The sequence below is a fragment of the Actinoplanes sp. CA-015351 genome (assembly GCF_050955685.1).
In the GTDB taxonomy this organism is placed as follows: domain Bacteria; phylum Actinomycetota; class Actinomycetes; order Mycobacteriales; family Micromonosporaceae; genus Actinoplanes.
Genome location: NZ_CP192102.1, coordinates 5,978,059 through 6,088,623 on the forward strand (window position 1 = coordinate 5,978,059; position 110,565 = coordinate 6,088,623).

Below are 110,565 nucleotides of genomic sequence, written 5' to 3' on the forward strand. Positions count from 1 at the left end.
TTCGTCGATCGACGGGCGGGGCAGGGTGATCCGGCCGGGGACCTTGTAGGCGCCCGGTGACCACATGAAATAGCCGCCGTAGCTGTGCACGTTCAGCGAGAACTTGATGTTCTTGTGCTGGGACGCGAGTGCCACGACGTTGCGGCTTTCCGCCTCGGACAGTTCGCCGGTTCCGGCGTAGGTGCCGGAGAGGCAGTTCGCGCTGGCGCCGACATAGCCGTCGAAATAGGAGCCGACGGCGTAGTTGCGGTTCACGTCGACGCCCCACGAGTTGCGGTACCGGGGGTCACGCTGGGCGCCGGCACAGTGGTTGACCAGGTTCTTCCGCTGGAAGTTGAAGTCGTTGAACGAGTAGTTGGCGCCGTCCGGATTGACCGTCGGGATGATGAAGACATCTGTCGAATCGACGAGTTCCTTCGTCGCCGGGTCGGTCGCGTAATTGGCCAGGAGCCGTTCCGCGAATTCGAGTGTGACCAGCGGGGTCGCCCATTCCCGGGCGTGTTCCTGCGAATAGGCGAGCACGCCGGGCTTCGTGCCGTTGCGCACCTTGCCGATCCGCAGCGCCTGCACGGTCTGCGGTTTCGTCGGCACCTCGGTGCCGGCCAACCCGTCGTCGAGCTGCACCGGACCGGCCACCGGCATGATCAGACCGGCCGAGCCGTCCTCGACGAACGCGGTGAACCGCTTCGGGAACCTCGCCGCGATCAGCGCGGCCACATCGCCGGTCGAGCTGATCACTTCGCCACCGGCTCCGGTGCCGAGCTTCACGGTCAAGACCCGATCACGGTACGAGGCAGCGAGCGGGCTGTTCGCCTTTCCCGGATCGATCGTGCGCACCTGGACGCCGTTGAAGCCCTGGTCGCCGAACTTGACCGACTCCACGACGATCGCCGCGGTCGCCGGGTCACCGAGATAGGCGGCGGCGGTGCGCCGGTACCCCTGGGTCTTGTTCGGCAGGTCGAGCACGTCGACCAGCTTCGGATACTGCCTGGCCAGTCGCTTGATCCGGGCGGTGATGTCGGCCGGCGTCAGATAGGCGTCGACGAAGTCCTTCTGGTATCCGGCCGGGTTCGCCGGCGGGGTGGAGCCGGGCCAGGCCGCCGGGGTGATCGCCCGGGAAACCCCGCCGAGGCTGGAGGTGGCGGTGACACTGACCGGTGTGGCGGGCAGGGGTTGCGGCAGGGCGTAGTGGTACTGGTATTCGTCCGCGTCCTCGAACCTGACCAGCGGGTACGTGCCGGTGGTGCCGTCCGCGGTCGTCCACCTCACGGTGATCTCGACGTCCGGGTCGTCGGAGGCGGTGGTGGCTACCTGGGTCTGCAGGAAGGTCCGGCCGTTGCCGGTCCACCAGTAGGCCTGCAGGAACTGCAGGGTGTCCGCCTGCTGGGTGGTGATCAGGTTGCGGGCGGCGTTCGTGGTCTCGCCGTGGATCAGTTGGACGGGGGTGGCGTTGAGCTCGATCAGCTCGGCGAGTTGGCGGTTGTCCACGACGATGTCGGCGACGATTTTGTCCGGCGTGGTTCGCGGCCGGGCGGCGATGTCGGCGCCGCTGGTCAGGAGGCGCTCGAAGGCGGCCTCGTCGGGTAGCTCGAATCGGATGAGGGCGTGTTCGCCTGCTCCGAGCGTGATTGTCTGGGCTTTCCTGGCTCCTTGGGCTCCTTGCGCTGCTTGGGCGGTCACGGGTTGGACCGTCAGCAACGTCGTGGTCAGCAGTGCGGCGGACAGGATTGCCGGCCAGCGCATCGAACCTCCTGCGGCGTCGAAGGATGTCACCCTCCACCGCAATCCAAAGATTCGAATATGTCAATCGGTTGGATTCACTGCTGACAGGGCCGGGTCCGGCGTTGTAGGCTCCCCGGCGATGAATACCTCCTGGTACGGAACGGGGGTCTCGTTCGCCGAAGGTGAGTGCTGATGCGCTCCCGCTCCGCGATCGAGAACCGTCTTCTATCCTGGCGTCGCGTGCGCGAGTTCGCCGTGCCGCCCTCGATGATCGAGTCCGCCACCGCTCGCCGCTCGGCCGGCGACTGGGCCGGTGCCTGCGTGGCCGCACGGTTCGACGTCGATTTCTCCGTTGGGTCCGTGTCTCGTGTCCACGGCCGTGAGATCGCTGAACTGCTTCGGGCGGACCTGCGGGTTCTCGCGCCGGACCTGCTGCGCTGGCACCTGCCGCGGGTCGGGCCGGAGGGTTTGCTCCGGCCCGGGCTGACCCTGTCACTCGCCCGGTACGGCGGGTTGCATCTGGTCGCCCGCACCGATCCGGCCTGGGCGGACGCGGGCCAGCGGGTCAGTCTGGCGCTGTGGGAGCGGGGCGGTCCGGGGGTCCCCGGGCATCCGCATGCGCGGCCTGACCGGCGGTTCCGGCTGGATCTGCATCGCTGCTTGTGGGACGCGGAGTCGGCGGGGTCGCTGCGAGAGCGGGCGGGGTCTGCTCCCGCAGAGCCTGATGGTGCAGGGCCTGATGGTGCAGGGCCTGATGGTGCAGGGCCTGATGGTGCAGGGCCTGATGGTGCAGGGCCTGACGTCGCAGAGCCTGATGTCGCAGGGGCCGATCTGGCCGCGCGGGGGTTCGCTGTGCTTCGGTGGCGTGACGAGGCCGCGATCCTGCTGGCGGCTGACGGCTTGCCGGATGGGCCGGTAGCCGTGCGGCTCGGCGCCGGTCGGTGGCTGCATCTCGGCCCGGGCGGTGCGGTGACCTGCGCGGGTGACCACGGCGGGTTGCCGGTGCTGCCGGACGCGGCTACGTGGGTGCCGCCCGATCTGTTGCTGCTTCGCGCCGGCCTGATCGAGGCGTCGCTGTTGCACCCGCTCGTGGCGGCGGCGCTGGTTCCGCAGGAGCCCGCGGGCTCGGTTGTCTCGACGGGCGCAGCGGGCGCGGGTGGGGAGCGGTTTGTGGAGTGTGGCGGTGCTCGGCATCGGATCGGGCTGGTTGGCGGGGTGCTCGCCCCGCTCGATCACGATCCCGCGGAACTGCGCCGCGAGCAGCTCCTGATCGCCCTCGGCGGCACGCCGATGCCCTGCCTGCGGGCCGTCGACGCGACGATCCGGCATCCGGAGGATCTCGTCGACGTCCGCGCACGGCTGGATCACGGTGATTATTCCGGGGCGCTCGACACCCTGGAGGCGTTGCTCGGTCCCGGCGTGCTGCTCCGCGAAGGCGCCCTGCGGGACGAACTGGAAGCGGCCGTGGATCAGCGGGTCGTCCACGGGCTGTTCCGGGCCGGCATGGCCGGGCACTGTCCACCCCGCTCCCCCGAGGAAACCGAACGCCGTCGCAAGGTCCGGACCCGCCCCCGCCTGTCCCGATCCCGCTGAATCCCGGCACCCGCTCTCCCCCGTCGCCGCGCCCGCTCTCTCCCGTCGCCGCACCCCGCGTCCTTGCTGGCGGTCGCTGAGTCGTGACCCGCCGCGAGGGTGCCGGAGACGTGTTCTCGTTCGCCTCCACACCCGTTGCGGGTGTAGCCACGCCCACAGCCGCTCGCACCACTCATCACGTTCTTCCACCATCTCGACCAACCAAAGGTGATCTGAATTGACTCGTGCTCCCGCTTCGCCCGGCACCCTCGACATCTCCGCTGACCTGCTCGCTCTGCTCGGTGACACCGTTACCGAGGCACGGCCCGACGTGCAGCTCGAAGCGCTCACTCTCGCGGTCAGCGCCGACCTTCCGGTGTTGCTCTGGGGTGAACCCGGCATCGGCAAGACCGCGGCGCTCACCCACCTCGCGGAATCCCTCGGGCTGCCCCTGACCACGGTGATCGCGAGTTTGCACGAACCGTCGGACTTCGCCGGGCTGCCGGTCGTCGGCGATGATCCGGCGGTACAGGGTGTGCCGATGGCGCCGCCGGACTGGGCGGTGCGCCTCGCGCGTACCGGGAAGGGGTTGCTCTTTCTTGATGAACTTTCGACCGCTCCCCCGGCGGTGCAGGCCGCGCTGCTGCGGGTGGTGCTGGAACGGCAGGTGGGCGCACTGCGGTTGCCGCCGGGCATCCGGATCGTGGCGGCTGCCAATCCGCGCGGGTCGGCGGCGGACGGGTGGGAGCTGAGCGCTCCGCTGGCGAACCGGTTCGTCCACCTGCAGTGGGCGTACGACCATGAGGTCGTGGTGCGCGGTCTCGGCGGGACGTGGCCCCGGGCGAGTCTGCCGAGCCTCGACGCGGATCGACTGCCGGAGGCGGTGGCGCTCGCCCGGCGGGCGGTGTGCGGGCTTCTCGGCGCCCGGCCCAAGCTGGTGCACCAGCTGCCGAACACCGAGACCCGGCGCGGCGGTCCCTGGCCGTCGCCACGCAGCTGGGAGATGGCGCTGCGGCTGCTGGCTTTCGCCACCGCCGCCGGCGCCTCTCGCGAGGCGTTGTCCATGTTGGTACGCGGGGCGGTCGGCGACGGGCCGGGCCTGGAACTGCTGGCCGCGCTGGACCGGCTGGACCTGCCGGATCCGGAGGACCTGCTGGCCGACCCGGCGAACGCGGTGCTGCCCAACCGCGGCGACCTGCGGCAGGCGACGCTCGACGCGGTGGTCGAGGCCGTCCGGAACAGGCTGGAGCGCTCCCGCTGGGATGCCGCCTGGGACGTGCTGGTCCGAGCGGTCGGCACCGGCGCCCCCGATCTCGTGGTGGTGCCGGCGACCACCCTGGCCAGGCTGCGCCACGAGGACTGGCCGATCCCGCCGTCGATCGACCGCCTCGCCGGCGCGGTGACACTCTCCGACCGGGCCGAGACAGCCCGCGCCGAGCGAGCCGCCATCCGCCCCCGAGCCGTGTCCGCCCGATGACGGCGAGCCCGGCTCCGAACGACCCGGCGAGCCCGGCTCCGAACGACCCGGCGAGCCCGGCTCGGAACGACCCGGCGAGTCTGGCTCCGAGCGACCCGGCGGTCGTGGATGGCGAGGTGGACTGGGAGAAGCTGTTTGCCGCCCGGCTCCTCGCGACCCGGGCCCGCCCCTATCTCGCCACCGCGCTCTTTGCGCTTCACCCGGTCGAGTCGCGGGACGTGCCGACGATGGCGGTGGATCGGCACTGGCGGTGTTACGTCTCGGCGGCGTTCGTGGAGCGCACGCCGCTCGCGGAGCTGGCCTCGGTCTGGGTGCACGAGGTGTCGCATCTGCTGCGGGATCACCACGGGCGCGGGGATCGGTACGCCGCGAAGCACGACGTGGACGGGCCCGGTGAGCGGCTGCGGATGAACATCGCCGCGGACTGCGAGATCAATGACGATGCGTTCGGTGACGGGCTGCCCGTCCCGGCCGGCGCCGTCAATCCGAGCCGCCTCGGGCTGGAATCCGGCCGGCTCATGGAGGAGTACCTGCGGGATTTCCGGCTCGGCACCCGCACGAGCCAGTGGGCGTGGCTGGACTGTGGCAGTGGCGCCGACGGCAGTGTGCGGCACTGGGATCTCGGCCCCGGCGGGGCGAACGCGCTGAGCAAAGAGGAGCGGGACCGGGTCCGGTTCCGGGTGGCGCAAGGGATCCAGGGGCGGCCCGGTGACGCGCCGGACGGCTGGAAACGGTGGGCCGAGGAGGCGTTCCACCCGCCTCAGCCGTGGCGGCAGCTGCTCGGCGCGGCGGTGCGGTCGGCGGTGTCCGGGGCCGGCACGGGCGACGATTACGCGTACGCCAGGCCTGCTCGAAGGTCGGCGAGCCTGCCCGGGGTGATCCTGCCGAGTCTGCTGCGCCGTCCGCCCCGGGTCTGCGTGGTGATCGACACCTCGGGGTCGGTGAGCGACGCCGAGCTGGGCAGCGCTCTGCTCGAGGTGGCCGCGATCGGGCGTGCCGCCGGGGGCAGGCGGGACGCAGTGTCGGTGATCTCCTGCGATGCGGCGGCGGGTGTCGCGGTGCCGCTGTGCCGGGCCGAGTCGATCCCGCTGATCGGCGGTGGCGGCACTGATCTGCGGGCCGGTTTCGGACAGGCGCTGCGCGGCAACCCGCGGCCGGACGTCGTCGTGGCGCTCACCGACGGCCAGACGCCCTGGCCGGAGCGGCAGCCGCCGTGCCGGACGGTGATCGGGCTCTTCCCGCGCCCGCCGCGGTATTCGGAGCACACCGGATATGTGCCGCAGCCACCGCCGAAGTGGGCTCGGGTGGTGCGGATCGGATGAGAACTCACCCTGCGGCGAGCACCGGAACCCGGCGCCCTTCTCGGCGAAGCGCATGCCCGGGATGCTGCCACCGACCTATGACAAAACTCGGATGAGCGCCGCGACCGACGGCAGCCGGGCGATGTCGTCCGAGGTCAGCGCGGGGTCGGCCGCCCGGATCAGGACGGCTTCGTCGAGTCCGGCCGGCACGTCGGCGCCGGCGGCCCGGGCGAAGGCGGTCAGGAACGAGCGGGCGGCCGAGGCCATCGGGTGTGCCGGATCGGCCGCGACCTGGCCAAGGATCACCGCGGTCAACGCCACGTCGACCTCCGGTGGGCCCTCGGCCGCGTTGTTCCAGTCGATGACGACCGGGCCTCGGGAGGTGAGCAGGACGTTCTCCGGGTGCAGGTCGCGGTGCAGGATCCGGTCGCCGGGGTGGCGGGCGGTGCGGGCCGGGAGCGCGTGCAGGCGGTGGTGCAGGCCGGCCAGGCAGGCGGCACCCGCAGCCACGTCGATGCGTCCTGTCGTGAAGGCTTCGGTCATCGTGGTGCCGTCGAGTCGTTCCAGGATCAGGTCGGTGCCGCGTACCTCGTACACCTGGGGTATGGGGAAGTCGAAGCGCGCGAGATGCGTCATGATCTCGGCTTCCGGGGTGGCGTCCGTTCCGTCGCGATAGCGACGCAGGACGCGGCGTTCGTCGAGGGCGAAGACGTCCGCCTGCCGTCCGGTTCCGATCAGCGGCAATCCGGTCACCTGCGCCACGCTAGCGGCAACCGTCGACACGGAGAACGGCGAAGGGCCGGGCGACGTCCTCGTCCGCCCGGCCCCGCCGCAGAACTCGGTAACTCAGTGCAGGATGACCGGTGTCGCGGCGCCCTCGGACTCCAGGGACGCGACCTCCCGCTTGCGGGGCAGGAAGAACGCCGGGATCAACGTCAGCAGGGTGAGCACGAAGCCGACCATGAAGGTCGTCCCGAACGCGTCGGCGGCGAACTGCAGGCCACGCTCCAGGACCGACGGGTCCGGGAACTGCTGGCCCACCGCCGGGTCCTGCACGGCGGCGATCGCGAGGCCGGCCTCGGAGACCGGCTCGCCGCTCACCGGGTTGGTGACGCCGGGGATGGCCGGCGACTGGTTGAGCTGGTTGGTCAGGATCACCGACATGATCGCGGTGCCGATCGAGCCGGCGATCTGCTGAAGGATGTTCAGCAGGGTGGAGCCGCGGGCCACCTCGTGGTTGGTGAGCGTGCGCAGCGCCGCCGTCATGATCGGCATCATGGTGCCGCCCATGCCGAGGCCCATCACGAACAGCGAGCCGCACAGCAGCAGGTACGACGTATCGGTGCCGACCTGGGTGAACGCGAAGAAGCCGGCGGCGATCAGCAGCAGGGCGAACGGCACGGTACGCCCGACCGGCACCTTGTCAGCGAGCATCCCCGCGATCGGCATGGTGACCATGGCGCCGATGCCCTGCGGCGCCATCAGCAGGCCGGCGTCGAGTGTCGACTCGCCGCGGATCTGCAGGAAGTAACTGGGGAACAGCAGGCCGGCACCCATGAACGCGACGGTGAACACGGCCAGGGTGACCGAGGCGACGGTCAGGTTCCGGTTGCGCAGCAGACGCAGGTCGAGCAGCGGGTGCCGCGGCTTGAACGAGTAGAAGACGAACCCGATGACGAGCAGTGCGCCGGCGAGCATCGGCACCCACACTTTGGTGGCGCTCATGGTGCCGGTCTCCGGCAGCGAGGACACGCCGTACAGGAAGAGCGCGAGGCCGGGCGAGAGCATCAGCATGCCGACGAAGTCGAACGACTCGGACGGCTCGGGGCTGTCCTTCGGGAGCACGATCTGGGCGTAGATCAGGGCGACGATGCCGATCGGCAGGTTGATCAGGAAGATCCAGTGCCAGCTCGCGGCGTCGATCAGCCAGCCGCCGAGGATCGGGCCGCCGATCGGGCCGAGCAGCATCGGTACGCCGAGCACGGCCATCAGCCGGCCGATCCGCTCCGGGCCGGCGGCCTTCGTCATGATCGTCATGCCGAGCGGCATGAGCATGCCGCCGCCGAGGCCCTGCAGCACCCGGTATCCGATGAGCTGGCCGATGCTGTCGGCGGTGGCGCAGAGCACCGAGCCGAGGGTGAAGAGCAGCAGCGCGGTCATGTACAGCCGCTTGGTGCCGAACCGGTCGGCGGCCCAGCCGGTCAGCGGGATCACCGTCGCCAGGGCCAGGGTGTAACCGGTCATGGTCCAGGCGACTTCGGCGTACGTCGCGCCGAACTCGGTCTGGAACGTGGGCAGGGCGACGCTGACCACGGTGATGTCGAGGATCGACATGATGGCGCCGAGGACCACGACACCGGCGATTTTGAGGACGGCGCCGTCGAGTTTGGCCGGCGCAGCCACGGGTTGTGTACTCACGAAATCTCCTGGGGACCGGGAATCCTGCGGCGTACGATGCGGGCCAGCGCGCACCCGGGATGCACGCCGTGCAGCTTAGCGACGTAACTCCAGGTCCACGTCCCCTTTTACCTGCCGGCAGAGGGCCCGTAACGATCATCACCGGAACGTGCGCGGACCGCCGTCGATGCGAGAACTCCCAGGCCATTGGCTGCCCAGTGCACGGCTACCGGTGCCAGCAAGCCGCCGGAAAGGTCGCGGAGCAGGCCGAATGCCACACCGGCAATGGTGGTGAACGCCACTGTGCCCAGCTGCGTTCGCAGGCCCGGATCGGGTGATATGTGCCAGAGACCGAAGAGCACCGCGGTGACGCCGGTAGCCCAGACGGGTCCGTGGTGGCGGTCGATCAGGGTCCAGAGCACCCCGCGGAAGGCGACCTCCTCGAAGACCACTGTCGCGAGCGGGATCTCGACGATCGCGGTGCGCCACGGTGTCGGGAAGTGCTGGGCGGCCAGGGCGCGGCGGGTGGGTGGGATGAGCAGGGCCAGCCCGTAACACGCCGCGATCACGAGGACGCCGGTCAGGGCGTACCCAGGGCCGGTCCCGAGAGCCGGCGGCACGCCGGTGAGAAGGACCAGCAGCGCCGCGGCCAGCGGACCGGTGATCGGCTGAGCCCATCCGGGACCGGTCCGGTTCCAGATCCGGACCGCCACCATCACCGACAAAGCGATCGACACCGCGGTCACTGCCCTCTTGGCCTCTCCCGCCGGGCCTCGATCAGGGTTCGGGTGGAGTGGGCGACGAACGAGCCCCTCTCCCGGATGTGGGCGTCCATCGCCACCAGCCGCTGCCGGTACCGCTCGACGTCGAAGTCCGGCACCCACCACACGCATCGGCGCAGTATCCACACGACTGCTCCGACGTCGAAGAACTCCATCTTCAGGCGTACCAACCGGGCTTGATCCACGCGCAGACCCGCAGCTCGCGCCGCTGAGGTCTCCGCACGCGGATCTCGCGCCAGGCGCTGCCTCGGCAGCGGCCCGGTGAAGAACTCGATCAGCTCGAACGCGGACGCCGGGCCCACGTGCTGGGCCAGGTAGGTGCCGCCCGGCGCGAGCACCCGGGCGATCTCATCCCACGCCGGATCGACCGGATGCCGGCTGGTGACCAGGTCGAACTCGCCGCCGGCGAACGGCAGCGGCGCGCCCTGCGGCACCTGGACAACCTCGACGCCGGCGAGCACCTCACCGCCACCGGTGTCCAGGTCGAGAGCGGACTCGGCGCCGGGCAGGCGCCGGGCCAGCATCCTTTGGTACGCCCACGGGGGCCGCTCCTCCGACGCCCGGCCCCGCAGCCAGCCGAAATCCCAGCCGGTCACGTCCGCCGTGGCCGCCTCGCCGATCAGGTCCTCGAATCCCCGCACGCTGTCATGCTCGCGGATGCGTCAACCGGGTTTCGCTGTGCCAACGTGACCATCCTGGCAACGATCGCGTGGCATCATGCCCGGATGCGGCAGTCAGTGATGCTCGTACACAACCTGGTGACGGCACTCGATCCGTTCGACAATCTGGAAGCGGAACATCGGGCGCACACCCTGGGATGGCTGCGCAGCACCGGTGACGTCTTCCGGCGGGTCAAACCGGCCGAGCCGGCCCAGCACCTCGTGTCGTACGTGGTGCCGGTGGACCCGGCCAGCGGCAGCGTGCTGCTCGTCGACCACGTCAACGCCGGGCTGTGGCTACCGCCCGGCGGGCATGTCGAGGTGGACGAGGACCCGCGGGAGACGGCGGCTCGTGAGGTGCGCGAGGAGCTCGGTGTCGAGGGCGGGATCGACGAGAATCCGCTGTTCCTGACCGTCACCCGGACCGTCGGAATGGATCATGGACATACCGACGTGAGTCTTTGGTTCGTACTCTCGCTCGGTCTTGATCAGAGCCTGACCCCTGATCAGGGTGAGTTTCGCGAGGTGCGCTGGTGGTCGCCGGAGGAGTTGTCGGCGGCGGATCGGGCGCGGTTCGATCCGCACCTGTTCCGGTTCCTGGCGAAGGCGTCTCACTTGATCACGCGGTAGGTCAGGTGGGTGACGCCGCCGCCTTCGATCACGTCGGGGCCGTCAAGGCGGATCGGGGCGATCGTGAGGCCGGTGAAGAAGCTGATGCCCTCGCCGAGCAGGACCGGGATCAGTGAGACGGTGATCTCGTCGAGCAGGCCGGCGTCGAGGTATTGCCTGGTGAGCGTGGGTGTGGAAACCGCTATGACGCGGTCACCGGCCTCGGTCTGGGCGGCGTCGAGCGCGGTGATCGCGTCCGGGTAGAAGCTGACCGGCAGGCCGTCGCGCGGCCAGCCGGCCGGTGTCGCGTGGCTGACCACGAAGATCGGGCAACCGGCGGGGTGGCGTCCGTTCCAGCCGTCGGTGTGGTCGAAGAGGCGGCGGCCACAGATCAGCGCGCCGACCGCGCCACCCACGGCGGGTCGCAGGAAGCGGGCACTGGCCTCGGTGACGTGGAACGTCCATCGCGGGTCGGCGCTGGAAATCTCGACATCGCCGTTCTGGTACCAGCCGAAGAGTTCGCCGACGCCGCCGTGCTCGTCAGCGACAAAGCCGTCGAGCGACATGGACAGCGCGGACACGACTTTGCCCACGGCAGTCCTCCTTCGACGGTTGTCTCCGCAGGTTGACCGGTTACCGGGCAGATGGCAAGCCAGGTGGGATGCCATGACACCCGGGAGGGTGGCGCCGGCGCGGTTCACTCACGCGCGGTGCCGGGACTGGTTGCCGAACGCATAGGCCTTGGTGGCCGAACCGGCGTAGCCGGGCGATTCGGTTACCAGTCGACGAGGGTGTTGGTGTCGATCACGCAGTGGAAGGGGCCGTCAAAGGTCAGGGCTTCACCGAACGCCACCGCGACGTGCTCGACATAGTGCTTGTCATCGAGGCGGAAGAGCCGCAAGGCGACCGACTCGAAATCCACCAGGTCCGGCTCCACCAGCAAGTACCACCCGATCCGGGCTGTCGCGTAGAACTGCATTTTGAGCAGGCGGTCGTTCGCGGCATCGCTCGGCGACACGATCTCGCAGATCAGGGCAACCTCGGACGCCTCGATGACACCGCCCTTGGGATCGGTGTCGGCCACCACCAGGTCGGGGATGACGATCCGGTCGGTCCCCAGCCGCACGTTGGCCGCCTCGTACGCGCGCAGGCCCGCCGCCCGGGCCGCGGGCCGGATCCCCGCCATCAACAGGAACGAGATGTCCTGATGAGGCTTGTTCGGCGCCGGGCTCACCCACAATCCCCCATCGATCAGCTCGATCCGGTTCGGTGTCTCGCCGATCGCGAAATATTGCTCTTCACTCCACGGACCCGGATGCCCCAGCAGTGCGACGCTCATCGGCAGGCTCACCTCCAGACAGGTACTTGCGCCAAGTCTGCCACGTGTCCAGCCGGGACCACAGCTGGACACGAACTGCCCTCCTGGCCCGCATAACCGCAGTTCAGGAGGCGCGGGTAGCCCAGGTGATCGCTTTCTCGACGAGGGGCCAGGCGAAGAAGGCCGCGACGCTGAGCGGGACCATGATGTACCAGTCGCCGAGGATGCCGAAGTCGTCGGTGCGGCCCATGGTGTGCACCATGCTGATCACGGCCAGGGGTGCGCAGGAGATCACGATGACGAGGTAACGGAACCAGGATCGCTTGTTGCCGGTTTCGGTGGTGTTCTCCATGGCGATCACTGTGTCAGCGGCCCGGTGCCCGGCGGATCTGCCGGCAGCCGGATTCTCGTCTCTACCCGAAGGTATAGGCACAGCGGGACGGCGGGTTCAGGTACGCCTCCGGCTCCGGGGGTCCCGGACCGGGCCTCGGCCGTCCATTCGCCGGGCGAGGTCGTTGAGGCCTGCCTTCTCCAGCAGGTCCTTGACCTCGTCGATCTCGTCGGCGTTGCGCGTCTGCGGAACCCGGTCGACGACCCCGCGGACCTCCTCGTCCTGTTCACCGGCGCGCAGGGCGAAGACGAACTCGAGCAGTTCCTGAGCGGATCTCCCGTACCGGTGCCCAAAGTTCCACTTCTTGTCCACGACCTCGGCGATCAGATAGTCGGCGTCCCGGTCCTGCCCGCGCCGGCGGAGATCCTGAACGACGATGGCGATCACCTCGGGGGGAATCGTCGTGTACGAGGCCTCGATCAGGACGTAATCGGCGTGGCCGTTGTGACCGAACCTGCGCAGATTCGTCAGGAGCTCGCCGAGGGGCCACGTCGGGGTCGGCTCGAACAGTTTGGCCTCGTTTAACGGCGGCAGGGCTTTGATCACCGCCGACAGGGTTGGGCCGCCGACCCGGCCCGCCTGGTAGAACACCTTCCGGATGTCCCGGTGCGAGAGGCTCTGAACCAAAGAGCGAAGCTCATTGAACCCAAGTTCGCCGATGATGCACTGCAGCACCGCTGCCAGCGCGCCGTAGTCCCACGGCGGCTCCAAACCGGCGACGATCGACCGGAGGGCCGCCTCGTCGGCGTCGCCGATCAGGTCGCCGATCTGATCGAGGGTCAGGACCGCGCCGGACTCGCCGAGTGCGGCCAGCACCGCCGCGGCGTCACCCTGGCGGCGCTGCCCGGCACCGGACATCACCGTCGACCACTCGGTGAGCCTGCCTTGCGCCTCGAGAGCCGCGAGGAGACGGCCGAGTTCCGTGGGCCGCATCCGCTGTGCGGCGACCCGGAGCAGCTCGACGGCGTCGACCGGCCGGCCCATGTCGCGCAACGAGTCGACAAGACGCAGTGTGCTGGACGCGGGTCGGGACCCGACCGCCACCGCGAGCAGGTGGAGGGCGGCGTCCTCGTGGTTCGCGTCGCGCAGTGCCCGGGTCAGCTCGGCGATCTCGTCGTCGGTCAGCCCTTCGGCCTGGTGACCCGAGGGCTGGTGGCCGGAGGGCTGGTGGGTGTCGTCCGGCTCCTCCGCCATCGCGTACAGCCTGTTCGACGCGTCCTCGCGCCCGGCCGTCCGCAGTTCGTCGGCCAGGGCGAGCACCTCCCCCGACGGCAGTTCGGTGGCGACCTGCTGGACGAACTGGTCCACCTCGCCGCGTAACCCGGCCACCCAGAGGTCGCCGACGAGCGCCGTCCGTGCGGCGACGTCCGGGGAGAGTCGCAGTGCCGCGCCGACCAGGGTCTCCAGGTGCCTGCCGAGCCCTTCGTCCCGCAGCACGCCGGCGAGCCGGGCCGTCTCACCCGTCGGTCCGGCGGCGACGGCCTCCAGGAACCCGCGGGCCACGTCGGCGGCGCCGATCACGTCGAGCGTGCGCAGCAGGTCGAGCAGTTCTGGAACCGGCCGATGAGTCGCGTGCCGGGCCAGGGCCCGGAAGTCTCGGGTGCGGCCCTCGCGCAGGAGCAGCATGCCGAGCGCGGCGATCTCCTGGTTCGTGCGATGGACGCCCACCGCGGCGAGAAGTGCGTCAGCTGCCTTGTCGTCGCCGTCGTCGTGCAGTGTCCGGAGCCGGTCGACGGTGGCGGACGGGCTCAGCTCCATCAGCTTTCGCAGCTCAGGGGTGAGCCGGGGTGGCGGTGGTGCGGGTGCGGGCGCCGGCCCGGTGGTGACGGTCCCGGCCGGGACGCCCGCCTGCGCCGGGCGATAGGCCACGTTCCGGACGAGCGCGATGGCACTGCCGTCGTTGCGTGACCGTTGCTGCGGGATGGGCAGTCGCCGCGCGGACAGGTCAGCGCGCAGGTGGTAGAAAAGCGTCTCGAGGTCGAGCAGCTCGGCACCGTCGGCGATCCCGGTGCTGATCTTGTCGATCAGGGCGCCGGTGAACGCGGTGTAGTCGTCACCGGGCGGGGCGAGCGCCTTGCTCGTCTCGGCCGTGGCCGTCATGAGGTAGGTCCCGGCGATTCTCGCCTGCTCGGCGACGTCGGGGGCACCCATCGCGCCCTGCATCGCACGTCCGCTGTAGCAGCAGTCCAGCAGCATGACCTTGCTCCGGCAGTTCCGCGCCGTCTCGACCACCTCGCGGCGCAGGTCGTCGTAGCGGACCGCCCGGTAGAGGCGCTTGCGGCTGGCCAGCGGCAGGGCCAGGTGGAGGTCGTCGCGATTGTCGAGCAGGCCGTGTCCGGCGAAGTAGACGACGAGCGCGTCGGTCGCTTGGCCGGCCGCGGTGTTGACGGCGTCGAGGACCTCCTCGGCGCTCTGCGGGTTGTGCAGCAGTGTGCAGTCGTCCGCCCGCAGCCCCCACAGGCTCGGAGTGGTCAGCAACTCGGCGAGCCTGTCCAGGTTGCGTTCCACGGCGGGCAGGGCTTCCAGGTGGCCGTAGTCGGAGACTCCGACCAGCACTGCCCGTGACCGCCGGGGGTCCGGAAGCCAGGTGTCCGGTTGATGCTGGCCGGTCATCCGGATCAGTCCTCCTCGGCCTCGGGCTCGGGGCGTGCCGGCTCGGACAGGGCTGCGACGATCCGCTCGATCGTCTCCGGTGAGGCGTCCTTGACCGTGATCGATCCGCCGTCGCCGGTGAAGGTCACCTCGGTCGTGTCGTCGTCGCGGGAGTCGCGCCAGGTGGCGTAGGCGATTGCCAGGTTCGCGAGGGCGACGCCGTGTGTCAGCACCACCTCGATGACTTCAGCGGCGCCCATCGTGCCGGTGGGCTCCTCGTCCTCACGGATCTCGACGGCCTGCCCGGTAAGGGTCTCGTCGTCCCGGAACCATCGGTACAGCCCTAGCGTCGCCTGCTCGTCCTCGACCGCCACCACCGAGATCTTCACCTGACCGCCTCCTCAGCCGTGCCGCGCCGTTGCGGCTGCCGTTCAGTCTGGACCATCCAGAGAGGAGCGCCAATCCTGCGGAAGCGTGGGGAGGCCGGGGAGTGTGAGGGCCGGACTTTCTCGGTGTCGCCGAGTGGGGTCGAACCACCGGCCTCCGCCTTATGAGGGCGGCGCTCTTGCCTGCTGAGCTACGGCGACGTGACGTGCGTGGACCCGGCCGGGGTCGAACCGGCCACCTCCTGTTTGCAAAACAGGCGCTCTCCCCGATGAGCTACGAGCCCTTCCTCCAACAACTGCGTGCCCTCGGCGCGATTCGAACGCGCACCGTCCAGGTCCTCGGCCTGGTGCCTCTGCCTGTTGGGCCACGAGGGCTTCCACTGACGTACGTGTCCCCGGAGAGATTCGAACTCCCGGCCGCCGGATCCGTAATCCGGTGCTCTATCCGCTGAGCTACGGAGACGTGGGCCCACCCGGCCAGACAGCCGGGTGGGCGGGCGCAGCGCGAGAGAGAAGCGCGCGGCGCCGGCACAGAAAAGAAAAAGCCGCCCGGTTCCGGAATCGGAAGGGCGGCGCGTGAATCGCTAGCGAAGTGCTAGGCGCGCCACCTCATGAGGAGCAGAGCTCGTCGCATCATCGTGCCCCTCACTTGATCGGTCCCGTTTGGTAAGGACAACGATAGGCACCCCAGGGAGCACCGGCAATCTATTTAAACGGTGGCCGGGTGGCGTCGGCGATGGCCTTGTGGGAGACGTGGGCGGTCAGGCCGCCGTCGACGACGATCTCGGCGCCGTTGACGTACGCGGACTCGTCCGACACCAGGTAGACGATCAGTGGCGCCACATCGGCCGGGACGCCGACGCGGCCGAGCGGGATCTCCGGCAGCGCCGCGTCGAAGAACTCCTGCGGAGCGGAGTCCATCAGTGGTGTGTCGATGAGGCCGGGCATCACGGCGTTGACCCGGATGCCGCGGATGCCGAGTTCGAGCGACGCGCTGCGGGTCAGGCCGCGCAGCGCCCACTTGCTGGCCGTGTACGGCGCGGCGGCGTGCCCGGAGACCGCCGCGACCGAGCAGATGTTGATGATGGACGAGCCGGCCGGCATCAGCGGGACCAGGGTTTTCATGCTGTACATCGGGCCGGTCACGTTGATCGCCATGACGCGTTCCCAGGCGGCCGGGTCGATGTCGGGCAGCCGGTCGCGGCCGGTGACGCCGGCGTTGTTGACGATCGCGTCGATGCGTCCGTACGTGGATCGCAGGTCCGCGGCGAGGAGCTGCCATTCGTCGAGGCGGGACACGTCGAGCAGGCGGATGCCCTCACCCGGTAGCACGTCGGTGGCGATCACCGTGGCGCCCTCGGCGCGTAACGCGTCGGCCTCGGCGGCGCCCTGACCGCGTGCCGCTCCGGTGACCACCACGATCTTGCCCGCGCACCGTCCGCCCATAGCCGGAATTGTGCCTGGTGGCGGAGACTGGTCGCATGGGATGGCGGATCCTGGCCGACGCGACGATGGTGCTGCACTTCGCCTTCGTCGCGTTCGTGGTGGCCGGCGGATTCCTCGCGTGGCGGTGGCCGAGAGCGATCGTGGCGCATCTGCTGGCCGCGAGCTGGGGTCTGTCGATCGCGGTGTTCCGGTTCGACTGCCCGCTGACCTGGGTCGAGGACCGGGCGCGGGAGCGGGCCGGCAGTGCCGGTCTGAGCGGCGGTTTCATCGACACGTACCTGACCGGGGTGATCTATCCGGAGCGGTTCCTGGTGCCGATCCAGGTGCTCGCCGCGGTCGTGGTCGCGGTCTCCTGGGTGGGCGCGGCGTACCGGTGGCGCCTTTCGGCGCCGGCTCGCCGCTGAGAAGACCTCAGCCCAGGACTCGGGAGACCATGTGCCTGACGGCTGCGGGTTCAGGCGATGCCCCGGTACGGTCCGCGAAGAGCAGATGTCCGGTCCCGATCAGGATGGCGGCGAGCGTGTCCACATCGGCGCCGGCCGGGACGCGTCCACGGGCGCGTTCGTCCTCGAGATATCCGGCGATCATGAGGGCGCCTCCGGGTGCTCGGCGTCGACCCGGACGAGCGGATGGCCGCGCTCGCCCGCAAGCACGGCATCGAGGTGGAGGTGTCGGCCTTCGAGAGCTGGGATCCGGCAGGCCGGAGCTTCGACGGGGTGATCGCCGGGCAGACCTGGCACTGGGTGGATCCCCTGGCCGGCGCAGAGCAGGCGGCCCGGGTGCGGGGACCGGCTTCCACGACCGCGCCGCCGACGGACTGCGGCAGAGCAAGCTCTTCACCGAACCCGAACTCTGGACCTTCGACTGGGAGCACACCTACACCCGCGACGCCTGGCGGGACCTGGTGCCGACCTCCGGCGGGCACCATCTGCTCCCGCCCGGCCAGCTCCAGGTCCTGCTCGACGGCCTCGCCGAAACCCTCGGCGACACGGTCACGGTTGGTTACACGACAGTGGTGACTACGGCGTCAGCAACGAGTCGGTGATCCCGGGGCTGCCCGCCGGATATTCCAGCAGCGGCACCTTGCCCGCGGCCCATGCCGCCGTCACCGGCTCGACGATCCGCCAGCACTGCTCGGCGACGTCGGCCCGGATCGACAGCGTCGGGTCGTTGTCGAAGACACCGCGCAGCACCTCGCCGTAGGGCGGCAGATCGCCCGGGCCGAAGCCCGCCTCCAGCGTCACCTGGTCCAGCTCGAACGGATCATCCGGGCCGTTGATGTTGAAGTCCAGGGCCAGTTTGTCCGGGCCGAAGCCGATCCGCAGGCGGTCCGGCTGGTCGTGCCCGGTCAGGCCGTCCGGGACGCGGGGCGGGCAGCGGAAGGTGACCACGGCTTCCTTGCGGCTGTCGCCGATCGCCTTGCCGGAGCGCAGCCGGAACGGCACGCCCGCCCACCGCCACGTGTCGACGGCCAGCACGACTTCGGCCAGGGTCTCCGTGTTGCGGGACGGATCAACGCCGGGCTCTTCGGCGTACCCGGGAAGGTGTCTGCTCCGCAGTGAGCCGGCGGTGTATCGCGCTCTGCGGCTGAAGGCCGCGGGGTTGTCCTCCCAGATGTGGGTGGCGCGCAGGACGTCGGCGAGGCGGTCGCGGAGTTCACCGGCGTCGAGGCTGGTGGGTGGTTCCATGGCGAGCAGGCCGAGGATCTGCAGCAGGTGGCTCTGGATCATGTCGGCGAGGGCGCCGGCGCGGTCGTAGTAGCCGGCGCGGTTCTCCAGGGCGAGGTCCTCGTCGAAGACGATGTCGACCGAGGCGACGTGGGTGCTGTTCAGCAGGGGTTCGAAGATGCGGTTGGCGAAGCGCAGGCCGAGGATGTTGAGGACTGTGGATTTGCCGAGGAAGTGGTCGACGCGGTGGATCCGGTCCTCGGGGACCAGGCGGGTGAGCAGGTTGTTGAGCTGGGCCGCCGTCTCGCTGGAGACGCCGAACGGTTTCTCCAGCACGAGCCGGGTGCCGTCAGGGAGGTCGGCGTCGAGCAGGGCCTCGCAGGCGCGGGCGGTGACGGCGGGAGGCAGAGCGAAGAAGATCGCGGGTGGCCCGTCGGCGGCGGCGAGCACGGCCCGGAGATCGTCGGTGTGGGTGACGTCCGCCCGGAGGTAACGGGTTTTTTCGTAGGGAAAGCCGAAGGATTCCGACACGCGGGTCTGCCATCGAGCATCGTCCCAGTCCTCGGTGGCCGCGCCGATCAGTTGCAGGCCCGGGACGTGACCGGCGGCGAGCAGCGCGCCGAGGCCGGGCAGCAGCAGCCGGGCGGTCAGGTCGCCGCTGGCGCCGAGAATGATGAGGCTCTGGTCCGTCATGGACTCCGGGTACCCGCAGGACCCGGCCGGTACTCGACTTCGGGGCGCCCGGGTCCGCCGTATCGCGGGCTGCGCACCACCCGGCCTGAGTCGGCGAGGTGTTCGAGGTACCGGCGGGCGGTGACCCGGGAGGTTCCGGTGCGACCGGCGACCTCGGTGGCGGACAGCCCGGCCGGTGCCGCTGATCGCAGCGCGCCCAGGATCAGGTCGAAGGTGCGCTGGTCGAGGCCTTTCGGCAGGGTGTCACCGGTGGCGCCGCGCAGGGTCGCGAAGACCCGGTCGACCTCGTGCTGCGCGGCGACCTGGCCGGATTCGAGCAGCTGGCGGCGGTAGGAGGCGTACCCGTCGAGCTTGTCGCGGAACGCGGCGAAGGTGAACGGTTTGAGCAGATAGTGGGTGACGCCGAGAGCTACCGCCTGGCGGATCATGTCGATGTCGCGGTCCGAGGTGACGGCCAGGACGTCGGTGCCGCTGCCGGCTGCCCGCAGTGCGCGGGCGATCTCCAGGCCGTGTTTGTCCGGCAGGTTGAGATCCAGCAGCACCAGGTCGATCGGTTCGGAGCGCAGCCGGGCCATGGCGTCGCGGGCGGTGTACGCGACGGCGGCGACGGTGAATCCGGCAACGCGTGCGGTGTACGCCTGATGCGCCTCGGCGATCAGCGGTTCGTCGTCGACGACGAGGACACGGATCATGACGGCACCGTTCGTGACGGCACCGGTAGCCGGACGGTCAGCGTGGCGCCTTCTTCAGACGAGATCTCGTAGGTTCCGCCGTAGCGTTCGGCGACCTGCCGGACCAGGGACAGCCCGACGCCGCGTCCCTCACCCTGCTTGGTGGACCAGCCCCGGCGGAACGCGGCGGCGGCCTGCTCGGGGCTCAGTCCCGGCCCGTTGTCACGCACTCTGACCAGAACCTCGTTGTCGGCGTGCCGGATCAGGACCTCGACCTTGCGGGGCAGATCCCGGCCGGCGACGGCTTCCAGGGCGTTGTCGACCAGGTTGCCGACCACGGTGAGCAGGTCCCGGGCCGGCAGTGGCGCCCCTTCCACACCGCCTTCCAGCCGCGACGACGGGTCCACTGTCAGTTCGACGCCGCGTTCACCGGCCTGGGCGCTCTTGCCGAGCAGCAGCGCGGCCAGGGCGGGTTCCTCGACGGCGCCGACCACCTGGTCGGTGAGCTGCTGGGCCAGGGCGAGTTCGGCGGTGGCCAGGGCGATCGCCTCGTCGGTACGACCGAGTTCGACCATGGTCAGCACGGTGTGCAGGCGGTTCGCCGCCTCGTGGGCTTGGGCGCGCAGGGCTTCGGTCAGACCCCGTACCGAATCGAGCTCGCCGGTGAGCGCTCGCAGCTCGGTGTGATCGCGCAGGGTGAGCACCGTGCCGAGCAGGCGGCCGTCGAAGCGGGTCTCGCGGCGGCTGGCGACGAGCGTGCGGTCGCCGACCAGGACCGGTTCGTCGACGGTCGGGCGTTGCTCGCTGATCAGCGCGGCGACCTCGGCGGGCAGGCCGGTCGGTCCCTTTTCTGAAACACCCAGCAGCCGCCGGCCCTCATCGTTGATCAACTCGACTTCTCCGTCCCGGCCGACCACCACGAGACCCTCGCGGACCGAGTGCAGCACCGCGTCGTAGTACTCGTACATTCTGGTCATCTCGGCCGGGCCGAGGCCGTGGGTCTGTCGCCGCAGACGCCGGCTGAGCAGCCACGCTCCGGCCGCGGCGAGCAGCAGCGCGATGCCGGTCGCGGTCGCGACCACCGGCAGCTGGGCGACCAGGTTGCGGTTGATCGCGGCGGTGGTGATGCCGACCGAGACCAGCCCGATGACGGTCACGGTCCCCGGTTCCACAACCGCCACCACGGTACGCACGGAGTACCCGAGACTCCCCCGATACTCCTCGACCACGGTTCCGCCGTCGAGCGCGTCGTCGATGTTCCCGGCGAACGGCAGGCCGATCAGGTCACGGGTGGGGTGGGTGTACCGGGTCCGGTCGGGTGCCATCACCACGACGAAGTCGGTGTCGGTCGCCTCGCGCGTCGCCTCCGCCCAGGGTTGCAGGGCGGCGGTCGGGTCGGTGCTGTGCAGCCCGTCGACGACGGCTGGGGACAGGGCGATCGTCTGGGCGACGGCTTTGACCTCCTCGACCGCGGCGTTGCGGGCGTCCTTGCGGGCGAGTAGGACGGCGCCGGTGGTGCCGACCGCGACCAGCAGGGTCACGACCAGTACTTGGAGGGCGAAGAGCTGCCGCGCGATGCTCCAACGTCCGGTCACGCTTGCACGCCTTTCTAGTTCGCCTTCGGGGTTTTCGCCCTCGGGGTTTTCGCCTTCGGGGTTTTCGCCCTCGGGGTTTTCGCCTCCGGGTGAACAGAATGAACTCAATGGTGATCTGGGGTGAGACCCAGGCCACATTCACGTCATGGAAACCGCACCCGCCCCGAAGGTCAAGAAGGACCGCACCAGATACCTCTATCCGGCTGTCGTCGTGGCCGTCCTGCTCGGCATCGGCGTCGGCTTCCTCGCGCCGGATTTCGCCGTCGAACTGCGCCCGATCGGCACCGGCTTCGTCGATCTGATCAAGATGATGATCGCCCCGGTCATCTTCTGCACCATCGTCCTCGGCGTCGGCTCCGTCCGGCAGGCCGCGAAGGTCGGCAAGGTCGGCGGCCTCGCCCTCGGATACTTCCTGACGATGTCGACGGTTGCGCTCGCCATCGGCCTGGTCGTCGGCAACCTGATCCACCCCGGTTCCGGCATGCAGCTCAACGAGACGATCGCCGCCGCCGGGCAGAAGGCCGTCGGCGAGACCGGCAGCGAGAGCACCGCCGACTTCCTGCTCGGCATCATCCCCACCACGCTGCTCTCGCCGCTGACCGAGGGCAACGTGCTGCAGACACTGCTCGCGGCGCTGCTGGTCGGCTTCGCCCTGCAGGGTCTCGGCGAGTCGTCAGCACCGGTGCTACGCGCGATCGGCCTGTTCCAGAAGGTCGTCTTCCGGGTCCTGGCGATGCTGATGTGGCTGGCCCCGATCGGCGCGTTCGGTGCGATCGCCGCTGTCGTCGGCGCCACCGGCGTCGACGCGCTGATCAGCCTGGCGCAGATCATGCTGGGCTTCTACCTGACCTGCGCGATCTTCGTCTTCGGCCTGCTCGGCGCGATCCTCTGGGCGGTCGCGAGGATCAACATCTTCACCCTGTTCAAATACCTGGGCCGGGAGTTCCTGCTGATCGTCTCCACGTCGTCGTCGGAGTCGGCGCTGCCCCGGCTGATCGCGAAGATGGAACACGTCGGCGTTTCCAGGCCGGTCGTCGGCATCACGGTGCCGACCGGGTACTCCTTCAACCTCGACGGCACCGCCATCTATCTGACCATGGCGTCGCTGTTCGTGGCCTCGGCGATGGGCGACCCGCTGTCGGTCGGCGAGCAGGTCTCCCTGCTCCTGTTCATGATCATCGCGTCGAAGGGTGCGGCCGGGGTGACCGGCGCCGGCCTGGCGACGCTGGCGGGTGGTTTGCAGAGCCACCGGCCGGACCTCGTGGACGGCGTCGGGCTGATCGTGGGCATCGACCGGTTCATGTCGGAGGCGCGGGCGCTGACGAACTTCGCCGGCAACGCGGTGGCGACCGTGCTGATCGGGACCTGGACGAAGGAATTCGACCGGGAGCGGGCGGCGCTGGTACTCAGCGGCGGCGACCCGTTCGACGAGTCCACGATGGTCGACGACCACGGCCCGGAGGAGGCCGCGCCTGCGGTTCCGTCTTCGGTTCCGCCTTCTTCTTCGGGTTCTTCGTCGGCTTCGGGTTCTTCTTCGGCTTCTTCTTCGGCCAGCGCCTGACACAGACCGCCACCCCGTCGCGCTCCCCCAGTCGCGGCGGGGTGGTTCTCATCCCCGCACGGCATCCCGGAAGATGCCAGCGGCCCGCTCGGCGACCTCAGCGTCCGTCCCGTCCCACAGCTCCCCCAGCCACGGACCAGCGAAAAGCCCCACCACCGTAGGCACCCCATCCGCCGCGCTGGCATCCAGCCACTCACAGATCTCGTTCTCACCCGGCCCGTGAACCCGGTAATACCCCGCCGCATGTTCAGGCCAGAACCGCTGCTCGAACCGCAGCACCACCTTCTCCACCCGCCCCATGCCGAGCCGTTCCACCGCGACCCGATGCCGATCAGGAAGAGCCGGCGCGAAGCCGATTGTCGTGAGGACCGCCAGCGGCACCGTCACGATCACCGCATCAAAATCGGCCGCGTGTCCGTCACCGATCAGCGTGACCCCACGCTCCCCCACCCGGATCTCCGTCACCGGACGATTCAGCCGCACATCCACCCCTGCGGCCAGATGCTCCACCAGCAGCCGATATCCCCCGACGATCCACCGATCCCCTTCGCCGACACCGGGCTCGAACCCGTACCGCGCACTCAACCACGACAACGGCGCCCCGGAGTCCATCACGATCTCCGCGTCCACGAAATCCCGAATCGCCCCAGCCTCGAACCGCCCAGGCTCCCGAAGCCACTCACCCACCACATCCCCCACCGCCGCCTGCGGCGCCGCAGCCTCGAGCCGAGCCCGCAACTCACTCTCCAATCCCTTGGGTACGCCCGAACGAGCCGGCCCCAACACAAAAGGATCAGTGAAGTCGGTGGGAGTGACGGTGAGCCCGAGTTCCTCAGCAAGCCGAGCCAGAACGTTGTCGTCATACTGCTGAAGCCAATTGGCGCCCAGGTCGAAGCCGAACCCGCCGACATCCACCCCGGCAGTGCGCCCACCGACCCGGTCCCGGGCTTCCCAGATCTCGACCGCGACACCGAGCCGGCCGAGCTCCCGCGCAGCGCCGAGCCCCGCCATTCCGGCCCCGACGACAGCAACCCGCCGATGCCCGGCCTCAGCAGCCCAGATCCCGGCAGCGATGCCCTGCTCAAAGGCCCCGTGCGTCATCCCGGCCCGAGTCGGATGCGTCGCCTCCCCGGCGATCCGCAGCCGCCCACCGACCGGCTCACCCAGAGCGACCCGGTCCCCGGGCGTCCCACCCCGCCCGATCAGACTCCACGACCCGAGAGCCCACGGATCATCACCCCACCGCGACACAGCCGCCGCCACCAATCGCCCACCCGTACCCATGCCCGCAGCATAGGTACCCAAGATCCACCCTGCCGTGGCATTTCCTGCTGGCCGCCGCCGCTCTCAGAGGCCACCGGGATGGTGGGACAGCCATTCGCGATGCCGGTCACGACGGCCCGCCCTACGCGCCCCGCGCACGGGGTCGCGTCGCGGAGCGCCGGCATCGATCATCTCAGCTACCCTGGCGGCCTATGAGAAAGCTTCTCGTCCTTGCGGCCGCCGCCGGACTCGCTGTCGCCGGTTGCGCTGCCGGGGAGCCTGAGCGGCCCCTACCGCCGCGGGTTCTCGACGAGTCAGTCGCGGATTACCGGCTGCTCAACGACGTCTCGCAGATCGACTTCAACCGCCGGCACGGGGAGCAGGAGGAATACGCGCTGGTGCCGGCGACCCGTCCGCCCGGGCTGCTGCGCATGACGCCCGGCGGCAGCCACGGTGAGAACGGCTCCTTCGTGATGACCTACCAGTTCGGCGAACAGTGGCTCCACGCGCTGGTCGAACTGTCCCCGCAGGCCACCGGCACCTGCGAGAGCATCGAGGCCGACCAGATCGGCCTGTGCGTCCGCTCCGGCGCCGTTGCGGCCGGTTCCGGTGATCAATCACATGTCGCGGTCTACCTGACGGGCAACGTCAACACCGCACCGCGGGTGGGCGATCCAGAGACCGAGGAGGCCACCGACTTCTGGTCGACCGCGGAGATGGTGCCGTTCGACGAGGCCCTCTGGCTCGTCGACTTGCTGGCCCGAGGCAGAGTAGCGGCAGGCCAATAGCGACCCATGAGTCGTGGCGAGTGACTTCTGGACCGTTCCGGGGTCGTGTTCCCGCCGACGCTCCGCAGTCAGCATGATCGATGGATTCAAGCATGTTCCGGTCGACCGCGTGCGATCATGCCAGTGTGGTGAATGAGCCGGTCGAGGTCGTTCGAAACTCCGGATGAGCACGTCTTACACGACAGGCAACTCCGCTGCTCCTTGACCTCCCAGCCGGCCGACCAACTTCCGTTCAGCGGCCGTTACCGAGCGACGTCCGATGTCACCGAGGTACTTCGCCTCGCAGCCTCCGACACCCAGCCGGGAATCATCGGTTGGGACGAGCTCACCGAGGTCCAGGATTCGCCCGAGTCAAGCCAGCGGTCTCGGGAACCCTTCCCCGTATGGACCGCTGTTCTGTCCAAGCCGACTGTCCGACGTCGTCTACCGGCAGATGACCACTGACGCGAAACGGCTCAGGACGGGTCAGGGAGGACAATCGGGGGCGACTCTGCAACCCAGCGCGGCCGATCTGAACCCAAGATCGACACTTCGGAGAAGTCACCTCCCGGACCCGCCGAAGACCATCCTAGAACACCGTCTCTTGACACAGAGGGTCCCCTTGTCGCCGTCCGCCATGAGAAAGGCGACGTCGATGCTGATCGACTACACCACCGATGGTCTGACCGGATTCAGCCCTGACGACTTCCCCGAGGCCCACGATTTCACCGTCGAGCTCACGATGTGCGGCGAAGACCAGGCGGCGAAGTCGCTCGACCTGGCCTATGTCGTATCGTCGCCCGCCACCAGGATCAGTTGGGCCTGGTGGAATGAGCCGCTACCGGCCCGCTGACTCACGTAGCCACATCGAGCCGAGTCACTGCGGTCAGCGATCCGCCCCGCGGCCGGCGGCTGCCCTGCGCGCACGATCGACGGTCTTGGAGCCGGACTTCCATCACCACAGCAGCCCCAGCGACCTGATCGCCTGGGTGCAGACCGCTGACTTCGATGCCGAGTGGGCTCGCTTGCCCAGCTTCAGCATTTGGGGGCACCATCCCGAGACTCTCGGCACCGGCGACGAGGGCTATGACCTTACCGGTTTTGGTGAGCCGGAATTGCTCGTCATCCTGCCCCGCCCCGAGTCGTGGGCGGCGTTCGCCTATCTGGATCCCTACGGCGGTTGGGGCACTCCGGGCGAGCTGATGCTCGCCGCCGCCCGCCGGTGGCACGAGCGGTACGGTGCCGCGCCGACCACGATCGGGCTCGCCAATGGCTTCACCGTGCCCCGCCCACCCACCGAGTTGGCCGATGCCGAGCGGCTGGCGGTGGAACACATGGCGATCGCCGGGTTGACCGCAGGAACCACGACGCGGGCCTATGCCCGAGCGCTCCTACAACTCGACCAACGGTGCCTCTACAGCCGTCCGTGAGGAACTCCTGTCGCAGGCCGTCACATTGAGGCAACTGCTCCCCGCCGATCCTATTCGCCCGGCTCCGGCATCAGGGTCATGAATCCTTGATGAGTTGCATTCACGTCGGCACGAGCGTGCATCCGGGCCGACCCGGGCCGCGGGGCGTGACGGACCTGCCAGAGCCGCGCACGATCGGCGGCAGAAGAGGACGCCGCACGGCCGGCGTTTCCGGGGTGTCGGCCCGCCGTCTGCCGGCAGTTCGCTTTCACGGAGCCCAGTCCGATCGACTACCTTGGATGCGTGGACGCCATAACAGCGATCTCACTCATCTCGATCGCCATCTCCGTCGTCTCGCTGATCGTCTCCGGGACGCTCGCGCTCCGGCAGACGCGAACCACGATGGACGGCTACGCCCTGCCAGTCGTGCTCCAAGTCTTCAGCCGGTTCCGAACCCAGGAGTTCTTCGACGCTCAACAATTCATCTTCGATGAACTTCCCCGGCAACCGGTCCAACCGTATACGGACCTGTCGTTGGAGGTCCGGTCCCACTTGCGCATGGTGGGCGGTCTCTACGACGACCTCGGCAAGCTCGTCGCGCACGGCATCGTCAAGGAGGAGCTGATCATCGGCTCCAACGGCTCCCAGGCCCGACGCATCTGGGAAGCGATCGAACCCTTCGTGCGCGCCGAACGCAACAAGCGCAACAGCAACCTGTGGATCTATCTGGAAGATCTGGCGTACCGGAGTACCCGGAATCCGCCGACCGCTATCCACGAGAAGCTCAAACTGCACCCGTACGCTGGACCAACGCACACGTCCCGTCCAGCACCGACCGAGTCCTCTGCGACGCCACGACCTCGCACGGAGCAGGAGCCGAACTAACGAGCGGGAGGAGGGGACGAGGGCGGCCCGGCGGAGGCCGAAACACTTTGCGTGCGCGTCGTATGCGGCAGTTCAGTACGTGACGAACTCTTGGTGTTTGATCGCCCTGTGCCCGAGGATTGGCGGCCGGAACCGCAGATGCCCGACGACGACAGCGCTGCCGTCGGCCGATTGCTGGACCGGCTCGGATGCCAGCCATCCAGCGATCTCTGGGAAGAACTCGAAGGCCTACTCAGCCTGGACTTCACCGACGAGCACTACCACGTGGGCTGCCCCCACAGCTCCACCCGCCTCGCGATCGTCATTGGCGAGCACGGCCACTACTCAGCGTTCCGCCACTACAACGACGGCGACATTCACCGGATCCCACTGAAGCCGGCCATGCCGGACGAGTTAACCGGGATAGGCCGATGGATGCACGACACCGCCGCTGCGGGCGGCGACATGCTCCTTGCCGAAGGTCTGGCGTACCTATTCGGGCAGGCAACCTGCGGCCTGTGTGGCAGTACCTTCAACCTCGCCGACTGGTTCGAAGCCGAGAACAGCCCTCACCAGCCCATCGACCCGATCGTGATTTCCAGCATGGCCGCGGCCTCGGGATGAGCGTACGAGTCAATGCGAAAGTCCCGGACTCCAATGACGGCCTATTCCTGTACACGATCGACAATCCCGAGCGGGGTGAAATCCTCGGCGGCATCGAGTGGGTCGGCGAGTGGGACAGTCATCAACCACGAAAAGTTCTCTGGCTGACCACCGGCGGTGAAGGTCCGCCAGGCGCACCTAAAAAGTTACCCAACTGAGGGATCTAGCAGTACTGCCATCCCCAGTAAATATGGTACGCCCGGGCGTACTTGACCGTCCACCACATACCAGAAGGAATTGTGACGCACGGATATCCGCCAGGAATTGGGGCGCTCATGAGCGCACGGACGCGGACCGCGGAGGAGCAGTTGTTCTCCATTTTCAGCGTGTTGGTCACCCATCCCGTGCTCACCGTGACACGGACACAGCTTGCGGCTGCATTGGCGGCGGTAGGAGGGAACAGGCCGAGAGCTAGGACGCCTCCAGCCGTTACGGCAGCCATTCGGCTGAGGATGCTCTTGTTTAGCCGGGAAACACGAGATGGATTCAAGGTTTTCTCCTCAGAAAGTGCCTTGGCCTCAGACAAACATTTTATCCTCAAATCGGTGAGCCCCCGTACGGGTGAGGCGCGACCTTGCCCATGCCGCCGCCGCATCCGATCCGGGCTGTTTACCGACGTACTCCGCAAAAGCCCAGCAGTCTGAGTGCAAATAAGGCATGACGGTGCGTACACTCAGTTCGGCACGAACGGGCACCGTCGACGTCGTCCGGCCCGTGACGCTAGGTGGCGATTTTCCTCAGTGTGCGATCTTCTCGGCATTGACGAGAACGACGAGACCTCAGCCCTCGGTTTGCGCTCGCCAGAACACCAACCCTGCTCGATGCGGTGGTGCGCCGAGTATGGCCTGTCGCCACAGACGCAGACCTTGGCGCGGCATCGCTCGCTTTAGCCGGCGGGTCGCGGCGTGCCGATCCATCCGGTCGGCGCGGGCGTTGCGCAGTATCGGGCCGACGTCACGCTGCTCGACAGCGCGGTCAATCGCCCGAGCCACCGCTGGTGGCAGCGGGACGAGAACGACCTTGCTGCCTTTGCCGCGAACCTTGAGCACCCGGTGTCCGTGTTCCTCGCCGAGGTCGGCGATGTTGGCGCCACAGGCTTCGAAAATCCGCAGCCCGAGTAGGCCGAGCATGGCGACCAGTGCGAAGTCGTTGATGTTGGCAGACAAGCGGGCTGCGGTGATCATCGCCTCGAACTGGAGGTGGCTGAGGCCGAGCGTGGGCAACTCGGGTGGGACGAGGGGCCGGCGGACGTAGCGCTCGATGTCCACCCGTGCCGCTTGCAGCGGGTCCAGTGGCTGGTCTCGCTTCGACCAGTCGGCGCCGCCCCTGACAGTCTGGGACCCTCTGCGATACACGGCACCTACCCTGGTTAGATGCCGGGTAGCGGTGCACCTTCGTGCGGCTCTCTCCCCGCGATGACCGCTGCTCGGCACTCATCGTCTTTACGGCCATCACGCTCGCCGCGGCAGTGGAGGACGTCGCGCGCCGGTAGTCTTCCGCGGTGCCGAGTCGCGTCTATCGCCGCCGGTGGACCGAGACCCGAGGCGATGAGTTCAACGGCAGGGGCCATTCGGTCTGGTTCTTCGAGGCCGGCGATGACGGCTGGCTCGTCCGCCAGGTCGAGGTCTACGACGCCAGCCGCATTCTGAGATACGGTCCCGATCACCCGTAGGCCAGCTACGGCGTTCTCAGCGAAGTGAGCCTCAACGACTCCGGCGACCACTGGAGCGCCTTCGAAATCACGGAAGCCGAGTTCGAGCGCGTCTGGGTTGCCCTCGGTGTCGACCGGCTCGGCGACGCTGGCTAGGGTCGCTGCGAGTTGATCGAAAGGGGTGCCGTGTTCCTGTACCGCCTCGCGCTGCTGGGCGCCGCCGGAGCGGCGGCCGTGCTTCTTGCCTCTTGCGATCCCGGTACGGCCGGCGAGGCTGGAGATGGCGCATCTTCAGCTGTTGTGACCTATAGCTGCTGCGCAGATACGGACGTCGACTCGCCGTATCATCCTGGCCAGGTGATGTCCGTTCGCTGGACGGTCGAATCGACGAACGTCCCGGCTGCCGGCGGCGCGGCGCCGGTCGAGCTGTCGGCAAGCCTGACCGGACCGTACGCGACGGTGAGCGAGCTGAAGTCGGCACCAGAAGACTCAACAAATGCGGCCGAGTATGTGACGTTAACGGCCCCGCCGGTGCGGCCGTCCGGTACACCCGGTGAAAAGCCGGTGAGCACCATTCTGATCAGCTCCGATGCCGGGCCGGGGTATTACAACCTGACCACAGCTATGAAGCAGGGCGAAAAAATTGTCGACGGCGCTTCCATCATCCGCGTGGTGACGCCGGCCCCACGCCACCCCGCGTGACCTGGTTGCTACAGCAACGCCGCAACCGAACGCGTTCGTCCATCCAGCCATCCATCCGCAGCGCGGCATGCGCCCTACACGCGGCAGATCCGGATGTCTGATCCAGCCTGCGTTCGCCTTCAGCCGCGCACGTTTAAGGGACGGGCTGAAGCTGAACGAGAATCATCCAATTGTCGCCATCGACGCGGTATGTCGCCCGGACTCGGTAGGTACCCGGGTGCAGTTCCACGACGAGGTGGTTGTCGGCCTCCAACTCCGTTCCAGGCCAGGCCGAATCGAACAACACGACTGGCCCGTCCACTACCCAGCGGACATCTTCATCGGCATCCCACTCCACACCGTCCCGTACCGCTTGGCGCGCAGCGCTGACCAAGTCGCCTTCCTCGTATGCCGCGGCCCAGCGCAGGAAAAGCCGTTCCGAGGGCAGGTACGTCGTCGTCGCCGGCTCGTCGCCCAGGACTAGCGCCTGCTGCTGACCGATGGCGACCATGCCGATGTAACCGTTGACCGCACAGGCCCGGCCGTAGTCTCCCCAGTCCTCCACGGGTCCATCCGTGCTATCAGTCCCGGCCCACAGCGACAGTGCCGATTTCGGAGCGGCAAGTAGCGGTCCGCCACCCGACGAAACCCACGTGTACGGCAACGAAATCCACCTCCCCGTGTCGATCTTGCCAGAACACGGCGACTCGGGAGAGCCCTCCAAGTCACGGCAGAACGTTGTGGGCGCCGAAGCGCTGGCCGCAAGATGCGACAGCTACGGCGCTCTCATCGATGTGATCCTCTACGACTCCGGCGACGAGTGGAGCGCCTTCGAGATCACACAAGCCGAGTTCGAGCGCGTGTGGAACTCGAACGGAGAGCGACGGCCATACCGTTTGCCAGCGCCCGGACAGCGGCTACTTGTTTCATTGAAGTACGACCGCAGCCCGGCCAGGCTTGGTCGAGGTGACCGGTGGGATCGCTCGCACGCGGCTGTCCACCGCAGGTTTGGTGTGACTCACTCATGGCATGCGCCTGCCGGTCACCGCGGCGCGGAGTGGCTCAAGAGGGGTATGCCCAGCTCAAAGTAGCGCTGCCCTCCCGCCGACACGTTGGTCGGTTCGAGGAGAGGCAAGCACATGGGCCAGGTCATCATCGGCGTAGACCCGCACAAACGCTCCGCGACTATCGAGATCATCGACCAGCGCGAACGCGTCGTGGCCAAAGGCCGGTTCGGCACCGACACCGACGGCTACCAGGCCATGCTGTCCGCCGGCCGCAAGCACACCCACCGGATCTGGGCGGTCGAGGGCTGCAGCGGCATCGGCCGTCACGTCGCCCAGCGCCTGGTCGCCGACGGCGAGACCGTCCTGGACGTGCCCGCAAAGCTGTCCGCCCGAGCCCGGGTCTTCTCCACCGGCCAAGGCCGCAAGACCGACCCCGTCGACGCCCACAGCGTTGCCGTCGTCGCGTTACGCACCCCTGACCTGCGGAAAGTCATCGTCGACGACACTACGGTGGCATTGCGGTTGCTCGTCGACCGGCGTGACCAGCTCGGCCGGGCCCGCACCGAGGTCGTGTCCCGGCTGCATCACCTGCTACTCGAGCTCGTGCCGGGCGGGGCGAAGAAGTTCCTGTCCGCCCAGCAGGCACGCGTCCTGCTCAACACCGTCCGGCCGCGTGACGTCGTCGGCAAGACCCGCCGCTGGCTGGCCTCCGAACTGATCCACGAGCTCGTCACGATCGACAAGAAGATCAAGATTGCGAACGCCGAGCTCACCGAACTGGTCGCATCCACCGGCAGCGAACTGCAGAAACTTCACGGGATCGGCCCGTCCGGCGCCGCCCGGCTGATCGGTGACATCGGCGACGTCAGCCGCTTCACCAGCCGCGGGCACTTCGCGTCCTGGAACGGCACCGCCCCGATTGACGCGTCCTCCGGCGACCAGAACCGCCACCGCCTGTCACGCGCCGGGAACCGGCGCATCAACCGGGTCCTGCACATCATGGCCGTGGTCCAGCTCCGCAACGACACCGAAGGACGCCGCTACTACCGACGCAAGCTCGCCGAAGGCAAGACCACGATGGAAGCCATGCGGGCACTGAAACGCCGGCTGTCCGACGTTGTCTTCCGGCAGATGGTCGCCGACGCCACACGGCTCAGGACGGGCCCGGGAGGACAAGCGGGGGCGACTCTGCAATCCAGCGCGGTCGACCCAAACCCCAAGATCGACACTTCGGAGAAGTCACTTCCCGGACCCGCCGAAGACCACCTTAGAACACCGCTCCTCGCCACACCTTGACACAGAGGGGTGCCATGAGAGTGCGCCTGATCCTGGACCGGTTAGGGGCGCGAATAGCGTTGGCAGGCTCATGACCTGTTGCGCTGCCGGTGGATGACTTCGTCATCGGCAGCGACGCTGTGGATTGCGTTCAGCTCGTCGCGGATGACTGCCGTGAGACTGGTGCTCGGACGACCTATCAAACGACGTAGGTCGCCGGTGACGAGGGCGAGCGCACCTCGTGCGATCACGTTCTCCGTTTCGATGAAGACATCGAGCATTGCGTCCGGGAGGCCGCCAGCGGAGAGCAACTGCCGGTACTCGGCGGCCGGGACCTGCCGGTAGGTGATGTCTCTACCAGACTGCCGGGAAACGTGGGCGGTGTATTCGTCCAGGCTCCAAGCCTCATCGCCACTCAGCTCATAGGTGGTGTTCTCGTGACCGGCTCCGGCGAGGACCGCTGCTGCGGCCGCGGCGTAGTCGTTACGGGTCGCGGTGGCGAGTCGAGAGTCGGACGCGGCGGTCCCGACGACTACGCCGTGCTCCAGCACGGTGGGCAATTGGGCGGTGTAGTTCTCCGTGTACCAGCCGTTGCGGAGAAAGCTGAACGGTAGCCCCGAGCTTTTGATCGCCTGCTCGGTGGTGTGGTGGTCAGCGGCGATCACGAATTGAGTGTTCGGGCCACCGAGGATGCTCGTGTAAGCCAGGAGGGCGACATCGGCGTTCTTCGCCGCGCTGATGACGGCTTCGTGCTGGGCCTGGCGTCGCCCGAATTGGTTGCCCGAGATGAGTAGGACACGGTCCCCGGGGCGGAAAGCACCGGCTAGCGATGACGGGACATCGTGGTCGGCGGTGCGCACCTCAATGCCGTGTCCGGCCGGGTGGGTGGCGCGCGTCGGGTCGCGCACGAGAACGGCGATCTGATCGACCGGGACCAGGTCGATCAGGTGCCGCACGACGAGCCGACCCAGCTGGCCGGTGGCTCCGGTGACGACGATCATGCAGGGCTCCTTCAGGCGCGTTCGCTGACTGCCGTAACCTACAACGACAACTGCAAAAAAGTAAAACGATGACTGCAAGAAGGATGGCGATGGGCACTGCGAACGAAGCAACCCGGCCCCGCCGTGGCTGGGCCGACAAACGTGAAGCCATCGGGCGAGGGGCGCGGATAGTGTTCGCGCGCGACGGCTATGCGCGCGCAAGCATCGACGCGATCGCGCTGGAGGCGGGCGTATCCACCCGCACGATCTACAACCACTTCGGCGACAAGGAGACCCTCTTCACGTCCGTCGTCACAGAAAGTTCAGCGCGGGTCAGGGACGTCCTCGTCGCGCGGACCAGGCAGTGCCTCGACTCGCCTGCCGATCTGGAAGCGAGCCTGATCGCGGTCGCCCAAGCATGGATGGCGACCATGGAAGAGTTCAGCGAACACTTCGCTCTGATCCGGGTGATCACGACGGAGGCGAATCACTTCCCGTCGCAAGCGCGCGAGGCCTGGCAGCACACCGGACCCGAAGCGGCGCGCGCCGAACTCGCCCGCCACTTCGATCTGCTCACCCGCCAACGACTACTCGCCGGCCAAGATCCACACCGTATGGCAATCCATTTTCATCTACTGGCCTTCGCGGAGATCATGGAACGATCCCAACAGGGTGCCGCCGTACTCGATAAGGCCGAGATAAGTACCATTATCACCGCAGGCATCCGAACCTTCCTCCGTGGCCACCTGCCTCGCTGAACGACCGGACAACAGCGATCAAACGGCGCACGGACTCAACATCATCTGTCGTCAGCCAGCGAATGAAGTCGACCACGTCGCGGAGAATTTTTGCCTTCAGCTGAACGCGCTCTCGTCGGCACGACAGGACGCCGAGCCGGGCCGCTGACGACTGGCCGTGACGACAGTGCCAACCCGAGCGCGGACAGCGGCAGATCAGTGCGATTCGCTGGGGACATCACCGGTCTGCTTCAGTCGTTCCAGAGCCGAGGCGCGGTGCTCCAGGCCGGCCGCGACGTCATCCCAGTCCGGTCCGTGCATCCAAAGGCTGTGCGCTGCTTCGCGCATCAGCGCTGGATCGTCTGGCCGTTGGAGGAGCACCAGTCGGTAGGCGAGATTACGGACCCACACCGGGAGAAGCCCGTCAACGATGTTCGGGGATAAGGTGTGCAGCATCCTCAGGATTTCCTCCGCATCGGCGAAGGTCAGCTTCTCGATGAAGTGTCGGTCATCGTGATCCTGAGAGCACCGCAAAACGGGCGTTTGATACTCGTCGCCGTAGCGGCACCGGGCGTGTTCCGTAAGGGTGTTGTGCACGCCCTGGACCTTAAGACAGATGACGCCTCAAAGCATGTGATGGAGCTGCTGCGGCAACCTATGCAAACATCCGCTCATCGGCATGTGAGTGCGGCGCCGAGAAGGCCCAGGCGGGCCACCGCAGAAAACCGAGCCGTCCGTGCGGGCCACCGAGAGGGCCGTCAAATCAGCCGCCCCGATCACCAAAGACAAACGAGTCGTGGCGAGTGGCATCTGGACCGTTCGGGGTGGTGTTCATGGCGGGAGGACGCCGACATTTCCGGCCCTCGTGGCCGCGTTCGATCTGTGGTCCAGCGTCACTGGAACGGCACCCGGCCCCCCTCCACCGCACAGAGACCCTGTCGGCGATGATGACGCGTTCGGCTCGGTCGGAAGGGGCGGGGATGAGGCAACCAAAGCTGTTCCTGACGGTGGGTCTGCCCTGCACGGGCAAGACCACAGCCGCTCGGCGCATCGAGATCGAGCAGGAAGCGCTTCGTCTCACCAAAGACGAATGGGTGAAGGCCCTTTACGGACACGCCAATCCGCCGTCAGCGGGCGACGTGATCGAAGGCCGGCTCATCCAGATCGGGCTGCGCACCCTGGAACTGGGCAACAACGTCGTCATCGACTTCGGCCTGTGGAGCCGGGACGAACGCTCGGCTCTGCGCCAGGCCGCAGCAGACGTCGGGGCGACGGTCGAGATTCTCTACTTCGAGCTCACCCCGGCAGAGCAGCGGATCCGACTTGATCGGCGTCAGGCCGAAGCGCCTAACACAACGTGGCCCATGTCCGATGAGGAACTCACTGATTGGGCTGCCACCATCGAGATCCCGACGCGGGGCGAACTCGACGGCAGCGAACCCGTTGGGAATCCCCCGGTCGGTTTCGTGACATGGGCCGAGTGGCACCGACACCGGTGGCCGCCGTCGGTCTCCTGAATGCGTTCCGCGCAGCACTGCCAACAACCAGCACATCGGCATTTCCGGGCATCAGTCCGCTGGTCAAAAGTCGATGCGTTGCTCGGCCTCCACCACGGAAAACAGCTTTCTCGCATCGGGGCCGTAGGCGTACAGCGCCACCTCGCCTCCGCCGACCAGAGCTGACGTCTGTGTGGCCGGCGCCTCCCTATGACTTGGATATCATCGCGATTCCGCCGGTCGCGAGCGCGAAAATCCGGGCGAACGCTCGGGAGACATCGGGGTCTCGATCGAGGCGCTCCAGTGATCGGAACCTGGCGGGATCGACATCAATCGTGGCGATCCCTCCGGAGGGGCTTCCGTCTGCGGCGGCGAACAACATGAGGCATCGGTAGCTTCGCACCTCTCCCGCGCGTTCCTCACGCATGAGCGATTGCAGGATGACGGGTTCCTCCTTGATGTGGCTGCGTACTTCTTCCACCGATGACCATCGAGTCGCAAAGCCAAGAAGTTCCGCCTCCCGCTGGATGGCGAGCAGCGCCTCAAAACTTACTTGGCTGACACGAAAGTCGGGATCGCCCACTTCGATCAGTGGCATTCCGCACCTGCCGACGTCCATCCGTGGTGGTGTCGCGTCGATCGCCAGACGGACTGCGCCCACGTCAGGTCGGACGCGTCGTCGTACATGCAGATGACGCTGAGGACGCCTGCCGGGGTCGCGGTGTATCCGTAAAGCTCGTGCTGCGCTCTGCCGTCGGCGCTTGCCGTGAGCCAGAAGGCACGCCGCGCCGGCTCGCCGTCAGGTTCCGACAGCTCGCCCTCGCATCGTTCCGGCAAACCCCGGCTCAACTCGGCGATCGCCGCCTCGCCGGCCAGCGCACCCGGCACGTCGAAGGCCTCGACCTGGACGCTCCGGCCGGGCCCGACGAACCGCATGACGCCGTCGACGGCGCTCACCCGCAATCCAACGGTACGGTCGATCGACCAACTCGGCGTGACCTGCTGGCGCACCGAGACCGGCAGCGGGTGCCAAATCGAGTTGAGTACGTCGTCGCGGTCCCACGACTCGGTCAGCACGCGCGACAGCAGGCTGTCGCTGTCGGCGACCAGGTACGGCAGCGTTCTGGGGTCTCGTACCTCTGCCCCGGCGGATTCGCCGAGCAGCTCCGGCCACGGTTTGATCGCGTTGGCGACCTCCCCGCGAAGCTTCAGCGCGGAGTACTCCGGTGTGGTCCAAACCTTGTTGGCATGGCGCAGCTGGTCGTCGTCGAGCTGCAACCACACCGAGTACGTCACGCTCCCGCCGTCGGTCAGGTGCACCGGCATCAGGCAGCGAACGAATCCGCCCACGCCCGCGAGCCGCTGGAAGTCGCTGTTGCCCCAGGCCGACGCGCGCTGTTGCGGGGACAGCGGCAGGAACGCGTCCGGCAGAGCCGATCGGAAATCGAGGTCGACACGGTCCAGGGGCGCACCGCAGCACGTGCAGCCAGGCAGATGATCAGGCACCCCGGCACTCTACTGAGGTCGCCGGCTGCGGCCGTTGCCCTACGGTGAACGTCGCTACCGTACGGGGTCAGGAGTCTGCATTGTCGCTGAACCTTCGGGCCTCGGCCCGCGCGATCTTCCTCGACGAGGACGACCGTCTCCTGCTGTGCCGATTCGTTTTCCCGCACCCGGCGGTTCCGGACGGGGCGCGGGCCGTCTGGGCTGCTCCGGGTGGCGGCATCGAGCCAGGTGAGGACGGGCTGGCCGCGCTGCGTCGTGAGCTGAGGGAGGAGATCGGGTTGGTTGTCGCCGCCGATGCGCCGCACGTCTGGCATCAGGTGGTCGCTGCCGCGGATCGGGCGCCCGCACTCGTCAACGACTACTTCCTGGTTCGCACCGCCCATTTCGAGCCGCACGGCGAGTTCACCGACGAGCAACTCGCCGCTGAGCATCTTGCCGGTTTTCGCTGGTGGCGGCTCTCTGAGATCGCTGCCTACGCCGGACCGGACCTGTTCTCGCCTCGTGACCTTGCCACGCCGCTAACCACTTTGCTCACGTCCGGGCCGCCCACCGGCCCGCTCACGCTGGGCCTGTAACGATCAGTGCCTATAACCGGTTCTCGAGCCGGGAGTGGTTACGGCGCTGAGCGCCGGTTCCTGGGTTACCAGTGCCAGGCGTCGTTCGCCGTGGAGTCGGCAAACCTCGACGACGTGCAGCAGCTGCTGGTCGACGTCGTCGCGGCCGGAAGGAACAAGATCGAAGCGGTCGACTTCGACGTCACCGGTAAGGGCGACATGCGCGCGAGGCGCGTCGTCAGGCGGCGCGGCGCAAGGCGGAACTGTACGCCGAGGCCGCCGGGATCCGTCTCGGCGCTGTGGTGCATGTCGAGGACGTGGATCCTGATCGGGCGGGCGCGGAGCGCTATCGAGGTCACGGGTCCGGAGGCGAGGCCGCGGCAGAGGACCTGGCGCCCGGGCATGTGGTCGTCTCGGCTGCGGTCATCCTCGGTTTCTCCATCACCCACGACTGAAGCCGACGTGGGCGCGGCCGCGTACCAATGGCAGGAAGACCTCGTCGACGATCTCGACCAGCACCGCGTCGGGGACCGTGGGGATGCCGCGCATCGCGTATTCGGCGCGCAGCAGCATCATCGGCGTGGTCGCGACGCGTAGGTGGATCGCTGTGGCCGGCGCCTCGCCGCGGGCGACAGCTCGCTGCAGCATCGTCAGCCAGGTCTGGTCCATCGTGTCGGCGCCGGTGCGTTCGCGCATCAGGGTGAGCAGTTCCGGGTCGTCGGCCGCTGCGGTGAGCAGGCCGCGCAGGATTGTTCCGTACGGTGATGACCAGGTCTGGTTGGCTTGGCGCAGCATTTGCAGGGCGTCGTCGCGCAGCGTGCCGGTGTCCGGGTCGGGCATCACGGTGTCGGTCAGGTGCCGGTACGCGGCTATGCCCAGCGCGGCCCGGTTGGGCCAGCGGCGGTAGATGGCGTTCTTGTTGGTTCCGGCGCGGGTGGCGACGGCGTCCATGGTCATGCCGGGGTAGCCGGATTCGCGGAGTTCCTGCGCTGCCGCTTGCAGGATCGCTTGTTCCAGCTCTGCACCGCGACGCCGTGTGCTCACCCTTTGCAGGGTACTGGACGTACCTTATAGGGTACGCGTCGTACCTTAAAGCGGGGAGGTCCGATGCGCGTCTTCGGCATGAACTACGACACCGGCTTCGTCAGCGCCGGGTCCACGACTCACGAACCGTTCGACCCGGAGACCGTGCGGCGCGACCTGCGCGTCATCCGCGAGGAGTTGCGCTGCGACGCGGTACGCATCACCGGCGGCATCCAGGACCGGCTCGAACTGGCCGGGAAGCTCGCCGCCGAGGCGGGGCTCGAGGTCTGGTACTGCCCGTTCACCAACGGCCTCGACCGTGACCAGCTGATGGCGTTCGTACTCGACGGTGCTGAGCGCGCCGAACGGTTGCGGGCCGGCGGGGCGTCGGTGGTCTACCTCGCCGGTTCGGAGATCTCCATGTTCACCGACGGTTTCCTGCCCGGCCGCGACCTGACCGAACGGATGGCGTTGTTCACCGATCCGATGCGGATGCGTGCGGCGATCCCGGCCGCGCAGGCCGCCGTGCGTGACTTCTTCGCCGAGGCGCTGCCGGCCGTGCGGGAGCGGTTCGCCGGGCCCGTCGGGTACGCCTCGATTCCGCTGGAAGCCGTCGACTGGGCGGCGTTCGACATCATCGCCAGCGACGCCGGGTACCGGGATGCGACGAACGCCGCCGCGTTCCCGCAGTCCCTCGCCGCCGCGGTCGAACAGGGTAAGCCGTATGCCGCCACCGAGTTCGGCTGCTGCACGTTCCGCGGTGCAGGCGACGTCGCAGGTGGGGCCGAGCCGGTCACCTACGACGAGCACGGCGGGGCGGCGACGCTCACCAGGGCTTTGGTACGCGACGAGCAGGGGCAGGCCGACTACATCGTGGAGCTGCTGCGTGATTACGAGGCCGGTGGGGTGGAGGCGGCGTTCGTCTACACGTTCGCGAACCGGCACCTGCCGACCACCGGTGACCCGGACCGCGACTTCGACCTCGCCGCTCGCGGGATCGTGCGGGTGCTGCCGGACGGATCGTGGACGCCGAAGGCCGCGTTCCACGCTCTGGCAGCGTATGGCCGTGCACGCGCTCAGAGCCCGGTCGATCGTCGCTGCGGTACGCCGGGCGACGGTTAAGGCATGGGCCGTGGTTGATGACGCCCGCTGATCTTGTTGACCCGTGGGGTTATCGTCGCCGTATGGGTGCTCCTGCCACATATCCGCGGGCCGTCGGGCTGGCCGCTCTGCAAGCCGTCCTCAGCAGCGCCTGGATCGTCGCCCAGGAACTGCCACCGGCGAAACGACGCCTGGCACGCCTCGGCACGGTGGCGACCGTGGGCGCGATCGGCTACCTGATCGCACCGGGCGACGAGTCCCACACCGCCGACGAACCCGAGGCCTCCGATGACCTGGTCGTCGGGCAGAACCCGTTCCCCGTCAGCGAGGGTGTGGAGGCAACCGAGGACGCCCCTCTCGACAAGCGCAAAGCCGCCCTGACCGCAGCCGCGATCGGTCTCGCCGTGGCAGCGATCGTCGGCCGCCGTCAGCTGGAGAAGCGCTGGCTGACCCGCCTGACCCGAAACGGCCACACCCACCCGGCACGCGCCCTCGCCGTACGCATGGCCGGCCTCGAATTCGCGGGCCAGTTGGCAATCCAAATCGCCGACGTTCACAAAGCCCGCTCCCGCGCGTCGTAGCGACAGAGCGGACACACCGATAAGGTCGGCGTTGTCCGTAAGCGGTCCGACAGGCTTCCCGTACCGGGCACGGTCCGAGCCCCGCCGAACCGGCGGCGGATCGTTTGCCGAGCCACCGCCGGGTCGTCATGCGTCCTATTCGGTGGCGATCTCCGACGCCGGCGGTGCCTTCACCGTGACCGGCACGCCGAAATCCGAATACGTCATGTTCATCGTCGTCGCCGGTTCCGACCCCACCCCCGGCACCGTCACCGAGTACCGCACGAGTCGCCCCTGGTCGTCGAACCCCGCCCGGAACGGCACCGTCTTGGTCGCGAGCTTGTCGGCGACCTCCGCACCCATGCCCAGCTGCTGCCCGGCCTTGGTCAGGTCGATGGTCCCGGTCACCGCGTCGTCGCCGGCCCACGTCACCTCGCTGGCGGCTTCCAGGCTCTTCACCGTGTCGGAGGCGTCGAATCCGCCGAGCGTGCCGGTGCCGCCGGCGCCGCTGAGCTTGCGCCACGTCGTACCGTCCATGCCCGGGATATCAGCGCCCGGAATGGTCAGCCGGACGTAATTGACGCCCTCGACGATCCGCATCTCCGTCTTGACCTTCGCACCGTCGGACACGGCCTCCATCAGGAATTCGCCCGTCTTCGCGACCGGGTCCATCACGCCGTTCACCGTTCCGGCCTCACCCATGTCGATGACGCTCTTGAACGACTGCTTCTGCAACGTGGTCGCCGCGTCGATCAGCGCGGTGCTCGCGTCCTTCGCGGCCTCGGTCGGTTTCACGCCGCCGCCCGCCTCCGGTGTCGCGCCGTTGCCTGCGCATGCGCTCATCGCCATGGCCACCGCCACGACCAGCGCCGCCCCACCCCGAGCCGTCCGCCTGCCCATCACGCCTCCCCCGTCACCGACAAACCCCTCTTGGGTACGCCGAAACAGGCACTCTAGCGACGAAAATCGATCAAATCCGACCCGGGTGGCTTTTCACCCGACGGTGAGAGCGGTGCGTGGCATTGAGTGTGCCCGGCGCGCGTGCTAACGATGGACATCGATGGGACATCGGCGTCCACGAGGGAGTGACCATGCGAGTCACACGTCCGAGCAGAGCTGTCACCGCCGCCGTCGCCTGGGTGGTCCTCGCCCCCGCGGCCGCGATCGCCCACGAACCGATCGCACACACCACCGGCTCACCGGCGCCGTGGACGGCCGCCTGGGCCGGGTCCGCGCAGGGTGTCTACCCGGCCGGGTACTCCGTCGCGCAGCCCGGAACCCCCGGCCCGGCCGGACCCGGCAACACCGCGCCGCTGCTGAGCGCGGCACTCCCGGACGACCAGGCCCGCAACCAGACCCTGCGGCTGATCGTCGACCCGTCCGTCACCGGCACCAGCTGGCGGATCCGGCTCACCAACGAGTACGGCACCCGGCCGGTCACCTTCGGACGCGCGTACGCGGGTCTGCAGTCCAGCGGCGGCAATCTGACACCGGGTACGAATCGGGCATTGACCTTCGATGGTCACGGCTCGGTCACCGTACCCAAGGGCCGGACGGTCTTGAGCGATCCGGTGCCGATCAGGGTGACCGACGCGGGGTCGCAGCGTCTCGCGGTGAGTGTGTTCGTCGCGGGCGTGAGCGGGCCGATGACCTGGCATGCGGCGGCGTTCACGACGTCGTATCTGTCCGATCCGAACGCCGGGGATCACACCGCTGACATCGCCGACACCGCGTTCCCGCACTCGACGACCTCGTGGTTCTTCGTCTCCGAGGTGCAGGCGCAGCGGCGTGACACGGCCACGGTGGTGGCGTTCGGTGACTCCATCACCGACGGCTTCTTCTCCACGATCAACGGCGCCGACCGCTGGCCCGACGTGCTGCAACGCCGGCTCGACGCGCGGGCGCAGGGCCGGCGGCCGATCTCGGTGGTGACCGAGGCGATCGGCGGCAACATGGTCACCCGGATCGGTCGCACGCCCGGCGGCTGCACACCCTGCGACGGGCCGCCGGCTCTCGACCGGCTGGACCGCGACGTTCTCGCCAAGCCCGGGGTACGCGCGGTGATCCTGCTCGAAGGCATCAACGATCTCGGTGGCGGCGGCGCCACGGCGGAGCAGGTGATCGCCGGATACCGGGAGGTCATCCGCCGGGTCCACGCCCGCGGCATCAAGATCGTCGGGGCGACGCTGACACCGTCGGCGGGTACCGCGTTCGGGCTCTACGGCACGCCGGAGACCGACGCCGAGCGTCGCGCGGTGAACACGTTCATCCGCACGTCGGGGTTGTTCGACGGGGTGGCGGACTTCTCGGCGGTGACCGAGGATCCGGCGCGGCCGGGACATCTGCGGCCGGAGTTCGACACCAACAGCAGCGCGGGCGGGGCCGGGGATCACCTGCATCCGAACCGGGCCGGGTTCCTGGCGATGGGGGCGGCCGTCGACGTGGCGCAGCTGGAGCGGTTCACCCGGTGACCGGCTCGCGGCGGTGCTCGTTTCCGCGTACCCGAGAGGGGGTCTGAGGCGCGCTAAGCGCAAGTGATGCAGTGGCGGGCGAACGGGCGGGCCGTCAGGCGGTCCGCGGCGATCGGCTGGGCGCAGCGCTCGCAGACGCCGTAGGTTCCGGCGCCAACCCGGGCCAGGGCGTCGTCGACCTCGGCGATCCGGTCGCGGGCGGCGGCCAGCAGCGCGGTGAGCTGGGCGCGTTCGAAGCCGATGGTGGCGCCTTCCGGGTCGTGCTCGTCGTCGGCGTTGGAGTCGCGGGACGCCGCGAACACCGACTCCAGGTCGCTCGCGAGGGTCGCCGCCTCGGTCTCGGCGCGGGCTCGCAGGCGCAGCAGCTCATCGCGGACCATCCCCGCAGCCTAGGCGGTCCGCGGCCTCAGGGGATGTCGACGTCCTGGCCGAAGCCGGTGTCCATGTCCAGGAAGTCGCTGATCATCATGCTGCCGAGCCGGTAGGCGCAGAGCGCGAAGACCAGGAAGATCACGCCGAACACGACAGTGGCGACGAGTCGCGCGTTGCTGCCGCGCGCCGGTGTCGCCTCGGCGGGGTTCCGGGCGTCGTAGAGCACCGCGATCTCGGTGCCGACGACATGGGAGCGGAATCCGTCCAGGTCGGCGAGCGGTGTCGTCACGTCCTGGCCTGCTTCGGTACGGAACGTGACGACCGGCCGGAAGCTCATCCGGCCCTCGGAACCGGATTCCATCTGGTTGTCGACGACCCGGGCGGTCGCCGGGCGGCCGGAGGCGGCGAGCGCACGCAGGGTGAGCCACCGCCGGACCGCCGCGATGATCAGCGCGATGCCGACCAGGGCCGGGACGCCGACGAGGAAGGCGGTGACGGCGTACGGCAGCCAGGTGGCGTCTTCGATCATGGCTCGACGGTAGATCATCGCGGCCATTCGACCGGCGGGGTTGAGCAGTCGCTCAAGACGTCGTAGTCTTCGTTTTGAGCGACTGCTCAAGACGTTCTACGGAGGCGACCCGATGAGAGCTCCGCGGCTGGCCAGCGTCGTTCAGCGACGACTGCTCGTGAACTACCGCACCGACCCGGAGGTCACCGCGCGGCTGCTGCCCGCGCCGCTGCGCCCGCAGGTCGTCGACGGGTGGGCGGTGTCGGGAATCTGTCTGATCCGGCTGGGGAACGTGCGCCCGGCTTTCGTGCCCGCGCCAGCCGGTCCGCTGCCGTTCGGTTTGCTGCCGTTCGGTTTGCTGCCGTTCGGTTTGCTGCCGTTCGGTTTGCTGCCGTTCGGTTGGCGCAGCGAGAACGGCGCGCACCGGGTCGCTGTCGAATGGGACACGCCGGGCGGTGTCGCCTACGGCGTCTACATCCCGCGTCGTGACACCGGGTCGCGGCTCAACGCCTGGGCCGGCGGCCGTGTCTTCCCCGGGCGGCACCACCGCAGCCGGTTCGACGTGCGGGAGAGCGCTGACGAACTGCGGATCGCCTTCGGCGATGACGTACGCGTCGACGTCCACGCCCGCACGGCCGCCGACCTGTCGGCCAGCCAGGTCTTCGGCAGCGTCGGCCAGGCATCGGAGTTCTTCCGTCGCGGCGCGGCGGGCTTCTCCGTCACGCCTGACCCGGGCCGCCTCGACGGCATCGAACTGAGCGTCGAGGATTGGCAGGTCACGCCGGTGGATTTGGTGTCGGTGCGGTCGTCGTTCTTCGACGACCCGGACCGGTTCCCGCCGGGATCCGCGGTGCCCGACTGCGCGCTGTTGATGCGGGACGTCGCCGCCGTGTGGAATCCGCTGCCGTCCATGACGGTGAGCCCTATCGGCGGCTCGGTCGCCACCCTCGCCCGGTGAAGGTCGTCATCGCCGGTGGCTCCGGCGCCCTCGGGCAGCGCATCGCCCAGGACCTGATCGGCCGGGGCCACGACGTGGTCGTCCTGAGCCGTTCGGCCACCCCGGTCCGCTGGGGCCGGCACGTGCACTGGGACGGCCGGACCGTCGAGGCCGGCTGGGCGTCCGAACTCGCCGGCGCCGCCCTGCTCAACCTCTGCGGCGAACTGGTGTTCCGGCGGGCCACCCCGGCGAACATCGCCCTGCTGACCAGCTCCCGCACCGAACCCACCCGGGCGCTCGCCCGCGCCTGCGCCGACCTGGACCAGCCGATCCCGGTGCTGCTGCAGATGAGCACGCTCGCCATCTACGGCGACGCCGGCGAGACGGTCCTCGATGAGTCGGCGCCACCCGCCGACGGGCCACCGCAGATGGCCGGCGTCGCCCGGGCCTGGGAGGACGCCGCCGCGCAGATCCCCGCTGAGCGCCGGGTCACGTTGCGCACCGGCATCGTGTTCGACCCGGGCACCCCGGCCTTCGACCGGCTGACCGGATTCGTCCGCTGGGGCCTCGGCGGCGCGATGGGCAGCGGCCGGCAGTGGATCAGCTGGCTGCACGTCGACGACATGTGCGCCATCGTGCGCTTCTGCCTGGACGACCCGTCACTGTCCGGCGTCGTGCACGCCACCTCCCCCCACCCGGTACGCAACACCGAACTCATGTCCACGCTGCGGCGCTCGTTGCGTCGTCCGGTCGGTCTGCCGAGCCCCGCGCCTCTGGTCCACGTCGGGTCGGTGTTCCTGCGGGCCGACCCGGCGCTCGCACTGTCAGGCCGTCGAGGCGTACCCAAGAAATTGATCGAGGCAGGATTCGTGTTCGCCCACCCGGAGCTGGAGTCCGCGGTGATCGACCTGATCGCGGCATAACGGCCGAGGCCTTCAGATCGGGCAGGCGCTGACCGCGCGGGACGCCGCGACGGTGACCGTGGAGGTGGTCCGGCTCGTGTTCTTCGACGACCAGACCCGCCGCATTGCCGAGCGCGTGGTGCTCGACGAAGATTCGCGCTGGTAAGGCCCCACTGTGGTTCTGGGCGCGAATGGAACCGTGGTCAGTCCACGGACCATGTCACCGCCGCGCCGCCGATCGCCCCGCCGGCGCTGAGGTGGTCGAGCTGACGTTGCTGTCGAGCGGAACCGGTCCTTTGTTGGCCAGCCGCACGTCCACGTAGTACGGCACGCCGATCGCCACCACATCGACGCCCTGCTGCTGCCAGCTGCCTAGATCCGCCGGCGTTCCCTTCCGTACGCGCAACGGGGTGACGCCGAGCCGGGCACCGGCCGGGCCCGGAGAGGTGCCGCCGAGGAAGACCACCGGCATCACCCTCTCGCGGCCGAGTTGCCCCCCCCCGCCGGGCTGCGAAGAGGACAGACGCAACGCGCAGAGGGCCACCACGAGCGCAACGACGGCGAGCACGATGATCATCCGCGTCCGCTTCTTCCCGCGGTCGGTGCCGGCGGCCGAAAGCTGCCAAGCGCGCCACTGCGCGTCGTCACCACCGGAAGGGGACACGCGGCCATCGTACGGCGGGGTGTCCGAGCAGACAGCTGCCAAGACAGCGTCACCTGGCCGTTGTTCCGCATCGTCGTCGGCCTGTTCACCCGCCCCGCGGCGATCCTCGCCTCCGGCTCGATGGCGTACGCCTACTTCGTGGTCCACCAGCCGGACGGGCTCATGCCGATCGAGAACGGCGGCGTCACCCCGGCCCTGCCGGCTCCCGGTCGCGGCCGGGAGCCGGGCATGTCAGCGGCGAGGCAGCACACCCAGCAGGGTCGCGGTCAGCGCCAGCTTCAAGGAGTCCTTCAACTCCAGGTGGAAGCGAGCCAACTCGGGCTCGGCCTGGTACGCGGCCTGCAGGCTGGGCGGGGGCGTGCTGTACGCCGACAACGCGCCGGCCAGGACCATCGTCTGCAGGCTGAACAGCGTCGCGTCCTCGCCCAGCTCCGGCAGATACTTCTGGAGCAGCGCCGTCATGGTCGTCAGCCGATCCAGGGACGCTCGCTTGTAACGCGCCACGACCTCGACCGAGACGTTGTGCTCCAGGACGCTGCCCTGCGCCCCGAAGAGGTCACACAGCACCACGCGGCTGGACAGTGAGCCGCTGAGGATCTCGGCCACCGCCGCCGCTCGCCCGGCCATCGGCAGATCCTCGTCGACGCCGGCGGCCAGCTCGGCCGCCAGCTCGGTCAGCCACTGCTGCAGGAAGTGGTCCAGCAGTTCGAGCAGCACCGCCTCGCGGGACTCGAAGTACCGCAGCACGTTCGGCTTCGCCAGGCCCACCCGGCGGCTGAGTTCGTTCAGCGTGACCGCGGCCACCGGCATCTCGTCGAGCATCGCCGACGCCATGTCGAGGATCGCCCGTCGCCGGATCTCCCGCTGCTCTTCGGTTCGCGCCCGCTGGAAAGTCACGATCACCAGCCTAACTTACGTACCAACGGTACGTTGACAACGTACCGAAAGTACTTTAACGTCGTCGGCACAAGATACCTTCGGTACGTTAATCAGGTGGGAGTTCCGACATGAGTCAGAAGTGGACGACGGCGAACATCCCGGACCAGCACGGGCGAGTGGCCGTGGTGACCGGGGCCAACACCGGACTGGGCTACGAGACCGCCAAGGCGCTCGCCGAGCGCGGGGCGTCGGTGATCCTCGCCGTACGCAACGCCGAGAAGGGTGAGCAGGCCGCGGCCCGCATCGCCGGCGACGTGACCGTGCAGGCACTGGACCTGACCTCGCTCGACTCCGTCCGGACCGCGGCGGCGGCACTACGGTCCCGGCTCGACCGGATCGACCTGCTGATCAACAACGCCGGCGTGATGTACACCCCGAAGCAGACCACCCGCGACGGCTTCGAGATGCAGTTCGGCACCAACCACCTCGGCCACTTCGCACTCACCGGCCTGCTGCTGGACCTGATGCTGCCGGTGCCCGGCTCGCGCGTGGTGACGGTCAGCAGCACCGGCCACCGCATCCGGGCCGCGATCCACTTCGACGACCTCCAGTGGGAACGCTCGTACAGCCGCGTCGGCGCCTACGGTCAGTCCAAGCTGTCCAACCTGATGTTCACCTACGAACTGCAGCGCCGGCTCGCCGCGCACGGCACCACCGTCGCGGTGGCCGCGCACCCCGGCGTGTCGAGCACCGAACTCGCCCGCAACACCCCGGCCGCCCTCCGGCTCCCGCTCACCTGGCTCGCGCCGCTGCTCACCCAGACACCGGCGATGGGCGCGCTGCCGAGCCTGCGCGCCGCCACCGACCCCGCCACCCTCGGCGGCCAGTACTACGGCCCCGGCGGACGTTACGAGGTCAAAGGCCACCCCCGGCTGGTCACTTCCAGCCCGCAGTCGTACGAGGTAGCCGTTCAGCAACGACTGTGGGCCGTCTCCGAAGACCTCACCGGAGTGACCTTCCCCGCCGCTCGGTCCACGAACACCGTACGGTGATGGACTGGCTCTGACGGAGAGGGTGACCACCGATGTCCGAGAGCGATCTCGCCGCGATCGCGGCGTCCGCGCCTGTGCTGCGGCAGGTGACCGCCCTGACCCGGTGGGTCGGCGAGGGCCGCACGCTGACCCAGACCGGACAGCTGACCATGGCCGACGCTCGTCATCTGGTCGATGCGCTGGGGACCGGCGACGAGATCGACCCGTCGATCGGCGACCGGGTCTACCGCACCCGCAGCAGCGCGGACCTGCCGATTCTCACCCTGGTGCTGGGCTGGGCCAAAGCCGCCGGGATGGTACGCGTGGTCAACGGCCGCCTGGTGCCGGTGAAGAAGAACCGGCAGCTGCTGGACCAGCCGCTGCAGCTGTGGGCTGCCATGTTCGCCGCGTTCGACCAGCTCGGCTCGGTGATCTGCCCACCCGGTTACTTCTCGTCGCTGTTCGAGGAGGAGTTCGCCGACGGGACGGCCGTGCTGTTCGCCGCCATCGCCGAGGGCGGCGGCACTGCCTCGATCAGCGCGACGCAGGAACGGATCTGGCTCACCCTGAGCGCTCGCTTCTACCTCGACGAGGCGACCGAGGAGCAGATGCGCATTCTGCGCGGCACAACCGACAACGACACGAGCCGCGCCATCGCCGCGCTGGTCGCGCTCGACGCCGTCGAGGCCGGCACCACACTGCGGTTCACCTCCCTGGCCGAGTGGGCGCTGCGCGCCGCATTCGGCACCGGCGACCGGATCGCCCAGCTCACGGTGACCCTGCAGGACACCGAACCACCGGTCTGGCGCCGCGTGCTGGTGCCCGCGACGATCCGACTCGACCGGCTGCACCACGTCCTCCAGGCCGTGATGGGCTGGACCGACTCGCACATGCACATGTTCGTCCACGCCACCGGCAGCTACGGCCACCCCGATCCCGAGCTGGAACTGACCGACGAACGCAAGACCACACTGAACGCCCTGGCCAAGGCCGAGGGCGACACGTTCACCTACGAGTACGACTTCGGCGACGGCTGGGACCATGAGATCCGGCTGGAGAACCTGCTCCGCGCCGAACCCACCGGCCGATACCCGGTCTGCGTCGACGGCGCACGCGCCTGCCCGCCGGAGGACTGCGGCGGCACCCCCGGGTACGCCGACCTCGTCAAAACCCTCGCCGACCCGGCCCGACCCGGCCATCAGGACCTGCTGCGATGGCTCGGCATCGACAAGCCCGGCGACTTCGACCCGGCCCGCTTCGACCCGGCCGACACCAATCGCCGCCTCGACGCCGCTGTGCTCAGCGCCCGGCCAGGCCATTGAGCGCCCGCGCGTCGGTCCCCTCGGTGTCACCCGCCGATCCTGACCCGCTCCGGTGCGCGTAGTGCCCGCCGGCCCTCGACCTGTTCTCTTGATGACCGTTCGGCCTCGCCGGCCGGCAACGCTGGTGCGCGGCCCTCTCCGACGGAGCGGATCTATCGCGCGACAGCGCCTGCTGGTGGCTGGAAATCCGGATACCGGTCGAAGCAGCTTCCCAGCTTGTCGACCTCATCCGCTGCGGCCGCGAGACGCGCGAGAACGTCGAGTGACGTGTCGAGTTCGTCGTGCGGCTGGTCGAGGGGCTCCACCTGGAGGCGGTCGCACCAATACCAGCCGGCGACCTCGGCCTTGTTCAGGGCGGCGACGTCGTTGATCAAGCTGCCCCTGAGCTCATCCCAGCCCCACAGCTCTCCGTTGCCGTAGGCGGCCGGCCGGGAGGCGCCACCGCGACAGAGATTCCACGCCGTGACACCGTCCTGAAGTCGTCACCGGTCAGATCACCGCGCCCGGTTTGCGGATCCGTCAGCGTCCAGCCGGAACCATCCCAGTATTCGACCACCCAATGGCCGATCCAGCGTTGCGCCACGAAGTAACCGGCGAAGCCGAAAACCGCAGGCCCTGGACCGTCGCCGTGTAGTTGTGAATGAGCAGCCCGCGCATGATCGCGCTGAGCGCCTCGGGGTCGGCCGGGAGGCTGGGCACTCGGTCGCGGTGCCGTCCGAGACCGGAGGTCGGGCTGGACTGCCGGTAGAAGAGTGCGAGGTCGCCCTGGGCGGAAGGGTACGAAATTCACTCGCGCCCATCAATTATCCCGCGAGGTCGGGGATCGGGTCCGGGAGCGGAGTGGCCGGGGCGCATCACTGAACACCTCGACCGGTCTCGCGGCAGCGGCTCAGCCACTGGTGGCACTAGATATTTTCCGGGCGGTTGAAGGTTGCCACAGTGGAAAACATCTGCGATAGTTTCCCCCATGGAAAACAATGTGGACGTTCCGAGCCCCTCCGAGGCCCGCGAGGCACTGGCCGGCATCAACACGGTGCAGCGCGCCGTCCGGGACACGCCGTGGCCCACGTGGCTCTACCCCGTCAACGCCCTTCTGCTGGGCGCCATGGCGCTGACCTTCACGCTGGGCGACGACGGCTTCGTCTTCTTCCTCGCCACCGGCGCGGTGCTCGTCGCGGTCAACATGGTCGCCGGTTACCGGATGGGCATCCCGTTCACGTACCCCACCAGTCGCATCTTCCTCGCCTCGGTCGTCGCCGCGATGGCCTGCATCCTCGCCGCGTTCATCGTCGCCGAACTCACCACCCAGACATGGCCGATCATCGTCCTCGCCATCACCGCGGCCGCCGCATACCTGGCCGGCGCCGTAGCGCACCGACGCTCCACCGGCGCGCCCCGGTGACCCCGAACCTCGACCCGATCATCCACCCGACACACCGGCTGCGCATCTGCGCGATGCTCGTCGCCGGCGGCACGCTGGAACTGTCGGTCATCAAAGAACACCTCGACCTGAGCCCATCGGCACTCAGCAAACAAGTCGCCGCCCTCCTCGACGCGGGTTACGTCAAGCAGGAACGCCTCGGCTCGGACACCCGGCGGGTGTGGTTGTCGATGACACGCCAGGGGCAGCAGGCGTACCAAGGGCATGTCGCCGCACTCCAGGAGATCGTCAAAGCGACGACGGTCCCCTCGTTCGACTAACTCACTCAGCTGCCGCAATCCGGTGGCGGCCGAGCCGGGCAGCGGGCCTCGATCAAGTGATCTTGTGCTCATCTATGCTCCTCACTCGTGATCGAAGATCTCCGATGGCGGCGGCTCGCGCTGTTCTCCGTCACCACATTGCTGGCCGCGGCGGGGTTGAGCGCCTGCCAGGATTCGCCTGCTCCCGCCACCGCCGTGAGCTCGGCGCCGGTTCCGGTGGCGCCGTCGCCGGATGTGACCGCCCCGGCGCTGCCCCGCCCCGATCCGGCGGCGCCGCAATCCGAAGTCCAGGCCTGGGTCGGGCAGGAGGTGCGAGCGGCCTTCAAGGCTCAGACCGAGGGGCTGCTCACCGGCGACTTCGACAGGTTCGCCGGCGCGGCGCAACCGGGCGACAAGGCAGTGCTGGCCGAACTGCAAGGCCGGTTCCGGACTCTGCGCTCACTCCAGGTCACCCGCTTCGAGCAGCGGATCGACGGGCAACCGTACGCGTTGCCGAAGAAGGGAACCTGGCGGGTCGTCCACATCGTCGATCACTGCTTCGTGGACCGGGACTGTGCCGCCGACGAGGCCGTCTTCGACAGTTTCTGGGTGGAGACGGCAGCGGGTCTGCGGCTGACCGGCTTCCGCCCGCATGATCGGAAGGCACTGTGCTCGTCCTGTCAGTCGTACTGGACCCACCCGATGAGCCGCCCGTGGGAGACCACTGAGCTGGTGGCACAGGCGGGCGCCCGTACCCTCCTCGCCGTCCCCGTCAAATACCGCAACCGGCTCACCGAGCTGTCTCGCCGAGCGGAGAAGGCGGCCGCGATCGCGGACCACTACGGCGTCGGTGACGGTACGGTCGGGCGCTACCTGGTTTTCGTCGCCGATGACGCCTCCTGGAAGCGCTGGTATACCGGTCGCCCCGGCCGATGGGTGGCCGGCCAAGCCTTGCCCACGGGACCGGCGCGGATCGAGGTCGAGGTGCTCGCGTCGGAGTTGACCTCGGGGTTCGCCGATGAGCTGCTCACCCACGAACTGGCACATGTCTCCACGTTGCGTGGCGACTCCTACTACGGCCGCGACGACGTCTGGTTCCTCGTCGAGGGAATGGCCGATTACGTCCAGAAGCAACGGCCGGGAGTCGACGGGTACCGCAAGCGGTACGCGCTGGACACCCTGCTGCGCAAGCGGCCCCTCCGCTCGGTCTCGATCAAGCCGCCGGCCGACGACGCCAGCCTGCTCGACGCGGACGGCCGGTACGCCGTCGGCTTCTACGCCGTCAGCTTCCTGTTCAAGAAGTACGGCAAGGCGAAGACACTGCAGTTCTTCCAGGGCGCGGTGCAGTACGGCATCGGGCTGGACGGAGCGTCCCAATCGGCGTTCGGCAAACCGTGGGCCACGGTGGACAAGGAGAGCGCGGCACACATCCGCGCCCTGTGATCAGCGCCGGCCTGAACCGGGCGCCTGGCAGGATGTCCGGTATGACGTACCAGGTACGGCGCCTCGGGCCGGAGGATCAACAGCTCGCGTGGGCCCTCGGGAGCCTCGCGTTCGGCTACCACGAGCGGCGCATGCCAGAAGGCTGGTCCTCCGATTCCCCCGGCCGGCGTACGCACGGCGTCTTCGACCCGGCCGGGCGGCTGGTCGCCAAGGCGGTGGACCGCGAGCAGGGGCAGTGGTTCGGCGGCCGGGTCGTGCCGGCCAGCGGCGTCGCCGGCGTGGCGACCGCGGCCGAGCTGCGGGGGCGTGGCCTGGGCCGGCTCGTGCTGACCCGGTTGCTGCAGGACGCCCGGGACCGGGGCGCGGTGATCAGCACGCTGTTCGACACCACACCGGGGCCGTACCGGGCGCTGGGCTGGGAGGAGGCCGGCGCGCTGGTCTACTACACGGCGCAGACCCGGGTGCTGGCCGAGATCCGCCCCGACACCACGACGACGCTGCGGCCGGCGACCGAGGCCGACATTCCCGCCGTCGAGGAGATCTACCGCGAGGTGGCGCGGTCGGGCACCGCCATGATGGAGCGCTCCGGGCCTGCCTTCGCAGCGACCCCGGCGCAGCTGCTGGCCGAATACCACGGCTTCACCGTCGCCGTCGACGACACCGGCGCCGTCGTCGGGTACGCCTCCTGGAACCGCGGCCCTGGCTACGACGCGAGCGGCACACTCACCGTGGACGATCTGATCGGGCTGACGCCCGGGGCGACGCGTACGTTGCTGGCCATGCTCGGCGGCTGGGCGAGTGTCGCGCCGACCGTCCTGATCCGGCTGGGCGCCGCCGACCCGGTCTGGTCGCTGCTGGCCCGGGGCGACGCCAAGCCCGGGTCCACCCAGCCGTGGATGCTGCGCGTCGTCGACGCGTACGGCGCGGTCGCTGCCCGCGGCTGGCCGCGGCACCTGACCGGCGAGGCCGACCTGGAGCTGATCGACGACGTCTGCCCGTGGCACCAGGGCCGCCACCGGCTGGTGCTCTCCGGCGGCAACGCCCGGCTGGAGCCGGGCGGCGCGGGCACCGTCCGGCTGACACCACGCGGCCTGGCCGCCTGGTACGCGGGCGCCGCGACGCCACAGCAGCTGCGTCGCAGTGGTTTCCTGACCGGCGGCGACGCCGGCACCGACGAACTGCTGCGCACCGCGACCGCCGGCCCCGTGCCGACACTGCACGACTACTTCTGAGAGCTGATCTTCGGGCCCGGTGCCGGCGCGCGTCAGCCGGTGGGTTCCTGGTCGACACTCAGCGGGGAAGCGCCGGGCTCGGCGATCTGCGCGATGGCCTCGTTCAGCTCGTCCTCGGCGTACTCACCCTCGGGCAGCCGGTCGAGCACGGCCATGTCGTCGGACGGCAACTCCGCGGCGACAGCCCGGCGATAGATCTCGTTCCGATCGATCCGCTCCTGCCCGGCATAAAGCTCGTCGACCAGCTCGGGAAGCGCCTCCGTGGTCGCCATGATCTTCTCCTCCAGCGTGAACATGCTCGGCAGACGCATCGCAGGAGCTGCGGTGCTGATCGACTCGGTACCCGGCCCGCCACCGTTCATGCCTCACGGGCGGGTGAGCGCGCTCCGCAGGATTACCGGCGTGACTTCCGGCGCGTATCGTGCGTCTGGTGACCGCTATCTCTCTGATGCTCGCGGTGCCGGACGCCCCTGCGGCATCCGCCTGGTACCAGCGCGCACTCGGCGCCACCGAACTGTGGAACCTCGGCTCGGTCATCGGCCTGGAGATCGGCGGGGCGCCGTTCTTCCTGGCCCAGCCGGAGAGCAACGGCTGGAAGAGCCCCGCCGAACTGGGCACCACGACGGTACGCGTCGAGGTCTTCGTGGACGACCCGGACTCCTTCGCCGGCAACGCCGCTGCGGCGGGAGCGAACTACCACGATCCGGTACGAGACCACGAAGCGCTGTGGGGGACACATCGACAGGGCGGCTTCTTCGATCCGTACGGCCATCTCTGGCTCGTAGGCGACAAGTCCCCGTTACAGCGCCGCTGAGACATCCGCCCCGAACAGGGTCGAACCTCTGCTATTCAACGCCACCGGTCCGCACCCCCAGCGATCGTGCCGCATCAGCGCCTCTCTGCCGGCGCGCTCCCATCGCCGATGAGAGCGCGCCGGCGCCGCGCTGTACCGCACCGGATCCCCGGCCGTACGTCAGCGGTCAGCCGGGCCCGTGCTCACCTCACGGTTACGGCGTGGCTGCTGGGCGGCGGGCACGGATGCCGTTGACCATCAGCACCAGGATCGCGACGATGAGCAACGCGACGGCGAATCGTTCCGGTGTGCCGAGCACGGTGCCGGCGACGGATTCCAGCGGGTTGGTGAGCAGGAAGGCGCGTTGCAGGATCCAGCACGTCGCGAACGTCCCAGCCGCGGCAGCGAGCGCGGCTGATGCGGCGGACGATCGCGCCACGATCCACAGCGGCACGGCGAGTAACGCGAGACCCATGAGCTGTGCCGCCTCGAGGCCGAGGTTGAAGCCCAGGAGCGGTTCGACGATCTCGGTGCCGCTGAGGTTCAGCTCGTGCAGCGTCCCGGCGAATCCGAATCCGTGGATCAGTCCGAACGCTGCGGTGATGGCGAGTTCCGCGCGGGTCGACAATGTGGGACGCAACGCGTGGACGGCGGCGAGGCCGATCGTGATGGCGATCCCGGTCTCCACCCACCGGGTGGGCGGATTGACCCAGCCCAGGGTTGCGCAGGCCAGGCTGAGCGAGTGCCCGATGGTGAACATCGCGGTGAGCAACGCGAGCCGGCGCAGCGTTGTTACCGGGCGGGCCCGGCGCCGGGCGGCGGTGAGCGCGACCATGCAGAGGAACAGCAGGTGGTCCGGGCCTTCGCGGAAATGCTCGAAGCCGGTGCGCAGCATCGAGGCGAACGAGACCGGTTCCGTCGCGGCCAGCGGGACGACGGTGAGCCGGGCGACGGGTTGCCTGCGGGTGATGAGTCCGTCGAGGCCGTTCTCCCCGATGAACACCTTGTGGGTGTAGACGACGTCGTTCACCACTGTCCATCGAAGGTCGGCCAGTGCGGAGTGGGTGCCGGCCGGTGGTGTCGCGGTCAGCGTCACCCTGACGGTGTTGAAGCCCAGCAGGTAGTCAGGGGCGAGGGAGTCGACCGTGACGCCCCAGCCGGCGCCGTCCGGGTCGGTGAGTGAGACCCGGTCGGCGACCAGGCTGGTCAGCCACGCCTGCTGCTCGGGTACGGTCCGCTGAGGATCGCGGTCCAGCTCGGTGTGATAGGCGAAGTCGATCCGTGACAGCGGGATCTGCGCGGTCAGCCGGACTTCCTCGCTACCGGGGGCAACCGTGATCAGCGTTGTCCCCGCGTCGTGCGCCTGCGCGGGGGCCGGCGCCAGGATGAGCAGGCCGGCCACGGCCATCGCGAAGAGGACGGCTCGCATCAGCTCACGCCGGTGCCGTAGTCGAGCTGCTTGTCGCGGTAGACGGTGTGGTAGTGGAAGCCCGCCGCCGCGGTGTTGATCCACTCGATCCAGACCCGGGGACCGTCGATACGGAAGTACGCCCCCGTCGTCTCCTCCTCGACCGTACCCGAGTAGGAGATCGTGGTTTGGTCGAGCTGTGAGTTGTAGAGGTCCAGCAGCGGCTTCGACAGCGTGTCTGCGGCGTCGCCGACCCAGTCCTTGATGACCGCCTTCACCTGGGCCTTCTGCGCGTCAGTCAGTTTGCTGTACGACAAGCCCTCCTGGGTCGGGTACCCGGTGTCGGTGCCTGGCCCCATCACGATGTCGTCGTAGCTGTCAGCGGTCTTCGCGCTGGTCTGCTGATCGGAGGTCAGTGACTTGAACAGCCCGAAGATGTCCTCGGTCTCCTGCTTCATCCCCTCGATCGTGGTGCCGCCGGAGTCGAAGCTGATCGGCTGGATACCGCTGAAGTGCGGGGAGACGCTCAACGCGCCACCACCCAAGGAGACGTGCACGGCGAGGTGATGACCGCCGAACTGCAGGGTCCACGGCTGATCCGCGGACGGCTCCCCGAACAGGACGATGTGGTAATAGTCCTCGCCCGGATTGCCGGGCGAACCACCCGTGGCCGCCAGGTAGTCGTCGCCGGCGATCTCGTTCTTGACCTGGGTGTAACCATCGGCTGACAGCACGCTCTGCAGTGCCGCGTACGCGGCGGTTTTCTGTGTGTCGCTCAGGTCTCCGAGCTTGAGGCCGATCCGGCCGTTGAAAAGCCCGTCCGGGAAGTTCGACCAGCTGCACTGCTTCGTGCCGAGGGCGCTGTAGTCCTCCAGCACTGATTCCTTCTGCTCGGCGGAGAGCGTGGCGAGGAACGCCTCCGCCTTCGTCACCGCGGCCGAGACCGTGCTCGTGGTGCCGGAGGCCGACACCGCTCCGGTCGCCGCCGTGGTGGGCGTCGCCGACGAGCCGGTACAGCTCGCGCCCATCCCACCGCCTGGCATCCCACCGCTCGGCCGGCCCCCAGGCCTTCCGCTCCCGTCCGCGGACGCGGTCGCCGTAGCAGTGGAAGCAGCCTCGTCGCTGCCGGAATCTCCGCATCCAGCGAACAGCAAACCACTGGCGAGAAGCGCGGCCGTGATACTCCTGGCGCGACCAGCTGAAGTGACGGACAGCATCGACAAATCTCCTGACTCGAGGCTCTACAGACCCTGCCACCGTATGGACAACAGGAGTTTTATGCGTTGAATGACGTATAAAATGTTTTTGCGAGTTTTATACACATCTCGCGAAAATGTCAGCTGACAGGCGGAGACCGAATCGCCGCGGCACACGGCCACAGGCGATCCGGTCGGTCCGCGGCTCGGCCCTACCTCGTGTATCCGGAGACCTTGGCGATCCAGGTGATGAAGTCGCCGGGGTCGGTGTTGGTGGCGTGACCCTGGTCCCAGTAGTACTCGTGGTTGACGTTGTCGCCGATGTTGTCCAGTGCGGCGGCGAGGTTGGCGGAGATGATGTGCGAGGTATCGGTGTCGTTGGTGCCGACCCTGATCCACCAGTGCTTCGACCGGTTCGGGTTGCGCTTCTTGACGTGGTACATCGGGTTCATCAGGTTCAGCTTCTCGGCGATGTCGCTGTCGAGTTGCTTACTCGCGAGGCCGGTGGTGTCGTGCTGCTGGCTGTACGCGGTGAAGTGCCGGGCCGAGGTGGTACCGGTGCCGAACTCGTTGTTCTCGCCCGACGACAGGTCGAAGGCGTCGAACGCCGGGGCGGCCTTCTTCCGGGCGCCGACGTGGGTGAGGTAGCCGGCCCACGTGAACGTGGCCTTGCCACCGGACCAGGTGATGAAGGTGTTCGCGGCCAGGTACGCCGCCCGGTCGGTGGCCGACAGCGCCGCGAGGTATCGCGTGGCGGACGGCTGCAGATAGGTCTGCAGCAGGTACTTGTCGTAGTTGCGGGCGGTGAGCCGGCCGAAGCGGTTGAGCCCGTCCAGCTTGAGGGAGTCCTGGTACGCGGCGAACTGTGACTGGAACGCTTTGGACAGGGTCTGGTCGACGACCTTGCCGGTGCTCGCCGTGGCGTTGGTGCCCCAGTTGAATTCGTATGCGGCGTCGGCGTGCTCGAGGTCGGTGATGGGGCACCAGGTGCCCGTGGCGAAGACCGCGTCGCTGGCGGCGGCCGCGCCTATCTCCTTGAGGTACTTGTCGTAGATCGGGCTGTCGCCGGACGCACCGAGAAGGGCGGACACCGCACCGCCGGCGCTGGTGCCGGTGGAGATTATCCGGTTCGTGTTGCCCGGAATGCGGCCCTTGTTGAACCGCACGTACCGTACGGCGGCCTTCAGGTCCACGATGACGGCGGGCGCGGTGCCGTAGTACGTACCGCTGGAGTCGGTGAGGCTACGGCCACGGGTGCCCGGCTCTACCGCGACATAGCCGGCAGCGAGCGCCAGCTTCGCGAGGTTGACCATTCCGTTGATTGCCCCGGTGCCACCACCGGCAGTCCCGCCGCCGGAAGGTGCACCGCTGGGAGCCGCACCGCCGGGAGCCGCACCGCCGGGTGCACCACCGCCCAGGTTGCCCATCTCCAGCGCCGCCTGCCCCACGCCGGTGGCGGCAGCCACACTCGACGGCATGTAGGCGCCGACCGCGTTGGCGAAGACGATCGGTGCGCCGGTGGCATCGACGGCCTTGCCGTCGATCTTGACCGGGACGCTGACGACCAGGCTCTGATGGGTGGCGTCGGACGGATTGGTGACGTAGTTGCGGGGCTTGTAGAAGTGGTACGTCACCTCGTGCTTGACGCCGGCCGCGTCAGCGATGGTCTCCGTCAGCTCGGTGTAGTCGTCCTTGTCGAAGACCAGAGCATCCGACGAACCGGAAGACGGCCGGACGCTCGCGTCCGCGTCCTGTGTCGCCACGGTGAGTCCGCCGGTCGCGGCAAGACCCGCGGTCGCTCCGACTCCCAGCATGACGGTTCTACGGTTCACTGCTGTGTGCTTCACTCAAGCTCCTCATTCGCGGCATGCGTCGGACGCAGCCATGACATTCGGCCGCAACTGAACGAACCGAATTAATGGTCCTGCTGCGGCATTTTTATGGGTCAAGGTTTTTCATGTCAGCAGCCGAAACCCCCTTTCTTTCGTTGATTCCGGAGTTCATCTATTTTCCTTGATGCGGACTCACATCAAGGAGGCAACGCAATCAGCATGACAAAGGGGAAAGGAAATTTCGTCGTCCGCACGCAGTGAATTCCTCGTACCATCGGCGTGGTAAATCGCTCTGTCACGCAGCGTCGAACACAGCCATCGGAATTCTGGATTCTTACCCCAGGACCTGCTGCCATACGGCCGCGCGACCGGACCCGGAATATCGCAGACCGACCGGGACGTGCCATGAACTACGACAGGCGTGGTACCACGAGCGCGGTACGCCCAGCGATAACAGGGCGCCGGCCGCGGTTACGGCTGGTCGCCGGGACGGACCAATCCGCTCTGGTATCCGATGACGACAAGTTGCGCGCGGTCACGTACCCCGAGTTTGGTCATCGTGCGGTTGACGTGGGTCTTCGCCGTCAGCGGGGACAGCCCCAGCCGCTCGGCGATCTCACCGTTCGACTGGCCGAGCGCGACGAGCCGCAGCACTTCGCGTTCTCTGTCGGTGAGCCCGCTGAGCGACGGCGCCATTGCCCGCTGCTGCTCTTCCGGTGGGGCCAGAAATCGGTTGATCAGGCCGCGGGTGGCACGCGGGGTCAGCAGGGCCTCGCCGGCCGCGACCACCCGGATTGCCCGCAGCAATTCCTCGGGTTCCACATCCTTGCTCAAGAATCCGCAGGCGCCGGCCTGAAGCGCGGCCAGCACGTTGTCGTCCGCCTCGAAAGTGGTCAGCACCACGACACTGACAGCGGACAATGCTTCGTCGGAGGCGATCCGGCGGGTGGCTTCCAAGCCGTCCATGACGGGCATACGAATGTCCATGAGCACGACATCGGCGTGCATGGCGGAGGCCAGCTCGATCGCTTCCCTGCCATCGCTCGCCTCCCCGACGACCTGCATGTCGTCCGCCAGATCGATGATGAGCCGAAACCCGGCCCGGATCAGAGTCTGATCATCTGCCAGCAGGACCCGGATGCTCATGTCTGGTCTCCGTACTGCGCGGGCGCGGGAAGTAATGCCCGGGTGGTGAACATATTCACGCCGGGCTGCACGGCGAGGGTGCCGCCCGCCGCCACCGCGCGTTCCCGCATGCCGATCAGGCCGTAACCGGAGCCGGTCGCCCGCCGCTTCGCCCGCACCGGGTTGACGATCTCGACCAGAACCTGATCACGCGTGTACTCGAGCTGCACGGACACGGTGCCGTCACTGCCGTGCTTGCTGGCGTTGGTCAGGCCCTCCTGAATGATTCGGTACGCGGCCAGATCCGTGAGCGCCGGCACCGGACGCGGGTCACCGGCCCAGCCGACATCGACATGGACCCCTGCTCCGGTGAAGGACCCGATGAGTTCGGGTACCTGGGCAAGACCAGGATGCGGCCGGTTGCCGGGCTCCAGATCGCTCGGCTGCCGTAACAGACCGACGACCGAAGCGAGCTCCTTGAGCACCATGCCCGAGGCTCGGCGGATGTGAGCGAGCGGCGGCCCCGCGGCCTCCGGCCGGCGAGCCAGCGCGTAAGCGGCGGCACCCGACTGGACGTTGATGACCGAGATGTGATGGGCCACCACATCGTGCAGTTCCCGTGCGATACGCAATCGCTCCTCAGCGACCCGGCGGTGCACTTCCTCGTCCCGGCTCTGCGTCACGCGCCGCGCCCGTTCCTCGACCTCGGCGATGTAGGCCCGGCGATTACGTACCGAATCACCGAACGCGGTCGGCAGGCCGAGCCAGGCGAAAACACCGAGACTCAGCGAACTCAACCAGTCGGCACTCGTGCCGAACGAGCAGGCCGCCCAGCACAACACCGCGCAAATCAGCCAGGTACCCCAAGCAGCCGACCGATTCGACTGCACGGCAAGCTGGTACAACGCGGCCCCCACGGCAACGAGCAGCCCGGGGGTATTCCAGCCGATGAGTAGATAGCCCACCTCTGCGGCCACCGCGCACACCAGTACCGGTATCACCGCCACCCGCCGCAACGCGAACGCAGCGGCTGCCACCGCGGCCGCCGCAAGGTCAGCCCCGAACGCGACGTCATGCCTGCGGTGCAGGCCCGCGAAAGCCCCGACAGCCAGCATCGAACCAACGGCGATCGCCCAGAAAACGTCAGCCAACAGGGGCCGACTCCGCACCACCTCACGCATTCGGGCGGGCGACAGTGAGGGAGGTCCCATGCGCACCAACGTACGTAAGGCCTGGCCATCGTGCATCTGACATCCGCGGTATGTCAGCGCCAACCTACTACCACCACCGTCGTAACCCGCTGCGAAGACAAAGCGACCACTGCCCGGGGTCCGGCGTCATCCGCCGATAGGGCGCACCGCGGGCCTTAGCGCGTCAGCATCGACTGCTCGGCCGCGGCCGCCATCCGGATCACGTCGCTGACTGGGACGCTGGAAAGCTGTCGAGTGTCGCCCCGGATCTCCCCGGCAGTGTGACAGACTCAATTTGCTGGAGGTTGTCGCCGGCATAAACGGCGTGGACGAAATGGTAAAAACGTGGCTCAAGATGCTTTTATTAATCGCGTTCTCGAATTTTGCGTGATTTCCATTGTCATCTTGGGGTTATCGGCATGCAACCAGAATCCAACAGATCTACCCGATCCGACACCCGGAGTTCCATCCCCGGCCGGCGTAACTACCCCGCCGTCGCCCTCTGAACCGCCTTGCGGCCCGCCTTCCTCCGCGCCACAGGTCGAAGAGGACGGGGTATTGACCGACGATATCTGCATTCCGGATCCCACCTCCTCCGATGGCTGACGCGCGCACACAGCGGACGATCTCCGCGAGCTGGAGCGCTGAAAGCCGCGAGCGAGTGATCCCACCGATCACCTCGACCAAGCCTTGCCGGGCTGCGGTCGTACTTCATTGAAACAAGTAGCCGCGGAGAGCACTGGTCTATCCGCGGCAGCGGACCATCGCTCGGCGTTGGTCATGCCGGCTCTGGCACACAGAACGTTCGGTTGCCCGCTCAACTCATGAAATGCTGCGCAGGCCAGTGGCCTTGCGAGGCCGGTAGCGCGTGACGGCGATGGCGCACAGAAGGGCTGGCGCAAAGCTGATGTAGAAACCGGTCTCTGGCCCGACGACACCGCCGGGGCCGGCGAACCCTGTGGCGGCGCTGATCCACATGAAAGCGACAAGCAGCATTGCAGAACCGAGCAGGAACCAGAAGATGCCTGCTTCGCTCGCATTCCGCCATGCCCGACCCGTGGCCTTCACGGTCGAATTCTCACCACGGCGCAGGACAAAGATGCCCCGGCCGAGCAGGGCGAATCCGCCCAGCCCCGCGATGACGATCTCCACGATGTACTCCACGGAAATAGCTCCGCCCTGCGATGAATATACGAAAAGGTTTTCTGATCATATGGAGCCGGATGCGTCGGACCCGTAAGATGTCGCATGGTTCGGCTCGGAACCTTCGCCGAGGCCGCCGCGCCGCAGCGATCCCCGTCGCGCACGTCGGCTGTCCTGGGAAATTTGCCGGGACGCAAGCGCTCCTCGACGTAGGAGCTCATCACGATCCAGGACTCGTCGGGCGTGTCGTCTCCGCCGCAACGCGAGAACCACGATCAGCGCGGCGACCAACAGCGCCGATACGATGCTTCCACCAACGATCAAGCTGGTCATAGACGGGACTGTATCCCGAACCGGCAAATCATCCTCCCTCGATCTTGCTGGATGAGCCTCAGACCGGTCTGCATGTGGAGCGTCCCGCACCACCAACGCAGTGACCGCTGCCGGGCAGACCACCCGTCGCCCACATCAGTGGCGAATTCGCGCTCGGATGGCGTCGCAGGTCGGAGGACCGGATGGTGGAACAGGTCCACGCATGTCGGCTCGACGACCCACCCCTCGGGCCGGTCGGCGTCGTCCCGCTAATCGCATCGTCTATACCGGGCACTGGCTATGCGGGGAGGGCTACGCGCCTCGGCAGTTCTGCCGTCGAGTGGAGGCGAAAGACTGCTAGCGGGTCGTGGAGTGCAGAGTGGCGAAGACGACGATGTTGTCTTCGTAGTGGCCGGTGCGGGAGTTGAAGTCGCCGCCGCAGGTGATCAGGCGCAGGCCGGCGTGGTCGATCGGGCCGTAGACAGCCTCGGACGGGAATTCGTTCTTCGGGTAACGGGTCGTCGCGTTCACCGTGAAGACGGCCGTGATCCCGTCGGTCCGGGTCACCCGTACTTCGTCGCCGTCGCGCAGTCGCGTCAGCCCCGCGAAGGTGCCTTTCGCACCCTGGTAGTCGACGTGGCCGGCGAGCACGGCCGGGCCCAGGGAGCCGGGTGTGGATGCCCGCGTGTACCAGCCGACGGTGTGGGCGTCGTCCGGGACCTGCATGGTTCCGTCGGTTTGCAGGCCCAGTCCGACCACCGGCACGTCGACACGCAGGCGGGGAATCTCCAGACGGGTCGGCTCCGATGTGGGTAGCAGCTCGCCGCTGGTGAGAGCCGCGGGGTCGCCCGCCGCGCCGGTTGGCACAGCGGTCGCCGTGGACGGCGTCGACGGCGTCGCCGTCGACGGCAAGGCAGCACCCTGCGACGGACGAGCGGGCGCGTCATCGGGGCGGGCCAGGACGAACGCCGCCAGCCCGGTGACCGCCGCGAGCATCATCGCGGCGATCACCGTGGACCGGCGGCGTATCCGGCGCATCACCGTGAGCCCTCGACCCGGCTACCCCGACCTGGACAGCGCATCACCGTGAGCCCTCGTCCCGGGTGTCGGGTCACCTCTCGGCCCGGGGCAGCACGAACGCGCGCCTGCGGCTCACCAGAACCGCACCCAGGGCCACCAGCAGCGCCAACCCGGCGTACCCGGCCCAGCCGGCCACGCCCCGGTTCAGGGTGCTGCCGTCACCTGTCGCCACGCCGCCCACCGGGATGGAGCCCGCCGCCGCGCCGGAGACCATGCCGCACAGAGCCGGGTTCGTCGCTTCCTGCGGGATGCCGTTCAGACCGGCCGCCTTCGCCAGCGTGGACTCGCCGAGGGCCTTCATGTCGTACGCGTCGTTGCCGTTGGCGTCGATGCCGTGCTGGACGATGTGCAGGTCCTTGAGGTGCGCGACGGTTCCCGCGGGCAGGTCGGCGCCGGCGATGGTCCGGTCGTAGGACAGCACACCCTTCGAGTCCGCGGAGGGCATCCGGTCCACGGCCAGGCCGCTGGCCCGGGAGACGTCGCCCTTGGTGGTCAGTGAGACGAAGATGTCGCCGTAGTCGGGTACGCCCTCCTCGGTGCTGACGTAGCCGTCGCCGTCCGTGTCAGCTGACATGGCGGGGCAGTGGAAGTCCATGCCGTCGGCGGATCCGTGCAGGTGCTGGGCGTGCGGCGAGCCGGGGACCAGGCCGCGGGAGCGGATGCTGATCTTCAGGTCGCCGTTGTCGAGGGCGGTCAGCGTGGCAGTGCCGCTCGCGCCTGATTTGTTGAGTTCGAGCAGTTTGACGTGCACGGATTCGCTGGCCAGCGCCGGTGCAGGGAAGGCCAGCACCAGCACCGTCGGGACAGCGAGCAGCAGTCTTCTCATGACGAACTCCTTCAGGATGACGATGAGAACAGGTCGACGAGCCGGCGTTGCAGGCGTACCGACGTGGCCCAGTCCTCGTCGGTGACGGTCCAGCGCAGCAGGTAGGACCGGTCGCCGGTGACGGCGACCAGGACGCGGCGTTCGTGGCGGACGGTGTCCGAGTCGGGCCGCCAGGTGTACTCCCAGTCGGCGCCGCCGCGTTTGAGCAGCAGGACACCCATGCTGATCCGGGTGTATCCGGGCAGGGCCCGGGCCTCGGCTTTCTCCCGGCTCTGCCAGTAGGCGAGCGGTTCGCGGGTGACGACGGCGGCGACGTTCACGGTGAAGGCGCGCCGGCCGGCGGGGTCGGTGAAGCAGACGTTGTTGCCGGCGGCCACCCGCGTCCAGCCGGCGGGCAGTGCCAGGGCGAAACCGGCCGGGTCCCGGGACCAGATCCAGCCGTCGGGCAGCCCGGCCGGGATCCGCGCGGTGGCGGCGGTGACCTTCTCCGGGTCGGGGCCACAGAGTCCGGGCGGAGAAGGCATCGGTACGGCGGACAGCCGGGCAGCCGCCGGACTGCTTTCCGGAACAGCCGGCCGGGCGTCATCGAAACCGCGGCTGGCCGCGGCCGCCCCGCCGATCGCCAGCGCCAGCAGCACCCCGGTGATGATCAGCGAGAGGTGCGGCCGGCGCTGCCGGGCAACGAGCTGCGGCGCAACGACAGGCGCCCGGCCCTGGAACGACCCGTTGCTGACCACGGCCCGCAGCCGCCGCTCGACCTCCACCGCCGGAGGCCTGCGACCCGGGTCCTTGTCCAGCAGTTCCAGCAGCAGCCCGGACAACTCCCCCGCCAGCCGCGGCGGATGCGGCGGCGCCGACAGCACCGCCCACAACTGCGCCTCGGTGTCACCGCGAGCGAACGGGGTGCGTCCCTCGACGGCCGCGTACAGCGTGGCGCCGAACGACCACAGGTCCGCCGGAACGCCCACTTCCTGGTTCGACAACCGTTCCGGGGCGATGAAGTTCGGTGAGCCCAGCCGCGGATCCGGCCCGCCTTCGCGACCGATCGTGGCCAGCCCGAAGTCGCCGAGCACCACCCGGCCGTCGTCGGCGAGCAGCACGTTGTCCGGTTTGACGTCGCGGTGCAGTACCCCGGCGCCGTGCGCGGCCCGCAGCGCGGCGAGCACCTGCAGGCCGATCCGGGCCACCTCCCGGATCGGCAGCGGTGCGGCCTGCTGCAACGACCGGCCGTCGATGAACTCCATGACGATCCAGGACTGTTCGCCACGCTGGATCACGTCGAAGACCTTCACGACGCCCGGATGGTCGAGCCGCGCCGCGGCCCGAGCCTCCCGGATCGTGCCGGCCGGCACGGTGATCTCCTTGACGGCGACCGTGCGTTGCAGCAGCTCGTCGTGGGCACGCCAGACCCGGCTCATGCCTCCTGAGCCGACCAATTCGAGCAGCCGGTAACGCTCGTCCACCAGGTCCACGCCGGTCATAGCTCCTCCCGAGCCATCGACTGACCGGGATTCGGAGCCGGCGTGCCGCCGGATGGGTGATCAGCTCAAGTTAGTTCCACGAGCGCGTCCAGCGGTGCCGAAGGCGTGGTCGCGCCGGGTGCCGCCTCCACGGTGACCCCGACCTGGTTGGCGTCCGGCAGCCCGTTGATGACCTGCACGGCCGTCGACTGGCCTTCACCGAGCGCACCGGCGGACGACGGTGTCCCGGCCCGGATCGTCCAGGTCTGGTAGACCCGGCCGGCAGCCGGCGCGCCGTCGGCGCTCAGCATGATGACCCCGGCGTCCTGCAGCCGGGAACTCGCCACGGTGACCCGGCCGCCGCTGTCGAGGGTTTCTTCCCTCAGCACGACGTCGGGCGCGGTCAGGATGGTTCGGACACGGGCTTCCTGAGCAGCGGTCGCCTCGGCTCGGCGTACTCTCTGGTCCTGGATCGTCCACGCGCCCGCACCCGCCGCACCTGCGGCGACCACGACGGCGGCCGCGGCCGCCACCCACATCCGGCGAACCGGCCGGGCGGAGCGTGCGGCAGGGGCAGAGACCTGGCGGGTGTTGCCGATCGCGGCCAGGACGTTGTCGCGCAGGCCGGGCGGTGGCACCGACCAGGCGCCGTCGGCGAGCCGGGCCGCGGTCTCGCGGAGGTCGTCGGCTTCCAGGCGGCAGGGTTCGCACTCGCGCAGGTGGCGTTCGAAGGCGGCGCGTTCCACGTCGTCGAGCGCGTCGAGGGCGTAGGGCCCGACCAGGGCGTGTATCTCGACGCTCATGCCGGCACCAGGCAATCCCGCAGACGGATCAGACCGTCGCGCATCCGTGTCTTCACCGTCGCCAGGGGTACGTCCAGAAGCTGCGACACCTGCGGATAGGAGTGACCCTGGTAGTAGGCCAGGGTGACCGCCTGGCGCTGCAACTCGGTCAGATCGTCGAGGCAGCTGCGCACCTGCTGGCGTTCCAGCCGCACCGCGACCTCGTCGGCGACCTCGTCATAGGGCGTGTCGACCGACGCCGCACCGGCGCGCACGGTCCGGTCCGCCGCGGCCTGCTCGGAACGCACCCGGTCGACCGCACGGCGATGCGCGATCGTGAACACCCACGCCGTCGGCGAGCCACGCTCCGGATCGAAGCGGGCAGCCGTGCGCCACACCTCCACGAGGACCTCCTGAGCAACCTCCTCGGCCTGCGCCGGGTCACGCAGCACCCGCCGGATCAGGCCGTAGACACGCGGCGTGACCAGGTCGTAGAGCCGCCCGAAGGCTTTCTCGTCGCCGCGCGCGACAGCTTTGAGCAGCGAACCGGCATCCGGTTCGGGGTTGTCCGAGCTCGCGGGCACCGGTCTCAGATGGTCCCGCCGGCCGTGCTCTGCCATGGCACTCCTTCCGTCCGGAAGGTTGTTCGGAGCCGCGGCGCTCGCGGATTGGTCACCATTATTCGGTACGCGGTTCGCAAATGCGCAGCGCTTGATCGTGATGTCGTGCCACGATGCGCGGCATGTCTGTTCGCGCGTTGAGCTTCGGTGCCGTGGCGCAAGCCTACGAGAAGTTCCGCCCGGGATATCCCGATGAGCTGTTCTCCCTGGTGGCTGATTATGCCAGCGGGCCGCCGCCGACGGCTCTTTCGACGGCGTTGGAGATCGGCGCCGGGACCGGCAAGGCGACCCGGTTGTTCGCCGGTCACGGCGTCGCGGTGACCGCGACCGATCCGGATGAGGCGATGCTCGCCGAGCTGCGTAAACACGTGACGGTGCCGACCCGGCAGGCGGCTTTCGAGCAGCTGGAGCCGGGGGCGCCCGTTGATCTCGTTTATGCGGCGGCGGCCCTGCACTGGACGGTGGCTGAGGGCCGCTGGCCCCGGGTCGCCGCGTTGCTGAAACCCGGTGGGGTGTTCGCGGCGTTCGGCAGCCCGCTGGATCTGAGCGACGAGGCGGTGGCCGAGGACATGCGGCAGGCGCAGGCGCCGTTCCTGGAGTCCGCCGGGTTCCCGTCACCCGACGGCACCCCGCCGGAGGCGGAGATGCAGTGGCCCGGCACCGAGCTGCTGGCATCCGAGCTGTTCACCGACGTGCAGCAGCATGTGATCGAACGCCGGTTGACGATGACCGCACGGGATTACGTCAGTCATCTCTCCACGGTGTCGGCGTACCTGGGGTTGCCTGTCGAGCAGCAGGAGGAGGTCTACCGCCGCATCGAGCAGGTGCTGCCGCCGACGGTCGAGCTGACCGCCGACCTATTCGTCCACCTGGCTCGGCGTACGGTCACCGCATGATCGAAGTCGCCCATGGGCGCAGCCTTTCAGGGATTCGGCTGATATCCGCGACCGCCGGGCTGGGTCTCCATCCATTCCTCGTGGAGCAGCTGGACGCAGACCCGGACCGGTTCGTACGTGACCGCAATCAGCAGCAGGGCCGCGGCGCCGACCAGTAGCCAAGCGGCTCGGGGTGTGGTGGCCTGGCGCGCGGCCCGCCACAGGACCCAGGCGGTAGGCCAGCCGAGCAGGGCGGGCAGCAGGTAATGGATGAACTCGTTCAGCTGCGGGTTCACCGCTGCGGTGTAGACCAGGCCGGCGACGGACGGGAAGCCGCACAGCACCACCAGCACGACCACCGCCGAGAGAAGGATCCCGCCACCTTTTGCTGCACTGCGCGCCATGGCCGCGACCTTAGCCATCGCCGCAAAGCTTGGCTCGCGGGTCGGACACCAGCGGCTATTCGAGCATCACCCGCCTCGTCACGACGAGATCGGGTCGCAAGCGATTTACCGCGGTCATCGACTACCGGGAGGCGCCGGCATCTCGGAGGTCACCCATCTGGCCTTCGGCGACCTGGTCGGGCGGGTACGCGACCCGTTCGGCAACGTGTGGTGGATACAGACCCACATCGAGGACGTGACACCGGAGGAGATGCAACGACGCTTCAGCGACCCGGCGTTCACCGGGGCGATGGAGTACGTGCAGCGTCCCGAGACCGGGTTCTTCCCCAGCAGCTGAACCCCGATTGATTTGCGGGGCGGCGTTAGATTGCGGCGTGGTCGACGAATGGCACAGCTGGTTCGGCACGTTCAACGGCGTCGTGCTCCTCACCATGATCGCTCTGCCGCCCGCCGCCCTGCTGGTGTGGGTTCTGGCTCGTCGCCGGACTGCCGCCGGCGATCCGCACGCGTGGCGGAGGTCGGTGGCGGAGGCCGGCATCGTCTACGGGACGGTGCCCTGGATGTGGATGATCATGCTGCCGGGTGATCAGGCCGGTGCCGTCCCCGGCCGGGTGAGCCTGGTGCCGCTGCGGGATCTGGTCACCGTCCTCGGCGCCGGCCCGCTGACCGTAGTCGTGCAGGTGGTCGGGAACCTGCTGGTCTTCGCCGCGCTGGGATTCTTCGGGCCGATCCGGTTCGCGGCGCTGGCGTCGGTCACGCGCGTCCTCCTCCTCGCGGCGGGGTGTTCGGTGCTGGTCGAGGTCGCCCAGTACGCCCTACGCCTGGATCGGGTGTCGTCGGTGGACGACGTGCTGCTCAACACCGCAGGCGCCGGGCTGGCCGCGCTCGCCTCACACCGCTGGTGGCGCCCGCCTTTTCCGATCTTTCGGCTTCTCTGATCTTTTCGACTTCTCCGATCTTGGGGAGTTGCACGGCCACGTGTCCGCGGAAGTCAACAAGATCGACGCCAAGCGTGCGCCGCACTAGCTCTCGCGGGCGTACTTGAGGAAGAGGACGCCGTCGACGGCGGTCAGCTGGGCCGGGTCCAGGGGCGCGTACCCGAACCACGGTGACACCCGGGCCGTGAAGTCGCTGCCGGTCACCGTGGCCGGGTCCACCAGACAGTGGTCCTCCGGGCGGGCGTACAGAAGGCCCTCGATCGTGCCCTCCGGCGGGACACCGACTCCCCTGTGCCGGATCGTGCCCAGGGCGGTGGCGATGAAGGCGTAGTCGTCGGCCAGCTGGGTCTCGGCGATCGCTCCGGCGCTCCACCAGCGCACCGAATCACCGCCCATCCGCATCGAACTCATCGGGCGTTGCAGGTGGCTGTTGTGGGCGGACACCAGGGTCAAACCCCGCGCGGCCAGCGCCAGGAGATTCGCCGCCATCATCGAGTCGCGTACGCCGAGCAGCTTCGCGATCCGGCTCGGCGACGTGCCAGCCATGCCGTGGTGGTACCGCAGCAGCCCGATGGCGGTCCGCCCGTACAGGCGCGCCCGATGCCACTGACCCTGCGCCGCTAATCGCGGTGCCAGTGCCTCGACCAGGGACACCATCTCGTCGGCCAGTACCCGCAGCTCGATGGCCTCGGCGCTCTGCCCCACCGACTGCGAAGGATCCATCATCGCCGCGGGATTCGACCACCGCTCGTCGGCGCCGAGCAGCCGATCAAGCGTCTCCGCCGTGCAGGGGACCAGGTCAGCGGGCAGGACGGCGTGCAGGGCGGTCATGGCCTGCCGCGGGCTCGCCGCACCGGTGATCTCCAGCGGCCCGTCGAAACCGGCGAATCGCACCTGCTCCGCCGCCGGCCGGCCGTCGTTGTGCTCCCGCATCCAGCTCACCAGGTCACGGTTCCCGGCGAAGGCACCCCACTCGTGGCTGAACCCACGCTCCATCACCTCGTCGAGCGCCCCGGCGCCCGCGGTGACGTAGTCGTCGACGACCAGGCCCATCAGGCAGTCGCTCTCCACCGCGACGGTGCGATAGCCCTGCTGCTCGACGAGTTCCCGGAAGATCTCGTTACGCAGGCCGAGCAGATCGTTCTCGCCGTGGGTGGGCTCACCGAGGCCGAGCAGACGCGGCCGGCCGGGGAGAAGACTCGAGAGGGAAGCGTTCATACCCCTGAACGGTATCGCTGAACGTTCAGTGGGGACTTCTCTCCGATGCGAGCAGAAGAATGCGGCACAACCTTCAAAGGCCGAGAACTTCGATGCCGATCGGCTCGGCACCGCTCAGATAGATCTAGTACCGGGCGAGTCTCGAGAACGGCTGGCCTGCTTTGTTGTCGGTGTCGTCGCATTCGGTCCTGCCCTCGGTGGACTGGTCGCAGGCCGGTTCCGACGAGCTGGACGACGGGCAGCCGGCCAGGGCCAGCGTCGTGACGCCGGCCACGGCGACGGCAACGATGATTCGAATCCCCACTGAATCTCCCCCGCCGAGTATGCCTATCGGCGAGTCACGATATCCGTGAGGCGAAACGCGTACTAAAAAAGGGGTTGAAGTATCTCGTGTACGTAGGTGTTCGGGTGCTGGCCGGTGAAGCGCTCCGCACCCGGGCCGAAAGCCGTGACCGGAACTGATTGGCCGGTGTGGCTCTTGGTTGTCCAGTCGACGAAGAACTGGAAGCCGGTGCCGTGCACGGCGAACGGGCCGTCCTCGTCGACGGACTCGTCGGCGGCGTCGACGTCCTCGATCGCCAGGCCCCCGGTCTCGTGATCGCCGGTCACCACGACCAGGGTGTCGCGATGATTCGCGGCGTATGCCCGAGCGACCGCGACCGCCTTGTCCAGCTCGCCCATGGCCTGCAGGGTGCGGCGGGCATTGTTGTTGTGGGCGAACTCGTCGACCGCCTCTTCCTCGATCAGCAGGAAGAAGCCGTCGCGGTCGGCGGACAGGTTCTGCAGGGCCTTCTTCGTCATTGCCGACAGGCTCACGACCGGGCTGTAGATGTCGCCCGCACCCTCGGCACGCTGCTGGAACATCTCCTCGTTGGCGAAGAGGCCGAGCAGTTTGCCCGGGCGCGCGGCGGCGAGCTGCCGCGGCGTGGAGACGTATTGGTAACCGGCCGCCTTCGCCTGGTTGATCAGGTTGCCCTTGGTGCCGCGGCTGCCCTCGGCCGGATCTTCGGCAGGCTGGTCCGGGTACGCGCCAGGGGTGCCCGCCGGCAGCCACCAGTCCTCGCCACCACCGAGGATGACGTCCGGTTTCGATCTCTCCAGGTATTGACGGGCGATATCGTCCTGCGCGGCCCTGTCGACCGCGTTCGAGAAGAACGCAGCAGGGCTGGCGTCGGTCACCTGGGCGGTCGTCACCAGGCCGGTCGCCTTGCCGGCGGCCTTGGCCTGCGCGCCCAGGGTGGGCAGCGGGTTGCCGTCGGTGTCGACGCTGATCGCGCCGTTGTAGGTGGCCACACCGGTCGCCCAGGCGCTCGCCCCGGCGGCGGAGTCGGTGATCGCCGTCTCGGGATCGTCGGGGCTGGTGGTGAGCTGGCCCGAGTACGGCAGCTGATCCATCACCAGCCGGCCGTTCAGACCCGCGTAGTACAGGCGGGCGGCCTCGCGATGGGCGGCGGCCATGCCGTCGCCGTTGATGAAGATGACGTTACGCGCGGCGGGCCGGCTGCGGCCCTGCTGCTCAGCGGTCGCGTCGGTGACCGGGTTGATCAGGGTCAGCCCGGCGGCGGCGATCAGGCCGGCTACCACGGGTGCGGCCAGCCAGCGTGCGGAACGAACCAGCATGTCTTCCCCCTTCAAGGGCCCTCTGGCATCCATGCGAGTAAACGCCGGGAGCCACAAGAACGACAGCTGACACCAAATCCGGTCGATTCGCTGCCGATCAGCAACCCAGCGGAAACCGTACGGATCGGCGCAGGCGCGGTGTTCACACGGTGGGCGGTCTGGGCCACGACGGCAGCCCCGTTGACGGCGACGGCCGGGTGCGTCAGCGAGGAGACCGCCGTCGCCGCCCCGGAGCGCGGCGTCGCCGGGCGCGCCATGCCGACCAAGGCCTCCGAACGGGGGATCGCCGACGGCGAGAACATGGTCAAGCAGTTCGAGTTGCGCTGAATAGCGTCCTCGATGACCTCCGCGGCCGGAGCCATCGCCGACACCGCCCGGGGCTCGTCTGAGCAGGCCCGCGGCGTGTCCGACACCGCCGTCGAGGTGTCGTCGAACGCCGGCGACCTCGGCAAGGGGTTCGCGGTCGTGGCCGGCGAGGTGAAGGACCTCGCCCAGGAGGCCGCGAAGCACTCAGTGACGTTCATTCCACAAACTGTTCCACTGATTCCGATATCTGATCGAGCAGGTGAACGAGACCAGAAGCGACCGCCCCCGACACCGAGACGACATCCCCACCAAGCTCTTGCATGTCCTCCGGTAGATCGTTGATCGCTCCCGGGCCTTGCATCAGCGACACGGCGAGCCCGACACCACTGATGAAGGCACCGAACCGGGAGGGCGCGGAGTCGGTCGCCGGAGCCGCGACCCGCTTAGCGGCGGCGATCCGCCGAGAATTGCTGTCCCACTGCTGAAGCAGAATGCGACATTGTCGCTCCACTTTGATCAACTTGTCCCGCAGAAGGAGTCTGGAGTCACCACCGACCGGGACGATCTGCCGTGACGCGCACCGGTACAGGTAGACAAGGTCGATCGTCACAGAAGGTGGCGGGTCCACACGCGGAGGCGGCCACTCCAGACCACGTAATTTGATTGTCTCGTCGATATGGTCGCCTAACGCCATCAAAAAAGCTTCAGCGACTGCCGATTTCGTCGCGTCGACCGGCTTCGGCAGATGCGGCTGCAACTCCAGCAGGCCGCGGGCGCCGGTTCGCACCGCCCCGAGCACGTCCCGGGCAGCACGGGCATGGTCGGCCGCCCGCCCCGAGTCGGCGAGGATGGCCGAGCGTGCTCGGACAAGCCGCAGCTGAGGAATCACCCAGTTAAGCGGATCACGCGTATCCCACTGGGGCGGGGCGGTGTTCGCGACCACCGCGACGCTGCTCTGTATTCAAGTCGGCAGAGAGGCGGCGATGCTTCTCGCCATCTCAATCTTGGCGGCCGCTTCACCTACAAAGCTGGTCGCTTCCGCGATGTGATCTTTCACGGCTTCCAGCATCACCGCGATCTCGTCGACCCCAAGAGCCGCTGCCTGCCCTTGGGCCTGGATCGCTTCGTCCATGGCCTGCGAACCGACTACGCCGACGGCGCCCTGGAGGGTTTCAAGATCGTAGGAAAGCGCAAGAATCAGGCTCTCAAGGGCGCTGGCCATCACTGAACTCCTGAATTCCCACGGAGATGCGCCGCCAGGGCAGGTGGCTAGCACGTCGCGGTAACGTACATTGCCGACGGTCATGATCGCCATCGTCTTCGCCGGCAACCCCAGTGCTCGCGATGTTCAACTACCCAGCGATTGCTCCGATTCGACGCGCGCCCCGCTGGCGGCGGACCTTGCGCCACACGTTCCGGACCGGGGCTGTCACCGTCAGCCACAGCACCCGCACCACCCCAGCGCCCTTGAGCAGCGTCTCCCCCGCGATCGTCGCCGCCCGGTCCATCAGCGTGCACGCCTGCAGGAAGTCCTTCTCGTTGTCCTTGAGTTCCCACAACCGCTCGGCCTGCTCCCAGGCCCGCGCCCGCGTGGTCCGCACCAGAACCCGCTGACTCCAGTCGTCCAGCTCACCCACACACTTGTCGATCTCCAGCTGCCAGGCGTTCGCGAACCGGCGCCGCAACGGCGGAATCTCCTTGTAGAAGATCCGGTTCACCAGCAGGTAGTCCGGATGCTGCGGCCCGTCACCGATGTAACCCAGCCGCTCCCACGTGGCGATCAACGCCAACGCCAGGTCATGGTTGATGTGCGCGTTGACGCCGAGTACCGCGGCCTCGAGCGTGCTGATCTCCTCCTGGTGCGAGCGCCGGAACAGCACCTCCCAGGCGTCAGGCGTGTCGATGTCCGGCACACCCCACGACGCGAGCGCCTTGAAGTACAGCCGCGCGAACTCGACATCGAGCACCTCGAGCCACCGCCTGTCGGTGACCTCCTTGCCGCCGAGATGCGCCTCGACCTGCTCGGTGATCGTCAGATAAAGCGTGTTGAACTGCCCGATCCGGCTCTTCTCCGGACTCGGCGGCAACTGGTTCAGCAGCAGCTGCAACTCCTTGAGCCGCGCCACCACCCCGGCGATGTCCTCCGGCGGCACCCGGCACGCCTCCGCCATCTCCTGCGCGACCGGCGTCCACCCGTTGACCGCCCCGCCACCCGTGTATCCCGTCAGCTCCTGCCGGCATTCCCGCAGCCGCGCAGCGCTGGCCTCCACCTGATCTCGATCGAAATCCACGCCTCATGGTCGACCCCAGCACCCCCTGTCCACATTCGATTTTCGTCATAAGCCAAGTCGGATTCACGACTTTCAACACCCACCCCAAGATCAAACCCCTTTTTCCGTACGCTCAACCGCGCCGGCGTCCGGAAATCGCTGTCGCCCCGGCGCCGCCCCTCCGGAGTGGAGTGCGGCCGTCGAGACGGTGGCGCAGACGACCGGCTCCGAGCTGACCGATGCCACCGGCGCGCTGATCGTCGGCGGCTCCGCGAACTCCTGGGCCGCCCGGCTGGGCGAGATCGACCCCGTTGAGTTGCTCGAAGTGCAGCTGGTCAACGTGGTGGCGCCGTTTCTGCTCGTCGACCGCCTGAGCCGATCGCTGACCGCACCCGGAACACACCACCGATACGTGGTGAACGTGACCGGGCGCGAGGGCTGCGGTACGTCGTGGAAGCCTCCTTCCGCTGGTTCGGTGAGGACGGCCCCGGCCCCGAACGGCATCCGTACACCTCGGTCAGCACGGCGGCACTCAACATGCTGACCCGCGTCGGCGCACCCGACCTGGCCCGCCAATCGACGCGGCAGCCCGGATCTACCACCCCATCATCAGCGGCGAGTCCGGATCACCGCTGCACGGCGTTCTGCTCAAGAACTACGCCGTCGTCCCCTGGTGATCATTTTCCGAATAGGTGAGATCGATTCGGAGAAAAGGTACCGCCGGTCTCGTCCGACCGTACGACGTGCCCACCCGTGCGTCTGATTGTCACACTGCAAATATTCGGCGAATGTGGGCACTCACAGCGCGTTGTCCATTGTGATCTTCGGACGACTTCATTTTGGCGTGGAATGAGGATGACAGGCCGATGAGTGAGTCCCCCCTGCCCGGAAATGAGCCGGCTCCACCGCGATACACCTCCACACACCAGTGGCCGGGTTACGAAAACCCGGTATCGCCGGTGAATTCCGCCGTCCAGCCTTATGCGCCGGCGGCCCACCAGACCGAGTACGCCTATCCGCCCGCTACCGGCATGCCGATCGTCTCCGCCGGTGGACGGCTCGGTGCGTTCCTGCTCGACGGCGTGCTGATCGTGGTGACGCTCTGGATCGGATGGTTCGCCTGGTCGATGGTGACCTGGGCGGAGGGTCAGTCACCGGGCAAGAAACTGCTGGGGTACGTGGTGGTCGACGCCTCGACCGGCCAGCGGTTCGACTGGGGCCGGATGGCGATGCGTGACTTCGTCATCAAGGGCCTGCTCGGCACGGTGCTGAGCGCCTGCACGTTCGGCATCTACTTCTGGGTCGACGCGCTCATGGTCCTCGGCGACGGCCAGCGGACCCTGCACGACCGGATGGCCGGCTCGATCGTCGTGCGGCAGCATTAGGCGATCACCGTGATGCGTGAGCGGGGACTCGACGAGTCCCGCCGTGCCGGTCCGCAGGCCGAGCCGGACGGCAGGTCGGTGGCGGAGTCGGCGTCGACCTGGATGCAGGTCGTCTTCGGCGGGATCAGCCTCAGCGTGGCGATCGCCGGCCTGGTCATCGCCTATTTCGCCTGGGTACAGCCGAATTCCCCGGATGACGCGGCTGACACGGACGACCCCGGCGCCCGGCCGGTGACCCCGCCTGCGGCGACCAGTCCGGTCGTCACCACGAGCCCGGCCACCGCTCCGGATCCGACAACCACCCCGGGTCAGATCGTCGCGCTCGCCGGCCTGGACGCGGAGATCGGCGGCAGCAACGTCCAGCAGAGCGGGCCGGACCTCACCGTGCAATGCCCGACCGGCCTGTCCACCGACCGGCAACGCAAGATCCAATATGACCTCGCCGGTCGCTATCTGACGTTCACCGCGAATCTCGCCGTCGCGAAAGCGCCGGACGACGACTCGCAATTACAGGTGAAGATATTCGCCGACGATCGGCAATCCGCGGTGCACACCTTGACCAAAGGGAAAACCGCCGGCCTCGACGTGCCGGTCGCCGGCGTACAGAAATTGCGTATCGAGCTGGTCTGTCAATCGCGGGCCGGCGAAATGACCTTCAAGGGTCCCGGTCTCACCCACACATGATTGTCGAAGGAGACGAACAGGTGACCAGTCCGCAGAACCCGGCGACCCGCCAGCGCAGCTATCTGCTGGTGATCACCCTGGTGGTCTCGGCTCTTTCCCTGGTCGTCGGGCTGGCCGGCGTCGGGCTGGCGGCGTTCGCGCTGAGCCGCAGCAGCCAGGCCACCGACCTGGCGAAACAGGCGAACGACCGGCCGCTCGCCGCGCCGGCGACCGAGGCGGCGACCACCCCGGAGGCGTCGGCGCCGACCACCGCGGCCACGCCCGCCGAGGAGCCGGCCGACGGCGCGGGCGACCCCAGCACCGCCGAGACGCCGGCCGACGTCAGCCCCACGGCGGAGTACACGATCGCGTACGAGGGCGAGCACCTGCGGGTCCGCTCGGGCGGTTGCGGCGCCGGCGCGGCCATGCACATCGACCTCGCCGAGCCGCGGGTGCTGAACACCGGCTACGGACCGGAGTTCGGCGTCCTCGGTTGCAGCGCGCCGGGCCAGATCGACACCTCCCTCGCGGTGGCGCAGGTGTCCGGCCCGACCGCCACCCCGAACGACTGCCAGGAGACGATCCGCACCAACCCGGGCCGCTCCCCGATCGTGCCGACGCGCGGCATGACCCTGTGCGCCATCACCGACTATCAGAGGGCAGCGGCGTCGGGCCGCCCGCAGAAACTCGTCTTCGTCACCGTCGACTCGATGTCGACCGAGAGCGAGACGGTCGTCCTCAACCTCACCCTGAAGGCCTGGAACATCCCGCAGTAGCTCAGCCCGCCCCCGAGTCCGGGCGACCCCGTACCCTGCGGCCATGGTCAGCTGGCAGATGAACGGTGTCGCGCACGTGATGCGCCTGGTGTACCGGCGGAAGTTCCTCACCGAGGCCGCCGGCCGTCAGACGCTGTACCGGGCGAAAGGCCCGTCGGCACCGCCGAAGCGGCTGGCCGCGACCAGTGCGGCAGTCAACGGCTTCACCGTCTACAAAGTCGGGGAAAATCCGGACAAGGCCGTGATCTACCTGCATGGCGGCGCCTACACCAGCGAGATCGTCGGTCAGCACTGGTCGCTCATCCGGCACATCGCCGAGCAGACGGGCTGCGAGGTACACGTACCCATCTATGGCCTGTCGCCGAAGCACCATGGCCTGGAAGCACTGGCCCTGGTCACCGAGCTCATCGCCAGGATCGGCAAGCCCGTCTACCTGGCCGGCGACTCAGCAGGTGGCGGCCTCGCACTGCTCGCAGCGCAGCACACAGCAGCGCAGCACACAGCAGCGCAGCACACCACCGTCGCCGGCCTCACCATGATCGCGCCGTGGCTGGACCTGACCATGTCCAACCCCGGCATCGACGAGATCGAACCGGCCGATCCGTGGCTGTTCCGAGCCGGCCTGCGCCCGATCGCGGCCGCGTGGACGGGCGGCCTGGAACTCGACGACCCGAGGCTGAGCCCGATCCACGGAGACCTCGACGGATTACCGCCCCTGCAGATCCTGGTCGGCACCCGCGACATCACGCTGCCGGACTGCCGGCTGCTGCGCGACCGGGTGCCCGCCGACACGAAGGTGACGTACCACGAGCAGGAGGGCGCCATCCACGTCTATCCGCTGCTGCCGGTCCCGGAGGCGAAAGCCGGCCGCGCGGCGATCGTGGAGCACATCAACGCGACGCTTTAACGCCGCGCGTGCACCCGCTCGATCGTACCGGCCTTGAACCGCTGCGTCTCGACGATCGTGAAGCCGGCCTCTTGCACCAGAGGCAGCTGGCGGCGGGTGAAGTGCTCCCCCGCGGTCGGCACGGTGATCTGTTCGAAAAGCCACTGACCAGCACGAACAGGCGGCCAATGACTGGCGATGTGATCGACGAGCAGGAGCCGCCCACCCGGGACGAGCACGCGCCTGGCCTCCAGAACGGCCGCCCGGGGATGCGGAATCGTACACAGCGACAGCGCACACACCACCGTGTCGAACGACGCGTCCGCGAACGGCAGGTTCTCGGCGTCACCCTCGCGCAGATCCACCGGCCGCCGTGCCCGCTGCCGGGCGACCTCCAGCATCCGCGGGCTCAGGTCGATGCCGGTGGCGGTGGTGCCGGCCGGATAGAACGGCAGGGTGCGCCCGGTGCCCACCCCGACGTCGAGGATCCGGCCGGTCGCGCGGGCGCCGATCCACTCCCGGCCGCCGGTGAACCAGTGCCGTTCCAGGAACTCGATCTGCCGGTCGTAACTGGGCGCGGCCTTGTCCCACACCCGGCGAGCCCTGGCAGTTTCTGGTAGCTCCTCCACAACGTTCCCCTCGGTCGGCGCAATCCGAGGTTACGCAATGGCGCGGCTCTCGGCCGCCCGACGAAATTACCCGATTCGGCAGAGCGCCGATCACCGTTCTGTCTTCGGCGGCTTGCCGAGCTGCTGCCAGCGCGTTTCGGTCATCTCGACGCCGAACTTGCGGGCGGCCTTCTGAATTCGCCGGAACGCCTCGTCCCGTTCCGCATCGCTGACGTCCTTCACCTGGTCGAACCGCGCTATCGCATTCCGCACATGGCCGGCGTCGTTCAACGGCTCCTTACGAACCCGCGGAAACGCGAATGCGCTGTCCTTCATGGCGTTGCGGTCGTCAGCGTCCAACTGATTGTTCGTCGACTTCGAAGTGTGAGTAGCAGCCATGTCGTCCGGTTACCCGATCGCCGGCCGCTCATTCACGACGTCCGGAATCAGGACGCCTGCCGCACGGGCATCCCGGCCATCCACACCTCGGCCAGCTCACTGAGCGGCACGCCGAGCGCCTGACTCAGACACACGACGGTCCCGAACGCCGGCGCCGGCAGCCGCCCCGCCTCGATCTTGCGCAGGGTCTCCGGTGACATCCCGGCGGCCACCGCCACCTCGACGAGGCTGCGTCCGCCTCGCGCGGCCCGGAGCGCGACCCCGAGACGCTGGCCCGCGGCGATCTGCTGGGGGGTGAGCGGTTGGCGAACCATGCCAGCAGGATACCTCCCGGACACCGTCGTGGTATAAAAATACCGCAACGGGAGAGGGAGCACCATGATCGAGTTGAAGTCCGCCGCAGAGATCGCGAAGATGGCCGTGACCGGCCAATTCGTCGGTGAATTGCTCGCCGAGCTGCGCGACGCCGCCGCCGTCGGCGTGAACCTGATGGACCTCGAACACCAGGCGCGCCGCCGCATCAAGGAACGCGGCGCCGAGTCCTGCTACTGGGACTACGCCCCGTCGTTCGGCCGAGGCCCGTTCCGCAACGTGCTGTGCCTGTCGGTCAACGACGCCGTCCTGCACGGCCTGCCGCACAAATACGTGCTGCGCGACGGCGACCTGCTCAGCCTCGACATGGCGGTCGGCATCGACGGCTGGGTGACCGACTCCGCCGTCTCGGTCGTGGTCGGCACCCCCGACCCCGCCGACCTCACACTGATCGAGACCACCGAGATCGCCCTGGAGGCCGGCATCGCAGCGGCCAGACCGGGCGGCAAGCTGGGCGACATCTCCGCCGCGATCGGCAAGGTCGCCAACGACGCCGGTTACAGCGTGAACCTCGAATTCGGCGGCCACGGCCTCGGCCGCACCATGCACGAGGCTCCGCACATCCCCAACAACGGCCGCGCCGGCCGCGGCATGAAACTCGAAGCCGGCCTCACCATCGCCATCGAGCCCTGGCTCTGCAAGTCCACCGACAAGATCAAGTTCGACAAGGACGGCTGGACCATCCGCTCCGCCGACGGCTCCCGCACCGCCCACTCCGAGCACACGGTCGCCGTCACCGAGTCCGGCCCGCAGGTCCTGACCCGCCGCCCCGCCGAGAAGCCCGCGACAAGCCGCACCAAGCAGCCCGCAACTTCCTGAAACCCTTCTTGGGTACGCACGAAGCAACCGTCATCCGATTGTCATCTGACCTGACCTGGCCGGGACCGCCGAACCGGCGGCCGAGACCGGGTCCTGTCTCCGCGCCCGGTGGCGGCGCGCCGGCCCTCGCTGTCGCCCTTTCCTGGCATTCGTGACCATCATTCTCGCCTCAACGGGCGGGTGACCCTATGCGAGACATGATCGGACACTCCATCATGGAAGACGGCAACGTCGCCCAGCCCGAGGAGTGCCCGTGGACCTCGTCGACACCCGTGCCGGTGACCTCTTCGAGCAGGGATTCCCCGCCCTCGCCCAGGCGGTGACCTGCGCCGGCGTCATGGACCACGACTTCCGCGTCCGCTGGCCGGCAATGTACGACCGTTACCACGAACGCTGCCGGGCCGGCGTGCTCCGCCTCGGCGGCCTGATGTCCTGGAAGGCCCCGGACGGCCTGCTCATCTACAACCTGGTCATCCACCAGCGCCCCGGCACCCCACCGGACCCCCAGGCGCTGCGCACCGCCCTGACCGCAGCCCTGGCCGACGCCGAACGCCGCGGGATCCGCCAGCTGGGCCTGCCCCGGCTGCCCGACTGGGACCAGACCGGCCCGGCGGTGAAGGACGTCGCGGCCACCACCACGATCCAGATCGTCGTGGTGCAACCCGCCGGTTGATCTCTTCCGCGAAAACAGTCGGATGGCACCAATGCAGCAATCACGGCAAGCTGGGCGCCGGCCGGCCGTGCTATTCGCATTCGCACGGCATTTTTGCCAACCCGGACGATTGTACGTGACCGCCGGCAAAAGCGGGACTCCCCAGATTTAGGCTCCACTTTTCCCGCTCCGGGAATGGCTGCTGGATACGCCCTACCCATAGGTAGCATGGTGCTGCCAGCAGATGCCGATCTTGAAAGGCCGGGAACAGGCCACGCAGGAGATCCTGGAGGAGGTGATCCCATGACCGCCGGCGCGGATCCGACTGCCCACCGCCTCACCCTGTGGCGGCAACTGACGATCACCCGGATCCAGTCGGGCTGGGATCCGAAACAGGTCGCCGACGCCCTCGGCTGGCCCCTCGCGGACCTGCTGCTCGTCGAGGCCGTCGCTGACGGGATTACCGACGGCCGGCTGCTGACCCTGCTCGACCACTACGGACTCACCGATCAGGTCCAGCACCTGTACCAGGCGGTCCAGCCGCTGACGGTTCGCGACACCCCGCTGAGCCGGGAGGTCAGGCTCCTCGTCGAGTACGAGAAAGTGGCGTCCAGCATCCGCGCGTTCGAGCCGTTCGTCATCCCCGGCCTGCTGCAGACCCGGGCGTACGCAGAAGCGGTGCTCAGCTTCTTCGCGACACCGGCGGAGCTTGGGCCTCTGGTGCAGGCCAGGATGGCCCGACAGGAGATCCTCGATAGTGACGACGCGCCACGGATGCACTTCCTGATCGACGAATCCGCGCTGCACCGGTGGGCGGGCGCGTCCGGCACCGGACCGGCGATCATGCGTGACCAGTTGGAGCACCTGCGCCAATCGGCGGCCAACCCACAGGTACGCGTCCAGGTGGTGCCGTACTCAGCCGGGCTGCACGAGGGAGTGAAAGGCCCGTTCGTCATCCTCGGCTTCACCACTGCGGGCCACGGCGAACTGCTGTACCTGGAGGACGCGAAAGGTGATGTGATCCGCGCCGATCCGGAGCACGGCGCGTCCTATCTGGACCGGTTCGGCGCCCTGTCGGCCATCGCCGCGCTGCCCGAGGATCTGGACGCCGCCGTGGATCGGGCGCTGGAGGGATTGACCGGCTGAGCGGACCTATGGCGGCACCGTCGCCTTTGACGATTGCCGCCATAAGTTTCAGAGGAACAGCGACATGACCACCAGCACCAGGGCCGCGACCGCCAGGAGAACGGCCAGCCCCATCGCGGCGGCGGATTTGATCACTTCGACGACCGGCTGCAGAGAACGCGCGATGAACCGGAGTGCGAGAAGGATCAGAATTGCGGCGCCGACGATCATAACGTTTGAGGCATCGTGACCAGGCGGCTGTTGCATGGACAGCACAAGGACTACACTTTCCACGACTCGTCCTTTCTTTCCGTGTGACCGGTTTGGGCGGACAGTTGGATAACGGGCACTCCTGGCTGCAACCAGGGGTGCTCGTCCTGTTTGAGGCCTCAGCCATTGATGGCCTTGACCCTACGGACAGTCTGCGCGGCGACACGGCTAGTTGGCAATTGCCAAACCGCATGTTGACACACTATGTTTTGCCACGGTCCGGCTTGCCAACGATTGTGTTGACATAGAATCGAGCCTGGGGTATCAGGAGGTGTCTTGTGGTCCGGCGGAGTAGCCCGACGTTGCGCAACCGAGAGCTCGGTGCGCTCCTGAGGGGATACCGCGAGGCCAGAGACCTGACCGCCGCCCAGGTGGCGAAAGACGTGGGCCTGCCCGCCGCCACCATCAGCCGGCTGGAGAACGCGTCCCGCACCTCCCCACGCTCCGGACCACCACACGTTCGCGCGCTCTGCAGTTACTACGGCCTGGACGCTCACACCACGGAGCGGCTGGTCCAGATGGCCAAGGAGGCATCGCAGCCGGGTTGGTGGCAGCGATACAACCTCGAGTCACCCACGGCGACCTATCTGGATCTGGAAAGCGCTGCCGTCTCGATCAAGAATTTCGAGGCGTCGGTCATCCCGGGGCTGTTACAGACGAGCGGATACGCGAAAGAGGTAATCGCACCGATCCGGCGACATTTCTCCGCCGACCAGCTGGAAGAGACGGTAGAGTCCAGAATCCAGCGACAGCGGATCCTGACAGGTGAAAATCCGTTGATCTTTCACGCCGTGTTCGACGAATCGATTCTGCATCGGATCATCGGAAACCGCGACATCATACGAGATCAACTCCACCACATCAAGCGACTCGCTTCCGAGCTGCCCAATGTCACGGTCCAAGTCCTGCCATATTCTGCGGGTTCCAATCCGGGACTCGACGGCGCCTTCGCGGTGCTCGATTTCGCCGAGGATTCACAACCCACGGTGATCTACGCAGAGGGGCAGCTGGGCCAGCTCTATGAGGACGATCTGGGAGAGGTCGATCGAGTGAAACGCCTGTTCGCCGGCATTGTCGATGTCGCCCTCGACCCTGATCGGTCACTAAGCATGATCGCCGATCAAATCCAAGAACTCTCTTAATCCAGGGAAAATCATGAGCTACGTGAAGTTCGACCGGAATGCGCTCGTCTGGCGCGTCGCGACCCGCAGCGCCGGCGGCAATTGTGTCCAGGTCGCCAAGACGGACAACCTCATCGCCGTGCGCAATTCGCGCCACCCCGACGGCGAGATCATCCTTTACACGAAGCCAGAGTTCGAAGCCTTCTTGGACGGTGCCAAGAAAGGCGAGTTCGACGACCTGCTGGACTGAGAAAACCGGACAACGGGCGGCAGCCGATCGGGTGCCGCCCGTTGCTGGTGTCAGAAGCGGACTTCGCCCTGGTTCAGCACCCTCGGATGGAAGTACGCCGCCTGGATCTCCGCGTTGGTGTTGCTGCCGCGCAACTGCTCGGACCACACCATGAAGTACGCCCACCGTGTCTGCGACGTCAGCAACGCCGCGTTCGGCACCTTGCCCATCTCGGCGATGGCGATCGGCTTGCCCGCCGCGATCGTCTGCATCTGCTGGTAGTCGCCCGACGACGGATGGCCCTTGTACCAGACGTCCAGCGACACCACGTCGGCATAACCCGAGCCCGGGTAATACGACGACCACCCACCGGCCGGGTTGTCCTGCACGTTCCAGACCCAGATCAGGTTCGTCAGACCCTGGCTGTCGAAGTAGTCCTTCATCTGTTGGAAGATCTTCGCGCCACCATTCGGACCGGACCGGCCGCCCCACCAGTTCCACGTCTCGTTCATCTCGTGGAACGGGCGCCACAGCACCGGCACCCCGGCGTCGCGCAACTGCCGCAGATAGGGCACGACCTCGGCCATCCGGAACCGCCACGCCTGGTTGAGCGCGGTTCCGCCGGTGACGATCTGCTGGAACTGGGCGTTCGTGATCTGCGTCTTCACGCCGCCGTCGAACTCGCACGTGCGGCCCGCCGTCGGCGAGCAGGCGTGCCAGGTCAGTGCGACCAGCGAGCCGTTCTGCCACTCGCGAACAGCCTGGTCGACGACGCGCTGGCGGTTGGCGATGTCGTCGGCGCGGAACATCATGTCGCCGCCCCAGAGGCCGGGCCACTGGCCGGTGACGGCGTTGACCTGCGCGGTGTACTGGCCGGGTGAGCTCGCCGGCTCCTTGTTGTGCTGACCGGAGACGATGCTGGTCCCGGTGATCGACCGCAGGTAGTTCAGCACGGTCGCCTTGCTGGTCGCGGGGAACGCCTGTGCGGGTACCGGCAAGAGTGCGGCGCCGAGCAGCAGCGCTGCGCCGATGGAGAGGGGGATCTTCACTGCGATACCTCCTGGGTGAGGGCGGAAGCCAGCTCGGTCAGCACCCACGGCGCCTCGACCGAACCGGGGTCGAGCGGGACCGGCGCCCGCACGTGCAGCACCGTCGACTCACCGGGCAGCAGGGTGACGAATCCCTGGTCGACGGTCGCGGACGGATGGATGCGATCGGCCTGCAGCAGCACGTCGCGGGCGACACCGGCGGCGTGCAGGCGTACATCGAGGCCACCGGGCACGGATTCCGCGGTGGCCGTGAGCCCGGCATCGGCGGAAGCGGCATCAGAGGCGAACCAGAGCGCCCGCGCCTCACCGAGCGTGGCGACGACGATGGCCGCGTCACCGCCGGCACCAGGTATCACGGCGACGCTGCGGGCCGCAACCGAGACCTGATGAGAAACGGTCGTCAGCAAAGCCCCGTCAGCAGACCGCGACTCCACCCGCAGCAGGCCGTCCCACACGTCGGCACTGTCGTTGAGAACGGCCACTCCGCGCGGCTGAATGGTCAGCGCCCGATCGGCGTGCATCTCCCGCAGCGCGTGATAGAGCGGCTTGAACCGCCCCGCCCCGTCGATCGCCGCCCACGAGGTGACCGGCCACAGATCGTTGAGCTGCCACACGATCGTGCCGCCGGTGTGCGGCCAGTGCGACCGCCAGTGCTCGATACCGGTACGCACGGCCCGCACCTGGTTGAGCTGCGTCAGATAGTGCCAAGCCTCCGTGCTGCGGAAAGCAGGGAAATGCGCCGCCAATCCGCGGGCGAGTTTCCCGTTGCCGTCCTCGGCTTTCTGGTGGTGCAGCACCCCGGGTGAATCCGGCAGCAGCGGCTCGTCGGAGACCGCGTCGCGCAGCGTGCGCCAGGCCGGCGGCGCCTGCCACCCGAATTCGGCCACGAATCGCGGCGCCGAATCGCGATAGTGTGAATAATCCTGCCGGTTCCACACCTCCCAGGAATGGAAGGTCTGGTGATCGGGGTCGTTCGGTTCGTGCTCCCACGACCCTGACCAGGGACTTCCCGCCTGATATGGCCGCGACGGGTCCAATTCGGCCACGATGGCCGGCAGGATGTCCAGGTAATAGGCCGGGCCCCAGCTGAGGTCGCCGCCCGGCATCGACGCCCAGCCGGAGGCATCACGCAGCCACAGATTCTCGTTGTTGCCGTTCCAGGTGATCAGGCTCGGATGCGGTGCCAGCCGGGTCACGTTGTCACGCGCTTCGGCGATCACCTCGGAACGGATCGGTTCCTCCTCGGGATAGCAGGCGCACGCGAACAGGAAGTCCTGCCACACCATCAATCCGAGTTCGTCGCACACCTCGTAGAAGGCGCGGTCCTCGTAGATTCCGCCACCCCAGACCCGGATCAGATTGACGCCGGCGTCGGCCGCCTGCCGCAGCCGTGATGCGTACCGTTCGCGGGTCATCGAGGACGGGAAGATGTCGTCCGGGATCCAATTGACGCCCTTGATGAGAACGGGCTGTCCGTTGATGTGGAAGACGAATCGGGTCCCGGCCTCGTCCGGCGTGCGATCGAGTTCGACGGTGCGGAATCCGACCCGCCGTTGCCACCGATCGATTTCGGTCTCGCCGTCGAGCAGCACCACTGTCAGGTCCTGCAACGCCGCCTCGCCGTACCCGCGCGGGTTCCACGGTGTCACCCCCGCGACGTCCAGCTCGGCGCGGACGACCGTCTCCCCCACGCCCACCTCGAGCAGGGCGATCGGCAGGCCGTCGAGCAGCACCTGCGCGCGCAGCGCGCGATCCCTGACGCGCTCGATCTCAGCGGTCAGGTCCAGCTTCCCGAGACCCTCCGGACCGGCACCACTGATGTACGCACACAGCGGCCGCACCGCAGCGATCCGCGCCGTGCTCCAGCCCTCCAGCCGGACGGGCCGCCAGATCCCCGCCGTGACCAGGGTCGGGCCCCAGTCCCAGCCGAAGCTGCACGCCATCTTCCGGATGAACGGGAACGGCTCCGGATAGGCGTTCGGCCTCGGCCCCACCACATCCCGGACAGCGTCGGCCTCGGCATAGGCGGAGCTGAAGCGTACCGAAAGGGGGGTGTTGATCTTGATCTTGGAGGTGACGTCGAAGCGGTAGGTGCGGTGCATGTTGCGGGTCTCGCCGAGGAGTTCGCCGCCGAGTTCGACGCGGGCGACGGTGTCCAGGCCCTCGAAGACCAGGTCGACGCGGTCGTGCGGCGGGCCGTCCCAGGTGATCTCGCGCCGGTATGTCCAGCCGGCGCGACCCGCCCAGGCCACCTGGTGCTCGTTGTCGTCGAGGAACGGATCCGGGATCCGGCCGGCCGCGAGCAGGTCGGTGTGCACGCAGCCGGGCACCGTTGCCGCGATGTCCACATCGTCGCCACGCAGCTGCCAAGCGCCGGACAAATCCTGAATGACCGTCATTTTGTTGCTCCCGCGGTGACGCCGTTGTAGATGAAGCGCTGCAGCAGCAGGAAGAGCAGGACCGTCGGAAGGATGACGATCATGGTGCAGGCGGCGATGGTCTCCCACTGCGCGCCATAGGGGCCCTTGAAGCGGAACAGCGCTGTGGAGATCACGCTCAGATCGGGTGAGCGCAGGTAGAGGAAGGGGATGTAGAACTCGTTGTAGATCGCGATGCCCTTGATGATCGCCACGGTCGCGATGGCCGGTTTCATCAGCGGCAGGATGATCCGCCGGTAGATGGTGAACCGGGAGGCGCCGTCCATCATGGCGGCCTGGTCCAGGCTCGGCGGGATCGACTGCATGAACTGGATGAAGATGTAGATCGAGATGATGTCGGTGCCGAGGAACAGCACGATCGCCGAGCCCGGGGTGTTGACCAGGCCCATCGACTTCACGATCTGGTACGTCGCGACCTGGGTGGTGACGCCGGGCACCAGCGCGGCCACCAGGAACGAGCCGAGGACCAGTCGCTTGAAGGGAAAATCAAAACGGCTCATGGCGTACGCGGCCAGGGTGCCGACGAAGATCGTGCCGGTCAGCGAGATCGCCAGGATGACGGTGGTGTTCCAGAAGCCGAGCAGCATCCGGCCCTGCGTCCAGGCGGTGGCGAAGTTGTCGACGTTGAGCCAGCTCTTTGGTGGGGTGAGCGGGCCGCTGCTGTTGTATTCGGCGTGGGTTTTGAACGCGGCGAACAGGACGACGATGAGGGGTAATAGGACGATTACCGAGGCGACGATCAGCGAAAGATATTTAGCCACTTTTTTCATGACAAGCTCACCTCCTCGTCGGGCACGAGCCGGCGCTGGACCCACGTGATCAGCAGAACGATGAGCAGCAGCACCACGGCCATCGCCGACGCCAGCCCGATCTGCCGGAACTGGAACGCCGTCTCGTACGCCTGCACCACGAACGTCCTGGTCCCGTTCGCGCCGCCGGTCATGATGAACGGGATCTCGAAGACCGACAGGCTGCCGGAGATCGCCAGGATGAACGAGAGGCTGATGATCCGCCGGATGCCCGGCACGATGATGTGCCGGAACGTGTGCCAGTCCCCGGCCCCGTCGATCTCCGCGGCCTCGTAGATCTCCCCCGGGATCGACTGGATCGCCCCGAGGAACAGCACGAAGCTCAGCCCGGTGAACCGCCACACCGACGTCCCGGCCAGGCTGATGTTCGCGATGTCCGGGTCACCCAGCCAGAAATGCGTCTGATCGCCGAGCCCGGCCCAGCGCAGCACGGTGTCGAGAGTGCCGTCCGGCTGGAACAGGTAGAGGAACACGAACCCGACGGCGACACCGTTGAGCAGGTACGGGAAGAACAGGATGCCCTTGAACAGGTTCCGGAACCGGGTGTTGAACGACAGGATCACCGCGAAGTACAGGGCGATGGCGATCTGCGCGAACGACGCCACGAAGTAGTAACCGCTGATCAGGAAGACCCGCCAGTACCGTTCGTCGGTGAACACCCGCACGTAGTTGTCCAGCCCGACCGGGTCCATCGTGACGTCGAGGCCGTCCCACGAGGTGAAGCTGTAGACGACCATGTTGGCGACCGGCACGTACGTGAAGGTGATCAGCAGGGCGAGTGCCGGAGCCAGGTAGAGCCAGGCCGTGAGCTTCCTCGTCACTTCATGACCTGGGACTGCGCCTCGCCCCACCGCTTGTTCAGCTCGGCGAAGTAACTCTCCTTGTCACCCTTCGCCGCACCCCGGGCGATGTCGACAAGCTTCTGCCGGTAGATGTTGCCGGTCAGGTCGATCTCCGAGGTCTTGATGATCTGGTCCTCCTTGCCGCTGTTGGCGACGGCGGCCGGCAGCTCCATCAGCTCGACGCCGGTGGCCTGGAAATCCTTGAGCGCGGCCGGCAGCTCCTGGCCGATCGCCGGCGGGATGGCCTGCTGGTCGGCGGAGAACCCGGACTCGTTGACGAACCACTCCAGCCAGGCCTTCGCGGTGGCCTTGTTCTCGCTGGTCTTGCTGACAGCGGCCTTGTAGTCGCCCTCGATGCGGGCGTGGAACTTCCCGCCGGTCTGCCACGGGAACGGCCAGAACGCGATGTCGTCCGGATTCGCCCCGGCGGCGGTCGCGGCGTCCTTCATCTGCGGGATCGCCCAGGAGCCGAGCAGCATGCTGGCGACCTTGCCGGTGCCGAGCATCGGCTTACTGCCCTCCCAGTTGGTGGTGAGCGGATCCGGCTCGATGAGCTTGTTCGTCACGATGTCGAAGAGCAGCCCGTCGGTGACGTACTGGACCTTGCCGGGCTGCCACGGGCTGGCGTCGGCCGGGAACGTCTCGTTGGCGTCGGCCTTGCCGAAGATGGCGCGCTGACTGTTCCAGAAGCTCAGCGGCCAGCCGTCCTTGTAGTTGGTGTAGAACGGGATCGCGCCGGTCTTGTCCTTGACGGCGGTGAGACCGGCGACGAACTCCTCCGGCGTCGTCGGCGGCGCGGTGATCCCGGCCTGCGCCCAGACCTTCGTGTTCACCACGAACCCGTTGGCGACACCGCCGATCGACAACCCGTAAACCTGTCCGTCGTACGCCTTCTCGTCGACGAACCGGTACTTCGCCTTGAGATCCGCCGTGGCGCCGAGCGGCTCGAAGAACTGGCCGAGCTGGTCGACGGCGACCGTGTTCGGGATCAGCAGGACGTCGCCGTACTCGCCGGAGCTGAGCTGAGTGGTGACGTCGCCCTCGTAGTTGGTGACCGGCTCGAAGCTGACAGTGGTGCCGGGGTACTTCGCCTGGAACTTCTTGGCGTACTCCGGCAGGGCCGTGGTGGCGAGGTCGGTGCGGTTGGTCAGCACCGTGATGGCACCGGTGATCTCGCCGGAGAAGTCGGCCGGCCCTTCCTCGGTGGCACCGCCGGTGCACCCGGTGACCAGGGCCAGCACGGCAGCCGCGCCGATGCCGATGAGGGTTCTTCTATCCGCCATGTCGCTGTCCGTCTCATTGGTAATCGATCCGTAGGGCGCTCAGCATGGTCGGATCGCTCGTGTGTCGTCAAGGTTAAATTAATAATTTATGTAGTCTGGAGAGGTACGGCGGCCTGCTTGCGAGCGCGCCATGATCAGCTCAGGGGGTGGGTACTGTCCCGGACGACGATGTGCGCCGACGGCGCCTGATAAACCTCGGCCGGCTCGCCCGCCAGCGCCGCGAGCAGGGCTTTCGCCGCCAGCTCACCGATCCGCTCGACGTCGTGGCTCATCGCCGACAACGCCGGCACGGCCAGCTGGCACTGTGCCGAGTCGTCCCAGGCCACGATCGACAGATCGGCCGGCACGGTCTTGTGGTGCTCGGCCGCCGCGGCGAGACCACCGAGCGCCATCACGTCGTTGTCGAAGATGATCGCTGTCGGTTTCTCGTCGAGGATCCGCAGGGTCGCGGCCCGGCCGCCGTCGAACGAGTAGTCGCCCTCGGCCACCAGCAAGGTCATCTCCCGGACGGCCGCCTCAGCGGCCAGCCCGTTCTGCCGCAGCTGGGTGTGCGCGAACCTCGGCGGCCCGGTTACGTGCCCGATCCTGCGGTGCCCCAGCACGGCCAGGAACCCGACGGCCTCCTGCGCGAACCCGGCGTCGTCGGTCCACACGGTCGGCAACCCCTGCGCCGTGGACGGATCCCCGATCACCACGGCGGGCAGATCCAGGCCCGCGACCAGGGCGACGCGCTCGTCGTCCGGTCCCAGGTCGACCAGGATCACCCCGTCGACACGCCGGTGGGCGGCCCACCGCTCGTAGGTCGCGTTCTCCGCGTCCCGGTCGGTCACCACCTGCACCAGCACCGAGACACCGGCCGGCGTCAGCACACGCTCCAGACCCTCGAGGAACTCGTGGTAGTACGGTTCCTCTCCGAGCACCTGCGAAGCCCGCTCCAGCACCAGCCCGACCCGACGCGGCGCCTGAGTCAACGGTTCCTCCCGGTAGAGTTGCCCTGTTCGTTCGAGACCCGGAGACCGTACCTCTGATGGCACGTCGTGAAGCGCCAGCCGCGGGTCCCGGCAGCCGGGCACTCATCGTCGACGTGATCCGCTCCGCGGCCGCGATCAGCCGCGTCGAACTCGCCGACCTCACCGGCCTCACCCAGCCGTCGATCTCCAACATCGTGCGAGACCTCATCGCGGACGGGATCATTCACGAGGTCGGCTCCGCCGATTCGGTACGCGGAAAGCCCCGCAAGCTGATCGCCATCAAACCGGCGAACCGTTTCGGCATCGGCTTCCACCTCGGCCCGGACACCCTGACCTGCGTGGCGGTCGACCTGACCGGTGGTGTCGTCGGCCGCGAGGTCGTACCCCGCCCACCGGCCGGCCAGCTCGCCGGCCAGTTCGACGACTTCACAGCCGGGCTCGACCTGCCCCGGGGCCGCATCGAAGGCCTGGCGATCGTGGCGCCTACCCCGTACCCAAGTGGTGCTCCGTCCGAAGATCTCCACACCCTGCGCGCGACCCTGACCGGCCGCCTGGGGCTGCCGGTGATGGTGGAGAACGACGCGGCGGCCGCGGCCCTCGGCGAGTTCTGGAGCCGCCGGGTCTCCCGCGAGCAGGCGTTCGGCTGCATCTACCTCGGCACCGGCATCGGCGCCGGCTTCGTCTTCGGCGGCGCCCTGTTCCGCGGCGCGAGCTTCGACGCCGGCGAACTCGGCCACATGTCGATCGCCTACGACGGCCGCCCGTGCCCGTGCGGCAACCAGGGCTGCGTGGAGCGCTACGCCTCGATGGCCGCGGTGGTCGCCGACGCCGGCGTCCCGGTGAACGGCACGTCGCTCTCCAGCGCCTACGACACCGTCGCGCGGGCAGCGGTGACCGGCGACGCCGCGGCCTTCACGATCCTCGACCGCGCGGCGAGCCATCTCGCGGTCGCCGCCACCTCGATGGTCAACCTGCTGGACCTGGGCCGGGTGGTCCTGACCGGCCCGGGCGCGGCCCTGGCCGGCTCGATCTACGCCCGCCGCCTGCGCACCCACCTGGAGCGAACCGCCCACTCCCGGCGGCGGCATCCGGTGCTGGTCGAGCTGTCCGCCCAGCCCAGGGACGCGGCCAGCATCGGCGCCGCCGCCCTGATCGTCCAGGCAGCGGTGGCGCCCGGCCACACCCCCGGCCCATCCACCTGACGCCCGAGGTTGACCTTCGCCCTGGGTGAAGGTCGAGACTTGCGGGAGCTGGACGTGCCGCTCGCCCGGATCCGGGAGGACCCGGGCCGACGTTCATGTTCATCGCGGTCGAGGAGGGCAGGACGGGCAAGAACCGCTGCCATCTCGACCTCAGCGCCGACAACCGGGCCGCGGAGGTCGAGCGCCTGGTCGAACTCGGCGCCACGTACCGGTCCGAGCACGACGAGTGGGGCCATCAGTGGTCGTGCTGCTCGACCCGTCCGGCAACGAGTTCTGCGTGGCATGAGCCTAGGGGTGCCAGCCGGTCGCGTGTAACCGCTCGAAACCGTCCAGCAGCACGTCCAGGGCGAACTCGAACTCGAACTCGTCGTCGCACCCACCGCCGACGATCGTGTCGTTCTCGTGCGCGGCCGTCATCGCCATCTCCACGACGTAGGGAAACGCCGTCATGTCCGGCGGCTCGCCACCCGGATCAGCTGTGTACAACTCCTGCGTGAAACCCAGAACCCGGCTTCCCAGCGCGTGCATGACGTGGTGGGTCAAGCCGGCGGACATGCCGCCGGCTCTGAAGATTTCGATGACCCCATTCATGTACGCGAGAACCGCCGTCGTCGGCGCCTGCCGCACCTCGATGGCGCGCGAGGCCCACGGGTGGAGCAGCATCGCCTGCCGGGCGGCGAGGATCTGTTCACGCATCGCGGGTTTCCAGTCCCCGTGGTGCGTCGCCGGCTCGATCTCACCGATGACCACGTCGAGCATGCCGTCGATCAGCTCGTCCTTGTTGGCAACGTGTTTGTAGAGCGCCATCGGCACGACGTCCAGCTCCTGAGCGAGCCGGCGCATGCTCAGCTGCTCCAGGCCGATCTGGTCGGCCAGGGCCACGGCTGCGCGCAGCACCCGGTCCCGATTCAGCCTTGTCACCACGTGGGCACGATATCTCCCTTGACAGGTGTACGGCGTACACGTTCACTGGGTGTACACCGTACACCTTGGGGGTTTTCGATGAAGGCGCTCGTGCAGGATCGCTATGGCTCGTGCTCGATCGGCTCGGTTCCCACGCCTGTCGCCGGCGACGGGCAGGTGCTGGTGCGGGTCGCCGCCGCGTCGGTGAACGCCTACGACTGGCATGTCATGCGCGGTGACCCGCGGTTCGCACGCCTGAGCATGGGCCTGAGGCGGCCGAAGACCCGGGTTCGCGGACGGGACTTCGCCGGGCAGGTCGTCGCGGTGGGTGCCGGGGTCTCGTCCTTCCAGCCCGGCGACGAGGTGTTCGGCGATGCCGGGCAGGCGGACGGCGCCTTCGCCGAATACATCGCGATTTCTCCGGACCTGGTGGCACACCGGCCCCCGGCGCTGACACCGTCCGAAGCGGCGGCGATTCCCCTGGCCGGGGTGACGGCGTTGCAGGGCCTGATCTCTGTTCTTCCTGGACACACCGTCCTGATCAACGGCGCGTCAGGCGGCGTCGGCACCTTCGCCGTCCAACTGGCGACGGCCGCCGGGGCGTCAGTGACCGGAGTCTGCAGCACCCGCAACGTGGACCTGGTGACGTCGCTCGGCGCATCCTCGGTGATCGACTACCGGCAGACAGATTTCACCGCCCTCGACACGAAATACGACGTGATACTCGATCTGGTGGGTAACCACGCACTGTCCACTCTGCGCGACGCGCTCGCCCCCGGTGGCACCCTGGTCCTCTCCGGCGGCGGCACATACCAGGGCGGCAGCCTCTTCGGCCCGATGCGCCTGATCCTCTGGGCGGGCCTGGCATCCCGCTTCACCAACCAGCGAATTTCCGTCCTGACGGCGACCACGAGCCAGCAGGACCTGACCACACTGGCCGAGATGGCGGCGGCCGGCACGGTCAAGCCTGTGATCGACCGCGCCTTCCCCCTGACCGAGGCCGCCGCCGCGATCCGATACGTGGAGTCCGAACACGCCCGAGCAAAGGTCGTCATCACCATTTGAACTGGCCGAAAGCACGATCTCCCGCTATCCGCATGATCATTTATGGCCGACGGGTCCGGCATTTCGTCCGCCGGACACTATGGGGCACCCAATCGCCCGTTTACCCTCTCTTCTGGTCACACGGTGCACGGGGCTCCACAGTGGCGATCCAGGCAGGGAAACAGAACGTGTTCGAAGGCACCGAGGAAGAACCCCAACCGGTCTATTTTCTCTGCGATGTATCCGCGCGAATGGGCAACGACCGGCGGGTCCTCGGCGAGTCACTGGTGGGCCACCTGGCCGCCGGCATCGCCGGCGACGAGCTGCTGAGATCCGTGGTTCGCTGGGGCGTCGAGCACTACGGCACCACCGACGGGTTCGGCTCGGTGCTCCCGTTGCAGCAGGTGGATTTCACCGACGATTTGCCGGCCATGCGTACCACCACGGCGGAACCGACTCTGCGCGCCGCGACCGAAGCCATGCGTCAGCGCATGGCTATCGACATCTCCCAGCTGGACGCCGACTTTCCCGAGGTACGGCCGCCCTTCATCGTCGTGCTCACCTCAGGGACCTTCACCGAAGCGCCGGACGAGTGGGACGCCATCCTCAGCGACCTGATGACCCGCAATCCGCGGATCGAGCAGATCCGGGGCTGGCAGCCGGCAGTCCTCTTCGTCGGTCTGTCGGCCGAGGACGGCACACCGCTCGAACATCTGACTCAGACGTACGACGCCGTCGGTTACTCCGCCGTCACGAACGAGGCCGACGTCACCACTGTCGCGCACGACGTCGTCGCGATGATCCGGAGTTCGGTGCTGACCGGCGTTCTTCGTCTGCGTCAGGCCCGCTGGGTGGTGGCGGAGGAGGATCTCGTCACCGGCGACGTCCTGGAGCACACCACGGACGCCGAGGTCGTGGAGGTGACCGCGCACCCGTTCCCGGATGTAGCCGGGCCTCTCCTTTATCGCCGGTTCCTCGATGCCGATCGGGATGCCGGGACGCGTCCGATCGACGAGCTGGTCGACCTGACCGCGATCCGGCGGGAGCCGTCGGCGAGCGGCCTCATCGACCGGGTGTGCTGGCCAGTTCGGGTGGTCGTCAGCTCCTCAATCGCCGGCTCCTCAATCGGCGGCTCCTTAGCCGGCGGGTCTTCAGTCGCCGATGATCCGCGAACCGTCACCGGTTTACTGGCGCCGGGCGTTCCGGCCGCATTCGGCGACGACGGCGACGACGGCCGCATCGTTCCCCGGTCGATCGCCCTGCTCAGGCTGGACGGCACTGCCCCCGTCCCGGTCGAGCCCGGCACCGTGCCGGTCGCGCTCGACGGCGTCGCCCGGATGCGCCTGCTGGCCGATCTCGCCGGCATCCTCGATCTGGCCCATGCCCACAGCATCGTTCTCGGCACACGCGCGCTCGAGTCGGGAGTCTTCCGTGTTCTGCGCCACGAAGCCGAGATCCAGTTGGTGGACTGCGCCGACGTCCGGCTGTGCGCGACTGCCGACGGTCATGAGACGACCGTCGACCTGAGCTGGTTCGGCCGGTTCGTCGAACTCTGCCTGATCGATCGGACCGGCCTGATCGATCGGACCGGCCTGATCGATCGGACCGGCCTGGTCGATCGGGTCCCGGCCATCCCCGCTCTCGACCCCGAAGGGCTGGACCTGCTCGCGCGCGCCAGGTCGAACGCGCTGTCCGTGACACCGGCGGCCTCCCGCTGGCGGGAATACCTGAGCCGGCGAGCCGTACTGCTGCAGGGACCACCGATCGTCACGTCGGTCACTGTGGAGCCGAGATTCGCGCCAGTCGGCGCCGACGTGACGGTCCGCTGGCTCACCAGTTACGCGGACGAGATCTCCGTGATCGGCCCGGACGGAAACCTGACTCCTGTGCCCGCGAGCCATGCCGACGGCGGTTCCCTTCCGATAACCGTCACCAGGTCCGGCCGGATCACCGTGCTGCTCCGCAACAAGGTCGGCGAGCGCCGGCACGACTCGCCGTGGGTCAACGTGTTCGAGCTCCCACGCCTGCGAGAGATGCCGATCCCGATCGCACCGCCGCTGACGTCCAACCGAACCCTGCACCAGGTCGGCGATCTGATCAACGGAATCTGGGCAATGGACGACGACACGGTCCGCAGCGCCCTGTCCGCGTCGTCGGTCTCCGACCCGATGACCGGCACGATCCGTCCGCGGCGTCGTTCCCTGCGTGATCTGCTCGGCGCACGGCGCTCGGAGATGCCGCAGATCTTCCCGCACGACCTGGGCGGCTGGTTCCTCCAGCGTCCGGAGAAGTCCCGTTCCCCTCGTAAGAATTGGTGGAGGTTACCGTGGGCGTGACGCACCGGTTGGCGCAGATCGCAGGAGGGCGGCCCGAGGTCTTCGAGGCGGCGCCCGGCGATCGGATTCGGTACGCCGCGATGGGCGGAGTCATCGTGTCGACAGCGGTGGTCGCCGCCGCCTCGGCGGTGATGGCCGTCCACATGACCATGGGGCTGCCGATCGTCGTCGAACTGCTGATCGGCCTGGCCTGGGGAGTCATCATCCTCAACCTGGACCGGCTGCTGGTCGTGCAGATGATGCGCCAGGAGCGAAAGATCCTCTCGGTCGCGGCGGCACTCCCGCGGGTCTTGCTCGCTCTCGTCCTCGGCACGGTGATCTCCACCCCGGTGGTGCTCCAGATCTTCGCGCCGGAGATCGAGACCGAGCTGTTCGTGATGCAGGCCGAGCAGACCGAGGCATACAACCGGCAGATCGCGACCAACCCCGACTACGCGAAGATCCCCGAGCTGACCGAGCAGATCGCCGCCGATGAGGCGGTTCTCGCCAAGGGCGTGTCGGTGAACGTGGAGAGCGATCCGGCGGTCACCGCCGTACGGGAGCTTTATGACAAGGCACAGACGGCTTACCTGGCCGCGGAGAAGAACGTGGTCTGCGAGAAGGAGGGCACCTGCGGCTCGGGCCTGGCCGGGCCGGGTATCGCCTTCGACGAGAAGGTGCAGATCCGCGACGACCGGAAGGCCGAGCGCGACGACGCCGCCCAGCAGCTCAAGGACGCCCGGGCCGCTGCGGCGAGCAACCTGAGCAGCGCCCAGGACACCGCGATCGCGACAGCCCGGAGCCGGCTCGACGCCAACCGGGCAGCGCTGACCGAATTGAACGAGCGGTCCGAGGCGGCCAAACGAGCGCACGCGGCGCAGAGCGAGCAGGACGACGGTTTGCTGGCCCGTTTGGAAGCCCTGGACAGGCTCTCCGCGGACCGGCCCACGCTGCAGCTCGCGCACATCATGCTGTTCCTGCTCTTCCTGTGCCTGGAATTGCTGCCCGTGCTGATGAAACTGCTGCAGGTCCTCGGCCCCGAGACTCCGTACGACCGCAAAGCCAAGGAGGTCGACGACAGACACGCCCGGACCGCGGCCGAGCGCTGGGACGTCGAACGCGAGATCGAGCAGGATCGCCTGCAATTGATCAAAGACGCCGCGAAGATCGGCAACCAGAAGGTCGTCGAGGCACAGAGCCAGGTGATGCAGCGGGTGCTCGTCGCCTGGGAGGACTACGCGCACGCCGCCGCGGACCGCGACGTGCAGCGCTGGCAGGACCAGCTGACGTCAGCGGAGCGTCTCGGTGACAACGAGACCAGGACCGTCCAGTTGCAGGCGTATCGAACGCCAGACCAGGACGGCACGTACTGGGCGCCGACCGGCCACCAGCCGGCCCCGCCGGTCAACGGACCGGACGCCTCGCGGGCGATCCGCGGCACGGCGCCGGTCGGTGAATCGATGGCCGCGCCGCAGCGCTCGGTGTACGGCACGCGCCAGGACCCCCACGAAACGGAGTGACCTGTCAGGGTGCGGTGATCCGGCTCCAGCCGTGCCCTTCCACCCACTCCCAGTTGCCGCGCCGGGTGCCGTTCACGAGCACCGGGCGCGGCGGCGTTACCGGCGCCGGCGCAGACCTCGGCCGTTGCTTCGGCGTGGTCGAAGGGGCGCCTTGCAGAACCCGGTACCAGTCGCGCATCAGGGGCCGGTCCTGCGGATCGCCGGCCATGCTCGCGTCGAGCAACGCTTGCGCCTCGGTGCCGAGCTGAGCACGCAGAATCGTGCGGGCCTTGGCCGGATCACGGTTCACCGCGCAGCCCCGGCCGAAGTCGAGAATGCGCACCACCATCAGCCCGAACTTGTACACATCGGTTTTCGCGCTCTGAATGGACCAGGCGTTGTGCAGCCGGTCCTGCACGTCCCGGGCCGCCGGAGGAACGCTGCGTTTCGCCGATTCCAGTGCGTGGCTTGCGGCCAGCGCCTCGGGTGGCTGCCAGTTCGGCGTGTGCGGCTGGCTGCCGAACGTGGCACGGTTGCCGCGGATCCGGGCGCTGTCCACGTCCACCACCATGATGGCGGGTCGTTGCGGATCCGGGTCGTAGATGATGTTGCGGCCGGAGACGTCACCCAGCACGATGTTTTCCTTGTGCATCATCCCGTACGCCGCTGCGATCGCTCTGATCAGCTGCAGCCGGGTGCCCAGCGAGACGTCGGGCAGGCCCTTGCGCATCGCGGTCTCGGTGTCGCCGAACAGCGTCTCGATCTCCCGCGGCTTGTGGTTGGACCCGCCGTTGCGTTTGGTGAAGTGGTGGAAGAACCGGTCCGGGATGATCCGCATCAAGATGCCGTCGGCCGCACCGCCACCGTCCTTGACCAGCGCGACCGGCCAGATGATCCGCTCATCCCAGGCCTTGAGCTGATCGGCCGGCAGCCGATCCCGGAACTGCACGAAGTTGGAAAGGCCCTGTCCCAGCGCCGGGCCGGCCGACTGCTTCGTCTTGTCGGTGTACTTCTTGTAGACATAGGGACCGGGCTGGTCACCCACCCTCGTCAGGTCCGGCACCAGGTGGACCGTCGCGGTGCCGCCCCGGGCCAGCGGTTCGATCCGGCCGAGCTGGCCGACGGTGAACTCGAGGCCGCCACTCACCGCCGCCGCCTGGGCGGGTTCGTCCACACCATCACCGCGGTCCGGTCATCAGTGAAGGTCTTCTTGTAGAACGCCAGGTGCTGAGCGAACGCCAGGACGTCCGGCGGCGTATGCCACTTCTCCCGCAGGAAGGCTCCGACCGTGCCGCGCGCCGAGCCGAGCGGATCACCGAGGCCGTCGGTCATCACTACGAACGATTCCCCCACCGCCAGATGGAAGGTGTCCACGCGCGGTTCCACCAGGTCGGGCATCGGCCGCACCGAACTGGAGAGGATCTCGTTGCCCTCGTTCTTGATCGCGACCATCGGGAGCCATGCGTCCTCGCGCAGCAGGAAGGCGCTGGAGTCGCCGGCCAGGTTCGCCAGCAGAGCGCGGTGAGTGCCGTCGGCGGACGGTGCGGTGTCCACCATGAAGACCAGCGCGGTGGCCGACATGATCGTCCGGACGTGCGCGAACGGCAACGACTCCTCAAGTTCGCGCAGCTTCTCCTCACTGCCCGGCCGCGCGTAGGCCCGGCGCAGATATTCGCGGGCGCGCTCCGTCACAGCGGTGTTCGCCGCCTCCACCGCCTCCGCCCACGGCAGCGCGTCCGCGAGGGTCTGCCAGTCAGCCCGCGGGTCTTCCACCGTGAACCCGGTCAGGAAGTCGATCAGCGTGCCGGTCAGCTTGTCCACGATCTCGGCGGCCGCCTCGTGCGAGCGCGGCCCGTCGGACACACCGTCCGCGATGCACCCGACCAGCCATCGCTGATCACGGGTGAAACGGATCGCGTACGCGTCCTGGCGTGGCTCGCCACGTTCCTGATGGCTGAGTCCACGGACGCTGGCCGCCCGGAAGGTGATCGAGCCGGCGTCCGCCCCGTCGACCACGATGTCCGGTGGCGGCGTTCTCACCCGCGCCGCGACGATCGGGCGGACCAGCGGCTGACGCCCCGCATCCTCCACCACCCACCGTTCATCGCGGTGCCGGTGCCAGAGCTGCTCATCGGGCGGGTCCGGTGGGTGAAGCCCGGCGATCGGCTCACCGAGATCCCCGTTCAGCGGTGTCGACCAGTCCGTATCGTCCTCCACCGGCTCCGGCGGCGATATCCGGCCGTCGTCCAGCATGCGGCCCCCTCGTCCTCGTTGTATCCCTCAGATCCAGTCGTCGAGGTCGTCGTCCGCGGGGGGCACGAAACCGCCGGCGGTGCCCGCGTCACTCACCGAGTTGGCGGACGCCACGATGCTGGTGATCAGCACCTCGGCGATCTGTTTGATCGCTGTCGCCGCGTCACCGGCGCCGTTGTATACGTAGCTGCGCATCGGCCTGCCGTTGTCCGACGGCTTCGGGTAGACCCAGGGGTCCAGAACGGCCTTCTCCAGAGCGGGCGTCACACCGAACGGGATGATGTTCGGCCGGGCCTTGAAACCGGGGTCGGTGAGTTCGGCGAACGCCGCCTGCAGATCGTTCGGCGGGTCGGTCGGCGCACCGTCGGTGATGAAGAAGACGGCAGGCCGGTAGACCTTGAAACCGTCCGCCTTCATCTCCGTCATGTCCCGCTCGATGTCCTTACGAAGCTTGCGGAACGCCGCCGCGTACGACGTGCCGCCACGACCCGCGAAGACCGGGATGTTCTTGACGTTGCGCAGGTCACCGAGCTGCAGCACGGTCTGCGCGTCGTCAGCGAAGTCGAGCGCGCCGAGCCGGACCACGTCACCCAGCGTCGGGCTCTCCTCGATCGCGTCGATGACCTCGGGCAGGATCTGGTTCACCGCCCGCAGCGGAGCGCCCTCCATCGAGTACGAGACATCGACGAGCAGATAGAACGCCAGAGCGAGAACCTTGTCATCGGCTTGGCGGCGCGACTCGGGCACAAATCCTCCAATTGCTGCTGCCGCTTCCCCCGAGCGGCACCCGGAAATCCTCCACTAAGGTGTGGATCTTGACCACTGCCCGTTCGAAGAGTTGATCTCAGCCGTCCGGCCCACACACTCACGACTGACTCCACCCCCGCCTCTTGACACGATGAGGTGTGATAGACGCGGATCGTTTCGCCGAACACGGGTGGTGCAGCGGTGGGCTCCTGGATACGCCGACGAGATCACAACATCTTCGTCAACGCGTTCGTCTTCCTGATCTGCGGCCTGATCACCGGGCTTGTCGTGGCAGCGGCCGTGTTCCCGTTCGCCGCCATGTCCGGCCTCACGCTGCGGGCCGGAGAGGAAGCGTTCGCGAGCCTTCCCAGCGAGCTCAAGGCATTCAAGTCGCCGCAGATCTCCCGGGTCTACGCCGCCGACAACAAGACCCAGCTCACCCAGTTCTACGACGAGTTCCGCAGCGACGTCCCGCTCAAGGGCATGTCGAAGTTCGTGCGCGACGCCATGGTCGCCGCCGAGGACCGGGAGTTCTTCACACACAACGGCGTCGACCTCAAAGGTGTGGCGCGGGCGCTGGTCAACAACAACCAGGGTGGCGCGAAACAGGGCGCTTCGACGATCACCATGCAGTGGGTACGCATGTCGCTGGCGTACTCGGCGACCAGCCCGAACGATGTCCTCGACGCCACGAAGGACACCCCGAAACGCAAGGTCACCGAGATCAGGTACGCGATGGAGCTGGAGAAACAGCTCACCAAGGACCAGATCCTCGAGCGCTACCTCAACATCGTGCCGTTCGGGAAGCAGACCTACGGCATCTTCGCCGCCAGCCGGGTCTACTTCAACAAGGCGCCCAAGGATCTGACGCTCGGCGAGGCCGCCATGCTCGCCGGCATCGTGCGGGCACCCTCCGGGTACGACCCGACCACCTCGGACGGTTACGCGGAGATCAAGCAGCGTCGCGACAACTACGTCATCCCCGGCATGGTGGAGATGGGTTTCATCACCCAGGCCCAGGCCGACAAAGCGATCAAGGAGCCGATCCCGCGCAAGGTCCGCCCGGTCAGCAACGGCTGCGTCTCGGTGGCGAAGAACAACTGGGGCTTCTTCTGCGACTATTTCTACCGGTGGTGGATGGACCGGGAAGAATTCGGAGCCACTCCGTACGATCGTGCGCGCCGGCTCAAGAGCGGCGGTTACCGGATCACCACGACCCTGGACGTGAAGGCGCAGAAGAATGCTCGTGACCGGATCGCCGATCTGATCTCCGAGGGCAACAAGAACGCGCTGCTGCTCGCCGCGGTCCAGCCCGGCACCGGCAAGGTCCGGCTGCTCGCCGCGAACCGCAAGTTCAAGCTGGACGATCCGGACAACCCGCAGAACAAGATCTCTTCCGATCCGGCGAAGGCGCGCAAGGGCATCCGTGGTTCGTACCCGAACACCACGAACCCGCTGCTCAGCGGCGGCGGCGACATCACCGGTTATCAGGCCGGCTCGGTCATGAAGATCTTCACCCTGGTCGCGGCACTGGAGAAGAAACTGCCTCTGGCGTACACGATCAAGGCGGAGAAACGGTACGAGTCGAAATACATCATCAACCGTAACAATCCCTCGGCCTGCCGAGGGACCCATTTCTGGTGTCCGAGCAACTCCGGCGGTGGCGGCGAAGGCATCTACAACATGTGGACGGGCTTCGGCAACTCCATCAACACGTACTTCGTACCGCTGGAAGAACGTGTCGGCGCGGAGAACGTGGTCGGCGTCGCCAAACGGTTCGGCATTCAATTCCGGGCGGCCAAGGACGCCGAGTTCGCGTCGCCGGGTTACGCCCATCAGTGGGGCGCGTTCACCCTGGGCGTCTCGGCGACCACCCCGCTCGACATGGCGAACGCGTACGCGACCCTCGCCGCCGACGGCAAGTACTGCCCGCCGACCCCGATCGAACAGATCGTCACCCGTGACGGCGACAAACTCGACGTGGGCCGATCGCTGTGCACCCAGGCCACCAGCCCGGACGTCGCCCGTGCCGCTGTCGACGCGGCCCGGTGCCCGGTGGGTGACTCGGCGCTGCTCGGCAACTGCGGCGGCAGCACCGCACCGGACACCCGCTGGGTGGTCGGTCACCCGGTGTTCGGCAAGACCGGCACGACCGACAAGGACAAGACGGCGTCCCTGGTCGCCGGGACGACCTCGCTCGTGGTCGCCGGATACCTGGTCAATCCGGACTACCAGAACCACAAGGACCGGCTTCGGCACGCCCAGGTGAACCCGGCCGTCTACCGGACTCTCGGCGACTACATGGACGGCAAACCGAGGGTCCAGTTCAAAAGACCGGAAAACCGCAAGATCGCGTACGGCGAACGGCGTTACATCCCCGACGTGGAGTGCGACACGCTGAGCCGGGCCCGCACCCGGCTGGAACGGGCGGGTTTCAGCGTCGACATCGGTCGCGAGGTCGACTCGGAGTGCCCGGAGGGAACCGCGGCCGGCACCGACCCGAGCGGGCGTACCGTCAAGAACGGTGCGGTGACCATCGAGGTCAGCAACGGCAAGAGCGACGAGCCGGAGATCACGCCCAGCACACCGCCGTCGGGTCCTGCGCCGAACCCACCCCGGTGACCGCCTGAGTGTCTACTCGGGGCCTACTCGCCAGGGTTAGACCGTCGGTAGTGGACAGTCTTGTTCCGTGAGCTTCGATTACGGCAAGCTCTGGCCCGGTTGCGGAAAGCGACTACCGGCACGGCGCCTCCGGGCGCCGGACCGTCGGTCACACCACGGGAGGTTTCGCATGCGCAAGATTCTCTTCGCCGGATTCGGTGCCGTCATGGCGCTCGGCGCACTGGCCGGCCCGGCGTCGGCAGACGTCGGCGACGGCAACCTGGCCTGCAACTCCGGCGAGATCTGCTTCGCCCGGGACGCCACGAACACGACCTACCAGAAGCACTTCTGGAACGCCGGGTCGCACAGCAGCTACACCTTCACCAACGTCACCAACGGTGCGGGTGGACAGGGCGCGCTGAAGGACAACTCGCCGCAGCTGAAGAACCGCGACACGGTCTGCACCGTCAAGGTCATCGACGACCACGGCGTCCTGCCGGACGACGTGTCGAGCCACGGCCGGTCGACCGCGTGGCAGGCCATCAACTCGTCGGTCAAGGACCAGAACGACCGTCACGAGCGTTGCTGACACACTGACGAGATCTGAAACGGGCCGGGACGCTGTGGCGTCCCGGCCCGTTCCTGCGGGGGAGGAAGGTCTGTGCGGCGGGATCAGTCGACCACCAGCTGCCGGGTGTCGATCGCCTCGTCCAGAGCAGGCAGCAGCAGGGCCACCACCAGCAGCGTCGCCACCCCGCACGCGGCGGCGGTGCCCGCCAGCACCGGGACCGACAACCCCAGTTCCGGATGCCCGCTGACCGCGAAGAACACCAGCGTGAGCGGCACCGAGCAGAGCAGGCCGGCGACCGCCCCGGGCAGCATCGTCATCAGCGTCTGCACCAGCATCACCACCCGCAACGACGGCACGGTCACCCCCTGAGCCCGCAGCGACGCGATCCCGCGCCGCTCCTCGATCAGCCGGTCCAGCAGCGCCACCGCGAGCGACATCGCCGACACCATGATCGCCAGGTTCAGGGCGCCCCACACCACGGCTCGATAACCGCGGCCCACCGCCTCGGCCTGGGCCTGCAGCTCCTCGACGTCACGCGCCTCCCGCAGCGAGCCCTGCTGCAGTGACTGCAACGCGGTACGCACCCGTTCCAGCTCCCGCGGGTCGTCGGTGGACGTACTGACCAGCAGCATCCGGGCCGGCGCCTCAGCGAGGGCCCTCGCCGGCACCTGGGCCACCGGCACCAGCCCGGCACCGACCGCCAGCTCGTCGAACCCGTCGAGCGCGCCCGGCCTCACCGTGTCGATGCGCACCGGACCGGCGTCGATGATCTGCACCCCGGCGGCGGTCTCCGGACCGTCCAGATAGGCAGTGAACGAGCCGGCCGCACCGAGCGGGTTCTCCTCACCGGGCGAGGAGTCGAAGGCGTACGCCACCGCGGGCGAACAGTCCGGCAACGGCGCCCGGAGCACCCCGGCGAGAGCCGCGCAGTCGGCCGCCACCGCACTGATCCCGTCCGGCACCGCCGGCGAACGCAGCTGCACCACAGTCAGCTCGGCCAGCCCGGACACCGCCGGCGGCATGGCGGCGCGGCCGGCGCCGGCCGCCGGAACCGACACCACGAAGGTGTGCGGCTTGACCCGGTGCCGCAGCTCGTCCAGCGACACCGCGTTGCCCGGGTTGGTCAGCGGTAGCACCGACAGGAACCAGCCGGCCGCGAAGACCAGCAGGGTGACCACACCCGTGACGCGCGCCGCCGACCCCACCGACGCCTGTGCCCGGCGGGCGGCGAGCAGCAGCATCGGGTTGGCTTCGAACCGGATCAGCAGAGCCGCCGCGCCCAGCCCCAGCGCCGGGGCCGCCACATAGAGGCCGAGCATCAGCAGAGCAGCCGCGACGATCAGCAGGAAAGCCGACGACCACAGACCGACCCCGGCCAGCGCCACCAACCCGGCGGCCAGCGGAACGAGCCGCCACCACCGCAGACGGGTCGCCGGCAGACGGCGTACCACACCCAGGGGATTGACAACGACGGCGCGCAACGCGAGCACCGCGATGACCGTGGCCACCACCGGCAGGCCGGCCAGGATCGCCGAGGCCGCGGCGAAGCCGGGGTCGAGGTCGGCGGCGAAGGCGCCGCCGTCGACAGGTATCGCAGGCGCGGCGAACGCGCGCACCACGAGGAACAGGCCGCCGCTGAGCAGCGCGCCGAGCCCGGCCGCGAGCCCGGTCTCCAGCGCGGTGATCAGCCGGACCTGCCCGATCGACAGACCGGAGAGCCGCAACGCCGCCAGCCGCCGGTCGCGTTCCTGCGAACCCCAGCGCACCGCGTTGACCACCAGCGCGAGAACCGGCAGCAACAGGGCGACCATCCCGATGGGGACGGCCAGTCGCAACGCCCCCGGCACCGGCGGCACGTCATCGGGTATCGCACCCCACCCGGAGGCCACCGGGTGATCAGCCGGAAAGGCGTCCGGTGTCGCGCCGAGCCAGACGACCCATTCCCCCGGACCGAGCAGCCCCGCGTCACCGACCGTGCCTGCCACCCGCTGCGGGTAACGCTGCGCCAGCAACTCGTCAGCGGCGAGGGCGTCCGCGACCGCCGGCGACACGACGATCTCACCGGGTGCGGGCAGCCGCGGCAGACCCGGCGCCACCTCGGCGCCGGCCCGGAGCACCGCCACCTCGGTGACCGCCACCCGGTGCCCCAGGTACAGGTCGTCCCAGGTCCAGGCGAGCAGCGTGCCCTCAGCCCGCGGCGCGCCCCGCTCCAGGGTGGCCAGCCGGTCGCCCAGCCGGTCGTTGCGTGCGCCGTTGAGCGGCAGTGCGGATGCCCCGGCCAGCAGGAACACCGCCGCGACAGCGATGCCGGCCGCGGTCAGCGACAACCGCCGCCGCGACCGCCGGCTGCCGGTAGCGAGCTGAGTGGCGAGGCTGAGAGTCACCCCGGTCATCGGCCGCCGCTGTCCATGGAGAGCGAGACCACCCGGCCGTCACGCAGCACGACCTCGCGCTCGGCGTACGCGGCCACCTCGTTGTCGTGGGTGACCACGACCAGCGCGCAGCCGCGTTCCCGCGACTGGCGGGTGAGCAGGCCCATCACCCGTTCGCCGTTGGCGGAATCGAGCGCGCCGGTCGGCTCGTCGGCGAAGATCACGTCCGGCTCGGTGGCGAGCGCCTTGGCGACGGCGACCCGCTGCTGCTGGCCGCCGGACATCTCACCGGACCGGCGGCCGGCCAGATCATCGACACCGAGCTCGGCCAGCCAGCGTTCGGCGACCGCGTTCGCGGCCCGGCGCGACGAGCCCTCCAGCCGCAGGTTCAGCGCCACGTTCTCCACAGCGGTCAGCTCCGGGACGAGGTGACCGAACTGGAAGACGAATCCGAACCGTTGGCGCCGCAGCCGGCTGCGCTCGCGATCGGGCATGGTGTTCAGCGCCTTCTCGTCCAGCCAGACCGTGCCGGAACCGGGCGTGACCAGACCGGACAGGCAGTGCAGCAGCGTCGATTTCCCGGAGCCGCTGGAGCCGATCACCGCGACCGTCTCACCCGCGTGCACGTCGATGTCGACGCCGTCGAGCGCCTTCGTCGACCCGTACCGGACGTGCAGGTCGCGGGCGCGCAGCAGGAGCGTCGTCACGAGGCCGCCGCGTCCTCGTCGATGTGCCAGCGCGCGTCGATCTGCACCAGCTTCAGCTGCTCGGATCCGAGAGCCTTGAGCGCGCCGTCCTTGGCGTCCGCGGCGAGCGACACCTTCACCGTCGCATTGTCCCCGCTGACCTGCGGGTCCTCGAACTTCACCTGGCCCAGGCCGGCAGCTGCGGCGTCCGGCGACACCTTCTTCACGGCGTCCAGGCAGTCGGCGCCCTTCGTGCGGGTGCGCAGGGCGTCCTGCGCCGGCTTGCTCATCAGCGAGCACGCGCGCTGGCCGTCACCGTCGGCGAGAGCCTTGGCGTAGACGCTCACCACGTCGCGCACCCCCTCGGCGCCGGGTTTCGCGCCGACGTCGGCATTGCCGTCGCCGCCGCATCCGGCCAGCGTCCCGGCGGTCAGCGCCGTTGCGGTCAGGGCCACGGCGGCGATGCGGAGCAGCGCGGGCTTCGGCTCGGCTCGGTGAGACATCAAATTCCTTTCAGGGTACGGACGACGAAGAGGTGAAGTCATTGACGGCGAAGCGCATCCACCGGTTGCAGGCGCATGGCCCGCCACGCCGGTGGCACTCCGGCTATCAGACCGGCGAAGGCCCCGCTGAGCAGGGCGAGACCGAGCACGCCCGGGTCGAGCACCGGCCGCCAGCCCTGCCAGGTGCAGGTCGCCACCAGCACGGCGAAACCGAGGAACGCCCCGATCGCGGCCCCGGCCAGGCCGAGCACCAGGGTCTCGGCCATGATCTGTGCGAACACGTGCCTGCGCAGGGCGCCGAGCACCGAGCGTAGACCGAGTTCGGCGGTCCGGGCATAGACCGATGACACCGCTGACGAGGCGATCGAGATCGTTCCCATCACCATCGCGACGCCCACCACGGCCAGCACGAGGGTGCGGACCCGGCTCTCGATACCGACCCGGAACCCGCTCGCGTCCAGCGGCCGGCTCGCCGACAACGCCTCGGACCGTTCGGGAAGCAGCGCCAGCGCCGCCCGGTCGTGCACCGCCGCCGCGGCACCGGGCTGTGTCTCGATCAGCACCCGCGCGCCGTCCTGGCTCTCGGCGGGCAGCGCGCCCAGCGGCGCCAGCGCACCGATCATCACCTGGTCCTGGCGGTTCACGTCGGCGTAGACGGCGACCACGGTCATCTCGGTGCCGCTGACCCGCAGCATCGTCCCCGGCCGGGTGACGCCGGCTCGGCGGGCCGCCGACTCGGAGAGCATCAGCACCGGGGCGCGGGTGCGCACATGGAACGGATTGAACACGCTGCCGGCTACCAGCCTCGGCCCGATCGCCGCGAGCGCGCCGGCGTCGACCGGCTGCACCGGAAGCTCGAACAGGCCGTCGCGGGGTGGCCGCTCGGCGAGGACCGTGGCAGGCGCGGCCATCACCCCGGCGTGCACGACGCCGCTCAATGCGCGTACCCGATCCAGATCGGACGTCTCGGTCCAGGCCGGCGGGTCGGAGCCGGGTGCCTCCCCGACCACGATCTCGGTGGCCTGGTATCCGTCGAACTCCGCGGAGACCTGCTTGGACAATGTGGCCGAAAGACCGGAGGTGGTCACCAGCGTCGCTGCCGCGACGATCACACCGGCGATGACGAGCAACGAGCGTACGCCCTGGGCCCGCACCGAGGCCGCGGCCTCCCGCGCCAGGTCGGCCGGCGAGATGCGCCACCTCGTCATGCCGGCACCGCGTTCCCGGCCGGTGCGGTCAGTTCCGCCGCCGGGTCATCCGCTGTCCCGTCCGCCGCCGGCACGGCCGCCGCTGTCCCGTCCGCCGCCGGCACGGCCGCCCAGGAGTCGGTCAGCACGCCGTCGGAGACGGTCAGCGACCGGCTCGCCTGCGCCGCCACCTCGGCGTCGTGGGTGACCACCACGACAGTGGTCCCGGCCGCGTTGAGCTCGCGCAGCAGCGTCATCACGGCGACGCCGTTCGTGCTGTCCAAGCTGCCGGTGGGTTCGTCGCAGAGCAGGATTCGCGCCTCGGTGACCACCGCCCGCGCGATGGCGACCCGCTGTTTCTCCCCGCCGGAGAGAGTCCGGACGTCGGCGTCACGCCGGTGGGCGAGACCGACCCGGTCCAGCATCGCGGCCGCCCGGGTACGCCGCTGCCGGCGCGGGCAGCCGGAGTAGAGCAGTCCCAGCTCGACGTTCTCGATCACGGTACGGCCGGCGAGCAGGTGGAACGACTGGAAGACGAACCCGATCTCGCGTGCCCGCAGCGTGCTGCGCTCCGCCGGGCGCAGCGCCGTGCTGTCGGTGCCGCAGACGCTCAGCGTCCCGGTGTCCGGCAGGTCCAGCAGCCCCAGCAGGTTCAGCAGTGTCGACTTGCCCGAGCCGGACGCGCCGACGATCGCGCAGTACGAACCGAGCGGCAGATGCAGGTCGGCCGGTTTGAGGGCATGCACCGGCGGGCCGGCGCCGCGATAGGT

General features: G+C 68.3%; 118 protein-coding genes, 4 tRNA genes and 2 pseudogenes (2 of these 124 cut by a window edge). 53 read left to right on the forward strand and 71 right to left on the reverse strand.

Annotated features, from left to right (window positions below; translation table 11 throughout):
* On the reverse strand, positions 1-1,743 hold the 5' portion of the coding sequence (locus ACQP2E_RS27225; protein ID WP_433825791.1) for a M14 family zinc carboxypeptidase. The gene continues 327 nt to the left of window position 1, outside the view; 1,743 of the gene's 2,070 nt are visible here — the first part of the coding sequence; its start codon is at positions 1,741-1,743; the stop codon falls past the left edge of the window.
* A 171-nt stretch (positions 1,744-1,914) separates the two neighbouring features.
* Here ACQP2E_RS27225 and ACQP2E_RS27230 point away from each other — a divergent pair, with 171 nt between their 5' ends.
* From ACQP2E_RS27230 to ACQP2E_RS27240, 3 genes are all read left to right on the forward strand, one after another.
* Complete coding sequence (locus ACQP2E_RS27230; protein ID WP_433825792.1) at positions 1,915-3,315, forward strand: hypothetical protein; 1,401 nt, start codon at positions 1,915-1,917, stop codon at positions 3,313-3,315.
* 217 nt (positions 3,316-3,532) lie between these two features.
* Positions 3,533-4,771 (forward strand): AAA family ATPase, encoded by a 1,239-nt coding sequence (locus ACQP2E_RS27235; protein WP_433825793.1) that lies wholly within the window; start codon positions 3,533-3,535, stop codon positions 4,769-4,771.
* Complete coding sequence (locus ACQP2E_RS27240; RefSeq protein ID WP_433825794.1) at positions 4,768-6,093, forward strand: vWA domain-containing protein; 1,326 nt, start codon at positions 4,768-4,770, stop codon at positions 6,091-6,093. Before ACQP2E_RS27235 ends, ACQP2E_RS27240 begins: the two co-directional genes overlap by 4 nt.
* Before the next feature lie 75 nt (positions 6,094-6,168).
* On the opposite strand, the gene ACQP2E_RS27245 is transcribed toward ACQP2E_RS27240, so the two are convergent.
* From ACQP2E_RS27245 to ACQP2E_RS27260, 4 genes are all read right to left on the reverse strand, one after another.
* The gene (locus ACQP2E_RS27245) at positions 6,169-6,825 is read right to left on the reverse strand and encodes a phosphotransferase (RefSeq protein WP_433825795.1); all 657 of its coding nucleotides are present in this window, start codon (positions 6,823-6,825) and stop codon (positions 6,169-6,171) included.
* A 93-nt stretch (positions 6,826-6,918) separates the two neighbouring features.
* Positions 6,919-8,490 carry a DHA2 family efflux MFS transporter permease subunit gene (locus ACQP2E_RS27250; RefSeq protein ID WP_433825796.1) on the reverse strand — a complete coding sequence of 524 codons (1,572 nt, stop codon included), beginning with the start codon at positions 8,488-8,490 and terminating at the stop codon, positions 6,919-6,921.
* A 107-nt stretch (positions 8,491-8,597) separates the two neighbouring features.
* Positions 8,598-9,206, reverse strand: a complete 609-nt coding sequence (locus tag ACQP2E_RS27255; protein ID WP_433825797.1) for a lysostaphin resistance A-like protein — start codon at positions 9,204-9,206, stop codon at positions 8,598-8,600.
* A gap of 5 nt (positions 9,207-9,211) precedes the next feature.
* On the reverse strand, positions 9,212-9,892 hold the full coding sequence (locus ACQP2E_RS27260) for an SAM-dependent methyltransferase (protein ID WP_433825798.1): 681 nt from the start codon (positions 9,890-9,892) through the stop codon (positions 9,212-9,214).
* 84 nt (positions 9,893-9,976) lie between these two features.
* Between ACQP2E_RS27260 and ACQP2E_RS27265 the strand changes: the two genes are divergently transcribed.
* Positions 9,977-10,540, forward strand: coding sequence for an NUDIX hydrolase (locus tag ACQP2E_RS27265; protein ID WP_433825799.1), 564 nt, complete (start codon positions 9,977-9,979; stop codon positions 10,538-10,540).
* Here the strand turns inward: ACQP2E_RS27265 and ACQP2E_RS27270 are convergent.
* From ACQP2E_RS27270 to ACQP2E_RS27315, 10 genes are all read right to left on the reverse strand, one after another.
* Positions 10,522-11,112: a dihydrofolate reductase family protein gene (locus ACQP2E_RS27270; RefSeq protein WP_433825800.1), complete on the reverse strand. Its 591-nt coding sequence runs from the start codon at positions 11,110-11,112 to the stop codon at positions 10,522-10,524. The two genes, ACQP2E_RS27265 and ACQP2E_RS27270, sit on opposite strands and share 19 nt — an antisense overlap.
* A gap of 182 nt (positions 11,113-11,294) precedes the next feature.
* A complete protein-coding gene (locus ACQP2E_RS27275; protein ID WP_433825801.1) occupies positions 11,295-11,870 on the reverse strand; it encodes a Uma2 family endonuclease in 576 nt (191 codons plus the stop codon).
* Positions 11,871-11,961: 91 nt separating this feature from the next.
* Positions 11,962-12,189, reverse strand: a complete 228-nt coding sequence (locus tag ACQP2E_RS27280) for a hypothetical protein (RefSeq protein ID WP_433825802.1) — start codon at positions 12,187-12,189, stop codon at positions 11,962-11,964.
* A 96-nt stretch (positions 12,190-12,285) separates the two neighbouring features.
* Entirely contained in the window at positions 12,286-14,841 is a 2,556-nt protein-coding gene (locus tag ACQP2E_RS27285) for a caspase, EACC1-associated type (protein ID WP_433825803.1), read from the reverse strand.
* Positions 14,842-14,846: 5 nt separating this feature from the next.
* A complete protein-coding gene (locus ACQP2E_RS27290; RefSeq protein WP_433825804.1) occupies positions 14,847-15,209 on the reverse strand; it encodes an effector-associated constant component EACC1 in 363 nt (120 codons plus the stop codon).
* Between the two features lie 124 nt (positions 15,210-15,333).
* Positions 15,334-15,407: transfer RNA gene (locus ACQP2E_RS27295), tRNA-Met, on the reverse strand.
* Between the two features lie 10 nt (positions 15,408-15,417).
* Positions 15,418-15,490, reverse strand: a tRNA-Ala gene (locus ACQP2E_RS27300).
* Positions 15,491-15,507: 17 nt separating this feature from the next.
* Positions 15,508-15,581 (reverse strand) — tRNA-Leu (locus tag ACQP2E_RS27305).
* A 15-nt stretch (positions 15,582-15,596) separates the two neighbouring features.
* A tRNA-Arg gene (locus ACQP2E_RS27310) sits at positions 15,597-15,669 on the reverse strand.
* A gap of 242 nt (positions 15,670-15,911) precedes the next feature.
* Positions 15,912-16,652: an SDR family NAD(P)-dependent oxidoreductase gene (locus ACQP2E_RS27315; protein ID WP_433825805.1), complete on the reverse strand. Its 741-nt coding sequence runs from the start codon at positions 16,650-16,652 to the stop codon at positions 15,912-15,914.
* Between the two features lie 35 nt (positions 16,653-16,687).
* On the opposite strand from ACQP2E_RS27315, the gene ACQP2E_RS27320 reads away from it, so the two are divergent.
* Complete coding sequence (locus ACQP2E_RS27320; RefSeq protein ID WP_433825806.1) at positions 16,688-17,056, forward strand: DUF2784 domain-containing protein; 369 nt, start codon at positions 16,688-16,690, stop codon at positions 17,054-17,056.
* A gap of 7 nt (positions 17,057-17,063) precedes the next feature.
* On the opposite strand, the gene ACQP2E_RS27325 is transcribed toward ACQP2E_RS27320, so the two are convergent.
* Entirely contained in the window at positions 17,064-17,240 is a 177-nt protein-coding gene (locus tag ACQP2E_RS27325) for a hypothetical protein (protein WP_433825807.1), read from the reverse strand.
* Here ACQP2E_RS27325 and ACQP2E_RS27330 point away from each other — a divergent pair.
* The gene (locus ACQP2E_RS27330) at positions 17,239-17,697 is read left to right on the forward strand and encodes a hypothetical protein (protein ID WP_433825808.1); all 459 of its coding nucleotides are present in this window, start codon (positions 17,239-17,241) and stop codon (positions 17,695-17,697) included. The genes ACQP2E_RS27325 and ACQP2E_RS27330 overlap by 2 nt on opposite strands.
* Here ACQP2E_RS27330 and ACQP2E_RS27335 read toward each other — a convergent pair.
* The 3 genes from ACQP2E_RS27335 to ACQP2E_RS27345 are packed head-to-tail and all read right to left on the reverse strand — an operon-like array spanning position 17,672 to position 21,278.
* The gene (locus ACQP2E_RS27335) at positions 17,672-19,012 is read right to left on the reverse strand and encodes a glucose-6-phosphate dehydrogenase (protein ID WP_433825809.1); all 1,341 of its coding nucleotides are present in this window, start codon (positions 19,010-19,012) and stop codon (positions 17,672-17,674) included. The two genes, ACQP2E_RS27330 and ACQP2E_RS27335, sit on opposite strands and share 26 nt — an antisense overlap.
* On the reverse strand, positions 19,009-19,704 hold the full coding sequence (locus ACQP2E_RS27340; RefSeq protein WP_433825810.1) for a response regulator: 696 nt from the start codon (positions 19,702-19,704) through the stop codon (positions 19,009-19,011). The genes ACQP2E_RS27335 and ACQP2E_RS27340 overlap by 4 nt, the downstream gene beginning before the upstream one ends.
* Positions 19,701-21,278, reverse strand: a complete 1,578-nt coding sequence (locus ACQP2E_RS27345) for an ATP-binding protein (protein ID WP_433825811.1) — start codon at positions 21,276-21,278, stop codon at positions 19,701-19,703. Before ACQP2E_RS27345 ends, ACQP2E_RS27340 begins: the two co-directional genes overlap by 4 nt.
* A gap of 145 nt (positions 21,279-21,423) precedes the next feature.
* Between ACQP2E_RS27345 and ACQP2E_RS27350 the strand changes: the two genes are divergently transcribed.
* A complete protein-coding gene (locus tag ACQP2E_RS27350; RefSeq protein WP_433825812.1) occupies positions 21,424-22,839 on the forward strand; it encodes a cation:dicarboxylate symporter family transporter in 1,416 nt (471 codons plus the stop codon).
* 48 nt (positions 22,840-22,887) lie between these two features.
* Here ACQP2E_RS27350 and ACQP2E_RS27355 read toward each other — a convergent pair whose 3' ends face one another.
* A complete protein-coding gene (locus ACQP2E_RS27355) occupies positions 22,888-24,123 on the reverse strand; it encodes an FAD-dependent oxidoreductase (protein WP_433825813.1) in 1,236 nt (411 codons plus the stop codon).
* 191 nt (positions 24,124-24,314) lie between these two features.
* Between ACQP2E_RS27355 and ACQP2E_RS27360 the strand changes: the two genes are divergently transcribed.
* The 5 genes from ACQP2E_RS27360 to ACQP2E_RS27380 all read left to right on the forward strand — a co-directional run bounded on the left by ACQP2E_RS27360 (position 24,315) and on the right by ACQP2E_RS27380 (position 27,766).
* Positions 24,315-24,890, forward strand: a complete 576-nt coding sequence (locus ACQP2E_RS27360) for a hypothetical protein (protein ID WP_433825814.1) — start codon at positions 24,315-24,317, stop codon at positions 24,888-24,890.
* Positions 24,891-25,524: 634 nt separating this feature from the next.
* Positions 25,525-25,722, forward strand: a complete 198-nt coding sequence (locus ACQP2E_RS27365) for a hypothetical protein (protein ID WP_433825815.1) — start codon at positions 25,525-25,527, stop codon at positions 25,720-25,722.
* An 85-nt stretch (positions 25,723-25,807) separates the two neighbouring features.
* Entirely contained in the window at positions 25,808-26,299 is a 492-nt protein-coding gene (locus ACQP2E_RS27370) for a DUF4253 domain-containing protein (protein WP_433825816.1), read from the forward strand.
* Between the two features lie 282 nt (positions 26,300-26,581).
* A complete protein-coding gene (locus ACQP2E_RS27375) occupies positions 26,582-27,163 on the forward strand; it encodes a DUF4760 domain-containing protein (RefSeq protein ID WP_433825817.1) in 582 nt (193 codons plus the stop codon).
* 138 nt (positions 27,164-27,301) lie between these two features.
* Positions 27,302-27,766 carry a hypothetical protein gene (locus ACQP2E_RS27380; RefSeq protein ID WP_433825818.1) on the forward strand — a complete coding sequence of 155 codons (465 nt, stop codon included), beginning with the start codon at positions 27,302-27,304 and terminating at the stop codon, positions 27,764-27,766.
* An 818-nt stretch (positions 27,767-28,584) separates the two neighbouring features.
* On the opposite strand, the gene ACQP2E_RS27385 is transcribed toward ACQP2E_RS27380, so the two are convergent.
* Positions 28,585-29,073, reverse strand: a complete 489-nt coding sequence (locus ACQP2E_RS27385) for a tyrosine-type recombinase/integrase (RefSeq protein WP_433825819.1) — start codon at positions 29,071-29,073, stop codon at positions 28,585-28,587.
* A gap of 233 nt (positions 29,074-29,306) precedes the next feature.
* Here ACQP2E_RS27385 and ACQP2E_RS27390 point away from each other — a divergent pair, with 233 nt between their 5' ends.
* Both ACQP2E_RS27390 and ACQP2E_RS27395 read left to right on the forward strand, forming a co-directional pair.
* Positions 29,307-29,477: a hypothetical protein gene (locus ACQP2E_RS27390; protein WP_433825820.1), complete on the forward strand. Its 171-nt coding sequence runs from the start codon at positions 29,307-29,309 to the stop codon at positions 29,475-29,477.
* A 165-nt stretch (positions 29,478-29,642) separates the two neighbouring features.
* Positions 29,643-30,158, forward strand: a complete 516-nt coding sequence (locus tag ACQP2E_RS27395; protein ID WP_433825821.1) for a hypothetical protein — start codon at positions 29,643-29,645, stop codon at positions 30,156-30,158.
* A 133-nt stretch (positions 30,159-30,291) separates the two neighbouring features.
* On the opposite strand, the gene ACQP2E_RS27400 is transcribed toward ACQP2E_RS27395, so the two are convergent.
* Positions 30,292-30,861, reverse strand: coding sequence for an immunity 21 family protein (locus ACQP2E_RS27400; RefSeq protein ID WP_433825822.1), 570 nt, complete (start codon positions 30,859-30,861; stop codon positions 30,292-30,294).
* Between the two features lie 415 nt (positions 30,862-31,276).
* On the opposite strand from ACQP2E_RS27400, the gene ACQP2E_RS27405 reads away from it, so the two are divergent.
* On the forward strand, positions 31,277-32,440 hold the full coding sequence (locus tag ACQP2E_RS27405; RefSeq protein WP_433825823.1) for an IS110 family transposase: 1,164 nt from the start codon (positions 31,277-31,279) through the stop codon (positions 32,438-32,440).
* Between the two features lie 68 nt (positions 32,441-32,508).
* Here the strand turns inward: ACQP2E_RS27405 and ACQP2E_RS27410 are convergent, their stop codons facing one another.
* The gene (locus ACQP2E_RS27410; RefSeq protein ID WP_433825824.1) at positions 32,509-33,420 is read right to left on the reverse strand and encodes an SDR family oxidoreductase; all 912 of its coding nucleotides are present in this window, start codon (positions 33,418-33,420) and stop codon (positions 32,509-32,511) included.
* A gap of 89 nt (positions 33,421-33,509) precedes the next feature.
* Here ACQP2E_RS27410 and ACQP2E_RS27415 point away from each other — a divergent pair, with 89 nt between their 5' ends.
* Entirely contained in the window at positions 33,510-34,157 is a 648-nt protein-coding gene (locus ACQP2E_RS27415; protein ID WP_433825825.1) for a TetR/AcrR family transcriptional regulator, read from the forward strand.
* A gap of 195 nt (positions 34,158-34,352) precedes the next feature.
* On the opposite strand, the gene ACQP2E_RS27420 is transcribed toward ACQP2E_RS27415, so the two are convergent.
* Positions 34,353-34,733 carry a hypothetical protein gene (locus ACQP2E_RS27420; RefSeq protein ID WP_433825826.1) on the reverse strand — a complete coding sequence of 127 codons (381 nt, stop codon included), beginning with the start codon at positions 34,731-34,733 and terminating at the stop codon, positions 34,353-34,355.
* A gap of 347 nt (positions 34,734-35,080) precedes the next feature.
* On the opposite strand from ACQP2E_RS27420, the gene ACQP2E_RS27425 reads away from it, so the two are divergent.
* Complete coding sequence (locus ACQP2E_RS27425) at positions 35,081-35,653, forward strand: ATP-binding protein (protein WP_433825827.1); 573 nt, start codon at positions 35,081-35,083, stop codon at positions 35,651-35,653.
* 187 nt (positions 35,654-35,840) lie between these two features.
* Here ACQP2E_RS27425 and ACQP2E_RS27430 read toward each other — a convergent pair whose 3' ends face one another.
* Together ACQP2E_RS27430 and ACQP2E_RS27435 are read right to left on the reverse strand one after the other, a co-directional pair.
* Positions 35,841-36,230, reverse strand: a complete 390-nt coding sequence (locus ACQP2E_RS27430) for a hypothetical protein (protein ID WP_433825828.1) — start codon at positions 36,228-36,230, stop codon at positions 35,841-35,843.
* Positions 36,221-37,138: a DUF2199 domain-containing protein gene (locus ACQP2E_RS27435; protein WP_433825829.1), complete on the reverse strand. Its 918-nt coding sequence runs from the start codon at positions 37,136-37,138 to the stop codon at positions 36,221-36,223. Before ACQP2E_RS27435 ends, ACQP2E_RS27430 begins: the two co-directional genes overlap by 10 nt.
* An 80-nt stretch (positions 37,139-37,218) precedes the next feature.
* Between ACQP2E_RS27435 and ACQP2E_RS27440 the strand changes: the two genes are divergently transcribed.
* Both ACQP2E_RS27440 and ACQP2E_RS27445 read left to right on the forward strand, forming a co-directional pair.
* The gene (locus ACQP2E_RS27440; RefSeq protein ID WP_433825830.1) at positions 37,219-37,713 is read left to right on the forward strand and encodes an NUDIX hydrolase; all 495 of its coding nucleotides are present in this window, start codon (positions 37,219-37,221) and stop codon (positions 37,711-37,713) included.
* A 278-nt stretch (positions 37,714-37,991) separates the two neighbouring features.
* Positions 37,992-38,147, forward strand: a complete 156-nt coding sequence (locus ACQP2E_RS27445) for a hypothetical protein (RefSeq protein WP_433825831.1) — start codon at positions 37,992-37,994, stop codon at positions 38,145-38,147.
* Here ACQP2E_RS27445 and ACQP2E_RS27450 read toward each other — a convergent pair.
* Positions 38,134-38,736: a TetR/AcrR family transcriptional regulator gene (locus ACQP2E_RS27450; protein WP_433825832.1), complete on the reverse strand. Its 603-nt coding sequence runs from the start codon at positions 38,734-38,736 to the stop codon at positions 38,134-38,136. The genes ACQP2E_RS27445 and ACQP2E_RS27450 overlap by 14 nt on opposite strands.
* A 63-nt stretch (positions 38,737-38,799) precedes the next feature.
* Between ACQP2E_RS27450 and ACQP2E_RS27455 the strand changes: the two genes are divergently transcribed.
* Together ACQP2E_RS27455 and ACQP2E_RS27460 are read left to right on the forward strand one after the other, a co-directional pair.
* Positions 38,800-39,837 (forward strand): hypothetical protein, encoded by a 1,038-nt coding sequence (locus ACQP2E_RS27455; protein ID WP_433825833.1) that lies wholly within the window; start codon positions 38,800-38,802, stop codon positions 39,835-39,837.
* 62 nt (positions 39,838-39,899) lie between these two features.
* Complete coding sequence (locus tag ACQP2E_RS27460) at positions 39,900-40,397, forward strand: hypothetical protein (protein ID WP_433825834.1); 498 nt, start codon at positions 39,900-39,902, stop codon at positions 40,395-40,397.
* A 135-nt stretch (positions 40,398-40,532) separates the two neighbouring features.
* Here ACQP2E_RS27460 and ACQP2E_RS27465 read toward each other — a convergent pair whose 3' ends face one another.
* A complete protein-coding gene (locus tag ACQP2E_RS27465; RefSeq protein ID WP_433825835.1) occupies positions 40,533-41,276 on the reverse strand; it encodes a hypothetical protein in 744 nt (247 codons plus the stop codon).
* A gap of 191 nt (positions 41,277-41,467) precedes the next feature.
* Here ACQP2E_RS27465 and ACQP2E_RS27470 point away from each other — a divergent pair, with 191 nt between their 5' ends.
* Positions 41,468-42,847 carry an SGNH/GDSL hydrolase family protein gene (locus tag ACQP2E_RS27470; RefSeq protein ID WP_433825836.1) on the forward strand — a complete coding sequence of 460 codons (1,380 nt, stop codon included), beginning with the start codon at positions 41,468-41,470 and terminating at the stop codon, positions 42,845-42,847.
* Positions 42,848-42,900: 53 nt separating this feature from the next.
* Here ACQP2E_RS27470 and ACQP2E_RS27475 read toward each other — a convergent pair whose 3' ends face one another.
* Entirely contained in the window at positions 42,901-43,227 is a 327-nt protein-coding gene (locus tag ACQP2E_RS27475) for a TraR/DksA family transcriptional regulator (protein ID WP_433825837.1), read from the reverse strand.
* A gap of 26 nt (positions 43,228-43,253) precedes the next feature.
* The gene (locus tag ACQP2E_RS27480; RefSeq protein WP_433825838.1) at positions 43,254-43,748 is read right to left on the reverse strand and encodes a DUF3592 domain-containing protein; all 495 of its coding nucleotides are present in this window, start codon (positions 43,746-43,748) and stop codon (positions 43,254-43,256) included.
* Positions 43,749-43,860: 112 nt separating this feature from the next.
* Between ACQP2E_RS27480 and ACQP2E_RS27485 the strand changes: the two genes are divergently transcribed.
* Positions 43,861-44,685, forward strand: a complete 825-nt coding sequence (locus ACQP2E_RS27485) for a hypothetical protein (protein WP_433825839.1) — start codon at positions 43,861-43,863, stop codon at positions 44,683-44,685.
* Entirely contained in the window at positions 44,682-45,587 is a 906-nt protein-coding gene (locus ACQP2E_RS27490) for a TIGR01777 family oxidoreductase (RefSeq protein ID WP_433825840.1), read from the forward strand. The genes ACQP2E_RS27485 and ACQP2E_RS27490 overlap by 4 nt, the downstream gene beginning before the upstream one ends.
* A 199-nt stretch (positions 45,588-45,786) precedes the next feature.
* Here ACQP2E_RS27490 and ACQP2E_RS27495 read toward each other — a convergent pair whose 3' ends face one another.
* Positions 45,787-46,230 carry a hypothetical protein gene (locus ACQP2E_RS27495; RefSeq protein ID WP_433825841.1) on the reverse strand — a complete coding sequence of 148 codons (444 nt, stop codon included), beginning with the start codon at positions 46,228-46,230 and terminating at the stop codon, positions 45,787-45,789.
* A 69-nt stretch (positions 46,231-46,299) separates the two neighbouring features.
* Between ACQP2E_RS27495 and ACQP2E_RS27500 the strand changes: the two are divergent.
* Positions 46,300-46,428 (forward strand): annotated as a pseudogene (locus ACQP2E_RS27500) (DoxX family protein); the annotation flags it as partial.
* A 33-nt stretch (positions 46,429-46,461) separates the two neighbouring features.
* Here ACQP2E_RS27500 and ACQP2E_RS27505 read toward each other — a convergent pair.
* Entirely contained in the window at positions 46,462-47,133 is a 672-nt protein-coding gene (locus tag ACQP2E_RS27505) for a TetR/AcrR family transcriptional regulator (protein ID WP_433825842.1), read from the reverse strand.
* A 104-nt stretch (positions 47,134-47,237) separates the two neighbouring features.
* Here ACQP2E_RS27505 and ACQP2E_RS27510 point away from each other — a divergent pair, with 104 nt between their 5' ends.
* Both ACQP2E_RS27510 and ACQP2E_RS27515 read left to right on the forward strand, forming a co-directional pair.
* Positions 47,238-48,161 carry an SDR family NAD(P)-dependent oxidoreductase gene (locus tag ACQP2E_RS27510; protein WP_433825843.1) on the forward strand — a complete coding sequence of 308 codons (924 nt, stop codon included), beginning with the start codon at positions 47,238-47,240 and terminating at the stop codon, positions 48,159-48,161.
* A gap of 32 nt (positions 48,162-48,193) precedes the next feature.
* On the forward strand, positions 48,194-49,462 hold the full coding sequence (locus ACQP2E_RS27515; RefSeq protein WP_433825844.1) for a plasmid pRiA4b ORF-3 family protein: 1,269 nt from the start codon (positions 48,194-48,196) through the stop codon (positions 49,460-49,462).
* A 152-nt stretch (positions 49,463-49,614) separates the two neighbouring features.
* Here the strand turns inward: ACQP2E_RS27515 and ACQP2E_RS27520 are convergent, their stop codons facing one another.
* Entirely contained in the window at positions 49,615-49,836 is a 222-nt protein-coding gene (locus ACQP2E_RS27520) for a hypothetical protein (RefSeq protein WP_433825845.1), read from the reverse strand.
* 593 nt (positions 49,837-50,429) lie between these two features.
* Between ACQP2E_RS27520 and ACQP2E_RS27525 the strand changes: the two genes are divergently transcribed.
* From ACQP2E_RS27525 to ACQP2E_RS27540, 4 genes are all read left to right on the forward strand, one after another.
* On the forward strand, positions 50,430-50,864 hold the full coding sequence (locus ACQP2E_RS27525; protein WP_433825846.1) for a hypothetical protein: 435 nt from the start codon (positions 50,430-50,432) through the stop codon (positions 50,862-50,864).
* The gene (locus ACQP2E_RS27530) at positions 50,861-51,163 is read left to right on the forward strand and encodes a transcriptional regulator (protein ID WP_433825847.1); all 303 of its coding nucleotides are present in this window, start codon (positions 50,861-50,863) and stop codon (positions 51,161-51,163) included. The genes ACQP2E_RS27525 and ACQP2E_RS27530 overlap by 4 nt, the downstream gene beginning before the upstream one ends.
* Positions 51,164-51,250: 87 nt before the next feature.
* Complete coding sequence (locus ACQP2E_RS27535) at positions 51,251-52,585, forward strand: hypothetical protein (protein WP_433825848.1); 1,335 nt, start codon at positions 51,251-51,253, stop codon at positions 52,583-52,585.
* A 41-nt stretch (positions 52,586-52,626) separates the two neighbouring features.
* Entirely contained in the window at positions 52,627-53,817 is a 1,191-nt protein-coding gene (locus tag ACQP2E_RS27540) for a GNAT family N-acetyltransferase (RefSeq protein WP_433825849.1), read from the forward strand.
* 32 nt (positions 53,818-53,849) lie between these two features.
* Here ACQP2E_RS27540 and ACQP2E_RS27545 read toward each other — a convergent pair whose 3' ends face one another.
* A complete protein-coding gene (locus ACQP2E_RS27545) occupies positions 53,850-54,128 on the reverse strand; it encodes a hypothetical protein (protein WP_433825850.1) in 279 nt (92 codons plus the stop codon).
* 119 nt (positions 54,129-54,247) lie between these two features.
* Here ACQP2E_RS27545 and ACQP2E_RS27550 point away from each other — a divergent pair, with 119 nt between their 5' ends.
* The gene (locus ACQP2E_RS27550) at positions 54,248-54,631 is read left to right on the forward strand and encodes a VOC family protein (RefSeq protein WP_433825851.1); all 384 of its coding nucleotides are present in this window, start codon (positions 54,248-54,250) and stop codon (positions 54,629-54,631) included.
* A gap of 193 nt (positions 54,632-54,824) precedes the next feature.
* Here ACQP2E_RS27550 and ACQP2E_RS27555 read toward each other — a convergent pair whose 3' ends face one another.
* The 11 genes from ACQP2E_RS27555 to sigK form a co-directional block, all read right to left on the reverse strand.
* On the reverse strand, positions 54,825-56,039 hold the full coding sequence (locus ACQP2E_RS27555; RefSeq protein WP_433825852.1) for a HupE/UreJ family protein: 1,215 nt from the start codon (positions 56,037-56,039) through the stop codon (positions 54,825-54,827).
* Complete coding sequence (locus ACQP2E_RS27560) at positions 56,039-57,046, reverse strand: DUF3500 domain-containing protein (RefSeq protein ID WP_433825853.1); 1,008 nt, start codon at positions 57,044-57,046, stop codon at positions 56,039-56,041. Before ACQP2E_RS27560 ends, ACQP2E_RS27555 begins: the two co-directional genes overlap by 1 nt.
* Positions 57,047-57,426: 380 nt before the next feature.
* Positions 57,427-59,028, reverse strand: a complete 1,602-nt coding sequence (locus ACQP2E_RS27565) for a subtype B tannase (protein ID WP_433825854.1) — start codon at positions 59,026-59,028, stop codon at positions 57,427-57,429.
* Between the two features lie 489 nt (positions 59,029-59,517).
* On the reverse strand, positions 59,518-60,192 hold the full coding sequence (locus ACQP2E_RS27570; RefSeq protein ID WP_433825855.1) for a response regulator: 675 nt from the start codon (positions 60,190-60,192) through the stop codon (positions 59,518-59,520).
* Complete coding sequence (locus ACQP2E_RS27575; RefSeq protein WP_433825856.1) at positions 60,189-61,352, reverse strand: sensor histidine kinase; 1,164 nt, start codon at positions 61,350-61,352, stop codon at positions 60,189-60,191. The genes ACQP2E_RS27570 and ACQP2E_RS27575 overlap by 4 nt, the downstream gene beginning before the upstream one ends.
* Before the next feature lie 831 nt (positions 61,353-62,183).
* Positions 62,184-62,525, reverse strand: a complete 342-nt coding sequence (locus tag ACQP2E_RS27580; RefSeq protein WP_433825857.1) for a hypothetical protein — start codon at positions 62,523-62,525, stop codon at positions 62,184-62,186.
* A 648-nt stretch (positions 62,526-63,173) separates the two neighbouring features.
* Positions 63,174-63,854 carry a class F sortase gene (locus ACQP2E_RS27585; RefSeq protein ID WP_433825858.1) on the reverse strand — a complete coding sequence of 227 codons (681 nt, stop codon included), beginning with the start codon at positions 63,852-63,854 and terminating at the stop codon, positions 63,174-63,176.
* A 73-nt stretch (positions 63,855-63,927) separates the two neighbouring features.
* Positions 63,928-64,722 carry a hypothetical protein gene (locus ACQP2E_RS27590; RefSeq protein WP_433825859.1) on the reverse strand — a complete coding sequence of 265 codons (795 nt, stop codon included), beginning with the start codon at positions 64,720-64,722 and terminating at the stop codon, positions 63,928-63,930.
* 11 nt (positions 64,723-64,733) lie between these two features.
* On the reverse strand, positions 64,734-66,203 hold the full coding sequence (locus tag ACQP2E_RS27595) for a serine/threonine-protein kinase (RefSeq protein WP_433825860.1): 1,470 nt from the start codon (positions 66,201-66,203) through the stop codon (positions 64,734-64,736).
* 65 nt (positions 66,204-66,268) lie between these two features.
* On the reverse strand, positions 66,269-66,985 hold the full coding sequence (locus ACQP2E_RS27600) for an anti-sigma factor (RefSeq protein WP_433825861.1): 717 nt from the start codon (positions 66,983-66,985) through the stop codon (positions 66,269-66,271).
* Positions 66,982-67,584 (reverse strand): ECF RNA polymerase sigma factor SigK, encoded by a 603-nt coding sequence (gene sigK, locus ACQP2E_RS27605; protein WP_433825862.1) that lies wholly within the window; start codon positions 67,582-67,584, stop codon positions 66,982-66,984. The genes ACQP2E_RS27600 and sigK overlap by 4 nt, the downstream gene beginning before the upstream one ends.
* A gap of 122 nt (positions 67,585-67,706) precedes the next feature.
* Between sigK and ACQP2E_RS27610 the strand changes: the two genes are divergently transcribed.
* Positions 67,707-68,480, forward strand: a complete 774-nt coding sequence (locus tag ACQP2E_RS27610) for a class I SAM-dependent methyltransferase (protein ID WP_433825863.1) — start codon at positions 67,707-67,709, stop codon at positions 68,478-68,480.
* A 26-nt stretch (positions 68,481-68,506) separates the two neighbouring features.
* Here the strand turns inward: ACQP2E_RS27610 and ACQP2E_RS27615 are convergent, their stop codons facing one another.
* The gene (locus ACQP2E_RS27615; protein ID WP_433825864.1) at positions 68,507-68,863 is read right to left on the reverse strand and encodes a hypothetical protein; all 357 of its coding nucleotides are present in this window, start codon (positions 68,861-68,863) and stop codon (positions 68,507-68,509) included.
* On the opposite strand from ACQP2E_RS27615, the gene ACQP2E_RS27620 reads away from it, so the two are divergent.
* Together ACQP2E_RS27620 and ACQP2E_RS27625 are read left to right on the forward strand one after the other, a co-directional pair.
* Positions 68,862-69,200 (forward strand): hypothetical protein, encoded by a 339-nt coding sequence (locus ACQP2E_RS27620; RefSeq protein ID WP_433825865.1) that lies wholly within the window; start codon positions 68,862-68,864, stop codon positions 69,198-69,200. The genes ACQP2E_RS27615 and ACQP2E_RS27620 overlap by 2 nt on opposite strands.
* Positions 69,201-69,237: 37 nt before the next feature.
* Positions 69,238-69,801, forward strand: a complete 564-nt coding sequence (locus ACQP2E_RS27625; protein ID WP_433825866.1) for a VanZ family protein — start codon at positions 69,238-69,240, stop codon at positions 69,799-69,801.
* A gap of 84 nt (positions 69,802-69,885) precedes the next feature.
* Here ACQP2E_RS27625 and ACQP2E_RS27630 read toward each other — a convergent pair whose 3' ends face one another.
* From ACQP2E_RS27630 to ACQP2E_RS27640, 3 genes are all read right to left on the reverse strand, one after another.
* Positions 69,886-71,019 (reverse strand): erythromycin esterase family protein, encoded by a 1,134-nt coding sequence (locus tag ACQP2E_RS27630; protein ID WP_433825867.1) that lies wholly within the window; start codon positions 71,017-71,019, stop codon positions 69,886-69,888.
* 124 nt (positions 71,020-71,143) lie between these two features.
* On the reverse strand, positions 71,144-71,323 hold the full coding sequence (locus ACQP2E_RS27635; protein ID WP_433825868.1) for a hypothetical protein: 180 nt from the start codon (positions 71,321-71,323) through the stop codon (positions 71,144-71,146).
* Between the two features lie 62 nt (positions 71,324-71,385).
* Positions 71,386-72,639, reverse strand: coding sequence for an alkaline phosphatase (locus tag ACQP2E_RS27640; RefSeq protein ID WP_433825869.1), 1,254 nt, complete (start codon positions 72,637-72,639; stop codon positions 71,386-71,388).
* A gap of 138 nt (positions 72,640-72,777) precedes the next feature.
* Here ACQP2E_RS27640 and ACQP2E_RS27645 point away from each other — a divergent pair, with 138 nt between their 5' ends.
* Positions 72,778-72,966 carry a hypothetical protein gene (locus ACQP2E_RS27645; protein WP_433825870.1) on the forward strand — a complete coding sequence of 63 codons (189 nt, stop codon included), beginning with the start codon at positions 72,778-72,780 and terminating at the stop codon, positions 72,964-72,966.
* Between the two features lie 193 nt (positions 72,967-73,159).
* On the opposite strand, the gene ACQP2E_RS27650 is transcribed toward ACQP2E_RS27645, so the two are convergent.
* From ACQP2E_RS27650 to ACQP2E_RS27660, 3 genes are read right to left on the reverse strand one after another with little or no spacing between them, the layout of a single operon-like run.
* On the reverse strand, positions 73,160-73,888 hold the full coding sequence (locus ACQP2E_RS27650) for a hypothetical protein (protein ID WP_433825871.1): 729 nt from the start codon (positions 73,886-73,888) through the stop codon (positions 73,160-73,162).
* A gap of 18 nt (positions 73,889-73,906) precedes the next feature.
* Positions 73,907-74,251, reverse strand: coding sequence for a hypothetical protein (locus ACQP2E_RS27655; RefSeq protein WP_433825872.1), 345 nt, complete (start codon positions 74,249-74,251; stop codon positions 73,907-73,909).
* Positions 74,252-74,297: 46 nt separating this feature from the next.
* Positions 74,298-75,236, reverse strand: a complete 939-nt coding sequence (locus ACQP2E_RS27660) for a DUF5995 family protein (RefSeq protein WP_433825873.1) — start codon at positions 75,234-75,236, stop codon at positions 74,298-74,300.
* A 187-nt stretch (positions 75,237-75,423) separates the two neighbouring features.
* On the opposite strand from ACQP2E_RS27660, the gene ACQP2E_RS27665 reads away from it, so the two are divergent.
* From ACQP2E_RS27665 to ACQP2E_RS27685, 5 genes are all read left to right on the forward strand, one after another.
* Positions 75,424-75,759: a hypothetical protein gene (locus ACQP2E_RS27665; protein WP_433825874.1), complete on the forward strand. Its 336-nt coding sequence runs from the start codon at positions 75,424-75,426 to the stop codon at positions 75,757-75,759.
* 322 nt (positions 75,760-76,081) lie between these two features.
* Positions 76,082-76,600 carry an RDD family protein gene (locus tag ACQP2E_RS27670; RefSeq protein ID WP_433825875.1) on the forward strand — a complete coding sequence of 173 codons (519 nt, stop codon included), beginning with the start codon at positions 76,082-76,084 and terminating at the stop codon, positions 76,598-76,600.
* 12 nt (positions 76,601-76,612) lie between these two features.
* Entirely contained in the window at positions 76,613-77,284 is a 672-nt protein-coding gene (locus tag ACQP2E_RS27675; protein ID WP_433825876.1) for an NPCBM/NEW2 domain-containing protein, read from the forward strand.
* Between the two features lie 20 nt (positions 77,285-77,304).
* On the forward strand, positions 77,305-78,039 hold the full coding sequence (locus tag ACQP2E_RS27680; RefSeq protein WP_433825877.1) for a hypothetical protein: 735 nt from the start codon (positions 77,305-77,307) through the stop codon (positions 78,037-78,039).
* Positions 78,040-78,082: 43 nt separating this feature from the next.
* Positions 78,083-78,946 carry an alpha/beta fold hydrolase gene (locus ACQP2E_RS27685; RefSeq protein ID WP_433825878.1) on the forward strand — a complete coding sequence of 288 codons (864 nt, stop codon included), beginning with the start codon at positions 78,083-78,085 and terminating at the stop codon, positions 78,944-78,946.
* On the opposite strand, the gene ACQP2E_RS27690 is transcribed toward ACQP2E_RS27685, so the two are convergent.
* The 3 genes from ACQP2E_RS27690 to ACQP2E_RS27700 all read right to left on the reverse strand — a co-directional run bounded on the left by ACQP2E_RS27690 (position 78,943) and on the right by ACQP2E_RS27700 (position 80,246).
* A complete protein-coding gene (locus ACQP2E_RS27690) occupies positions 78,943-79,554 on the reverse strand; it encodes a class I SAM-dependent methyltransferase (protein WP_433825879.1) in 612 nt (203 codons plus the stop codon). The two genes, ACQP2E_RS27685 and ACQP2E_RS27690, sit on opposite strands and share 4 nt — an antisense overlap.
* A gap of 90 nt (positions 79,555-79,644) precedes the next feature.
* On the reverse strand, positions 79,645-79,893 hold the full coding sequence (locus tag ACQP2E_RS27695; protein WP_433825880.1) for a DUF6582 domain-containing protein: 249 nt from the start codon (positions 79,891-79,893) through the stop codon (positions 79,645-79,647).
* Positions 79,894-79,979: 86 nt separating this feature from the next.
* Positions 79,980-80,246 (reverse strand): helix-turn-helix domain-containing protein, encoded by a 267-nt coding sequence (locus tag ACQP2E_RS27700; RefSeq protein ID WP_433825881.1) that lies wholly within the window; start codon positions 80,244-80,246, stop codon positions 79,980-79,982.
* A gap of 64 nt (positions 80,247-80,310) precedes the next feature.
* Here ACQP2E_RS27700 and map point away from each other — a divergent pair, with 64 nt between their 5' ends.
* The 3 genes from map to ACQP2E_RS27715 all read left to right on the forward strand — a co-directional run bounded on the left by map (position 80,311) and on the right by ACQP2E_RS27715 (position 82,921).
* Positions 80,311-81,123 carry a type I methionyl aminopeptidase gene (gene map, locus ACQP2E_RS27705; protein ID WP_433825882.1) on the forward strand — a complete coding sequence of 271 codons (813 nt, stop codon included), beginning with the start codon at positions 80,311-80,313 and terminating at the stop codon, positions 81,121-81,123.
* A gap of 253 nt (positions 81,124-81,376) precedes the next feature.
* Positions 81,377-81,796, forward strand: coding sequence for a hypothetical protein (locus ACQP2E_RS27710; protein ID WP_433825883.1), 420 nt, complete (start codon positions 81,377-81,379; stop codon positions 81,794-81,796).
* Between the two features lie 282 nt (positions 81,797-82,078).
* The gene (locus ACQP2E_RS27715) at positions 82,079-82,921 is read left to right on the forward strand and encodes a DUF5753 domain-containing protein (protein WP_433825884.1); all 843 of its coding nucleotides are present in this window, start codon (positions 82,079-82,081) and stop codon (positions 82,919-82,921) included.
* A gap of 48 nt (positions 82,922-82,969) precedes the next feature.
* Here the strand turns inward: ACQP2E_RS27715 and ACQP2E_RS27720 are convergent, their stop codons facing one another.
* Positions 82,970-83,194: a hypothetical protein gene (locus tag ACQP2E_RS27720; protein ID WP_433825885.1), complete on the reverse strand. Its 225-nt coding sequence runs from the start codon at positions 83,192-83,194 to the stop codon at positions 82,970-82,972.
* A 278-nt stretch (positions 83,195-83,472) separates the two neighbouring features.
* On the opposite strand from ACQP2E_RS27720, the gene ACQP2E_RS27725 reads away from it, so the two are divergent.
* Positions 83,473-84,312 (forward strand): helix-turn-helix domain-containing protein, encoded by an 840-nt coding sequence (locus ACQP2E_RS27725; protein WP_433825886.1) that lies wholly within the window; start codon positions 83,473-83,475, stop codon positions 84,310-84,312.
* 13 nt (positions 84,313-84,325) lie between these two features.
* The gene (locus ACQP2E_RS27730; protein WP_433825887.1) at positions 84,326-84,541 is read left to right on the forward strand and encodes a DUF397 domain-containing protein; all 216 of its coding nucleotides are present in this window, start codon (positions 84,326-84,328) and stop codon (positions 84,539-84,541) included.
* 50 nt (positions 84,542-84,591) lie between these two features.
* Here ACQP2E_RS27730 and ACQP2E_RS27735 read toward each other — a convergent pair whose 3' ends face one another.
* The 6 genes from ACQP2E_RS27735 to ACQP2E_RS27760 all read right to left on the reverse strand — a co-directional run bounded on the left by ACQP2E_RS27735 (position 84,592) and on the right by ACQP2E_RS27760 (position 91,912).
* Positions 84,592-85,569 carry a glycosyl hydrolase gene (locus tag ACQP2E_RS27735; protein WP_433825888.1) on the reverse strand — a complete coding sequence of 326 codons (978 nt, stop codon included), beginning with the start codon at positions 85,567-85,569 and terminating at the stop codon, positions 84,592-84,594.
* Positions 85,566-87,968 (reverse strand): glycoside hydrolase family 2 protein, encoded by a 2,403-nt coding sequence (locus ACQP2E_RS27740; RefSeq protein WP_433825889.1) that lies wholly within the window; start codon positions 87,966-87,968, stop codon positions 85,566-85,568. The genes ACQP2E_RS27735 and ACQP2E_RS27740 overlap by 4 nt, the downstream gene beginning before the upstream one ends.
* Positions 87,965-88,777: a carbohydrate ABC transporter permease gene (locus tag ACQP2E_RS27745; RefSeq protein ID WP_433825890.1), complete on the reverse strand. Its 813-nt coding sequence runs from the start codon at positions 88,775-88,777 to the stop codon at positions 87,965-87,967. The genes ACQP2E_RS27740 and ACQP2E_RS27745 overlap by 4 nt, the downstream gene beginning before the upstream one ends.
* Positions 88,774-89,637 carry a carbohydrate ABC transporter permease gene (locus ACQP2E_RS27750; protein WP_433825891.1) on the reverse strand — a complete coding sequence of 288 codons (864 nt, stop codon included), beginning with the start codon at positions 89,635-89,637 and terminating at the stop codon, positions 88,774-88,776. Before ACQP2E_RS27750 ends, ACQP2E_RS27745 begins: the two co-directional genes overlap by 4 nt.
* A complete protein-coding gene (locus ACQP2E_RS27755) occupies positions 89,634-90,941 on the reverse strand; it encodes an ABC transporter substrate-binding protein (RefSeq protein WP_433825892.1) in 1,308 nt (435 codons plus the stop codon). The genes ACQP2E_RS27750 and ACQP2E_RS27755 overlap by 4 nt, the downstream gene beginning before the upstream one ends.
* Positions 90,942-91,075: 134 nt before the next feature.
* A complete protein-coding gene (locus ACQP2E_RS27760) occupies positions 91,076-91,912 on the reverse strand; it encodes a LacI family DNA-binding transcriptional regulator (RefSeq protein WP_433825893.1) in 837 nt (278 codons plus the stop codon).
* A gap of 56 nt (positions 91,913-91,968) precedes the next feature.
* On the opposite strand from ACQP2E_RS27760, the gene ACQP2E_RS27765 reads away from it, so the two are divergent.
* A complete protein-coding gene (locus tag ACQP2E_RS27765; RefSeq protein ID WP_433825894.1) occupies positions 91,969-93,114 on the forward strand; it encodes an ROK family transcriptional regulator in 1,146 nt (381 codons plus the stop codon).
* Positions 93,115-93,209: 95 nt separating this feature from the next.
* Positions 93,210-93,293 (forward strand): annotated as a pseudogene (locus ACQP2E_RS27770) (VOC family protein); the annotation flags it as partial.
* A 109-nt stretch (positions 93,294-93,402) separates the two neighbouring features.
* Here ACQP2E_RS27770 and ACQP2E_RS27775 read toward each other — a convergent pair.
* Positions 93,403-94,038, reverse strand: a complete 636-nt coding sequence (locus ACQP2E_RS27775) for a TetR/AcrR family transcriptional regulator (protein ID WP_433825895.1) — start codon at positions 94,036-94,038, stop codon at positions 93,403-93,405.
* A gap of 78 nt (positions 94,039-94,116) precedes the next feature.
* On the opposite strand from ACQP2E_RS27775, the gene ACQP2E_RS27780 reads away from it, so the two are divergent.
* The 3 genes from ACQP2E_RS27780 to ACQP2E_RS27790 all read left to right on the forward strand — a co-directional run bounded on the left by ACQP2E_RS27780 (position 94,117) and on the right by ACQP2E_RS27790 (position 98,896).
* Complete coding sequence (locus ACQP2E_RS27780; RefSeq protein WP_433825896.1) at positions 94,117-95,082, forward strand: NAD(P)-dependent alcohol dehydrogenase; 966 nt, start codon at positions 94,117-94,119, stop codon at positions 95,080-95,082.
* A gap of 167 nt (positions 95,083-95,249) precedes the next feature.
* Positions 95,250-97,397, forward strand: coding sequence for a hypothetical protein (locus ACQP2E_RS27785; RefSeq protein WP_433825897.1), 2,148 nt, complete (start codon positions 95,250-95,252; stop codon positions 97,395-97,397).
* A complete protein-coding gene (locus ACQP2E_RS27790) occupies positions 97,394-98,896 on the forward strand; it encodes a DUF4407 domain-containing protein (RefSeq protein ID WP_433825898.1) in 1,503 nt (500 codons plus the stop codon). Before ACQP2E_RS27785 ends, ACQP2E_RS27790 begins: the two co-directional genes overlap by 4 nt.
* Positions 98,897-98,900: 4 nt before the next feature.
* On the opposite strand, the gene ACQP2E_RS27795 is transcribed toward ACQP2E_RS27790, so the two are convergent.
* From ACQP2E_RS27795 to ACQP2E_RS27805, 3 genes are read right to left on the reverse strand one after another with little or no spacing between them, the layout of a single operon-like run.
* Positions 98,901-100,049, reverse strand: coding sequence for a hypothetical protein (locus ACQP2E_RS27795; RefSeq protein ID WP_433825899.1), 1,149 nt, complete (start codon positions 100,047-100,049; stop codon positions 98,901-98,903).
* Entirely contained in the window at positions 100,019-101,128 is a 1,110-nt protein-coding gene (locus ACQP2E_RS27800) for a protein phosphatase 2C domain-containing protein (RefSeq protein ID WP_433825900.1), read from the reverse strand. Before ACQP2E_RS27800 ends, ACQP2E_RS27795 begins: the two co-directional genes overlap by 31 nt.
* A gap of 27 nt (positions 101,129-101,155) precedes the next feature.
* Positions 101,156-101,875: a vWA domain-containing protein gene (locus ACQP2E_RS27805; RefSeq protein ID WP_433825901.1), complete on the reverse strand. Its 720-nt coding sequence runs from the start codon at positions 101,873-101,875 to the stop codon at positions 101,156-101,158.
* 201 nt (positions 101,876-102,076) lie between these two features.
* On the opposite strand from ACQP2E_RS27805, the gene ACQP2E_RS27810 reads away from it, so the two are divergent.
* Both ACQP2E_RS27810 and ACQP2E_RS27815 read left to right on the forward strand, forming a co-directional pair.
* A complete protein-coding gene (locus tag ACQP2E_RS27810) occupies positions 102,077-104,497 on the forward strand; it encodes a transglycosylase domain-containing protein (protein WP_433825902.1) in 2,421 nt (806 codons plus the stop codon).
* A gap of 169 nt (positions 104,498-104,666) precedes the next feature.
* Complete coding sequence (locus ACQP2E_RS27815; protein WP_433825903.1) at positions 104,667-105,065, forward strand: hypothetical protein; 399 nt, start codon at positions 104,667-104,669, stop codon at positions 105,063-105,065.
* A gap of 83 nt (positions 105,066-105,148) precedes the next feature.
* Here ACQP2E_RS27815 and ACQP2E_RS27820 read toward each other — a convergent pair whose 3' ends face one another.
* The 5 genes in view from ACQP2E_RS27820 to ACQP2E_RS27840 are tightly spaced (at most 38 nt apart) and all read right to left on the reverse strand, a layout consistent with a single transcriptional unit that may run on beyond the window.
* On the reverse strand, positions 105,149-107,440 hold the full coding sequence (locus ACQP2E_RS27820; RefSeq protein ID WP_433825904.1) for an FtsX-like permease family protein: 2,292 nt from the start codon (positions 107,438-107,440) through the stop codon (positions 105,149-105,151).
* Entirely contained in the window at positions 107,437-108,126 is a 690-nt protein-coding gene (locus ACQP2E_RS27825; protein ID WP_433825905.1) for an ABC transporter ATP-binding protein, read from the reverse strand. Before ACQP2E_RS27825 ends, ACQP2E_RS27820 begins: the two co-directional genes overlap by 4 nt.
* Positions 108,123-108,608 carry a hypothetical protein gene (locus tag ACQP2E_RS27830; protein ID WP_433825906.1) on the reverse strand — a complete coding sequence of 162 codons (486 nt, stop codon included), beginning with the start codon at positions 108,606-108,608 and terminating at the stop codon, positions 108,123-108,125. The genes ACQP2E_RS27825 and ACQP2E_RS27830 overlap by 4 nt, the downstream gene beginning before the upstream one ends.
* A 38-nt stretch (positions 108,609-108,646) precedes the next feature.
* On the reverse strand, positions 108,647-109,816 hold the full coding sequence (locus ACQP2E_RS27835; protein ID WP_433825907.1) for an ABC transporter permease: 1,170 nt from the start codon (positions 109,814-109,816) through the stop codon (positions 108,647-108,649).
* Positions 109,813-110,565 carry the 3' portion of an ABC transporter ATP-binding protein gene (locus tag ACQP2E_RS27840; protein ID WP_433825908.1) on the reverse strand. 39 nt of this gene lie beyond the right edge of the window, so only the last 753 of its 792 coding nucleotides appear in the window; its start codon lies off the right edge, out of view; it ends in the stop codon at positions 109,813-109,815. Before ACQP2E_RS27840 ends, ACQP2E_RS27835 begins: the two co-directional genes overlap by 4 nt.

Bases quoted from the DNA above. Each gene is read 5' to 3' on its own strand.
- ACQP2E_RS27230 (WP_433825792.1), top strand. From the start codon at position 1,915: ATGCGCTCCCGCTCCGCGATCGAGAACCGTCTTCTATCCTGGCGTCGC.
- ACQP2E_RS27240 (WP_433825794.1), top strand. From the start codon at position 4,768: ATGACGGCGAGCCCGGCTCCGAACGACCCGGCGAGCCCGGCTCCGAAC.
- ACQP2E_RS27265 (WP_433825799.1), top strand. From the start codon at position 9,977: ATGCGGCAGTCAGTGATGCTCGTACACAACCTGGTGACGGCACTCGAT.
- ACQP2E_RS27280 (WP_433825802.1), bottom strand. From the start codon at position 12,189: ATGGAGAACACCACCGAAACCGGCAACAAGCGATCCTGGTTCCGTTAC.
- ACQP2E_RS27285 (WP_433825803.1), bottom strand. From the start codon at position 14,841: ATGACCGGCCAGCATCAACCGGACACCTGGCTTCCGGACCCCCGGCGG.
- ACQP2E_RS27315 (WP_433825805.1), bottom strand. From the start codon at position 16,652: ATGGGCGGACGGTGCGCGGGCAAGATCGTGGTGGTCACCGGAGCGGCA.
- ACQP2E_RS27320 (WP_433825806.1), top strand. From the start codon at position 16,688: ATGGGATGGCGGATCCTGGCCGACGCGACGATGGTGCTGCACTTCGCC.
- ACQP2E_RS27330 (WP_433825808.1), top strand. From the start codon at position 17,239: ATGAGGGCGCCTCCGGGTGCTCGGCGTCGACCCGGACGAGCGGATGGC.
- ACQP2E_RS27325 (WP_433825807.1), bottom strand. From the start codon at position 17,240: ATGATCGCCGGATATCTCGAGGACGAACGCGCCCGTGGACGCGTCCCG.
- ACQP2E_RS27335 (WP_433825809.1), bottom strand. From the start codon at position 19,012: ATGACGGACCAGAGCCTCATCATTCTCGGCGCCAGCGGCGACCTGACC.
- ACQP2E_RS27340 (WP_433825810.1), bottom strand. From the start codon at position 19,704: ATGATCCGTGTCCTCGTCGTCGACGACGAACCGCTGATCGCCGAGGCG.
- ACQP2E_RS27350 (WP_433825812.1), top strand. From the start codon at position 21,424: ATGGAAACCGCACCCGCCCCGAAGGTCAAGAAGGACCGCACCAGATAC.
- ACQP2E_RS27355 (WP_433825813.1), bottom strand. From the start codon at position 24,123: ATGGGTACGGGTGGGCGATTGGTGGCGGCGGCTGTGTCGCGGTGGGGT.
- ACQP2E_RS27360 (WP_433825814.1), top strand. From the start codon at position 24,315: ATGAGAAAGCTTCTCGTCCTTGCGGCCGCCGCCGGACTCGCTGTCGCC.
- ACQP2E_RS27365 (WP_433825815.1), top strand. From the start codon at position 25,525: ATGCTGATCGACTACACCACCGATGGTCTGACCGGATTCAGCCCTGAC.
- ACQP2E_RS27380 (WP_433825818.1), top strand. From the start codon at position 27,302: ATGCCCGACGACGACAGCGCTGCCGTCGGCCGATTGCTGGACCGGCTC.
- ACQP2E_RS27405 (WP_433825823.1), top strand. From the start codon at position 31,277: ATGGGCCAGGTCATCATCGGCGTAGACCCGCACAAACGCTCCGCGACT.
- ACQP2E_RS27410 (WP_433825824.1), bottom strand. From the start codon at position 33,420: ATGATCGTCGTCACCGGAGCCACCGGCCAGCTGGGTCGGCTCGTCGTG.
- ACQP2E_RS27415 (WP_433825825.1), top strand. From the start codon at position 33,510: ATGGGCACTGCGAACGAAGCAACCCGGCCCCGCCGTGGCTGGGCCGAC.
- ACQP2E_RS27425 (WP_433825827.1), top strand. From the start codon at position 35,081: ATGATGACGCGTTCGGCTCGGTCGGAAGGGGCGGGGATGAGGCAACCA.
- ACQP2E_RS27430 (WP_433825828.1), bottom strand. From the start codon at position 36,230: ATGCCACTGATCGAAGTGGGCGATCCCGACTTTCGTGTCAGCCAAGTA.
- ACQP2E_RS27455 (WP_433825833.1), top strand. From the start codon at position 38,800: ATGCGCGTCTTCGGCATGAACTACGACACCGGCTTCGTCAGCGCCGGG.
- ACQP2E_RS27460 (WP_433825834.1), top strand. From the start codon at position 39,900: ATGGGTGCTCCTGCCACATATCCGCGGGCCGTCGGGCTGGCCGCTCTG.
- ACQP2E_RS27465 (WP_433825835.1), bottom strand. From the start codon at position 41,276: ATGGGCAGGCGGACGGCTCGGGGTGGGGCGGCGCTGGTCGTGGCGGTG.
- ACQP2E_RS27470 (WP_433825836.1), top strand. From the start codon at position 41,468: ATGCGAGTCACACGTCCGAGCAGAGCTGTCACCGCCGCCGTCGCCTGG.
- ACQP2E_RS27475 (WP_433825837.1), bottom strand. From the start codon at position 43,227: ATGGTCCGCGATGAGCTGCTGCGCCTGCGAGCCCGCGCCGAGACCGAG.
- ACQP2E_RS27480 (WP_433825838.1), bottom strand. From the start codon at position 43,748: ATGATCGAAGACGCCACCTGGCTGCCGTACGCCGTCACCGCCTTCCTC.
- ACQP2E_RS27485 (WP_433825839.1), top strand. From the start codon at position 43,861: ATGAGAGCTCCGCGGCTGGCCAGCGTCGTTCAGCGACGACTGCTCGTG.
- ACQP2E_RS27510 (WP_433825843.1), top strand. From the start codon at position 47,238: ATGAGTCAGAAGTGGACGACGGCGAACATCCCGGACCAGCACGGGCGA.
- ACQP2E_RS27515 (WP_433825844.1), top strand. From the start codon at position 48,194: ATGTCCGAGAGCGATCTCGCCGCGATCGCGGCGTCCGCGCCTGTGCTG.
- ACQP2E_RS27525 (WP_433825846.1), top strand. From the start codon at position 50,430: ATGGAAAACAATGTGGACGTTCCGAGCCCCTCCGAGGCCCGCGAGGCA.
- ACQP2E_RS27540 (WP_433825849.1), top strand. From the start codon at position 52,627: ATGACGTACCAGGTACGGCGCCTCGGGCCGGAGGATCAACAGCTCGCG.
- ACQP2E_RS27545 (WP_433825850.1), bottom strand. From the start codon at position 54,128: ATGCGTCTGCCGAGCATGTTCACGCTGGAGGAGAAGATCATGGCGACC.
- ACQP2E_RS27555 (WP_433825852.1), bottom strand. From the start codon at position 56,039: ATGCGAGCCGTCCTCTTCGCGATGGCCGTGGCCGGCCTGCTCATCCTG.
- ACQP2E_RS27560 (WP_433825853.1), bottom strand. From the start codon at position 57,046: ATGGGCGCGAGCTGTACCGGCTCGTCGGCGACGCCCACCACGGCGGCG.
- ACQP2E_RS27565 (WP_433825854.1), bottom strand. From the start codon at position 59,028: ATGCTGGGAGTCGGAGCGACCGCGGGTCTTGCCGCGACCGGCGGACTC.
- ACQP2E_RS27570 (WP_433825855.1), bottom strand. From the start codon at position 60,192: ATGAGCATCCGGGTCCTGCTGGCAGATGATCAGACTCTGATCCGGGCC.
- ACQP2E_RS27575 (WP_433825856.1), bottom strand. From the start codon at position 61,352: ATGCGTGAGGTGGTGCGGAGTCGGCCCCTGTTGGCTGACGTTTTCTGG.
- ACQP2E_RS27585 (WP_433825858.1), bottom strand. From the start codon at position 63,854: ATGCGCCGGATACGCCGCCGGTCCACGGTGATCGCCGCGATGATGCTC.
- ACQP2E_RS27590 (WP_433825859.1), bottom strand. From the start codon at position 64,722: ATGAGAAGACTGCTGCTCGCTGTCCCGACGGTGCTGGTGCTGGCCTTC.
- ACQP2E_RS27595 (WP_433825860.1), bottom strand. From the start codon at position 66,203: ATGACCGGCGTGGACCTGGTGGACGAGCGTTACCGGCTGCTCGAATTG.
- ACQP2E_RS27600 (WP_433825861.1), bottom strand. From the start codon at position 66,985: ATGAGCGTCGAGATACACGCCCTGGTCGGGCCCTACGCCCTCGACGCG.
- sigK (WP_433825862.1), bottom strand. From the start codon at position 67,584: ATGGCAGAGCACGGCCGGCGGGACCATCTGAGACCGGTGCCCGCGAGC.
- ACQP2E_RS27610 (WP_433825863.1), top strand. From the start codon at position 67,707: ATGTCTGTTCGCGCGTTGAGCTTCGGTGCCGTGGCGCAAGCCTACGAG.
- ACQP2E_RS27620 (WP_433825865.1), top strand. From the start codon at position 68,862: ATGGCCGCGACCTTAGCCATCGCCGCAAAGCTTGGCTCGCGGGTCGGA.
- ACQP2E_RS27615 (WP_433825864.1), bottom strand. From the start codon at position 68,863: ATGGCGCGCAGTGCAGCAAAAGGTGGCGGGATCCTTCTCTCGGCGGTG.
- ACQP2E_RS27630 (WP_433825867.1), bottom strand. From the start codon at position 71,019: ATGAACGCTTCCCTCTCGAGTCTTCTCCCCGGCCGGCCGCGTCTGCTC.
- ACQP2E_RS27640 (WP_433825869.1), bottom strand. From the start codon at position 72,639: ATGCTGGTTCGTTCCGCACGCTGGCTGGCCGCACCCGTGGTAGCCGGC.
- ACQP2E_RS27655 (WP_433825872.1), bottom strand. From the start codon at position 74,251: ATGACCGTCGGCAATGTACGTTACCGCGACGTGCTAGCCACCTGCCCT.
- ACQP2E_RS27670 (WP_433825875.1), top strand. From the start codon at position 76,082: ATGAGTGAGTCCCCCCTGCCCGGAAATGAGCCGGCTCCACCGCGATAC.
- ACQP2E_RS27675 (WP_433825876.1), top strand. From the start codon at position 76,613: ATGCGTGAGCGGGGACTCGACGAGTCCCGCCGTGCCGGTCCGCAGGCC.
- ACQP2E_RS27685 (WP_433825878.1), top strand. From the start codon at position 78,083: ATGGTCAGCTGGCAGATGAACGGTGTCGCGCACGTGATGCGCCTGGTG.
- ACQP2E_RS27700 (WP_433825881.1), bottom strand. From the start codon at position 80,246: ATGGTTCGCCAACCGCTCACCCCCCAGCAGATCGCCGCGGGCCAGCGT.
- map (WP_433825882.1), top strand. From the start codon at position 80,311: ATGATCGAGTTGAAGTCCGCCGCAGAGATCGCGAAGATGGCCGTGACC.
- ACQP2E_RS27715 (WP_433825884.1), top strand. From the start codon at position 82,079: ATGACCGCCGGCGCGGATCCGACTGCCCACCGCCTCACCCTGTGGCGG.
- ACQP2E_RS27730 (WP_433825887.1), top strand. From the start codon at position 84,326: ATGAGCTACGTGAAGTTCGACCGGAATGCGCTCGTCTGGCGCGTCGCG.
- ACQP2E_RS27740 (WP_433825889.1), bottom strand. From the start codon at position 87,968: ATGACGGTCATTCAGGATTTGTCCGGCGCTTGGCAGCTGCGTGGCGAC.
- ACQP2E_RS27745 (WP_433825890.1), bottom strand. From the start codon at position 88,777: ATGAAAAAAGTGGCTAAATATCTTTCGCTGATCGTCGCCTCGGTAATC.
- ACQP2E_RS27755 (WP_433825892.1), bottom strand. From the start codon at position 90,941: ATGGCGGATAGAAGAACCCTCATCGGCATCGGCGCGGCTGCCGTGCTG.
- ACQP2E_RS27765 (WP_433825894.1), top strand. From the start codon at position 91,969: ATGGCACGTCGTGAAGCGCCAGCCGCGGGTCCCGGCAGCCGGGCACTC.
- ACQP2E_RS27780 (WP_433825896.1), top strand. From the start codon at position 94,117: ATGAAGGCGCTCGTGCAGGATCGCTATGGCTCGTGCTCGATCGGCTCG.
- ACQP2E_RS27800 (WP_433825900.1), bottom strand. From the start codon at position 101,128: ATGCTGGACGACGGCCGGATATCGCCGCCGGAGCCGGTGGAGGACGAT.
- ACQP2E_RS27815 (WP_433825903.1), top strand. From the start codon at position 104,667: ATGCGCAAGATTCTCTTCGCCGGATTCGGTGCCGTCATGGCGCTCGGC.
- ACQP2E_RS27820 (WP_433825904.1), bottom strand. From the start codon at position 107,440: ATGACCGGGGTGACTCTCAGCCTCGCCACTCAGCTCGCTACCGGCAGC.
- ACQP2E_RS27830 (WP_433825906.1), bottom strand. From the start codon at position 108,608: ATGTCTCACCGAGCCGAGCCGAAGCCCGCGCTGCTCCGCATCGCCGCC.
- ACQP2E_RS27835 (WP_433825907.1), bottom strand. From the start codon at position 109,816: ATGACGAGGTGGCGCATCTCGCCGGCCGACCTGGCGCGGGAGGCCGCG.